The sequence below is a fragment of the Pseudomonas sp. IT-P260 genome, from assembly GCF_949768395.1.
Taxonomy (GTDB): Bacteria; Pseudomonadota; Gammaproteobacteria; order Pseudomonadales; family Pseudomonadaceae; genus Aquipseudomonas; species Aquipseudomonas parakoreensis.
The window spans coordinates 173015-284781 of the sequence record NZ_CATKPO010000043.1 but is presented as its reverse complement, the minus strand read 5'-3'; the positions used below and the strand labels follow the sequence as shown (position 1 = coordinate 284781).

Here is a 111767-nt window from a genome sequence, read left to right as displayed (position 1 = left end):
GCAGGTGCTGCTGTATCGCACCCAAGGCACTTACGACCAGCATCTGGATGACGTGGAAAAGATCTGCAAGGCCGCGCTCAACACCACCGACATCTGCTACGTCGAACTGGCCACGGTGTATCAGAAACGTGCCCAGCCTGAGCAACAGGCCGCGCTGCTCAAGCAGATGCAGGCCGGTTACAGCCGCGGCACGGTCAGCGCGCAGCGCGTCGATTCGGTGGCCCGCGTGCTGGCCGATTCGACCCTCGGCAAGACCGACGAAAAGACCGCACAGTCGCTGCTCGAACCGATTGCCCCGGGCTACCCGGCGTCGTGGGTGACCCTCGCGCAACTGCTTTACGACTTCCCGGAACTGGGCGACGTCGATCAGATGATGAAGTACCTGGACAACGGCCGCGCCGCCGACCAGGCGCGCGCCGAACTGTTGCTGGGCAAGCTCTACTACGAAGGCAAACTGGTGCCGGCCGACGCGAAAGTCGCCGAAGAACACTTCCAGAAAGCCGTCGGCCGCGAAGTCGCCGCCGACTATTACCTCGGCCAGATTTATCGCCGTGGTTACCTGGGCAAGGTCTATCCGCAGAAGGCTCTCGACCACCTGCTGACCGCTGCGCGCAATGGCCAGAACAGCGCCGACTTCGCCATCGCCCAACTGTTTTCCCAAGGCAAGGGCACCAAGCCCGACCCGCTCAACGCCTACGTATTCAGCCAATTGGCCAAGGCGCAGAACACCCCGCAAGCCGATGAACTGGCGACCACCCTGGCCGCGCAATTGCCGCCCGAGCGTCTGGCCGAAGCCCAGCGCCTGCTGCAACAGGAACAGGCCAGCCGTGGCGCCCTGAACCAGAACACGCTGCAACTGCACGCCCTGCAAGAAGAAGACGGCGAGGAATCCCTATGAAGTTGAATCCCTTTGTGAAGGCCGGCATTGGCCTCACGTTCGCGCTGATCTGGTCTTGCCCGACACTGGCCGCGATCACTGAAACCAAGAACTTCGGTCTGGAAGTAAAAATCACCGGCCAGTCCGAAGACGACCGCGACCTCGGCACCGCCAGCGGCGGCGACGTCAACGGTGTGGGCCTGGACCTGCGTCCATGGATCTACGGCGAAAGCGGCGCGTGGAGCGCCTACGCCATGGGTCAGGCCGTGACCTCGACCGACATCATCGAGACCGACACCCTGCAACAGTCCGACGGTGAACAAACCACCGACAACAGCGACCGCAAAACCAAGAAAAACTACCTGGCGATGCGCGAATTCTGGGTCGGCTACAGCGGCCTGACGCCGTACCCCGGCGAGATGCTCAAGTTCGGTCGCCAGCGTCTGCGCAATGACGACGGCCAATGGCGTGACACCAACATCGAAGCGCTGAACTGGACCTTCGACACCACCCTGCTGCGCGCCAACGTCGGTGTCGCCGAACGCTTCAGCGAATACCGCACCGACCTCAAAGAGCTGGCGCCGAAAGACAAGGATCGCCTGCACGCCTACGCCGATGCCGCTTATCAGTGGACCCCGGGTAACTGGGTCGGCATTCGCGGTCATCACACCCACGACAACGGCAAGCTCGATTACGCCGAACCGGGCGTGCCCCGCGACACCCTCGACAAAACCCAGAACGGCGACATCAGCTGGCTCGGTCTGACCGCCGACAGCGACGCCTATAACTGGCGCAACACCAACACCGTCAACTACTGGGGCAGCATCACCGGCATGAGCGGCGACCTCGATTCGGTCAACCCGCTGAACGCCGATGGCAGTCGTCCGGCGCAAGCCAAGCGCAGTGATGACATCAACGGCTGGGCCACCGACCTTGGCGTGCGTTTGCGCCTTGATCCGCAATGGCAGGTCGGTGCGGCCTACGCCCGCGCCAGCGCCGATTACCAACAGAACGGTCTGGAGAGCAACCGCTCCAACTACACCGGTACCCGCTCGCGGGTGCACCGTTTCGGCGAAGCGTTCCGTGGCGAAATGAACAACATGCAGACCGCCACCCTGTTCGGTTCGTGGATGCTCAACGACCAGTACGACGCCAGCCTGATCTACCACAAATTCTGGCGCGTGGACGGCAACAAGCCGGTGGGCAGCAACGGCATCAACGCCGTGGAAAACAACACCGACGACGTCACTGGCGCAATCCTCTCCAGCACCTCGCTGCCACTGCAGGATGGCAACAAGGACCTGGGTCAGGAAATGGACCTGGTGGTGACCAAGTACTTCAAGCAAGGCTTGCTGCCGGCGGCGTTGAGCCAGTCGATCGACGAGCCGTCGGCGCTGGTGCGTTTCCGTGGCGGTGTGTTCAAGCCGGGTGATGCCTATGGCAGCCAGGTCGATTCGTACATGCACCGCGCGTTCATCGACGTGATCTGGCGCTTCTGATGCAAACCGCCAAGGGAGTGCCCGACATGCACCATGCAAGGAAAGGCTCGCTCAGCCTGTTGGCCGGCGCCATGCTGCTGGCCTCCGCTGGCGCGTTCGCCACGGTGGAACCGGCCGTGCCTCAACAGGGCAAGCCGGTGACCACCGCCAAAGAGCTGCAACAAGCCAAGACCTACACCGTCAGCAGCGCGCCGACCGAGGCGCTGGAGCTGGCCAAGCCGAAACTGCCCGACCTGTCCGGTTTCACCGCCGAGGCTGCCGCTGCGAAGATCAATCGTAGCAAAGCAGGCAAGATCAGCGTGCGCCGGATGATGCAGGAAGACGCCCTGAAGGACTTCATCGGCGGCGACAACAAGATGGCCGAATGGGTGGTGCGTCAGCACGGCATCCCGCAGGCGATCTTCGTCGACGACGGCTACATGAACCTGAAAGAGCTGGCGCAGAAGCTGCCCAAGCAGTACTTCAGCGAAACCGCGCCGGGCGTGTATCTGGCCAAATTGCCGATCGTGGTCGGCCGCAAAGGCATCCTCGAAATCGACGGCCAGACCCAGGAATTGCGCCTGTCGCAAGAGGCCGGTTCGTTCCTGGTCAACGACGGTCAGCTGTTCGTGCGTGACACCAAAGTCACTGGCTGGCGCGAGAAGGACAACGGCCCGGCAACCTTCCGTTCGCCGAAGGAATTCCGTCCGTTTCTGCTGGCCTGGGGCGGCACCGAGACCTACATCGTCAACAGCAAGATGGCCAGTTTCGGCTACGCCAACAGTAAGTCGTACGGGGTGAGTATTTCCCAGTACACGCCGAACATGGCCAAGGTCCTCAAGCGTCCCGAGCCGACCGGCTGGATCGTCGGCTCCGAGTTCTCCGACATGTGGTACGGCTTCTACTGCTACGAGACCCGCGACTTCGTGGTCAAGGGCAACACCTACAAGGACAACATCGTCTACGGCATCGACCCGCACGACCGTTCCCACGGTCTGATCATTGCCGAGAACACCGTCCACGGCACGAAGAAGAAGCACGGCATCATCATTTCCCGTGAAGTGAACGACAGCTTCATCTTCAACAACAAGAGCTACGACAACCACCTCTCAGGCCTGGTGATCGACCGTAACAGCGTCAACAACATCATCGCCTACAACGAGATCTACAAGAACCACACGGACGGCATCACGCTCTACGAGTCCGCCGACAACCTGCTGTGGGGCAACAAGGTCATCAGCAACAAGCGCCACGGCATCCGCATTCGTAACAGCGTGAACATCCGCCTCTACGAAAACGTCGCCATGGCCAACGGGCTGACCGGCGTCTACGGCCACATCAAGGACCTGACCGACACCGACCGAGACATCAAGCTCGACCCGTTCGACGCCCAGGTCTCGCTGATCGTGGTTGGCGGTGAACTGGCGGCCAACGGCAGCGGCCCGATGGCCATCGACTCGCCGTTGAGCGTCGAGCTGTATCGCGTATCGATGCTGGCGCCGACCAAGTCCAGCGGCATCAGCTTCAACGGCATCCTCGGCGAGCGCCAGGATGAAATTCTCGACCTGCTGGTGCGCCAGCAGAAAGCCGTACTGATCGACCCTGTCGAACGCCAGACCGAACTGCGGGACTGAGGATAATTTTATGCACCCACACTTGATCAAATTACTCAGCCTGTCGGCCCTGACCGTGGGCATTCTGGCGGCCAGCAATGCTGCCCGCGCCGATGAAGCGGCGGGCGCCACCGCACCAAAATTCAGCGCCGAACCGTGCTGCAACCTGTGCCCGGCCGCGCACGACGCGAAGAACTACACCACGCGTTATCAGCAGAACTTCACCACGCTGGTGCAGGCGCAGGGCGACTGGCTGTTCCGTACCCAGGAAGATTTGCGCACCGAGTTCAACACCACCCCGGCCGGCTACAAACGCCTGCAACAGCTGCACGATGCGTTCAAGGCCAAAGGCGTCGAACTGGTGATCGTCTACCAGCCGACCCGCGGTCTGGTGAACCGCAACAAGCTCAACCCGCAGGAAAAAGCCGCGTTCGATTACGAGAAAGCGCTGGGCAACTACAAGACCATGCTCGGGCGTTTCGCCAAGATGGGTTACGTGGTACCGGACCTGTCGCCGCTGACCAACGAATCGCTGCCGGACACCCTGCCCGCCCACGATTTCTACTTCCGTGGCGACCAGCACTGGACGCCATACGGTGCTCAGCGCACAGCGAAAATCGTCGCCGAGAAGGTCAAGCAGATCCCGGCCTTCGCCGACATTCCCAAACGTGAATTCGAGACCAAGCGCACCGGGCGCATGGGCAAGACCGGCACCCTGCACAACATGGCCGGGCAACTGTGCGGCACCAGTTACGCGATCCAGTACATGGACCAGTTCACCACCGAGCCGAAAGGCGAGGCCGGTGACGGCGACCTGTTCGGTGATTCCGGCAACCCGCAAATCACCCTCGTCGGCACCTCGCACAGCGGCAAGAACTACAACTTCGCCGGCTTCCTCGAAGAGGCAATCGGCGCCGACATTCTCAACGTCGCCTTCCCTGGCGGTGGTCTCGAAGGTTCGATGCTGCAGTACCTCGGTAGCGACGAATTCCAGAAGACCCCGCCGAAGATTCTGATCTGGGAATTCTCGCCGCTGTACCGCCTCGACCAGGAAACCATCTATCGCCAGATGATGGCGCTGCTGGATAACGGTTGCGAAGGCAAGGAAACCCAAATGTCCGCCAGCACCACACTCAAGCCTGGCGGCAAACAGGAACTGCTGGTCAACAGCAAAAACCTGAACCTGCAGAACAGCAGCCATCAGGTCGACATCCGCTTCGCCGACACCTCGGTGAAAACCCTGCAAGCCACCCTCTGGTACATGAACGGTCGCCACGAGGACATCAAGATCGAGAAACCGGAAACCTCCGACACCGACGGTCGTTTCGCCTTTGAGCTGCGCACGGACGAAGACTGGGCCTCGCAAAATCTGCTGGCCGTCGAAGTCCAGGGCCCGGAAGCGGGTACTGCACCGCAAAAAGTCGAAGCGAAAATCTGCAAACGCAACGTATTCCCGGGCGCTGGGCCACAAACCGCGCAAGTCGGGCAATGAGGTCTGCTATGCGAAATCGAACGATCAAACACCTGCTTGCACCATCCCTGCTGACCCTGGCGATGTTCGCCGGGGCCACTCAGGCCGCCGCGCCACTGCGCCCGCCGCAGGGCTACTTTGCTCCTGTGGATAAATTCAAGTCCGGCGACAACAGCGAAGGCTGCGACGCGATGCCGGCGCCGTACACCGGGCCGCTGCAATTTCGCAGCAAATACGAAGGCTCGGACAAGGCCCGCGCGACCCTGAACGTGCAGTCGGAAAAAGCCTTCCGCGACACCACCAAGGACATCACCACCCTGGAGCGCGGCACCGCCAAACGAGTGATGCAGTTCATGCGCGACGGCCGTCCGGAGCAGCTCGACTGCACGCTCAACTGGTTGACCGCGTGGGCCAAGGCCGATGCATTGATGTCGAAAGACTTCAACCACACCGGCAAGTCGATGCGCAAATGGGCGCTGGGCAGCATGGCCTCTTCGTACATTCGCCTGAAGTTCTCCGACTCGCATCCGCTGGCCACGCATCAGCAAGAAGCGCAGCAGATCGAGGCGTGGTTCAGCAAGATGGCCGATCAGGTGGTCAGCGACTGGGACAACCTGCCGCTGGAAAAAACCAACAACCACTCGTACTGGGCCGCGTGGTCGGTGATGGCGACCTCGATCGCCACCAACCGTCGCGACCTGTTCGATTGGGCAGTGAAGGAATACAAGGTCGGGGTCAATCAAATCGACGCCGACGGCTTCCTGCCTAACGAACTGAAGCGCCAGCAACGCGCCCTCGCCTATCACAACTACGCCCTGCCGCCACTGGCGATGATCGCCAGTTTCGCCCAGGTCAACGGTGTCGATCTGCGTCAGGAAAACAACAGCGCGCTCAAGCGTCTGGGTGATCGGGTGTTGGCCGGGGTGAAAGACCCGGATCAGTTCGAGGAAAAGAACGGCAAGAAACAGGACATGACCGACCTGAAAGAGGACATGAAATTCGCCTGGCTCGAACCGTTCTGCACCCTCTACACCTGCCCGGCGGATGTGATCGAGAAGAAGCACGGCATGCAACCGTTCAAGACCTTCCGCCTCGGCGGGGACTTGACCAAGGTCTACGACCCGTCGCATGAGAAGGGCAAGAAGGGTTCTTGAGGACATCGATAAACCCTGTGGGAGCGAGCCTGCTCGCGAATAGGGTCTGACATTCAAAACTGATGTCGACTGACACGACGCCTTCGCGAGCAGGCTCGCTCCCACAGGGGCCCGTGTCAGATTTGAAATTTTTGAGTTAGCCCTCTGGTTTTACGTGGGGGGTTTGGGGGGGCTTTGGCCCTTGACTGTTGGTTCAAACATGGAGAGATCGGGATGGTATTTTCATCCAACGTGTTCCTGTTTCTGTTCTTGCCGATCTTTCTCGGCTTGTACTACTTGAGCGGGCAACGCTATCGCAACCTGTTGCTGCTGATCGCCAGCTACGTGTTCTACGCGTGGTGGCGGGTGGACTTCCTGGCGCTGTTCGCCGGCGTCACCCTGTGGAACTACTGGATCGGCCTGAAAGTCGGCGCCGCCGGCGTGCGCACCAAACCGGCGCAGCGCTGGCTGCTGCTCGGCGTCGCGGTCGACCTGTGCATCCTCGGCTACTTCAAGTACGCCAACTTCGGCGTGGACAGCATCAACGCGATCATGACCTCGTTCGGTCTGGAGCCGTTCATCCTGACCCACGTGCTGCTGCCGATCGGTATCTCGTTCTATATCTTCGAGTCGATCAGCTACATCATCGACGTGTACCGCGGCGACACCCCGGCCACGCGCAACCTGATCGACTTCGCGGCGTTCGTGGCGATCTTTCCGCACCTGATTGCCGGCCCGGTTCTGCGCTTCCGCGACCTTGCCGATCAATTCAACAACCGCACCCACACCCTCGACAAGTTCTCCGAAGGCTGCACGCGGTTCATGCAGGGTTTCATCAAGAAGGTGTTCATCGCCGACACCCTCGCGGTGGTCGCCGACCATTGCTTCGCCCTGCAAAACCCGACCACCGGGGATGCCTGGCTGGGCGCACTGGCGTACACCGCGCAGCTGTATTTCGACTTCTCCGGTTACAGCGACATGGCCATCGGTCTGGGCCTGATGATGGGTTTCCGCTTCATGGAAAACTTCAAGCAGCCGTACATCAGCCAGTCGATCACCGAGTTCTGGCGTCGCTGGCACATCAGCCTGTCGACCTGGCTGCGTGACTACCTGTACATCACCCTCGGTGGTAACCGCAAAGGCACGCTGATGACCTATCGCAACCTGTTCCTGACCATGCTGCTGGGTGGTCTGTGGCACGGCGCGAACATCACTTACATCGTCTGGGGCGCCTGGCACGGCATGTGGCTGGCGATCGAAAAGATGCTCGGCATCAACACCTCGCCGCGCAGCCTCAACCCGATCCGCTGGGCACTGACCTTCCTGCTGGTGGTGATGGGCTGGGTGATCTTCCGTGCCGAGAACCTGCACGTCGCCGGGCGCATGTACGGCGCGATGTTCAGCTTCGGCGACTGGTCGCTGTCGGAACTCAACCGCGCCAGCCTCACCGGTCTGCAAGTCGCAACCCTGGTGGTGGCGTACGCGACGTTGGCGTTCTTTGGCTTGCGTGATCTGTACACCAATCAGCCTCCGGTGAAGAGCAAACCTGAAGTCAACGTCGAGGCCAACGGCCCTGCCACCGCGACCCCGGGCATGATCAAAGCCGCGCCTGGCGAAAACCCGGCGAACATCCATGAGCCTGGCTACACCGTCGGCGTCGAAGCCCAGGTGCAACCGGCCTACTGGACGGCGGACTGGTCGCGCTACGTGATGCGCGGGCTGATCCTGCTGCTGTTCATCGCCTCGATTCTCAAACTCTCGGCGCAAAGCTTCTCGCCGTTCCTTTACTTCCAGTTCTGAGGGATCTGACATGACCCGCTCATTACGCATCTTCTACATCGCGCTGTTTCTGCTGACCCTGCTGGTGCTCGGTCTGTGGTCGGTGCGCAGCTTCTTCGGCTTCAACACCAATGCAGACGCGACGGTGATCAACGGTCGCTGGACCAAAGCCGTGGAAACCCACTACGACGATCAGTTTCCGATCAAGCGACTGGGCACCAACCTCTGGGCGGCGCTGGATTTCAAACTGTTCAACGAAGGGCGTCCGGGCGTGGTGCTCGGTCGCGATCAGTGGCTGTACAGCGACGAAGAATTCAACCCGATCGTCAATGAAGAGCTGAACCTGCAAGGCAATTACGCGCTGGTTGAAGGCGTGCGTCAGACCCTGAAAGAGAAAGGCGTGAAACTGGTGATGGCAATCGTGCCGGCCAAGGTGCGCCTGTACCCGGAACACCTGGGTGAAGTGAAACCGGCGAGCATTCACGCCAACCTTTATCAGGACTTCCACGCCCGTGTCGCGGCAGACAAGATCCTCGCCCCGGACCTGCTCGGCCCGCTGCAACAAGCCAAGCAAAACGGTCAGCAAGTGTTCCTGCGCACCGACACCCACTGGACCCCGGAAGGCGCCGAAATCGCCGCCAACACCCTGGCCAAGACCATCGCCGACAAGTTCCCGCTCAGCGGCGAGCCGCAGCGCTTCGTCACCACGCCAGCGGAGAAGGTCACGCACAAGGGCGACCTGCGTCTGTTCCTGCCGCTGGATCCGCTGTTCGAAAACCTGATGCCGGCGCAAGAGCCGCTGCAAAAGCGCAACACCGTGGCCGCCGAGCAACCGGCCGGTGACGACGCGCTGTTCGCCAGCAACGAAGTCCCGGTCGCACTGATCGGCACCAGCTACAGCGCCAACCCCAACTGGAACTTCGTCGGGGCGCTGAAACAAGCGCTGCACAGCGACGTCGTGAATTACGCCGAGGACGGCCACGGCCCGATCCTGCCGATGCTCAGCTACCTGAAAAGCGATGACTTCAAGAACAGCCCGCCACAGGTGCTGATCTGGGAGTTTCCTGAACGATATCTGCCTGTGAACAACGAAATCGGCGACGCCGACCCGCAGTGGGTCGCAGAGCTCAAACAAGCCGGTGCTCGCCAACAAAACGTAGCCATCAACACTAAATCCGAGACGCCCGATCGGGCGCAAAACTGAAAGAGAGGTAACACCATGACTTTCACTACTACTCCTCGTCGTCTCGCCAAACGCTTCGCATTGGTTGCGGGTCTGAGCGTGCTGTCGGTCCAGGCCTTTGCCGGTGGTGACGCCGCGCTGTACGGCCCGACCGCGCCGAAAGGCTCGACCTTCGTGCGCGTCTACAACGCCAGCAACGCCGAAGTCAGCGCCACCGTCGGCAGCACCAACCTGAGCGACGTTGCGCCACTGGCCAGCAGCGACTTCAGCTTCATGCCGGGCGGTGACTACAGCGCCAAAGTCGGCAGCCAGACCCTGCCGGTCAAACTCGCCGGCGACCACTACTACACCCTGGTCAACAACGCTTCCGGCGCGCCACAACTGATTGAAGAACCGCCGTTCAAGAACAAGCAGAAATCCCTGGTGCGCGTGCAGAACCTCAGCGACAAGCCGCTGACCCTGAAGACCGCCGACGGCAAGACCGACGTGGTGCCGAACGTGGCTGCCAAGGGTCGTGGCGAACGTGAAATCAACCCGGTGAAAGTCAGCCTGGCGCTGTACGAAGGCGACAAGAAAGTCGGCGACGTGAAACCGGTCGCGCTGGAGCGCGGCGAGGCCGCGGTGCTGTACGTCACCGGCTCCGGCAGCAGCCTGTCGCCAGTCTGGGTAAAACGCCCGGTGTCGACGCGCTAATCAATTTCATGAACTGATGCAGTAACCCTGTGGGAGCGAGCCTGCTCGCGAATACGGTCCGACATCCAACATCAATGTCGACTGATGTACCGCTTTCGCGAGCAGGCTCGCTCCCACAGGGCCTCTAACCAATCGATTTTTATGGAGTAAACAACATGATTCCGGTGATCTTGTCAGGTGGTAGCGGTTCACGTCTTTGGCCGCTTTCGCGTAAGCAATTCCCTAAACAATTCCTGGCCCTGACCGGTGAACACACGCTGTTCCAGCAAACGCTGGAGCGCCTGGTGTTCGAAGGCATGGACACGCCGATCGTGGTCTGCAACAAGGATCACCGCTTCATCGTCAACGAACAGTTGGCCAACCGTAACCTCGAATGCCAGCGCATCCTCATGGAGCCGTTTGGCCGTAACACCGCACCAGCGGTAGCGCTGACCGCGATGATGCTGGTCAATGAAGGGCGTGACGAACTGATGCTGGTGCTGCCGGCCGACCACGTGCTGGAAGACCAGAAAGCCCTGCAGCGCGCCCTCGCCCTGGCCACCGTCGCCGCCGAAAACGGCGAGATGGTGCTGTTCGGCGTGCCGGCGACCAAACCGGAAACCGGCTACGGCTACATCAAATCCACCGGCGACTCGCTGCTGCCCGAAGGCGTCAGCCGCGTTTCGCACTTCGTCGAGAAACCTGACGTCAAACGCGCCACCGAATACGTCGAATCCGGCGGCTACTACTGGAACAGCGGCATGTTCCTGTTCCGCGCCAGCCGCTTCCTCGAAGAGCTGAAAAAGCACGATCCGGACATCTACGACACCTGCCTGCTGACCCTTGAGCGCAGCCAGCAGGACGCCGACACCATCACCTTCGACGAGGCCACCTTCGCCTGCTGCCCGGACAATTCCATCGACTACTCCGTCATGGAAAAAACCCAGCGCGCCTGCGTGGTGCCGCTGACCGCCGGCTGGAGCGATGTCGGTTGCTGGTCGTCGCTGTGGGAAGTCAACGAGAAGGATGCCAACGGCAACGTCAGCAAAGGCGACGTGGTGATCCAGGACAGCAAGAACTGCATGATCCACGGCAACGGCAAACTGGTGTCGGTGATCGGCCTGGAAAACATCGTCGTGGTCGAAACCAAGGACGCGATGATGATCGCCCACAAAGACAAGGTTCAGGGCGTCAAGCAGATGGTCAACACGCTCAACGAGCAGGGTCGCAGCGAAACCCAGAACCACTGCGAGGTCTACCGTCCGTGGGGCTCGTATGACTCGGTGGACATGGGCGGCCGCTTCCAGGTCAAGCACATCTCGGTGAAGCCGGGCGCGTGCCTGTCGCTGCAGATGCACCACCACCGCGCCGAACACTGGATCGTGGTCAGCGGCACCGCCGAAGTGACCTGCGATGACAACGTGTTCCTGCTCTGCGAGAACCAGTCGACCTACATCCCGATCGCCTCGGTGCATCGCCTGCGCAACCCGGGCAAGATCCCGCTGGAAATCATCGAAGTGCAGTCGGGTTCGTACCTGGGTGAAGACGATATCGAGCGCTTCGAAGACATCTACGGTCGCTCTACCCCGATCGAACGCGGCGTGTCGGTGAAAACCATCGCGCAGTGATCTCCCGGCAATAAGAAGCCCCCGTCCAGCCCGCTGCGTCCCCTATCCGCAGTGGGTTGGGCGGGGGCTTTTTCATTCTTTTGTCGGTTACCGCGCAATCGCCACACGCTTGCTCATCGACTGCCGGACTTTGATAGAAGCATGCGCGGATACACTGGCATTGGTTTTGGTGAACAAGCCCCTCTTGGCCGGCTCGTAACGCGTAATGCTGGCGGTACCCTCAATGGTCTGGTAGTGGATATTCCATGTCTGCTGTTTGCGATCGAATTTCATGAAGGCGAACGCGTTTTTAAACTCCTGTAGCTGTCCGCTGTCGTTAGCGGCATAGCCATAGTCCGGGTACTCCATTGTTGCACCGAGGCCCAGACCATGCTCGCTGCGCGGCAGGTTATTGAACTGGGTATCTTCCTTGCCACCCTCCACGTGACGCACGCGGAGGACGTTTCTGTTCAACTGTTCCACCGTCAGCGAGCAGCCACTGAAGGCCGGGGTAAAGACATGATCTGGCTGGACCCCGGAAGGATTCACAGGAATATCGACATACCCCCCCTGAGGCGCCCAATAGCCAGAAACGGCGTTGGCTTTATCAGGCATCTGGCCGGCAGCGATGTCCACAATTCTCAATGCGTTGAAAGCACCATTGCTGGCTCCTGAGTAGGTCAGCTTATCCATGGTGAATATGAATTCGGCTCCACCCGCAGTATTACTGAGGCCGCTGACCACCGCTTTGGAATAACGCCCGGGCGTCGGGTCTAAAAACTTGGTGTCGACCACCACCTTGCCGAACTCAGGTGTTTGCAGCGCTTTCGCGATAGGGGTGGGGTTACCCATTGCAGGTACAAACCGATTGGGTTCGCCTTTATCCGTGAATGCGACGGCGGTCATTTCGCGCTTTGAGCCTGATGCAATGACGGGTTCCCATAAGCCATTGGCCAACGGTTTTCGCGTGATCGCTCCGTCGCTGTCGAGATAGGTCATCGGGTTGTTCAACACCATCCTGTAGAGATTACTTCCATCGATGAAGCCTTTGCGATCCGGGTTCATCCAACGCTGCAGCCACGGGACGTAATAGCGCAAACCGTAATAATACAGTCCCGTCGCATCTCGCTCCTTGCCGGAATATCGAAGCGTGCGGTAACTGACCTCGGACTCACGGCTCCACGCCGTCTCGCCAAACGGGTAATAGCTTTCCTGACTGATGATCCGCCCCTCCTCGCCTGACTCCAGGCTGGCCGACCCAAGATGATCAACAACGTTGTACCGATACCGATCATTGCTTCCCGACGGCGGCGGACCTTCCCAGTGCAGGACGTTGATGCTGTTAATCGCCGTTTGTGCCGAGATCACCTGCAGGACTTCGCCAGCACTGTCGACTCGCAACTCCAGTCCTGGCAGGTAGCGCACTTCGTTGATGACAGTACGGGTATGGGTCTGCAGCGAACGGATTTTCCGCACGCGCTGACCGCCGGCGTCGTACAGATAAATTTCCTGATCGTCAGATTCGCTCACGCGCTCCACCGGGCTGACCAGGTGCAGCTGATTGCGCAGATCCCACTGCACAAACCGCCCTTGATCCAGCTCCAGCAAATTGCCACGCGCGTCATAAGCTGCCGCGATTTGCGCTTCAGTCGGCGCCACGCCGTTGCGCCACGACAGGCCGCGATTGCTGTAGCGGGCGGTCTTGAACTGGTGTCCGTGCGTTTGAGCGCCGACATGCGTCAACTCCAGCAAATTGCCGCCGGCATCGTAACGATAGGTTTGCCGGTAGTTGCTGAACGCCGCCGGATCAACGCGACTAACCGGCGTCGGCCCCTGATTATTTGCCCCCGCCTCCCAGCCGCTGGCCTCACTCAATTGATAGAGGCTGTCGTAGGTGAAACGGCTGATCGGATCAATACGCTGATTGGCGAAGTAACGGATGGGCTGGGCCGCGTCTTCGATGCTCAACACATTACCCATCGGGTCATAGGTGTAAAGCAGATGCTGCAGCAGCCTGGCGCTGGAGTCAGTCGTGCGACGGCTGACGAGACGACCGTTCTGCGGCTGATAGGTCAGCGAGGCACGAACGCCGTTGCCCGCCAACTCATCCTCGACCTGCCCGTCAGCGTTGTAACGAATGTCGCTGACCATGGGCCGGGTATCGGGCTGCAGCTTCAACTGCACATGTGCCGCACGCAAGCGCCCGTCGACGGTCAGTTCAACCCCCTGCCTGTTACCTCGCGCGTCGACTTGTTCGAGCACTTGTGCCAGCGGGCCGAAGCGCCATCGGCTAGTGGCGCCCTCGCCCGGCTCAAGCAACCGTGCACGGTCTTCAATTCGTTCGGGCCAATCGGGGGTGACAGGGTCCTGGGTGAAATAGCGGATGTTTTCACTGCACTGGCCGGTGATCGCAAAGGTTTCAAACAACACGCTGCCCGCCGGATCGTCATGGCGTATCAACTGGCCGAGCTGATTTTTACTCGGCTCACCGGCGCCGGGCTGGCCATATCCGTAACGCTCGACGCACCGTCGGGGCGTCGCTACACCGTCTTCGAACACCGCCAGCGGTCGCAGCAACACGTCATATTCCGCCTCACGACGGGTTCCAAGGCTGTCCCAATCAAGCAGCACTTGCGCTCCGAGACCGTACAACGCGACCTGCGTGCCCGCGTCGACGCTGTCCGAGCGCAATAGCTGGCTATTCAACGAGTACACCGTGGTCAGATTGGCCGGGGTCAATGGGTCAGACATTTGCAGTGCCCACAAACGCGGGTCCCACTGCGCAACAGCACGCCCGGCCGCGTCGTGCAAGGTACGGTGGATGCGACTTTGAGCGGGGCCGACGCCATCACCGCGCCAATAGTCGACCGTGCGAATCGCAAGCCCACGAGGGTCGTTCGCCGAAAGGGTCGGAGTCTTGTAATGAACGCCCATATGTCTCGTACCCAATATTCATGACCGCGCCATTTCGTTCCGGCGAAGACATCAAACCGCTCGACAATCCGGATGCCTACTGTCAGAAATTACAGTCCCGACCAATGGCGTCATGCTTTGCCCGGTGAATATCCATTCCCGCGCCCCTTCGGTAGGATGGTGCTCATGAGTTCAAGGAGCGTTCAAACATGTTCATCGGCGTGCTGCTGGTCATTACCTGGCTGATCCTGTTGCTGCGCTATCCGGCCAAGGCCGTGCCGGTGTCCGTCGCGGCCGCCGTGGGTCTGGGACTGGTCGCGGTCTGGGTGGTGTGGCTGGACAACCGCGAGCTCAAGCAACTGGCGCGTCTGGAGATGCGCATTGTCTATGCGCCTGAACAATGCCCGGCGGATCGTCCGCTGCAACTGAAAATGAACAACGGCAACGACGTGCCGCTGACCGAACTGCGCTGGCGCATCGCAGCCTACGCGCCCGGTGACACGGTCAATCTGGCCGACAACCAATACACCGCCCCACGCTATCGCGGCCCCGGCGAACTGCAGGCCGGCGGTGACTGGGAAGACTGCCTGCCGATGCCACCGCTGCGCCCAGGTTATCGCCCACAAACCCTGGAGTTTCGTGCCGAGCGTTTGCAGGGCAGTTTCTCCGACTGATTCCCTCCCCCACTTTTTGCACAAGGAATGCGCCATGCCCGTTGCGTTGATTACCGGTTGCTCCAGCGGCATTGGCCGCGCCCTCGCCGATGCATTCAAAGCCGCCGGTTACGATGTCTGGGCCACTGCGCGCAAGGCTGAAGACGTCGCGGCCCTCGCCGCTGCCGGGTTCACCGCCATTGCGCTGGACGTTAATGACAGCCTGGCACTGGAACAACTCGCTGAGCGCATCAACCAGCAACACGGCGGCCTCGACGTGCTGATCAACAACGCCGGTTATGGCGCGATGGGGCCGCTGCTCGACGGCGGCGTGCCGGCCATGCAGCGCCAGTTCGAGACCAACGTGTTTTCGATGGTCGGCGTTACCCGCGCGCTGTTTCCGGTACTGCGTCGGGCCAAGGGGCTGGTGGTGAATATTGGCAGTGTCTCAGGCGTGCTGGTGACGCCGTTCGCTGGCGCGTATTGCGCCTCGAAAGCGGCGGTGCATGCGTTGAGCGATGCACTGCGCATGGAACTGGCGCCGTTCGGCATTCGCGTGATGGAGGTCCAGCCCGGGGCGATTCAGTCGAGCTTCGCCAAGAACGCCGGACACGAAGCCGAGCAACTGATCAACGAGCAATCGCCGTGGTTTCCCTTGCGTGAGGGAATCCGCGCACGGGCCAAGGCCTCGCAGGACAAGCCGACGCCGGCCAGTGAGTTTGCGGCTGAGTTGCTCAAGGCTTTGCAACAAAGCAAGCCGCCACGACTGATCCGCATTGGTAATGGCAGCCGGGCGTTGCCGTTGCTGGCGATGGTGTTGCCCAAGGGGTTGCTGGAGTCGACGTTGATGCGGCGGTTCGGGTTGCGTGGAAAGCTCTGAGACCGGGTTGACGCTTTCGCGAGCAGGCTCGCTCCCACAGGAGAATGCATTCCTAATGTGGGAGCGAGCCTGCTCGCGAAGGGGCCAGATCAGCCAACACTCAGCCCCAGCCCTTCATGAAATCAATGAACGCCCGCACCTTCAGCGGCAAATGCCGGGTATCCGGGTACAGCGCATACACCCCCTGCTGAGCAAAACGGTAATCGGCCAGCAATCGCACCAATCGCCCCGCCTCCAGATCATCCTGAATCAGCCACTGCGGCAGAATCGCCACGCCTTGCCCGGTCAACGCAAACGCTCGCAGCGTCGCCGAGTTGTCGGCGACGATGGCGGTGGTCCCCGGTTTTGGCTGGTAGACATGCTCGGTGCCCGCCGGATCGGTCACGGTCATTTCCGGCACGCGGCCATGCCCCAGCGTCGGCATCGATTCCAGCGTCGCCAGCGTGGCAACCGGGGTAAAGCGCTCGACCAGCGGCGGCGCCGCCACTGCAAACACTTCGAACGTTGACAACTGCACCGCGCGCAGACTGGAGTCGTGCATGCGGCCCAGGCGAATCGCCAGGTCAAAGCGTTCGGAGATCAGATCGGCGTGGGTCGAGGACGTCGACAGGTGAATGTTCAATTGCGGCTGTTGCTGACGAAACACCTCCAGCGCCGGTACCACCTGGGCCAAGGCGAACTCCACAGTGGTGGTGATGCGCAACGTGCCCTTGAGTTGCGCATGCTCGGAGCGCGCCTCCTCGATCGCCAATCGTGCTTCGTCGAGGGTGCGCAGACAGCGGCGATAAAAGCGCTCGCCGGCATCGGTCAGGGCCAGTTGCCGGGTGTTGCGCGTGAGCAGCGTGACACCCAATTCCTCTTCCAGGCGCTTGAGGTTGAAGCTCACCACGGCGCGAGTCTGGCCCAACGTATCGGCAGCGGCGGTCAATGATCCGGCCTCGACCACGGCTTTGAAGGTGTCAAAACGGTCCAGGCTGACCATCTCCGGCGCACTCCCTGTCAAAATAATTTTGACAAACTAGCAGGCAAACCCGCGTTTTCCTAACGTCCGAATCGCCCTACCCTGCACGCCTCATCACAGGGAAGCTGCCATGGCCTATCGCTCGAAAGTCGCGCTGGTGTATTTGTCCGGGTTCGCCCTCGACCTGCTGAACATGTTCGCCGCCAGCATTGCCTATCCGGACATCGCCAGGGAATTACAGGCATCGGTGACGCAATTGGCGTGGATCACCAACGCCTACATGCTCGGGCTGACGCTGATCATTCCGCTGAGCGTGTGGCTGGCGGCGCGGGTTGGCGAGCGACGACTGATCCTCGGTTCGTTGCTGGTGTTCGGGATCGCCTCCGGGCTCATCGCTCAGGCGAGCTCGATTGAAAGCCTGATCGGCTGGCGACTGCTGCAAGGGCTGGGTGGCGGGTTATTGTTGCCGGTCGGTCAGGCATTGGCTTATCGAGAGTTTCCAGCGACCCGGCGCGCGCACTTCACCGGTGTGGTTTTGCTGGTGGCGCTGATGGTGCCAGCCCTGTCGCCGGCGGCGGGTGGTTTGATCGTTGAAGCGTTGTCGTGGCGCTGGATTTTCTACCTGAACATGCCGCTGGCGCTTTTCGCTTTCGGACTGGGCCTGTTCTGGCTGAAAGCGGATCAACCAACGAGTGAACGTCCGGCACTGGACGTGCGTGGCCTGCTGCTGGCCGTGTCCGCCCTGAGTCTGTTGTTGATTGCCGTGAGCCAGGCGAGCGAACCCGCTACCCGCCACTTCGCGGGCGGTGTCCTGTTGCTCAGCGTCATCACCTTGTGGATATACCTGCGCGATGGCTGGAACAAACCCGGGGCGGTCCTCGACCTGCCACTGATCAGGAACCCGTCATTGCGACTGGCGATGCTGATCTACCTGTTTGTGCCCGGCATCTTTACCGGCACCAACATGATTGCCGTGCTGTACCTGCACAAGCTCGGCTTCGGCGCAGCACGAACCGGTGCGCTGATGCTGGCCTGGGCTGCTGCTTCGGGCGTGGCAATCATGCTGGGCAAACGCAGTTTCAACCGGATCGGCCCCAAGCCTTTGCTGATCGCCGGCATGCTGCTGCAGTGCCTTGGCATCATCGTACTGATGCAGATCGACCGCCCCGCCAGCGGCCCGTTGATCCTCGCCTACGCCTTGATGGGTCTGGGCGGCAGTCTATGCAGCGTGACCGCGCAGACCTTGGCGTTTGTCGGCATCGCGCCGGAAAAAATGGGTCACGCCAGCGCGCTGTGGAACATCAATCGCCAGCTTGGTTTCTGTCTTGGCGCCGCATTGCTCAGTTCGCTGTTGGGCGCATTGGGCGGCCACGGTTTCCAATACTGCTTTCTCGCGGCGGCCTTGCTCACATTGCTGCCGATGATCGCCGTGCTGCGTTTCGACGCCTCCAAAGTGCTCGCGCTGCTGAGCCCACCTTCCCTTCAGGAAAATCCACGTGATTGACTACAACGAATATTTTGATGAAGTGATCCAGGCCCACCTGGTCATCGAACGCTGGTTTGCCGTGGAGCAGGATTCGGCCGAATTGGCGCGTTTGCTGAGCCGGTTCTCGGCGGATTTTTCCATGGTCACGCCGCTGGGTCGGGCGCTGGATATTGAAGCCTTGCGCGGGCTGTTTCAGTCAGCAGGCGGGAAGAAGCCCGGGTTCCGGATCGAGCTCAGTGAGCTGCGCGGGATTGCCCTGCATGCGCATGGCGCAACGCTGAGTTATCGCGAGCAGCAGAGCGATGCGAGCGGGTTGCACACTGATCGCCGGTCGACAGTGGTGTTTGAAAAGAGCGAAGACGGGCGGGTGTTGTGGCGGCATTTGCAGGAGACATTTTGCGCTGAATGATTACTCGGTATTGGTCTGAAAGACCGGGTTGTTCGCTTCGCGAGCAGGCTCGCTCCCACACTGGATCTGTGACACATCGAAGATCCCCTGTGGGAGCGAGCCTGCTCGCGAATGGCAGCCACGCGGTCTGTCAGTTATCCACAGGCTCCTGCTTCACCACCACCGTGCAAGTGATCCCCGCCGCCAGCAACACCCCCTCCGGCACTTCATCGATGTGAATGCGCACCGGTACCCGCTGTGCCAGGCGCACCCAGTTGAACGTCGGGTTGACGTCGGCGATCAGCTCGCGGCTTTCCGGGTTGTCGCGGTCGTAGATGCCGCGGGAAATGCTCTCCACGTGGCCCTTCAACACTTCGCCACTCATCAGTTGCATGTCAGCCTTGTCGCCTACGCGCACGTGCGGCAGTTTGGTCTCTTCGAAGAAGCCGTAGACCCAGAACGAGTTCATGTCGACCACGGCCATTTTCGCTTCACCAATGCGCGCGTAGTCGCCGCGATGCACGTTGAGGTTGGTCACGTAACCGTCCACCGCCGCGCGCACTTCGGTGCGTTTGAGGTTGAGTTCGGCGGCTTCCAGTTGCGCTTGCGCGTGTTGGTAATCGGCCAGCGCGGCGTCGGCGATGTTGCTGGCGTCGTCGCGGTTTTCCTTGGAGATCACCAGGTTGTCGAGGTCGGCGCGGCGATGCGCGTTGACCTTGCGCATCTCCCATGTCGACTTGCGTGAAGCGACCAACGACTGCGCCTGCTTGACCGCGATGCGGTAGTGCTCGGGGTCGATCTGCATCAGCAGGTCGCCCTTCTTCACCAACTGGTTGTCGCGCACCGGCACATCGATGACTTCACCGGTGACGTCGGCCGCGACGTTGATGATGTCCGCCCGCACCCGGCCGTCGCGGGTCCACGGGGTGTTCATGTAATGCTCCCACAGGGTCCGGCCAATCCACAGTGCCAGGGCCAGCACCAGCAGGGTCGCGAGCAGGCTGAAAAACTTTTTCATCAGAACGTTCTCAACGGTAGACAGTCAGCGCCATAGCGCCGAACAGACAGGTAAACAGACTCAGGCGCAGCAGCGCCGGGTGCCAGAAAAAGCGGTACAGGTCGAACCCCGAAAGGAACCGGTCCAGCGCCCAGGCCAGCGCCGCGGCGACAAAAAACATCAGGGTCATGGTCGGCATGTACACGCCGTGGAAAGCAATTTCACGAGGCATGGGCAAGTCCTTCGGGCTTGGCGACGGCATAGGCGGCGAGCGGTGATTGCGGGTCGAGCAACGAGGTGCGGATGAAGTGCAGGTAGCTCTTCACCCGACGCAGCGCGGAGGTGTCGAAGTGCGGCGCAAACGGCTCGTCGGTCGCGGCGACCCGGCTGATCGCGTGATCGACCGCCACCAGTGCGCGCTCCAGATTGCTCGGGTTCGGTTGCAGAAACAGCCGCACCAGCGCCCGGCCCATCACCCGAATGGCCTGGCGCCACGGCTGCGATTCGGCATACGCCGGGTGCACCGGGAGAATTGCCTGTTCCTTGCGCAACTCGATGATCGCGTGGCCGACTTCGAGCACCACGAACATCCAGCGCAACAGGTTTTTTTGTACCTTCGGCTGACCGGCAGCGAGGCCGTATGCCTGATGCAACAGATCGCGGGTACGACTCTCGAAACTCGACGCCAGCCCCTTGAGTTTGCCGCTGATGGCGTAGACCACCTGACCGCGCAGGTCCTGCTCCAGCCGCTTCCATAACCAGCGGCTGTTCGGCGGCAGAATGATTGCCCCCGCCGCCGCGCACACCAGCATGCCCATGACCATGGCGATGTAGTCGTTGATGAAGGTGTAAGGGTTGTAGACGGTCAGGTTGTCCGGCACGGAACCTGTGCTGAAGAAGATCAGCAACCCCAGGCCGACCCCGGCATATTGCGGCCGCGACGTGAGGAACGAACCGAGCACGATCACCGGTGCGAGCATCACGCACAACAGCGGAAAACCGTCGATCCACGGAAAGATGAAAAACATCTCGACGAAGCCGATCAGCGCCCCGAGGAACGTCCCGCAGGCCATCTGGAACGCCATGCGTTTCGGGTTCGGTGTGGCGGCGGACAAACCCACGGTGGCGGCGGCAATCAAGGTCATGGTCGCGCCGCTTGGCCACGCGGTGGCCACCCAATAGCTGCCCAGCACAATCAGGATGAACGAGGCGCGGATCCCCGAAGCCGCCGCGGCCCACCAGTTGGTTTGCGGGGTGAACGGCTCGTCCCAGCGCTCACGCTCGTGGCGGTGATCGGCCAGCGAGGCGTGGGTCTGTGCATAACTGTGCAAGTCATCGACGAAGCGATAGAGCAATTCGTAGGCGGTGTGGAAGTCCAGTTGCTCGGCTTCACTCGGAGCGGTTTCCTGGAAAATCCCGCGCAAGGTGCGCACGCGTGTCGGCAGGCCTTCCTTGTACGTCGCCAACGCCGTCGCCAAACGTGCCGCGTCGGGGCTGGTCAAGGCACGGCCACTGAAGCCGTCGAGCACTTCGGCCAGGTCCTGCAGGCCCGGTTTGATCGCGGCCACCACATGTTCTTCGCCATTGCCGCGCAGGCGCTCGAGCAACTGATGCAGGGCGTTGAAGCGTGTGGTGATGCCCATGAACTCGCTGTTCAAACGACTGAGGCGACCGTTGCGCCGACGCATGTGCGGGTCTTCGAACACGGTCACGCTGCGCAGCCCTTCCAGGCCTACGGCTTCGGCGATGAAGCGCACGTTGCTCGCTTCGAACGACTCGGCCTTGCTGCGCCCGCGCAGGCCATCGGTGACGAACAGCGCGAACACACCGAAGCGCTGATACAGCGCGTTGCGCATTGCTGCGCTGGCGGTTTGCGGCAGGATCGCGGCGCTGATCACGGTCGAGCAGAGAATCCCCAACGAGATTTCCAGCACCCGCCACACAGCGGCCATGAACGCACCGTCCGGATGCGCCAGCGCCGGCAGCCCGACCATCGCCGCGGTGTAGCCCGCCAGGACAAAACCGTAGGCGCGAAAGTTACGGCAGCGCGCCGCCCCCGCCGAACAGATGCCGACCCAGATTGCCAGCGAGCCCAGGAACAATTCGGTGTTCTGCGCGAACAGCGCGATCAGCGTGACCATCATCGCCGACCCGGCCAGAGTGCCGAGGAAGCGATAGAAGCTTTTGGCGAACACTTGGCCGCTCTGCGGCTGCATGACGATGAACACGGTGATCATCGCCGTGCGCGGCTGCGGCAGTTCCAGACGCATGGCCAGCCATAACGTCAGGAACGCGGCGAGCAAGACCTTGAAGATGTAGACCCAGGTCACGCCATCACTGCGCGCCCAGTCAAAGAAGCCACGGCGCCATTCCAGGGAGGAGAGCCAGCGTAGAAGTGCGGGCAAGGGAGTCATTTGGAATTGCTCGATAAATGAAGAAAAAGTCTGTGGATCACGCAATTTCTGTGGCGAGGGAGCTTGCTCCCGCTTGAGTGCGCAGCGCTCACAAGATTTTTGGGGCTGCTGCGCAGCCCAACGGGAGCAAGCTCCCTCGCCACAGGTTTGCGCATGCCGTCTGAATTGTGTTCACCGCAGCAGGGTCGGGGTTTTCGGGGCTGCTGTTTGCTCGGCTGTGGGCACGTCATTACCCGCCCCGAGGCCGCCGCCCAGCGCCGTCACCAGCGCGGCATGCGCACTCAAGCGCGCCGCCTGCACTTGCTGCTGCACTTGCTGTTGCTTGAACAGCAAGGTCTGCGCATTGAGCACGTTGAGGTAATCGGTGAGGCCGCGCTGATAGGCGATCATCGCGATGTCGTAGGTCTTCTGCGCGGTGGCCACCGACTCGGCAGCGAAGGCTTGCTGCTTGTCCATCGACTCGCGGCGGATCAACTGGTCGGAGATGTTCTTCAGCGCATTGACCAGCGTTTGGTTGTAATGCGCCACGGCGATGTCATACCCGGCGGACGCTTCGCCCAATTCGCTGCGCAAACGTCCACCGTCGAAGATCGGCAACGAGATCGCCGGGCCGACGTTGTAGTTGAGCTTCTTGCCAGTCAAAAACTCCAGCGCCCCGCCGCCGGTGGCCATGTAGCCAAGGCTGCCGACCAGATCGACGTTGGGATAAAACCCGGCATGCGCGACGTCGATGCCGCGTGCCTGCGCCGCCACTTGCCAGCGACTGGCAACCACGTCCGGGCGTTGACCGAGCAATTCGGCGGGCAATGCCGACGGCAGTTTCAACGCAGCACCCAGCGCCAAAGTCGGGCGCTGCAACTGCGCGCCGTCGCCCGGGCCTTTGCCCGCCAGCGCGGCGATCTGGTTACGGCTCAGGGCAATTTCTTCGTCGAGCGCATCCAGTTGCCGATGGGTTTCAGGCAACGGTGTTTCGGCCTGACTGACTTCGAAGTGCGTGCCGATCCCGCCATCCAGACGCTTCTGCGCCAGATCCAGAATCTGCTGTTGCTGCTTGAGGGTCGCGGCGACGATATCGCGCTGGGCGTAATGCAGCGACAGCTCGATGTAGGCGCGCACGATATTGTTCTGCAATTCCAGCTGCGCCAGCCGTGCTTCGGCGGCGCTCATGTGCGCCAGATCCACCGCGCGTTCGCTGGCATTGCTTTCGCGGCCCCAGAGGTCGAGGGCGTAGCTGAAACCCAGCGCGGCGTTGTTGTCCCAAGTGGTGGTGTTGGCCAGCTCGCCCGGGCCGTAGAACTGATCGGTCGGCCAGTTGTGGCGCTTGAGCGTCGACTCGCCATTGATCTGTAACGACTCGGCGGCCTCGGCGACACCGGCCAGCGCCTTGGCCTGACGCACCCGCGCCGCGGCCATGGCCATGCTCGGACTGCCCTGCACGGCAAGGTCGATCCAGCGATTGAGTTGCGGGTCGCCGTAGGCTTGCCACCATTGTGCGGTGGGCCAATTGGCGTCTTTGGCGGCGTGGGCAATCGCATCGTCGGTGGCCAGGGTATTGGCCTCCAGTGCCTTGCCCTGCGGGGCAATTCCTCCGGTACCGATGCAGCCGCCAAGACCCAAAGTAAAAGCCAGAACACTGAGCGGCAAAAGCGCTCTGTTGATGCGACGCGGCACAGCTGCGAATTCCTGAAAGAGGATAAGGCGGGACGTGTTCCCTTCTGTAGGAGCTGCCGAAGGCTGCGATCTTTGATCCTGATTCCCTTAAAACAGAATCAAAAGATCGCAGCCTTCGGCAGCTCCTACAGGGAACGGCGCAATTCTAGGGAACGCCCTGTTCGGCGATAAGCTGGGATTCCTGTGAATCTTTGTTACCGTTAACGAGATAATCCCTTGGTCGGGGGTCTCAGCCCCTGAAACTTCGTGTCACAATTTGCCATCTCCCTTGAGAGCACCCCATGGACACATTGCAAAACATGCGCGCCTTCAGTTGTGTGGCCGAAGCTGGCAGCTTCACCGCCGCCGCCGTGCAACTCGACACCACCACGGCCAACGTCTCGCGCGCGGTCTCCAACCTGGAAGCCCACCTGCAAACCCGCCTGCTCAATCGCACGACCCGGCGCATTGCCCTGACCGAGGCCGGCAAGCGCTACCTGCTGCGCTGCGAACAGATCCTGGCCTATGTCGAAGAAGCCGAAGCCGAGGCCAGCGAAGCCCACGCGCGCCCCGCCGGCCAACTGAAAGTGCACACCATGACCGGTATCGGTCAGCACTTCGTGATCGACGCCATCGCCCGCTACCGCAAGACCCACCCGGACGTGACCTTCGACCTGACCATGGCCAACCGCGTGCCGGACCTGCTCGACGAGGGCTACGATGTGTCCATCGTGCTGGCCAGCGAACTGCCGGACTCGGGCTTCGTCTCGCAACGCCTGGGCATCACCTACAGCATCGTCTGCGCCTCCCCGGCCTACGTGAAAGCCAACGGCTGCGCGCAAAAACCCAGCGACCTGCTGAACCACGCCTGCCTGCGCCTCGTCAGCCCGGTGATCCCCCTGGAAAAATGGGCCTTCAACGGCCCCGATGGCCAGGAAATGGTCACCATCAACAGCTCGCCGTTCCTGGTGAACTCCGCCGACGCCATGAAAGCCGCGATCATCAGCGGCATGGGCGTCGGCGTCCTGCCGGTCTACGCCGCCATCGAAGGCCTGCGCAACGGGACGCTGGTGCGGATGATGCCCAACTACCGCTCGCAGGAACTCAACCTGTACGCGATCTACCCGTCGCGGCAGTACCTGGATGCGAAGATCAAAACCTGGGTCGAGTATTTGCGCGGGTCACTGCCGGAGATATTGGCGGCGCACCAAGCGGAACTGGCGGCTTATGAGTTGAGTGGCAGCCTCGCCGGAGCCCGTGTCGCCAACTGATTTTCAACACATCGCTAAACCTGTAGGAGCTGCCGCAGGCTGCGATCTTTTGACTTTGATGTTTAAAAATCAAAAGATCGCAGCCTACGGCAGCTCCTACAGTAGCGGTGATTTGAAGGGAGTTTTCCGACAGGTTTTGACGGTTGTGGCTCGGAAGTTGGGTGGATAGGCTGGTTCGGTCGCTGACACATCAGCGACCGGGTCTGGAAAACCCGAAGGGTCAAAGCACATGACATAATGCCGCGCTTCTTCAGCGCCGGTGTTTCAGTTATGGCGGCTGTACGTGGGAGACCCTCGGGTCTGCCGGGTTTGATCCTTTGCCGGTTTTTCCAGCCTGCGTACAGCTGCCACCCACTTCGCCTGGAAACGAAAAGTGGCAGCTCCATTTCGTTAAAAGGATCTTTGCCATGATTAAGCCTTCACCCAATCCGCCCCAAGCCGAAAGCACCTCCCCCTACGAATCCCTCGATTCAAAAAAACTCCACGACGCCGCCGAACGTGCCCTCGACCACTACCTGAAACCTTCCGCCGCCGCTGTGAGATTCCACAAACCCAGCAGCATGTTCCAGGTCGCCCCCGACATGGACGACGAAAGCCTGCTGGTCCACGCCTGCGAATCACTGGCCCAAGCCAGCCTCATGACCAGCGACATCGCCGCGTACATCGACATCCCGCAGCGCCGGACGATACTGGCCATTCAGCAAATCATCATGCTCGCCGAACTGGCGGTGAATCGGGTGCTGGATAACCACGAAATCTCGCAATCTCCAACACACAACTAATCCCCTGTGGGAGCGAGCCTGCTCGCGAAGGCGCCAGCGCATTCAATATTTATGGTGCCTGCCCCACCGCATTCGCGAGCAGGCTCGCTCCCACAGGTAAATTGAGTGCATTCAGCCAGAACATGGTCGGCTGTCAGACCGCCATCGCTGGCAAGCCAGCTCCCACAGTTTTGATTTGTGCATACCCCACGCGGCGCAGCCGCCCCACTCAAAACAATGAGCGCAAGCTCGAGTACCGCTCTTGATCTCCCACAGGTCAATTGAGTGCATTCAGCCAGAACCTGGTCGGCTGTCAGGCCGCCATCGCTGGCAAGCCAGCTCCCACAGTTTTGATTTGTGCATGCCCCTTGCGGCAAAGCCGCCCCACTCAACAGGATGAGCGTTAGCTCGGCTGCAGCCCTTGATCTTGATCCACGGGCGACGTCGGAAGGCTGAGCGGAGGGATTGATCCGGGGGTGGGAGCGCAGCGACCGTTTGGCGCAGCCAAACACAGCGAGAGGAGGTGCAGCGAAGCAAACCGTAGGCGCTGCGCCCGGATCGATCCCGCAGCGAAGGGACCCCGAGCCCCAGCGAGCGGGCCGAACGCAGGAGCAAGCCTTTTTTTGCTTACTTTTTTGAGGCGTTTGTCAAAAAAGTGAGTCGCCGTAAGGGCGAAACCCTAAGTCGCCGTTACCAAAAAAACGGATAAACACCCAAAACCCCAAGAGCATGGTCGGCCCAGAGGCCGCCAAGACAAGCCAAACCCCACAAAGAAATGTTAGCGTGCTTGGTAATAAAGACAGCCGAGCCCAAGCCCAATGAAAAAAACAGTCCTGGCCTTCAGCCGCATCACCCCGCCCATGATCGAACGCCTCCAGCAAGAGTTCGACGTCATCGTCCCCAACCCGAAGAACGGTGACATCAACGCCCAGTTCAACGAAGCCCTGCCCCACGCCCACGGCCTGATCGGCGTCGGCCGCAAACTCGGCAAAGCCCAACTCGAAACCGCCACAAAACTCGAAGTGGTCTCCAGCGTCTCCGTCGGCTACGACAACTACGACCTCGACTACTTCAATGAACGCGGGATCATGCTCACCAACACCCCGGACGTGCTCACCGAAAGCACCGCCGACCTCGCCTTCGCCCTGATCATGAGCAGCGCCCGCCGCGTCGCCGAACTCGATGCCTGGACCAAGGCCGGCCAGTGGCAAGCCAGCGTCGGCGCGCCATTGTTCGGCTGCGACGTCCACGGCAAGACCCTGGGCATCGTCGGCATGGGCAACATCGGCGCCGCCGTCGCCCGCCGTGGCCACTTCGGCTTCGACATGCCGATTATCTACAGCGGCAACAGCCGCAAGCCCGAACTGGAACAACAACTCGGCGCACACTTTCGCAGCCTCGACCAGTTGCTCGCCGAAGCCGATTTCGTCTGCCTGGTGGTGCCGCTCAGCGACAAGACCCGCCACCTGATCAGCCATCGCGAACTGGGCCTGATGAAGCCGGGCGCGATCCTGGTCAACATCTCCCGTGGCCCGGTGGTCGACGAGCCGGCGCTGATCGAAGCGCTGCAGAACAATCGCATCCGTGGCGCCGGTCTGGACGTCTACGAAAAAGAACCGCTGGCCGAGTCCCCGCTGTTCCAGTTGAAAAATGCTGTGACATTGCCGCACATCGGCTCGGCCACCGGAGAAACCCGCGAAGCCATGGCCAATCGCGCGCTGGCCAACCTGCGCAGCGCCTTGATGGGCGAGCGTCCACAGGATCTGGTGAACCCGCAGGTCTGGCGCGGTTAAACAAAATCGGGCAAGTGCCAAAAGACACTTGCCCGACACGTTATGCACGCCCACATACTTTGCAATTCAACCCGACACCAAAACAATAGACCCCGCTATAAACTCTCCCGACATATCGAACCCTCGACAAATGTTATGGAGAACACACTTGAACGCTCTGACCATGGATAAAATTATCCGCTACAGCAAAGTCATACTGATGAGTTACTTCAGTTTTTTTGGCTTGCTGATGATGTTCAGCAATTTCACCGACTACGGTTCAAACTACGAATATGTCGCGCACGTCCTGAGCATGGACACGACCGAACACAACGCCAACCTGCGCTACCGTGCCATCACCTCGCCAATGCTGCACCACCGTATCTATTGGCTGATCATTACCCTGGAAGTCACTTTCAGCGCATTTTGCATGTTGGGTGTCTATCAATTACTCAAGAACATCAACGGCTCCAGCGAGGAATTCCATGAAGCCAAGAAGTTTTCGATCATTGGTCTTTTAATCGCTGTTTTCATCTACTACGTATGTTTTCAAGTTGTCGGTGTCGAATGGTTCGACATGGACACTTCAAAAATCTGGAACGCCAAGGATTGGGCCCGGCATATTGTCGACTTTATCTTGCCGCTGATGATTTACATCGTGATAAAAGTCGAGCGCTGAACATCAGCGCTCGCAGTGACAGGCTCAAGCCAACTTGCCTTGACGGGGCAAAGCCACGGCACGAGGTTTACGAAATACCAAGACGTTGCCAAGCATGACCAACACCAGGCCGAGCAGCGCCGGAGCAGTCCACTGGTAGCCTTCGGCAAACGCCGAAACGTTCAGCGCCACCACCGGGAACAACACTGTGCAATAGGCCGCGCGCTCCGGGCCCATGCGCCCGACCAGCGTCAGGTAGGCGGTGAAGCCGATCACCGAACCCGGGATCACCAGATACAACAGGGCGCCGACGTAACGCGGCGACCAGTCCATGTCGAACGCAATGCCTTTGACCAGGCACCACACTGACAACATCGCCGCGCCGTAGGCCATGCCCCAGGCATTGGTGGTCAACGGTTTCAGACCGGCCTTCTGTTGCAGACTCGACAGCATGTTGCCCGCCGAGAAACACAGCGTGCCGCACAGGGCCAACGCCAGACCGAGCAAGGTCTGCGGACTGGCTTGATGGCCGGACAGTTCCGGCCAGAACAACATTCCCAGACCGAACAAACCGAGCGCGCCCCCCATCAACACATTGCGCGCAATACGCTGGCCGAAGAACACCAGCGCATTGAGCGCGTTCCACAAGGTGGCGGTGGAAAACACCACCGCCACCAGACCGCTGGGAATCCACTGGCTGGCCGTCAGAAAGCACATGAAGTTGACGCAGAACAGGCACAACCCCTGCGCCACGCAGATCAAATGACCACGGCGATTCATCGGTTGCAGGCGCCGACTGAGCAGCAACAGCACGAACAGCACCAGCGCGGCGAGGCCGAAGCGATAGACGATCGACACCGGAATCGCCACCACCCCCAATTGCCATTTCAGGGCAATCCAGGTGGTGCCCCAGATCAGCACGGTCAGCAGATACAGCGAAAGGTTCATGACGAGACTCCTGAGGACACCAGACACTCTGTGGCGAGCGAGCTTGCTCGCGCCGGGCTGCGCAGCAGCCCCGTTCATGAGTGCTGCGCACTCGGCGGGAGCAAGCTGCCTCGCCACAGGGTTGTGTTGTATGGAGATTCAGGGTGCGGCAGCAACGATCGGGGCGCTTGCAGATTCTTGCGCTTTTGTCGCCCGACAGGCTGGCAGCGCGAAGGCTACGGAGTAGGATGCAAGGCGTTGGAGAGAACCGCACATGGCCGCTATTGATACCCTGCAAGTCTTTCAAGCCCTCAACCGCTCGCCGAACGCACGCCTTGTGCACAGCGCCGAGCTCGGTGACGGCTTGTCTGCGGCTCTGTGGACCAACCACCACGATGCCCAGGAATACGAAGCGCCGAGCCACCACACGCTGTCCTGCTACATCGCCGGTGGCACCGGCACCTTTCGGCGCGGGCAGCCGGGGCACAAGGGCGGGCCGGAAAAGCTGTGCATCCTGCCCGCCGATCATGAATCCGGCTGGGTGATCAACGGTGACATTCGCCTCGCTCACCTGTATTTCAGTGCCGAGCAATTTGCATTGGGCTGCGTCACCTTGCTCGATCGCGAGCCGCGAGAAATGCAGTTGCGCGAGCAGACGTTTCTCGAAGATCCGCAACAGGCACAGCGCTTTCGGCAATTGCTCACGCTGAACTGGGACGAGCCGGCCGAACGTTTGCTGACCAGCAGCCTCGCTCACGAATTGATCAGCCACACCCTGCTCAGCCAGGTCGGCGCGCGCCAGGGTTTGCGCCTCAAGGGCGGACTGGCGCCCCACCAGCGCCGGCAGCTGGTGGAGTTCATCGACAGTCAATTGGCCGAACCGATCAGCCTAGGGCAACTCGCCGGTCTGTGTGCGTTGTCGGAATACCACTTTGCGCGGATGTTTCGCGTGAGCTTCGGCTTGCCGCCGCATCAGTACGTGCTGGCGCGACGCATGAGCCGGGCGCGGGAGTTGTTGCGCTGCACCGCGTTGCCGCTGGGGGAAATTGCGCTGGCATGCGGGTTTGCCAGCGCCAGTCATTTCACCAACCGGTTTCGCCAGGTGTTGGGTGGGACGCCGGGCGAATATCGGCAGGCGTTTTTGCGTTAGAGCCAGATCAAAAGATCGCAGCCTTCGGCAGCTCCTACAGTAGGAATGCGTTTCCCCTGTAGGAGCTGCCGCAGGCTGCGATCTTTTGCTGTTTTCGGATCAGAACTCCAGCGTGCTGGAGAGCGAAATCTGCCGCGAATCGCCCATCGACACAAAGAACCGGCTCGCCGCCGAGGTGTAGTACGTGCGGTCGAACAGGTTCTTCACGTTGAGCTGGAACTTGACCTTCTGCCCTTCGAGTCGGGTGTCGTAAGTGGCGAACGCATCGGCCACGGTGTAGCTGGGCAGGTCGAAATCATTCACCGCGTTGCCCGCGCGCTCACCGACATACCGCGCCCCGGCGCCGACCCGCAGTTGATCGCCGCCGATCACGCTGCCGAAGTCATACACCGCTGACAATGAGCCGCTGTTTTTCGCCACGTTCTGCAGGCGATTGCCTTTGTAGTCCGGGTCTTCGGTGACCTCGGCATCGGTGTAGGCGTAGGCGCCGATCAGGCTCCAGCGATCGGTCAACTGCCCGGTCAGGTCCAGTTCCAGGCCTCGGGAACGCACTTCGCCAGCCGCGCTGTAGATGGTGGTCGGGCCTTCAGAATTGGAGACCAGCACGTTGCGCTTCTTGATGTCGAACAACGCGATATTGCCAGTGATGCGCCCCGGCATATCCAGACGCGCACCCAGTTCCCACGACTTGGCCTCTTCCGGCGCAATGCTGCCGTCGAGCACGGTGCTGCTGCCGCTGAGCGGGGCGATGGTCGAGTTGGGTTTGAACGATTCGGTGTAGCTGCCGTAGAACGATAATTCGTCGGTGTAGCGATACACCAGACCGGCGCGCGGCACGAACTTCTGCCCGTTGCTGTCGGTGTTGGCCTTGAACGGCACCCCCTTGCCGGCGTACTGGTCGTACTCCTGAAAGCGTCCACCGGCGACTAGAATCCATTGGTCATTGAGGTGAATGGAGTCCTGCAGAAACACCGAATCGCTGCGCAGCAGATCGGTCTGCGCGCTGTCCGCCGGGCTGACCGTGGTGCCTTCGACTTCACGGCCATACACCGGATTGACGTAGCTGAAAGTGCTCAGGCTTTTCTGGCGGATCAGGTCGGCGCGGTAGATTTTGCGGTACTCGTCGTCGACGCCGAACACCAGATCGTGTTGCATGCCCAGCAGGTTGACCTTGCCCTCAAGGCTGGCGGTGGTGAAGCGGTCGGTGCTGATCGCGCCTCGCGTGCCGTCCATGCTGCGGGTCAGCGTGCCTTTTTTGGTGTCGATGGCGGTCACGCGGACTTGGCTGGCGTCGTAGGTTTCGCGGTTCCAGCTGTAACCGAAGTGGGCTTTCCAGTCGTCGTTGAGTTCGTGGTCGGCCTCGAAATGGTAGAGGTCCGAGCGGCCTTCCATGTCGTTGAACGGCTCGTCCAGACGCTCGTTGCGCGAAATGTCCAGCGGATGGTTGGTGCGCGGATCGATCACCGTGCCCCGGTCGAACGGCGTGAGGAACTCGCGGTGTTCATAGCCGAACGACAGCTGGGTACGCTCGCCGAACCAGGCCAGCGAAGGCGCGATCAGCGTCTCGCGATGGGTGCCGTAGTTGCGCCAGTAATCTTCGTCTTCATGGTCCAGCACCAGCCGGTAGGCCAGCCCGGATTCACCCAGTGCCCCGGTGCTGTCGAAGGTGCCGCCGCTGCCATTCTTGCCGTCGCCGTAGCTCGAACCGCGCAGGGTCAGCGCGTTGTATTGGGTCAATTCCGGCTTTTTGCTCACCAGATTGACCACCCCGCCCGGGTCCTGAATGCCGTAGAGCAACGAGGCCGGGCCCTTGAGCACTTCGACCCGATCGACCGTCGCATTCATCCCGCGGCCCTGCACGATCGGCATGCCGTCGCGCATGATCGAGCCATTGCGGTTATCGCCGAAGCCGCGGGTCATCACCGAGTCCTGAGTGCTGCCCAAGGTGTTGCCCTGGGTGATGCCGCTGACGTTGGCCAGCGCATCGTCGAGATTGCGCGGGGTCTGATCGCGAATGACCTGGGCCGGAATCACGTTGACGGTCTGCGGGATTTCCTGCAGCGACGCCGAGGAGCGCATCACCGAACTGGTCTGCGGCGGCTGGTAGCTCATCGACTCGTCGCGGGTCGAGGTGATCGTGGTGGCGCCGAGGTTGAGCGCACCGGCGGTGGGCTGCGGTTCCAGCGCCAGGGTGTGGCTGTCGGTGCGGCGGAAGGTCATGCCCGAACCACTGAGCAGGCGTTGCAGCGCCTGTTCGGCGCTCATCTGGCCGCTGACGGCCGGGGCGTTGAGGCCGTACGGCGCTTCATCGGTGTAGACCACGCTCTGCCCGGTGACGCGGCTGAAATCGCTCAGGGCCTGGGGCAGCGGTTTGGCGCTCAGGGAGAAACTGAACTGTTTCTGTGTCGGGCTGCTGACGGTTTCAGCGGCCAGTGCCACACTCAGCGGCAACAGCGCCAATGCTGAAAAACTCAATGCCGAAACGCCCAACCACTGTTTGACCGAACCCGATTTTGCCCTGGACTTCATTGCTCAATGACCTGTGTAGAACCGCAACGGATGCGAATGACTCGCAGTTTCAGTCACTACACGGATGGGGCTGTGGTTTACCTCACCACAAATTTGAAAATATTTTTCGGGACGTGCGTTTTCGGTGCCGACGCCTTCGAGCAGGCTCGCTCCCACAGGCAATGCATTCCAAAGGTGGGAGCGAGCCTGCTCGCGAAAGGGCCGGCCCCCTCAGCGCAAAAGAATCAGATGCCCCAACACCTGACGCTGCTCAAACCCCATCACCCCTTGCAGCGAACTCAATACAGCCAGCGGATCCTTGCTCGGAAAACTGCCGCTGACCTTGCGTGCCGCCAGTTCATCGTTGAGCACCACAATCCGCCCTGGGTAATAGCGCCGCAAATCCTGCACCACATCGGCCAGCGACGCCTTGTAGTACGTCAGCCAGCCCTGTCGCCAGGCCAATTGTGCTTCGCTGTCCACGGCGTGCAGTTTTTCTGCGCGGCCTTGTCCGTAAGCCACTTGCTGGCCAGCCGTCAGAATCTGCTGTTGCGCATTGCGATCCGCCGTCACGCCAACGCGCCCGGACAACACCGTGACCTGCGCGCCCTGCGGTTGCAGACGCACTTCGAACTGCGTACCGAGGACCCGCGCCTGGCCTTTCTCGGCCTCGACCACAAAGGGGTCACCGGTGTGCGTCACACTGAAAAAACCAGCGCCGCGCCGCAACTGCACATGCCGCTCACCTCGACTGAAATCCACGGCAATAGCGCTGTCAGCGTCCAGCGTGACTTGCGAATTATCGGCCAGGGTCACCGTGCGGACTTCCCCCGGTGCCGAAACGTAATCGGCACCCAGATCATCGATCCAGCGCTGCGGCTGCCAACCCGTGCCAAGGCTGATCATCAGCATCAGACACGCGGCCATCGCCAGCGCGCCCGACCAGCGCAACAGCGGCGAGCGACGTGGACGCTCCATTGCATTGAGGTAGCCCTGCAACGCAAACGCGTCCTCATCGGCCAAGGTGCGCGCCGGACCTTCGCTCAACTCCCACACGACTTGCGCCTGTGCGTAGGCTTCGGCGTGGGCCGGGTCGGCGCGCAGCCACTGGCTGAAGGTCAGTTGATCGCCGGTGCTCGGGCGGTCGTGCAGCAGACTCAGCCAAGCGAGTGCGGCCTGTTCTTGAGCGGGCGTGGGGATGACGCGGTCGGTGGCTTTCACGGTGCTTTCCCTGGCAGGCGTGGCGCGGGTTCGCGCAGGCTGGCCTTGCAGGCCTCAAGGGCGCGCATCATATGTTTTTCCACGGCGCTTTGGGACAGGCCCATGGCTTTGGCGATGTCTGCGTATTTGCGGCCGTGGATGCGATTGAGCAAAAAGATCTGCCGAGTGCGCTCGGGCAAGGCGCGCAACGCCGCCTCGACATGGCGCAGATCATTGCCCGCTTCGAGCGCGGCTTGCGGTTCGCTGCCGTGGCTGTCCGGCGCATCCGGTTGCCAGCCCTCGTTGATCCGCACCCGCGTGCCTTCGCTGCGCAAATGATCGATGGCGATGTTGCCGGCGCAACGCAACAGGTAGGTGCTGAGTTCTTCGACCTGCACCAGCGGCCGCCGCCAGAACCGCAGGAACAGGTCCTGCACCAGATCCGCCGCCGTGGCCCGGCAACCAACGCGCCGGTTGACCAGCGCTTCCATCTGCGAGCGTTGCGAGAGGAACACCTGAAGAAAATGCGCACGCGCGCCATGAGGCTCGTCGTCGCGGGATTCCGGAGGATGACCGATCAGCATCTCAGCACCGCGCCCAGGCGGCGACCGGACTGGCCAGCAGGCTCAACCCGGCCAGTGCGATGGCCAGACGTGGGCGATAGGGCAGCAACAACACCAACGCCAAGGCGCTGAGCATGAGGACCGCAAACCAGTCGACCAGACCGAAACTCCAGCCGTTCGCCCCGACAGCTGCCCAAAGCGACAGCCCGAGCAACAGCCACCCGGCGAATTTCAGAACCCGTGCACGTCGGGCCGAGGGTTTGTTGCCGAGCAGCTCATCGTGGTGCCGTGGCATCGACAGACACAACGCGCTGAACCCGGCATAGCACAGCAACAACGCCAGCAACATCAGCTCACCTCCTGCTCAAGCGTGATCGGCCGCGGCTTTTCGCGGGGAGTTTTTTTCACGCTGACGGCGCTGCCGGCACGCTGCATTTTCCAGGCGGCCCAACCGAGGAACAGGCCTGCGCCCAGGCACGTCAGATCGAAACCCGCCAGCGTCCAGTCGCCTTGCGCCAGCGTTACGCCGAGACTCCATGGCGTGGCCAGATTGATCAGTGGCACCGCGATAAACAGCACGCCAGCCAGCCCCAGCTGTTCGACCCAGGCCGTTCGCCCCTTGCGCAGCAGCGCATGCACCACGCTCAAGGCCCAGGCGATAAAAAACGCATTCACTTCTTGATCGGCGCGCCCGGCCAGATCCGCCGGCAACAGGCGATTGGCCAAAAAGAACACCGCCACCGCCGCTGTCAGCCCGGCCATGCTGGCGATGTTCAGCACCTCCACCACACGCAATTCGACCGGCATCACGCCGCTTTTGGCATGTTTGAGCTGGCGCTTGCCGAGCCATATCACCAGCCCGGTGCCGATCATCGCGGTACTCGCCAGACCGCAGATGAAGTACAGCCAACGCAGGATCGGGCCGGCGAAATGACCGATGTGCAAACCGTAGAAATCACTGGCGATCGTCATCGGCAGCGGCTTGTCGGGCGTGGCGCCGAGCATCTGCCCGGTGACACCATTGAAGGTCAGGTTGCTGCCGTACTCATAGGCGATTCGGTCAGAACTCGCGCGCGACAGCTGCACCGTGGCATTGGCGTCGCCGGGGTTGATGACGCTGACCCGCGCCGTATGCCCCCCCGCCCACTGCTCGCTCGCCCGTACCAATAAGGGTGCAAGCAGCGGCAGCAAACTCGCTTGAGCGGCGCGTTGCGGGATTGGCGTTTCGGGAAACATGTCTTGGTAAAACGCCTCGCGATCAGTGCCGTAGGACGCCAGAATGCTGGCCGGCATGACCATCGCCATGAAAATCACCAGGCTGCTGTAAGTGATCATCAGATGAAACGGCAGCACCAGCACGCCGACCGCATTATGCCCGTCGAGCCATGAACGCTGGCCTTTGCGCGGGCGAAAGGTGAAGAAGTCCTTGAAGATTTTCTTGTGGGTGATGATGCCGGTGATCAGCGCAATGAACATTACCATCGCGGCCGTCGTCGCCAGCCAGCGGCCCCACGGATAAGGCATTTGCAGCTGGAAATGGAAGCGGTAGAAGAACTCGCCGCCCCGGCTGTCCCGGGCCTGTATTTCTGCACCGGTCTGCGCATCGAGTGTTTTTTGCGTGAAGCTTCCGCGCTTGCCGGCTTCGGCCGGTGTGTCTTGCCAGCGCACAGTCAACGCAGGATCACGGGCATTCGGCAGATCGATCAACCAACGCGAAGCAGCCGGCGCGTGCTGCTGCAGATAGCCTTGCGCCAGGCTCAGGCTGGTCGCTGATTCGATGGCGTGCACGGGAATTTCCGGCTGCATCCAGTGGCTGATTTCAGCCTTGAAATAGGCCAGCGTTCCGGTCAGGAAAATCGCAAACAGCAGCCAGCCAAACACCAGTCCCGTCCAGGTATGCAGCCAGGCCATCGACTGACGAAAGCCCTCCTTCATGCGTAGCCCAAACCCCGCGCGGCGCCGGATACCGTCGCCAGAATCACGCTGGGCACCAGCAGACCGACCCACGCCGACCATGCCGTGCGACAGGCGAAACACCAGAGCACCGCGACCAGATAAACCAGAAAGGAAATGGTCATGCCGGTCACCACCGCTTCGGCACGACTTAACGGTAGCCACAGCGTCAGGGCGACACTGGCCAGCGCCGCAACCAGATAGCCGCCGAACACCGCCGCCAGCACCCGCGAGGTGATGGCCAGACGATAGGACATGGGAAGTGAGGCGAGTTTGCCTTTCATGTTTCGACCCTGAAACGAAAAAACGTCCAGCCGATAAAGCCGAACCAACAGGCGAGCAATATTAATGATAAATATTCTCATACGCAAAAGCATCTGATTGCCGGGCAGCGCTACACACCCCTACAATGCGAACAGTTCTTGTTCTCTAACGCATCGATCATGCGCCCGGAGTAATACCCTTGTCGTCCGCCCATCCCGTCGAATCGCTCTACCACGACCACCACAGCTGGCTCACCGGCTGGTTGCGGCGCAGACTCGGCTGCCCGGACAGCGCCGCGGATCTGGCCCAGGACACCTTCATTCGCGTGCTCAGCGCCCGCGAACCTGCAGCGATCATCGAACCGCGCGCCTTTCTCACCACCCTTGCCAAACGCGTGCTGTTCAATCATTACCGTCGCCAGGACCTGGAACGCGCCTATCTCGAGACCCTGGCGCAGATGCCGGAAATGGTTGCGCCGTCGGAAGAAGACAAAGCGATCATCCTGCAAACCCTGATCGAGCTGGACCAGTTGCTCGATGGCTTGCCGCGCTTGGTCAAACGCGCCTTTTTGCTGGCGCAGGTCGATGGCCTGACTTATCCGCAAATCGCCGCCGAGCTGGGCATCTCCGTAGCTACGGTCAAACGTCACTTGCAAAAAGCCGCCCTGCGCTGCTATTTCGCCCTATGAACCGCGTCCCGGATTTCTCTGCACAAGTGGCCGAGCAGGCCGTGCACTGGTTGATGGAAATGCAGCAAGGGTCGCTCTCCCCGCGTCAGCAACAAGCCTGGCAGCAATGGCTGGACGCCCACAGCGAACACCGTCGCGCGTGGGAGCACATGCAGCGGGTCAACCAGCGCTTGCGCGGTGTATCTTCGCCATTGGCCCATGCCGCGTTGAACGGGCCGAAGTCCTCCAGCCGCCGTCAGGCGCTCAAATTGCTGCTGCTTCTCGGTGCCGGTTCCGCCGTCACCTGGGGCATGCGCGAGCACAATCCGCTGCCGACGCTGCTCGCCGATTACCGCAGCCCGTTGGGTCAGCGCCGCAAGGTGGCGCTGGGTGCGGGCAGCCAGTTGCAGCTCAATACCGCCAGTGCAGCGGACGTGGACAGCACGCAACGACTGATTCGTCTGCTGGAGGGCGAGATCCTCCTGAGCACCGCCCAAGCGTTCGAAGTGCGCACGGCGCAAGGGCTGTTGAAAACCGCTGCTGCCCGGCTCAACGTCCGGCAATTTGCCGATCGCACGCAGGTGGCGCTATTCGAAGGCCAGGTTGAATTGACCCGCCCCGGGCACGAGCCGGTGTGGCTGCCCATCGCCCGTCAGCTGAGCTTCAGCGCCACCTCGATCAGCGAAGCCAGGCCACTGGACGCCAACAGCGGCGCCTGGGCCGACGGCATGTTGATCGCCGCGCACATGCGCCTGGGCGACTTCCTTGAAGAGCTCGGGCGCTACCGGCGCGGCCAGTTGCATTGCGATGCGAAAGTGGCCGACTTGCTGATCTCCGGGACTTATCCACTGGATGACAGCGAGCGGATTCTGGATCTGCTGCAAATCAGTCTGCCGGTGAACGTGCGGCGGTTTACCCGCTATTGGGTGAGCGTCGAAGCGCGGGCTTAGAGGCAAAATCCAAAGATCGCAGCCTGCGGCAGCTCCTACAGGATGTACATCAAGCCAATGTAGGAGCTGCCGAAGGCTGCGATCTTTTGCTCTCGAAAATAAATGAGCCGTTTTTCAGATCTGGCGTGACAGAGAAGGAAAGCCCCCTTGATTCAACCTTCTCAGGATCAACCTTCATGCACCCCACCCGCCTCACGCCACTGGCCCGCCGCCTGCGCAACCTCGTACTGGGCGCCAGCCTGAGTTTCAGCGTCCTGCCCGCCGCGATGGCCGCCGAAACCAAGGTTTACCACATCGCCCCGGCGTCGCTGGAAAATGCCCTCAACCAGTTTGGTCGTGAAGCCGGCGTCCTGATTTCCTTCGGCTCGCAGATCACCAGCGGCGTGCAAAGTCGTGGCCTGGAAGGCAGCTACACCGCCGCCCAAGGTCTCGAGGCACTGCTCGAAGGCACCGGCCTGCAAGCCCGCGCCGAAGGTAACAACGCGTTCAGCCTGCAACCGGTCGGCGACACCGCGCTGGAGCTGGACGCCTCGAAAGTCGTCGGTGACTGGCTCGGTGACGCGGCGCAGGTCAACGTGTTCGAGCATCCGGGCGCCCGCGACGTGATCCGCCGTGAAGACTTCGAACGCCAAGGCGCGACCCAGGCGCGCGATGTGCTCAACCGCATCCCCGGGGTCAACGCGCCGGAAAACAACGGCACCGGCAGCCACGACATGGCGCTGAACTTTGGCATTCGCGGTCTTAACCCGCGCCTGGCTGCACGTTCGACAGTGCTGATGGACGGCATTCCCGTGCCGTTCGCCCCTTACGGCCAGCCACAGTTGTCGTTTGCGCCGATCAGCATGGGCAACATGGACGCGGTGGATGTGGTGCGTGGCGGCGGCGCGGTACGGTACGGCCCGCAGAATGTCGGCGGTGTGGTCAACTTCGTCACCCGCGCCATTCCCGATGAGCCGACGGTCAAGGGTGGGTTCCAGACAGAAACCAGTCCGTCGTCGAGCCATGACGGCTTCAAGACCAGCGCCAATCTGCTGGCAGGCGGCACCCATGCCAACGGTCTGGGCGGCGCGTTGCTGTATTCTGGCACTCGCGGTGGCGACTGGCGTGAACACAGCGACAGCGAGATCGACGACCTGATTCTCAAGGGCAAATACCAGCTCGACGAGGCCAACAGCTTCAACGCCATGGCCCAGTATTACGAAGGCAAGGCCGACATGCCCGGTGGCCTGAGCGTCGCCGATTACGATGCCGATCCGTACCAGTCGACGCGCTTGAAAGACCAGTTCTGGGGTCGCCGGACGATGTTCAACTTTGGCTATCGCTACCAGGAAGATCGCCGCGAATTCACCGCCAACACCTTCTTCACCAAAACCCTGCGTAGCGGTTATCTGGACCAGGGCAGCTTTCTCTCGCTGTCGCCGCGTGAGTATTGGGTACGCGGTTTCGAAACGCGCTTCGCCCAAGGTTTTGATCTGGGCCCGACCAGCCATGAAGTCGGCGTCGGCTACCGCTACATCAACGAGGCCGGCCACGAGTTGCGTTATCGCACGCCGATCAGCAGCAACCAATACCCGACCACCAACAGCCGCAACGACCGCGACACCCGCGGTGGCACCGAAGCCAATGCGTTGTTCGTCGACGATCGCATCGACATCGGCAAATGGACCATCACCCCGGGCGTACGCTACGAGATGATCGAGTCGCAGCAGACCAACAACCTGACCAACGTCAAATACCAAGGCGACTACAACACCGCGCTGCCGGCACTGAACGTGCTGTATCACCTGACTGACAGCTGGAATCTGTACGCCAACACCGAAGGCTCGTTCGGCAGCGTGCAGTACAGCCAGATGCCTAACCGCGTGAGCAGCGGCGAAGTGAAACCGGAGAAGGCCCGCACCTGGGAACTCGGCACCCGTTACGACAACGGCGCACTGCGCGCAGAAATTGGTGCGTTCCTGATCAACTTCGACAACCAGTACGAAAGCAACCAGACCAATGATTCGGTGATCGCCCGTGGCCAGACCCGCCATCAGGGAATCGAGACCAGCGTCAATTACGCACTGGATGACTTGAGCCCGGCACTGGCCGGTTTCGATGTGTACGCCACTTATGCCTATGTCGACGCGACCATCCGCGAAGACGGGCCGAACAAGGGCAACCGCGTACCGTTCTCCTCGAAACACAAAGGCACAATTGGCGTCGGTTACACCGAAGGGCCGTGGAAGCTCAACGTTGACAGCAGCTTCCAGAGCGACCAGTTCGCCGACAACGCCAACACCTCCAAGGAAAGTGCCGACGGCAGCACCGGCAAAATCCCCGGCTACATGCTGTTCAGCAGCCGCGCCGGTTACGACTTCGGCCCGCAACTGTCGGATCTGAACGTGGCAGTGGGGGTGAAGAACATCTTCAACACGCAGTATTTCACCCGCTCGTTTGATGACAACAATAAAGGCAAGTACGTGGGTGAACCGCGCACGGTGTACGTGCAAACCTCCCTCGCGTTCTGAGATTGAAAAAAACCTCACCCTAACCCTCTCCCAAGGGAGAGGGGACTAATTGCGGGATGCTTGCGAAGTACGCCGACCTGATTCTGCTTTGCCGAATCCATAGTCGAGTGGGTCTTTCAGGTCGATGTTTCACGTCAGACACCTCGGTCGGCCCCCTCTCCCGGAGGGAGAGGGCTGGGGTGAGGGGCCGCTTTCTGATGCCCTGCGCAAAAAACGCCACAAACAAAAACGGGCCTGCTTGCGCAGGCCCGTTCTCATGGGGTGGCTTGAAAATCAGCGTATCAACTGTTGATCGCTGCCTGTTCATTCTCGAGAAATTCTTCCTCCAGCAGTGCATCATTCGCCTTGCTGAATGGCACGATGGCGGCGCGAGGTTTGCCTCGCAGTTTGCCAAACAGGTGCTCCAGCGCGTGTTCCAGTTTTTCGGCTGCACCGTCGATCGCCTGTTCCAGCGAATCGGCTTTGTGGGTGACGGAAATCGGTTGATGGCCTTTTGGCCGCGCTTCCAGTTGGCAGCGCAAGTCATGGGGACCTGGTTTGTCGCCGTTCTCGTCGCTCAGGTGGACTTCGACACGGGTCAGGTCTTCTTCATAACGTTCGAGCGTGCTCTCAATAGTTGTACGTACCCACTCCTCCAGTCGCTTACTGCTTTGAATATGGTTATCGCTGTTGACTTGGATTTGCATAGTTCATCCCTTATTTCAGCTAGCTCGCCAGAGGCCTTGAGTTGGATTTCCTGACCTCCTGGTTACAACAATCGGCCCGACCGGCGAACATTTCAACCCCTGAAAAAAGATAAATATTCATTCGCAAAAAAAGCCGGACAACCGAGCACGTCACTGGTAAGGTCGGGAGTTGGGTCGCCTGGCAACCCTGCAAAATCTGCTCACAATTGCCCGTCGTTCAACGGGTGCAAGCTGCGGAAAATCCCCGCCTCCTCCACCAGCCAGTCATGCACCGCGCGCACGCCCGGATGGCTCAACGCCCCCGGCGCATAGAGCAATACATAGCGCTTGTGGTTAGGCACCGACAGCCCGAACGGCACGATCAACGTCCCGCGCTCCAGCTCATCGTTGAGCAACGTGCGCCGGGCAATCGCCACGCCCATACCGGCGATCGCCGCTTCGATGGTCAGGTGATTGCGATTGAACGTGTGCCCACGCCGTACGTCGGCGCCTTCAAAGCCAATCGCATTCAGATAGAACTCCCACTCCGCGTATTCATAACTGCCGCGCCAGGCGGTGATGTCGTGCAACAACGGGAAATGCACCAGATCCGCCGGCCCATGCAGCGGTGGGCGTCCGCGCAACAAACTCGGCGCACACACCGGAAAAATCTGCTCATCGAGCAAGGCTGTGGATAACAGTCCCGGATAACTGCCGTCGTTCAGGTCAATCGCCAGATCGAAATCGCCCTCGTGCAACGGCACGCTGCTGTCCTCGGCCACCAGCCGTAACTGGATGTCCGGATAACGCTGTTGCAGGCGCGGCAAACGCGGGGTCAGCCATTTGCTGAGGAACGACGGAATCGAACGCACCCGCAGAATCCCGCTGATCATCCCGGCATCCAGCCGACGCAATTCAGCATCGATGTTGCCGTAGGCCTCATTGACGGTGATGGCCAGCCGCTGGCCTTCCGCACTCAACTCGACACCCCGCGCCCGGCGATGAAACAGGCGAAAGCCCAGACGCTCTTCCAGTTGGCGAATCTGCTGACTGACCGCCCCCGGGGTGATGTGCAGCTCTTCCGCGCAACGGGTGAACGACAGGTGCCGCGCGGCACAGGAAAACACCTGCAGCCAGACATAGGTCTGGGCGTGCAATTGACGACTCATCGTTTAGTCCTGCTAAAGGCTTTCTTAGGAAGTTTCGTTGGTCACGTAGGACCGAGGTGGGCAGTATCGCCGACATTGCGCTTGTCCTACAAAAATGGCAGCGATTCCTACTCCATTGCTTGTAAGGGTTTAGCATGGCTATCAGTGTTTTCGATCTATTCAAAGTCGGCATCGGTCCGTCCAGTTCCCACACCGTCGGCCCGATGCGCGCTGCCGCGACCTTCGCTCAGGCGTTGATCGAGCAACGTCTGCTCAACGATGTGCGCCGCGTGGAAATCCGTTTGTACGGCTCGCTGTCGGCCACCGGTGTCGGCCACGCCACCGACCGCGCCACGGTCATGGGCCTGATGGGCGAATGGCCGGACAGCATTGATCCCTCGACCATCGACCCACGCATCCAGCAACTGCGCGAAAGCGGCCAGTTGCTTCTGGCCGGCCAGAGAGAAATTTCCTTCAACTGGCAGCACGATCTCCTGCTGCTGGACGAAAGCCTGCCCTACCACCCCAACGCCATGTCGCTGACAGCCTTTGGCGAAAGCGCCGAGCTGTTCACGCAAACGTACTACTCGATTGGCGGCGGTTTCATCGTCGAAGCGGCGCAAGCCGAGTCCGGTGTGGCGCCGGCCGGCGACGTGGTGCTGCCGTACGATTTTTCCAGCGCCGCCGAACTGCTCAGCCTGTGCAAGCAGCACAACTTGCGCGTGTCGGAGCTGATGATGGCCAACGAACGGGCCTGGCGCAGCGACGCTGAAATCCGTAACGGTTTGCTGCACATCTGGTCAGTGATGCGCGAGTGTGTCGAGCAAGGCCTGCGCCACGAAGGCATCCTGCCCGGTGGTCTGAACGTGCCGCGCCGCGCGGCGAAATTGCACCGTAGCCTGCAGGAAATCGGCAAGCCGAATGTCATCAGTTCGACGCTGTCGGCGATGGAGTGGGTCAACCTTTTCGCCCTCGCCGTTAACGAAGAGAACGCTGCCGGCGGGCGCATGGTGACCGCGCCGACCAATGGCGCGGCCGGGATCATTCCGGCGGTGCTGCACTACTACATGAAATTCAATCCGGACGCGTCTGACGATGACGTGGTCGCGTTCTTCATGGGCGCCGCCGCTGTCGGCATTCTGTGTAAGAAAAATGCCTCGATCTCCGGCGCTGAAGTCGGCTGCCAGGGCGAAGTCGGTTCGGCCTGCGCGATGGCCGCGGCGGGCCTCGCTGAAGTGTTGGGTGCGACCCCGGAGCAACTGGAAAACGCCGCCGAAATCGGCCTGGAACACAACCTCGGCCTGACCTGCGACCCGGTCGGCGGCCTGGTACAGGTGCCGTGCATCGAGCGCAATGCCATCGCCGCCGTGAAGGCGATCAATGCCACACAAATGGCCCTGCGCGGCGACGGCAAACACTTCATTTCCCTCGACCGGGTGATCCGCACCATGCGCGACACCGGCGCCGACATGCACGACAAATACAAAGAGACTTCACGGGGAGGCCTGGCCGTGAGCTGGGTGGAGTGCTGACGCGCATTCCCTGACCGCCCCGGCAGGCCGCAACTTGCGGCCTGCCAACCGTGAGCCCGAGCAAAAATAATAACGAGGCAAAAACGATGACCGATGTACGTACACCTGCTGCCGAAAATCCCGCTGTAGATCGCACACGCAACACCGAAGTTGCCCACAAGGGCTGGAGCAAATCCGACACCACCTGGATGCTCGGTCTGTATGGCACCGCCATCGGTGCCGGCACATTGTTCCTGCCGATCAATGCCGGCGTCGGCGGTTTCTGGCCGTTGCTGATTCTGGCGCTGCTAGCCTTTCCGATGACCTTCTTCGCCCACCGGGGACTGACCCGCTTCGTGCTGTCCGGGCGTTCCGGCGACATCACCGAAGTCGTCGAAGAACACTTCGGTATCGGCGCCGGCAAGCTGATTACCCTGCTGTATTTCTTTGCGATTTTTCCGATCCTGCTGGTGTACAGCGTGGCGCTGACCAACACCCTGAGCAGTTTTCTCGAACACCAGTTGCACATCGCCCCGCCACCACGGGCAATCCTGTCGCTGGTGCTGATCCTCGGCCTGATGGCGATCGTGCGCTGCGGCCAGAACGTGATCGTCAAAGCCATGAGCGTGCTGGTTTACCCGTTCGTCGCCGCGCTGCTGTTACTCGGCCTCAGTCTGATTCCGAACTGGAACGGCGCGTTCTTCGCCAGCGCTCAAGAGGCAATGCCGCTGTCGATGTTCCTCAAGACCCTGTGGCTGGCGATCCCGGTGATGGTGTTCTCGTTCAACCACTCACCGATCATCTCCGCCTTCGCGGTCGATCAGAAACAGCGTTACGGCGCGGAGGCCGAACGCAAGAGCAGCGGCATCCTCGCCATGGCCCACGGCATGATGGTGGTGACGGTGATGTTCTTCTGCTTCAGTTGCGTACTGGCGCTATCGCCGGCCGATCTTGCAGCAGCGAAGGCGCAGAACATTTCGATCCTGTCGTACCTGGCCAACCACTTCCAGACCCCGGTCATCGCCTACGCCGCGCCGCTGATTGCGCTGGTGGCGATCACCAAATCCTTCCTCGGCCACTACATCGGCGCCAGCGAAGGCTTTCAGGGCATGATCGTCAAGAGTTTGCGGAGCCGTGGCAAAGTGATGTCGGCGAGCTGGCTGAACCGTGCGACCGCGCTGTTCATGATCCTCAGTTGCTGGGCCGTCGCCACCTTCAACCCGAGCATTCTGGGCATGATCGAAACCCTCGGCGGGCCGGTGATTGCCTGCCTGTTGTTCCTGATGCCGATGTACGCCATCCGCCGGGTGCCAGCCTTGCGCCAGTACTCGGGACAGGCCTCCAACGTGTTCGTGGTGCTGATCGGCCTGATTGCACTGTCGGCGATCATCTACTCGGTTCTGCCCTGAAACGGGCCATAAATGACGAAGGCGAGCCAGGGGCTCGCCTTTTTTACGCCGTATCCATTGTCCAACAATTTTCCCGGCACAGCCCTTGCTATGACCTGTGCAGGAGCTGACGAGTGCAACGAGGCAGCGATCTTTTGATCTGCATGACGCACATCAAGACGCTGCAGAGCAAAAGATCGCAGCCTGCGGCAGCTCCTACATAAAGCAACAACACAGGCCACGGAATGGCCGATGGTCCGGTATGGCGAACCAACCCGATCACGGCCGGTCAACAACTGCACGTTCAATCAGGCGGTGACGCATCATGGACAACCCTTTTCAGATCATTACCGATGCCTTCGCGCCGGACTATCAGATCAACCTGAGCATTCAGGGGCTGGACGGCAGCATCATGCTGACCCTGTCCAACAGCGGCCGAATCGTCGCCAAACGGATGATCAGCGCCGAACAGCGCAACGACCCGGTACGGCTCAAACGGCTGGTGCAAAGCATTCAATTCGGCATTGCCATCGAACAGGGCCACAGTGCCATGGCGATCCTGGAAGCGATGACCAGCGGCGACGGGCTGCCCCCGCCACCGCAGCAGAACAACGGCCAGCCTCGGCCGTCGATGGGACTTTAAAGCTCGCCCTTCTCGATCTCGGGGTGTTCACCGGAACCGGCGCCGAGTTTGCGTTGCGGTTTTTCGATCTTCACCGACGGGAATTGCGACGAGGCGTAGCGCACCACCAGAATCGAGAACGCCAGCAACAGAATGCCGCCGCACAGGTAGATGATGCCCATGTCCGGCGGGTTGTGGTGCGAGACGTTGGAGATCAGCAGGCGGGTCAGCGCAGTGATCGCCACGTAGATCAGGAAGCGCACTGGCATGTGGTTGGTCTTGAAGTAAATCCCGACCATTGCGCCCAGTTCCAGATAGATGAACAGCAACAGAATGTCATCGATCTTGATGTGGCCTTCTTCGAGCATGCCGAGAAATTCCATCACCGCCGCCCACGCGGTCACCGCACCGATGGCGAACAGCGCCAGGTAGTGGAAGGTCTCGACAAACAGGTTGCCCAGGGACTCGGCCAGTTGATGCACGTTTTGCCGCAATTTCTCGGCCCAGTTGATTTTCACGATGATGTTCCTTAGCCCGATGCGAGCGGATGATGCCGGTTGGACGTGACGGTTTTCCGTATGCGCTTTGCGTCATGCAGAAACGAGGCCACGCATCATGGCGAGCCGGGATGAAACCTGCGCCGTGGCGTTTGGTCGCACCGTTGAACAGACACCGTCGACAGGAATGATTGTGACGATCCAACTAAAGTTTCTTGATAAGTTCGTTACGCTGAAAAAGCATTAGCTTATAAATGAAATATTGTTAACCGGGTCATTCTGTGAACTCGCGCACACTCCCCCGGTAATTCACCAGTTAGTTATCGAATAAATTACTCGTGTAATTATTTCCAGAGCAGACCCATCAGCGAAGCTTTAACGGCCGCGGCGATTTTGTTTTGGCAACCGAGTTTCTTCAGGCAATGGTTTATATGGAAGTTTACGGTCCTTTTGCTGATGCCGAGGATCACCGAAACATCGTCAGATGACTTTCCGTCAGCGGTCCATTGCAGAATTTCCTTTTCCCTTTGCGACAGTTCTATCGGTACCGGGATTACCGAATCGGCGCCGCGCATTTGCAGGCGCGTCAGGCCCAGATGGGTGATCTGGGCCAGCCATGAAAGCGCTGCCTGCTTGGTTTCGAGTTCCAGTGCGGTGATCGCTTCGCTGCCCCGGGCAAACGTCACCAGCCCTTGAGTTTCGCTGTTCAGCAGCGTCTGCCCCCAACCTTCGCAGATGCCATGAGCATGCGCTTCCTGCCAGAAGTCGGGTGCCTGAGCCTTGAGTTCCGCATCCCACAGCACCGGTTTCACGCTGCGCATTGCGCGCATCACGTAAGGGTCGATGTCCAGGTAACGATTGGCGGAATAGGCAGCTTGCCAGGCCGGCGAATAGTTATTGGCGAGAAACAGGCAAGGTTTGGTGATGGGGAAAAGCCTGCGTGAACCATAGGCCACATAATCAAACTCCAACTGCCTGGCAACGGTCTTGATATTGTCGAACAACAACTCGACATCCGTTGCAGACATGGCGTTTTCCAACAGTTCAGCCTGCCAATATGACATAGAGATTCCTTTCCCACAGTTATTGCTGTCGGCCTCTTGCCAACATGCCTAGCATATTTCCAAATGTTTCCGCTAGCTGTCAAGGGTGACAGGTAGTCTGCGAGCGCAGTGTGCACTTTAATCGCCACCCAACCAATCACTAAACGGAATCTGTGATGGATTACTTGTCAGGACGTTATGACCAGTTGACGACAGTAAAGCGTCAACGCTTGGCTCAATATCGCTATCAGGTCTTTGTCGAACGCCTCGGCTGGCAATTATCAACACCGGACGATTTCGAGTTTGATCAGTTCGACCACAGCGGCACCCATTACATCGTTGCGCAAGAACAAGACGGCAACATCAAAGGTTGCGCACGCCTGTTGCCGACCACCCAGCCGTATTTACTGAGTGAGGTGTTCACCGCGTTGCTCGGTGACCAGCCTGCACCGTGCGGCGATGACATCTGGGAGCTGTCACGCTTCACCTCACTGGACCTCGATGCCGAGGGCGGCAAAAACGAACAAGTGATGTCCGACGAAAATACCGTCGGCCTGTTCATGGCCACGCTGGAGTACGCCCGAACCTGCGGCGTTTCACATCTGGTGTCGGTGTCCCCGATCGCCATCGGCCGCCTGCTCAAACGTGGCGGCATTGACTACAAATGGCTGGCACCGCCACAGGTCCTGGACAACCGAACCCTCGGCGCCTGCTACATCACGGTGCAGTAAAACTGCCCGACACACGATAACAAAAAACACATCAACTGAAGCTGCTGACACGCGTCGAGCAGCACCTTTCGGTGTGGGTCGATTTCACGCCATGGATAGCAACTGCCTTAAACCAACGTTCAACACAGAGGGATGATCATGATCGACATGCACAGGAAAGTTGCCAAAGACATCGTCCACAAGGGCCACGACGACGATGTGCTGATTTACGACGCTCACCACTTGCTGCCGGCCTGGTTGCCTGCCGCCATCGTGCAACGGGCGAACCTTGATCCGGTGGATCTGGAGATTATCAATCAGGCCTATCGGCTGGACAGCGAGCGTCTGGTGCTGCGTTCACTGCCAACCATCATCGACCTGCAGGCGCTCGAACAGGCGGGTCTGTCGGACTGTCTGCCGGAACTGCTGACGAATTACGAAAAGACTACCGACCACCTGATCCTCAGCGGCGCCTGGGTGCTGGAAAGCACCGAAGCCAAACTGGCGCGACTGCCCGGTTGCGGCAATGGCCTGAGCCTCGATCAGCGCCGGCAGGTGCATGATGTCCTGAAAACCCTGGACGGCTGCCCGCAGCAGGGCCTGCTGTATTTCACCCTGTTCAACGACACCGCCAATTACTTTTTCTACCGCAAGCACCACGAGCACGTGCCTGGCTTGATGCTGATCGAAGCGGCACGCCAGGCCATGTACGCGCAGTTCTACGAGCACAGCGGTTACGCCCGCGGCGAGGTGTCGATTTCCATTGTTGATCTGCTGTCGAGTTTTCCCCGTTACACCGAGTCTTCGTTTCAGGTGGATGTGCTGGTCGGCGACTACGAAAGCATGGCGCAGCCACGGGCGCGCAAGGTCGACAAGCGTGCGCGATTCTTCCAGCGCGGCGAACTGGTGGCCGACATTCGCCTGCATGGCGAAGTGATCAAGATGCCGGTGTTCAAGCGCATGCGGAATATCAACATCGACCCGGCCTGCTGGTTCCGCCCGCTCAAGGGCATACGCCATGAAGTGCTGGTGCGCCTGGATTCCGGGAGTCACCTCTCCGCCCGTCTCGAGCTGTTGTCGATGGCCGGGCTGCAAGTGCAATGCGACAGCCCGCTCGACGGCTCCGAGCGCGGCCACGTTTACCTGTATCTGGAAAGCGAAGGGATGCTCAGTCTGCCGCTGCAATCGCTGCAATCGCTGCACGCCAGCGACGCGGCAAAGGCCGGCACGCTCAAACTGCATCTGGCAGAGCTGGATTCGCCGTTGCGCTTCAAGTGGCGCGAGGTGCTCAAACAATTCGCTTACTTCTCCCACGAAGAAACCGCCCCGGCCCCGGCGCCCGCTCTCGGACAACCGGTGTGGATGACCTTCGATCAGACCAGCGCAATGCCCGAACACAGGAAGGAAGCATGATGACGCGCTATCCCCACGTGCTGGAGCCGCTGCGGCTGGCCGGCGGGCTGGAGTTGCGCAATCGGCTGTTCTTCGCGTCGATGGGCGTGGACCTGGCCGATCACAGCGGGTGCGTGACGCCCGCCATGATCGAGTTTTATCAGGGCATCATGGAGGGCGGCTGCTCCATGGCGTTTCTGTGCAACGCCACGGTCTCGCCGCAGTCGCGCTTACAGAGCACCGGGCTCGGCCTGTTCGAAGCGCATCAGGGCGAATCGCTCAGGGCGATGTTCGCCATGGCCGAGCAGGTCAACACGCCGGTGGGTGTGCAGTTGCAGCATTACGGCGGCCAAGGCACCACCACGCACACCGGGGTTGCCGTGTTGACCCCGAGCGGCGTGCCCTGCCCGCGCGTATCGAAACTTGATCCGGATTATCGCGTGCGGATCATGGACGAAACCGACATCGCCCTGGTGATCGAGCAGTTCGCCCATTCCGCCTGGCTGGCCTGGACCAACGGCGCACGCCTGGTGCAGTTGCAGGCGTCCAACGGCTACCTGCTGAGCAGCTTTCTTTCACCGCACACCAACAAGCGCACCGACCGCTATGGCGGCAGCGAAGAGAACCGCGCGCGGCTGTTGCTCGAGGTGGTCAGGGCCATCCGCGAGCGCACCCAGGGCCAACTGATCGTCACTATTCGTCTGGGCATCGACGACCGTCTGGGCGCTGAAGGGCTGCAATATCCGGATCTCAAGGAAACCGTGCAGGCGCTCTGTCAGGCCGGCGTTGCCGCGCTGGAATGTTCGATGTGCATGGGCGCGACTTTCGGCCAGTTGATCGTGCATTCGGAGACCATGGACCACTACCTGCAAGCCGGAGTGCGGGCGATCAAGTCGGTGTCGACAGTACCGGTGGGTTACGCCGGTTTCATCGACGGTCTGGACAAGGCCGAGCAGTTGCTCGCCGACGGCGTATGCGATTGGGTGGGGATGTCGCGGGCGCTGTTTGCCGACAACGACCTGATCAACAAAACCCTGCAGGGCCGCTCCGCCGATATCCACAAATGCCGGTGGGACAGCCAGTGCTTCAGCGACAAGAGCAATCCGCGACTGGATCGGGTGTATTGCTGCGTGAACCCGAAATATTTACGCCCCGCGTTGGCATAAGGAGATGCGACATATGTACGATTTTCTGGGAAAAGTATGCCTGGTCACCGGCGGCACCAGCGGCATTGGCGAGACCGTCAGCGAACGCCTGATCAAGGCCGGCGCCGAGGTGATCGTGTTCGGCCGGGACGAGGAAAAAGGCGCGGCGCTGGCCGATCGGCTGGGTGAACACTGCCGCTTCATCGCCTGCGATGTCGGGGATCCGGCGCAGGTCGAGCAGGCGTTCGCGACTATTCATTCGGCCTACGGCCGCCTCGATTGCGCGTTCAACAATGCCGGCGTGACCGCCAAGTACGCAGCGCTCGCGCAATCGTGCCCGGATGACTGGATGAAGGTGATGAACATCAACGTCAACGGCACTTACCACTGCATGCGTCATGAACTGCAACTGATGCTCGACCGCGGCACCGGGGCCATCGTCAACACCTCGTCCTGCGCCGGCGTGGTGCCGATAGGCGGCCAGGTGGCCTATGTCGCCAGCAAGCAGGCGATCAATGGCATGACCCAGGTGGCGTCGATCGAGAATGCGCGGCTGGAAGACGGTGGCTGCATTCGCGTCAATGCGGTCGCCCCCGGGCCGATCCTTGGCGGCATGAACAGCGAGGCACGCCTGAAAGCCGCACCGGAAAATACCCAGCGCAAAATCAACGTGACGTCGATGAAGCGCTTCGGCACGGCGGACGAAGTGGCCAACGCGGTGCTCTGGCTGCTCAGCGATCAGTCTGCTTACGTCACGGGTGTGATCATGCCCATCGATGGGGGTTACGCCAGCGGCAAGTTCTGAAATCAAATAAACCAACGACCCGCCGTGTGCGGGTCGTTTTGTTTGAGGGGCGTAAATCAGGAAAATCGCCGAATCCGGTCTACATTGAAAAGCCACTACCCAAAGCGCAGGGATTCGCTTATCCTTTCGCTGTATATAAATACAGTAGTCGCTAAGACAACTAAATGTGAAGGCATGTGAGGTGGTGAATGGCCGTCGAAGTGGTATACCGCAGCAGCCGAGATCTGGAGCGCTTGTTCATGGATAAAGCCGAAGCTGACCGTCATGACAAAATGCTCGAACTGGCCGAGATGCTGTCCGAAGTGTTGCAAAAAGCCGTGCCGTCGCTGAACGAGCAACAGGTTGAAGAAGTCGGGATCTACATGGCGAAGAACCGCGATGTGTTCGCCAAGGCGTTCAAGAGCCAGCCTGATGCGCTGTCGGAGCTGATCAATGCACCGGCCGAGCCAGTGGCTGAAGAGACTGGGCCGGCAGAATCCGATGAAGCGCCGGTCAAACCGGCAAAAGCGGCGAAAGCTGCCAAGTAACAACGTTTTAATCGAAAAGATCGCAGCCTGCGGCAGCTCCTACAGGGAATACGCATTCCATTGCAGGAGCTGCCGCAGGCTGCGATCTTTTGCTTTTCAGCGATACAGGACTTTCTCCGCCAACTCGTCCGCCACCCGCGCCGGCGAGCGTTTCTCGGCCTGCGCATGGGCAAACACTTCGGTCAGTCGCGAGGAAATCTTCGACAGATGCGCAGTGATCGTCCCCAGCTCTTCACCGCGATGCTTGAGCGAGACATAAATCAACCCGCCCGCGTTGATCACGTAATCCGGCGCATACAGAATCCCCCGACGCTCCAGTTGATCAGCCACGTCCAGATGCGTCAGTTGATTGTTCGCCGAACCCGCCACCGCCGAGCAACGCAGTTGCGTCACTGTGTGGCTGTTGAGTACCCCGCCGAGGCCGCACGGCGCAAGGATGTCGCACGGTGTGCTGAGCAACGCATCGTTGGCGATCGGATGCGCGTTGAGTTGCTCCATCGCCAGTTGCACCTTGCCGTGATCGATGTCGCTGACCAGCAATTCGGCGCCCGCCGCATGCAGTTGTTCCGCCAGTGCATAACCCACATTCCCCAGCCCCTGAATCGCTATGCGCAATCCTTCGAGATTGTCGCTGCCCAGCCGCGCCATGGCGGTGGCGCGAATTCCGGTGAACACCCCCATCGCCGCGTGCGGTGCCGGGTCACCGGCCGAGGTGGTGCTGGTGACATGCCGGGTCTGCTGGGCGATGCAATCCATGTCCGCCACCGACGTGCCGCTGTCGATGGCGGTGATGTAGCGACCGTCGAGCTGCTCGATGCAGCGCCCGAAAGCCTCGAACAGCGCACCGCGGTTTTCCACATGCGCCGGGCGTACGATCACTGCCACCCCGCCGCCCTGGGCCAGTCCGGCCAGCGCCGCTTTGTAGCTCATGCCCTGCGCGAGGCGAATGGCGTCCTCGACTGCGGATTCGTCGTTGGGATAGGCAAGATAACGGCAACCGCCCAGGGCAGGCCCGAGGCGACTGTTATGAATGGCAATGACCGCCTTCAACCCGGTGACCGGGTCAACGCTGAGGTGCAGCGATTCCAGGCGAGTGCTTTGCATGAGAGCGAACATCGGCAGGCTCCCGAATCACTTCTGGTAGTCGCCAGTATAGGCTTGCGCCCAAAAATTGCTGAAGCGCACCGGAATAAGCGTCGGCGCCGACGGCGACTTTGCGGCATAACCCGGCCGGTACTGGACGAATGGCATGGACGGGGCTAAAACGAGGCATGCCCCGGAGATTTCGATGAGTCCGCGCCAACGTTTTTTCGAGTGTCTGCACCGTTCACCGCCCGCACTGTTCGAAGCGGCGCTGTGGATGGCTGCCGAGCACGAAAAAGGCCTGGATGTCGAAGCACTGCAACAGGACTTCAAGGAGCTGCAACAGCGCGTCAGCCACGGCTTGCCGATGCTGCCGGTCAGCGAACTGGCGCAACCGTTGCTGCGGCGGATGAATGATCTGGGCTTCGCCCAGGATGATTTTTTGCCGCTGCGCCCACAGGTCGCGTTGTTGCACAAAGTGTTGCAGACCCGTCGCGGCCAGCCACTGAGCCTGTCCCTGATAGCCCTGGAACTGGCGCGCAGTCTGGAGATTCCGCTGGTCGGCGTGAACTTCCCCGGGCATTTCCTGCTGCGGGTGCCCGGCGCTGATCACTTGCTGGATCCCTGCGGCGGTCGGCGGCTTTATCCGAATGATTGCCGCGAGTTGTTGCAGCGTCAGTACGGCGCGCACATGAAACTCAATGCCGAGCATCTATTGGTCGCCACCCCGGTCCAAATGCTGCAGCGCCTGTCACGCAACCTGCGCCAGTTGCATCTGGCGCACGAGGATTACATCGCTGCGTTGATCGATGCCGAACGGGTGCTGGAACTGGGCGGTGCCAGCGCTGCCGATTATCTGGCCCGCGCCAGCCTGTATCAGCGCCTCGACTGCCCCAACGCCGAACGCTTCGATCTGGAACATGCGCTGCTGCTCAGCGACGATCCGATCCAGCGCCTGCGCCTGACCGAACGGCTCGGGCACCTGCCTCCGAATTCCGTGGTCCACTAATTCCTGTGTGGGAGCGAGCCTGCTCGCGAAGCAGGCGTCTCGGTTTATCCTTTAAACCGCGTTATCGTTCTTCGCGAGCAGGCTCGCTCCCACATTGGATTGCGGGATATCTGAGGGCGAACGCACCTGGATGATCAGCAGTGCCGCAATAACCGCCGGAATCGCGCAGAAGAAAAATATCTGCGCCACCGGAATGTGCATCGCCAGCAACAGGCTGCCAAACAGTGGCCCGAGGATCGAACCGAAGCGCCCTACCCCCAGCGCCCAGCCAGTGCCCGTGGCGCGCACCTGCGCCGGATAGAAGTTACTGGCGAAGGCGTTCAACGTCAGTTGCCCACCAATGATGCAAAACCCGGCAGCAAACACGCAGGCCACCAGATAGCGCGGATTGTCGTGATTCAGGCCCAGCAGAACCGTGCACACAGCCGCCCCGGCCAACACCGCGCAGAGCAGCCGCACCTTGCGCTTGAGCCGGTCGGCGAACCACGCCATGCACACCGCGCCCAAGGTGCCGGCGAACAGGAACATCGAGGTCACCAGGTTGGCTTCATTGAGTTGCAGACCGCTTTCGAGCAATAGCGTCGGCAGCCAGCTGATCATGAAATACAGCAGAATCAGGCTGACAAAAAACGTCGCCCAGATCAGCAAGGTCGGTCGCGCATAACCGTTGCGGAACAGCTCGACCACGGTCAGTTTGCTGCCCTGCTCGCGCTCGTTCTGCTCGACCGAGGCGGCCGGCGCCTGCCAGTCCGGCAGCATTCGCGCGGTGACTTTGCGCAAGCGCGCATACGGCGGTGCGTCACGCAGCAGACGCGGCAGCGATTCCGGAAGCATCCACCACAGGAACGGGAACAGCAGCAACGGCGTGACACCACCGGCGAGGAACACCGCTTGCCAGCCAAAGCGATCAATGAAGCCCGCCGCAACAAAACCACCCGCCGCACCGCCAAAGGAAAAGCCGCAAGCGGCCAGCGTGACCATCAAGGTGCGCAGGCGCGGCGGCGAGTACTCCGACATCAAGGCCATGGCGCTGGGCATCGCGCCACCCATGCCGATGCCGCAAATGAAACGCGCGATCATCAGGGTATTCAGGGAATCGGCGAACACCATCAGCACCGTGAGGGTGGCGTAGATCAGCACGCACGCCAGCAGAATCCGCCGCACGCCGAAGCGATCAGCCAGCGGCGTCACCGCGAGCGAACCAAGGGTCAGGCCCAACAGGTTGGCACTGAAAACCGGCCCGAAGGCGGCTTTCTCCAGGCCCCAGTCCTGCGCCAGGGCCGGCACCACGTAACCGAGCACCTGGGCGTCATAGCCGTCGGTGACCAGCAACAAGGCGAGCAGGATCAAGAGCAACCACTGATAGCGGGACACAGGACGGGCGTCGAGTGCCGCCCGGAAGCTGGCAATCTGGTTGTGCATCGCAAGGTACCTGTTTTGTTTTTATGATTTTTTAGGGGCAACACGGACCCCATGTGGGAGCGAACCTGCTCGCGAAAGCGGTGTGCCAGCTAAAAGAATGTCTGCTGATACAACCTCTTCGCGAGCAGGCTCGCGCCCACAGGGTCTTACGGTGTATCGGGCTGGTTGGCCGGATGCGCCTTGATGAACGCCGGATGCTCAGCCGCCAACGCGGCTACGCGACAAATCCGTGGATAAGCCTCCAGCGAAACACCGAAGCGCTCCGCCGCGTACAACTGTGGAATCAGATAAACGTCAGCCACACACGGCCACTCGCCGAAACAGAAACCGCTGTCGCCGATCAACTGCTCGACGGTCGCCAGCCCCTGACTGATCCAGTGCGCAATCCACTCCACCACCTGCGGCTCTTCGTGGCCCAGCTGGCGCAGACGATTGAGCACGCTGACGTTGTGCAGCGGATGCACGTCGCAGCCAATCACCGCCGCGACGCCACGCACATGGGCGCGGGCGGCGAGGTCTTCCGGCAGCAGCGGCCGCTGTGGATAACGCTCTTCAAGGTACTCGATGATCGCCGGCGACTGAATCAGCAACTCGCCGTCATCAGTACGCAAAGCCGGCACCCGGCCCTGCGGATTGATCGCCAGATAGGCCGCCTGTCGATGCTCGCCCCCGGACGGCGCAATCAGGTTGACCGGCAGCGCGTTGTAGTCGAGCCCCTTCAGCGCCAGAGCGATACGCACCCGGTACGACGAGGTGGAACGGTAATAGGTGTAGAGATCCATGAGCCGCTCCTGTCAGCGCGCCGCCAGCACTGTGCCGCGGCATTCGCCGAAGCCGATCGAGGCAAAACCCTCTCGGGCGCAACGCGCGCGCAGGATGATTTCGTCGCCGTCTTCGAGGAATTTGCGCACTTCGCCGGACGCCAGTTCGATCGGTTTTTTACCGCCCTCGGTGATTTCCAGCAGGCTGCCGAACTGACCGTTTTCCGGACCTGACAAGGTGCCCGAACCGAACAGGTCGCCGGCCTGCAACTGGCAACCGTTGACGCTGTGGTGCGCGACCATTTGTGCGACGGTCCAGTACATGTAACGCGTGTTGCTCAGGGTCAGGCGATGGGCGGGCAGATTCTGCTCGCGCATGGCTTCGGTGAGCAGCAGCACTTCCAGTTCGATGTCGAAGGCACCGCCCTCCTGATCGCGCTTGTCGAACAGGTAAGGCAGCGGCTGCGGATCACCTTCAGGGCGCGCAGGTTGTGCCATACGGAACGGCTCCAGCGCTTCGGCTGTCACCACCCACGGTGAGACGCTGGTGATAAAACTCTTGGACAGGAACGGGCCCAGCGGCTGGTATTCCCAGGCCTGGATATCGCGGGCCGACCAGTCGTTGAGCAGGCAGAAACCGGCGATGTGCTCGGCGGCGTCACCGATGGCAATCGGCTCGCCCATGTCGTTGCCCTGACCGATCCAGATGCCCAGTTCCAGCTCATAGTCCAGACGGGCGCAAGGGCCGAAGGTCGGCTCGCTGGCACCGGCCGGCAGGGTCTGGCCTTTCGGGCGGCGCACGTCGGTACCGGAGGCGCGCACGGTGGAGGCGCGACCGTGATAACCGATCGGCACGTGCTTGTAGTTCGGCAACAACGGGTTGTCCGGACGGAACAGTTTGCCGACGTTTTGCGCGTGTTCGATGCCGACGTAAAAGTCGGTGTAATCGCTGATGCGTGCCGGCAGGTGCATCTGGCAATCGGCAGCCAAAGGAAGCAGTTTTGCACCTTGGGCTTCGATGGCGCCGCGATGGCTGCTGCCCTCGCTGAACAGTTCCAGCAAGCGCGTACGCAAGGCGACGCGGGCTTCGCGACCGAGGTCGAAGAAGGCGTTCAACAGGCCGCCGTGCATGGCTTCGACAGCGCTACGTGCGACGCCGTCGAACAGCCCCGCCTCCAGCGCGACTTGCAGATCGAAAATGTGCTCGCCAATCGCCACGCCCGCGCGCGGCGCCGAGCCGTTGATGCTGAATACGCCCAGCGGCAGGTTCTGCAACGGGAAATCCGCGTGGCCGTTGGCCGAAGCAACCCAGCTGCGGGTGATGGAAGTCTGAGTCATGGGTTATCTCCGGGTCGGGTCGAACGTGGCGGGCAGCGTGGCCCAGCAGGCGTCGTAATTGGATTGCAGTTGCGGGCAGTCGAGGGCGAAACGGCTTGGACGCAGCACCTGACTGGTCTCGAACATGAAGGCCATGGTGTTGTCGATCTTCGTCGGCTTGAGCTCGGCGTTGATTGCTTTGGTGCAGGTTTCGCCGTCCGGGCCGTGGGCGCTCATGCAGCTGTGCAGGGATGCACCGCCGGGCACGAAACCTTCAGCCTTGGCGTCGTATTCGCCGTGGATCAGGCCCATGAATTCGTTCATCAGGTTGCGATGGAACCACGGTGGACGGAAGGTGTTCTCGGCGACCATCCAGCGTGGCGGGAAGATCACGAAGTCGAGGTTGGCCATGCCATGCACGCTGGTCGGCGAGGTCAGCACAGTGAAAATCGACGGATCAGGATGATCGAAACTCACGGTGCCAATGGTGTTGAAACGGCGCAGATCGTATTTGTACGGCACGTTGTTGCCGTGCCAGGCGACCACGTTCAGCGGCGAATGATCGAGTTGGGTGCCCCACAACTGGCCGAGGAATTTCTGCACCAGCGTCGTCGGCTGCTGCAGGTTTTCGTAGGCAGCGACCGGCGCGAGGAAGTCCCGTGGATTGGCCAGACCGTTGCTGCCGATCGGCCCCAGATCCGGCAGACGCAGCGGCGCGCCGTGGTTCTCGGCAACGTAACCGCGCGCCTGCGGATCAAGCAGTTCGACGCGGAATTTCAGACCGCGTGGCAACACGGCGATTTCCAGCGGCGCGACTTCGAGTACACCGAGTTCGGTGGCAATGCGCAGTCGTCCGAGTTGCGGCACCAGCAGCAGCTCGCCGTCGGCGTTGTAGAACACCCGCTCCATCGAGCGGTTGGCGCAATAGTTATAGATGCTGATGCCGGCAGGCTTCTCCGCCGCCGAGTTGGCGACCATGCCAACCAGGCCGTCGATGAAGTCGGTTGGCTCGGCGGGCATCTGCAGGGGATTCCAGCGCAGACGATTCGGGGTTACGTCACCCAGCGGGCCGCCGGCCAGTTGCCGCTCCAGTTTGACGAACGCCGGGTGATTGGCCGACGGTTGAATCCGGTACAGCCACGTACGCCGGGCTTCACTGCGGGTCATGGTGAACGCCGTGCCGGAGAGCAATTCGGTGTAGAGGCCGTAGGGCGCTTTTTGCGGGGAGTTCTGGCCGATGGGCAAGGCGCCAGGCAACGCTTCACTGCTGAATTCGTTGCCGAAACCGGACTGGTACGCCAGCGCCGACGCGTTTGAATCGAGGTTCATGGAGCCTCCTGAACAGGGAGTCGGCAGTGGCCCATCGCTCTGGCTCAGAGGTTTGCGCACGCCGGGGTTGTTATTATCGTAATTCAATTACGCATAACGTAATTTGCTCGCTATCCAGCGTCAAGCTATAAAGACGCCCATTCGTTTTCGGATCCCGGCCGCACCATGGAAAAAACCAGCGACAGCAATGGCAAACAGAAAGTCCGCTCCGCCGAGGTCGGTACCGACATCCTCAAGGCGTTGGCCGAGTTATCGCCCTCCACCTCACTGTCGCGTCTGGCCGAACATGTGCAGATGCCGGCCAGCAAGGTGCACCGTTATCTTCAGGCTCTGATCGCCAGTGGTTTCGCCGAGCAGAACGTCGCCACCAACCATTACGGACTCGGCCGTGAAGCGTTGCGCGTCGGCCTGGCAGCCCTGAACAGTATGGACGTGCTGAAAGTCGCCGCCCTGCCGCTGTCCGAGTTGCGCGATGAACTGAATGAAACCTGTTTTCTGGCGGTGTGGGGCAATCAGGGCGCGACCGTGGTGCACATCGAGCCGGCGGTGCGCGCGGTGACGGTGGTCACGCAATTGGGTTCGGTATTGCCGCTGCTCAGTTCATCCACTGGCTTGGTATTCAGTGCCTATCTGCCGCATCGCGAAACCGATGAACTGCGCGTGCTGGAAACCGCCATCGCCGACCATCCGCTGGCCGATGAAAAAAACTACGTCAGCCTGTGTGAACAGATCCGCGAACGCGGTCTGCATCATGTGCACGGTTTGTTGATGCCGGGCGTGGATGCGTTGTCGGCGCCAGTGTTCAACGCCGTCGGGCAGATCGCAGCGGTACTGACGATTGTCGGCCCGACTTCATTGTTCCACGCGGATGAAAACGGCCCGGCCGCCCGGCGATTGCTGGCGGCGGCACGCGCCGTCAGTTGGCGCATGGGCTATCAGGCCGACGACCTGCGCCCTTGAAACAACAGCCACAATCCCTTCAGTGACCCAATAGCGTAGCCGGACACGACTGTTGCATGCCCCGTAACAGTGCATGTCCGGAATCGCTCTGTTTCCTTCGATCTCAAGTGCTTATTCTGAGCGGGCTTTCACGGCACACGCCGCAAAGCAACCAGCCTTGGCTGCCGAGCAACTCGCGCCTGCGCTGACCGATTTCAGATGAATCGATGCTTCGATTGATCGCCCCGGTGTTCACTGACGTTGATTTGTAGCTCCTTGATCCAACGTCTTACCTTGGCCGCTGCGTTTGCAGCGGCCTTTTTTATGGGCGGGATTTATACCGGTGGGACAGGTCGCTTGACGGTCATGGCAGATGTCAAAGCGAATACTTCTGCAGATTCGCCATCATTTCCTTCAGCGCTTCAATATTGTCCTTGGGATGCGCCGCCCCTTCGAAATCGCAGATCTGCTGCCAATGCGCCGCGACGTCTTCCGGGGAGAAACCGCTGCGTGGATCGAACCCGGCGCCGAGGCTGCGCTCCCAGCGCACTTTGCCCATCCAGCCACCACCGACTTCAAACAGACTGGACGTTTCCTGGCACTGCTCACTGGCCAGGTACACCACCAGCGGACTGACCAGTTCCGGTTTCAGCTGTTCGAACACTTGTGGCGGGATCAGCCCCTCGGTCATGCGCGTACCGCCAGTGGGCGCGATGGCGTTGACCAGAATGTTGTTCTTGCGCCCTTCGATGGCCAGGGTACGGGTCAATCCGTAGAGGCCGAGTTTGGCCATACCGTAGTTGGACTGACCGAAGTTGCCGTAGATGCCCGAAGTGGATGCCGTGAAGATCACCCGGCCGTAGTTTTGCTCGCGCAGGTGCGGCCAGGCGGCGCGGGTGACTTTGTAGGCGCCTTCGACGTGAACGCGATAGACCAGATCCCAGTCGGCGTCGTCCATTTTGTGAAAGGTCTTGTCGCGCAGGATCCCGGCGTTGTTCACCACCACGTCGACACGGCCAAAGGCGTCGAGGGCGTTCTGCACCAGTTTGTCGCCGTCGGTGACCGAGTCGTGGTTGGCCTCGGCAATGCCGCCGGCTTCGCGAATTTCCGCCACCACACGGTCGGCGGCGGAGGCGTTGGCGCCCTCGCCCTGGGTCGAGCCGCCGAGGTCGTTGACCAGCACTTTGGCACCGTGCCGGGCGAACAGCAAAGCGTGCGCTCGCCCCAGGCCACCACCGGCGCCGGTGACGATCACGACTTTATCTTCGAAACGTACGGACTCATTCATCGCAGGAACTCCAGCAGGCCTGAGGGACATTAATCCCGAGTGTCAGGCACGCGGCTTTCGCTCACAACGAACACGGCAGGGGCTGAATGGTGGGCGATAAGGCTGGGGGATGATGAACAGCAAAATCAAAGATCTTTCAGGAGCACGCCACCTTGCGCGGCGGCAACTCCAGGCGGTCACGAAACGCCAGATAATGTTTGAGCACCTGCACCGGCGCCTCGATCTGTGGATAGTGGCCGATGCCCGGCAACAACACCGTGTCGGCGCCCGCGATCAACTGGCGGTAACGCTCGACCATGTGCGCACCGGAGACCGGATCGACTTCGCCATCGATCACCCGCAACGGGATGTCATCACGCTGCATGGCCGCTACCCAGCGGTCGCGTTGCGCTCGGCGCTCGGGGATGTAGCCAATCAGTTTGTGCAGGATGCGCGGACCGCGGTGGGTCTCGATCAGGCTCCAGAAATCATCCAGTTCGCTTTCGCTGGGGCCGGTCTGCGGGCCGAAAATCTGCCGAAAGCTTTTCACCAATGCATCACGGCTGAAGGCCCGGCCAATCATCCAGCCCAAGGGGCTGAGCAACAACTTTTGCATCAGCACCGGGCGATGGGTTTCCGGGAACAGCCCGCCGTTGAGGAACACGCAACTGGCGACGGCGAGCCGGTTTTCGTAATGCCGCGCGAGCAGTTCCTGGGCGACGCTGTCGCCGTAATCGTGAGCCAGAATATGCAGAGGTTGCTCGACCTGCAGATGGGCCAGCAGCGCCTGCTGCAAATCAGCCTGTTCCAGCAGGCTGTAGCTGTGATGCAACGGTTTGGCCGAATCACCGAAACCGAGCATGTCACAGGCGATCACCCGATAACGCTGGGCCAGCGGCTGCCACAAGTAGTGCCAGTCCCAACTGGCCGTTGGAAAGCCATGGATCAGCAACAGCGGCTCACCCTGCCCCGCCGTCCAGTAACGGATCGACTGGCCGCGAAAGACAAATGTCCGGCTGCGTTTGCGCCAGACACACAGAGGAATCTCGGCAAGAGGCATCAGAGTTTATATCCGGGGTCTTGTTTATCGAGTTTGCGCAGCAACGCCGGCCAGGCCAGCGCGCCGCCCATGCCTTGAGCGCTTTTGGTGACGCCGGCGATCATAGCCTTGGCGCCCGCCAGAATTTGCGGTTCGATGGCGATCAGTTCAGTACCGCCAGTCTGCGCCATGACCTGAATGTCGCAAGCACGCTGGAAGGTGAACATCATCAGAAAGGTGTCGGCGATGGTGCCGCCACAGGTCAGCAGACCGTGGTTGTGCAGCATCAGGAAATTGTTCTCGCCCAGGTCGGCCTGCAAGCGCGCTTTCTCTTCGTGATTCAGCGCCACGCCTTCATAGGCGTGATAGGCCAGACTCGACAACACGAACAGCGACTGCTGGCTGATCGGCAACACGCCCTGCTTCTGCGCTGAAACGGCCACGCCGGACGCAGTGTGCGTGTGCAGTACACACACCACGTCGTGCCGCACTTCGTGCACGGCGCTGTGGATGGTGTAACCGGCGGGATTGATTTCGTAGGGACTGTCCATGAGCTTGTTGCCGGCCTGGTCGACTTTGACCAGGCTGGACGCGGTGATCTCATGGAACATCAACCCGAACGGGTTGATCAGGAAGTCTTCGGTGCCCGGGACCTTGGCGGAAATGTGGGTGAAGATCAGGTCGTCCCAGCCATGCAGGGCGACCAGTCGATAACAGGCGGCGAGATCGACCCGGGTCTGCCACTCCGCAGCACTGACCTGGTCTTTGACATTAACGGGTGACTGGACGGGGGCTACGCTCACTGTATGCACCTCTGCGTTCTTATTGTTTTGCACGTGTCAGCAGTCTAGTCAGCTCCCGGAGCTCACGTAGTTGCATTGCCAGCCAGCTTGATGACTGAGCGGGTCAGCCATGCAAACAGCTTGGATCCATGTCAAAGCAACGACGCCAACAAAGGCGCAGCGAACAGATTGAGCAGTCCTGTCAGCACCATCACCAGCCCGGCCACCGAGCCCTCTTCACCGCCCACTTCATGCGCCCGACTGACGCCGGCACCGTGCGCGCCAACCCCAAACAACGCACCGCGCGCCAAGGCACTGCGCAGCGGCAGCCACTTGAGCAGCACGCCGCCGAGCATCGCACCGAACACGCCGGTGAACATCACGAACACGGCCGTCAGTTCCGGCACGCCACCCAGATCCTGCGCCAGCGGCATGGCGAACGGCGTGGTGATCGAACGCGGCACCAGCGACATCGTGACTGAGGTATCCAGCGCCAGCGCCCTGGCCAGGCCAAACGAGGTAGCGATCGATGCCGCGCTGCCGGCGAGCATGCCCAGCAACAGCGCTGACCAGTGCCGCACCAGCAGACGTCGCTGCTGCCAGATCGGCACCGCGAAAGCGACCGTCACCGGCCCGAGCACCAGCATCAGCCAATGGGTGTTGCTTGAGTATTCGGCATAGGCCGTGTGTAACGGTATGGCGAGCGCCAGCAGCAGCGACGGCACCAGAATCAGCGGCGACAGCAGATAACGCCCGGTGCGTCGATAAATCCAGCGACTGAACAGGTACGCCAACAGGGTGAAAGCGAGCCAGAACATCGGCATCCATTCAAGCTTCATGGGACCGCCTCAGGCGCACGGCCAACTCCACGGTAAAGGCCGTCACCAGCATCACCATCAGGGTGCTGGCGCCAATCACCAGCAGAATCCGCCAACCGTCATCGCGCAGCAGTGCGCCGTAGTCGAGCAGACTCATGAGTGCCGGAATAAAGAACAGCAGCATCTCGGCCATCAATAATCCGGCACCCAATTGCAGCGCCGCCGGTTTGACCCAGCCAAACGCGAACGCCAGCAGTAACAGGGCCATGCCGATGACGCCGCCGGGAATTGGCCAGGCCAGCCACGCGGCGATCTGGCAGCCGAGCAGATAGAGACCGAGCAACACGGCCAGTTCTGCTATCAGACGGGAAACATACGTGAGGGATGCAGCGTTCATGATGGGCTCCTTACAGGGGGCTATTTTACGAAGCGGCCTGCCATCCCAGAAGCGAATTGTTAGACTCATGACTATTCCAAAACGGAATCGGACAATGGAATTCAAACAGCTGCGCAGTTTTGTCGAAGTCATGCGCCAAGGCGGCTTTACCCAGGCGGCGAAAACCCTGCACGTCAGTCAGTCGGCGGTGAGCAAACAAGTCGCGCAACTGGAGCAGAGTCTCGGCACGCCATTGCTCGAACGGCTCGGCTCCCAGTTGCACCTGACCGCTGCGGGCAGCGTGGTGCTGTCACACGCCGAGGGCATGCTGCGCTTGCGTCAGGAGTTGCTCAGCGAACTGGATGATCTGAGCCAACTGGCGCGCGGCGAATTGCGCCTCGGTCTGCCGTTGCTGGGCAGCGATGCGCTGTTCGCCGGGTTGTTCGCCGAGTATCGACGGCGCTATCCGAACATCAGCATTCAATTGCTTGAGGGCGGCAGCCGTAACGTCGAGCAGGCGGTGCTCAGCGGTGAACTGGAGTTGGGTGGCAGCTTGCTGCCCAAGGATCCGCAGTTCGATTTTCAGCCGTTCTGCGATGAGAAGCTCGACGCGTTGCTGCCGGTGGATCATCCGCTGGCGGCGCGCGGTGAAATTGCTCTGGAGGAGTTGGCCGAGACACCGTTCCTGCTGTATCAGCGCAGCTTCGTGCTCAATGACCGTCTATTGCAGGCGTGCCAGCAATTGGGCTTTACCCCGAAAGAAGGCGGGCGCAGTGGTCAGGCGGATTTTCTCGTCGCACTGGTGGCGGCCGGGCAAGGCGTGGTGCTGTTGCCGAGCGTGGTCGCCCGGGCACTGGAGCGTCCGGGCGTGGTGCGCCTGACCTTGCGCGCGCCAGATTATCTGCGTTGGGATATCGCGTTCATCTGGCGTCGCGGCGCCTATCTGTCGAAAGCCGCGCAGGCCTGGCTGGCCCTGCTGCGCGAGCGCGCGATCAGCCCTTGAGCGTGGCGATCAATTGCGCCAGCCAAGGCTCGGCATCGGTTTCCGGGGTCACGCTTTCGCTGGCGTCCAGACGCAGCATCTCCTGTACTTCGCGCAGGCCCAGCTCGGCGAACAACTCACGCATCAGCTCGCCGCCACCGCAGAACGTATCGCCGTAACTGGCATCGCCCAAACCGATCACCGCGCCGGGCAAGCCGCGCCAGGCCATTGGCAATTGATCGCGAAGGCTGAAATACAGCGGCTGCAGGTTATCCGGCAACTCGCCCATGCCGGTGGTCGAGGTCACCGCGAGAATCGCTTCAGGACCGAACGCCTGTATATCCGCCAGGCTGGCGCGCGAGTTGTAGAAGGTTTCAAAACCGGCGTCTTTCAGCAGGTTCTGCGCGTGACGGGCGACTTCTTCGGCCGCGCCGTAAACCGAGCCGGAGAGGATGGCGACTTTCATCAATCTGATCCTGAAGCTGAAAAAAAGAGCGGCGATAGTAGCAGTCCGACGTAAAAGCCGCGATCCAGGCCTGAATAGCCGTGATGGCCAGTAGACAGACTGGCTGGAACTTCTAGAATGCCAGCCAATATCGACACTGAAAGGATTCATTGATGATCAACGCCAATCTGCTGCAAATGGTGATCAACGCTTCGAACGACGGGATCGTGGTTGCAGAAAAGGAAGGCGAACAGGACAACATCCTGATTTACGTAAACCCGGCCTTCGAGCGCCTGACCGGTTACACCAGCGAAGAAATTCTCTACCAGGATTGCCGTTTTCTGCAGTCCGGCGACCGCGATCAGGCCAATCTGACGCGGATTCGCGACACCTTGCGCAATGGCGGGGCGTGCCGGGAAATCCTGCGTAACTACCGCAAGGACGGCACGCCATTCTGGAACGAACTGTCGCTGTCGACAGTGAAAAACGACAAGGACGGCCAGACTTATTTCGTCGGCGTGCAGAAGGACGTCACGGTTCAGGTCAAGGCGCAGCAACGCGTCGCGCAACTGGAAGCACAGGTTGCCGCCTTGCAAGCCGAACTCTCTGCCCTGAAAGCGACGAACGGCGCAAACAAAACTGCGAACTAAGTGTCAGTAACTACAATCACCAATGACTTTGTAACTAATTCTTTCGAGCCAGGCCATGCAACGCGACGCCCTCCTGACCCAGGATGAGCTGGATTTCATCCAGACCATGCAGCACAACCCGCAACTCAATGTGCGGGATGCGACGTCGAGCCTGTTGGTCAATGGTGGCTCGCAGATCCGTGACCTGCTCACGCGCCTGGCGGCTCATGAGCAAGTGACCATCCAGGCCAACTTCGAAAACCAGCAGATGACCTTCCCCCTGCACCTGGTGGAAGACGAATTCCACGCCTTGCACCTGCGTCTGGGCGTACCGAGCATTTACGAAGACGGGCCGATGGTTCGCCCATGGCGTCTGACCCTCGAAGAGCCGGTCGCGCTGGAAAATGCCAAGGGCCAACCGGGGATGATGTGGGTGCACGAGGTGTCGCACAAAGGCGTGCTGCTGGAAATGCGCAACAAGACCAAACCGCCCAAGCATTTCGCCCTGTGGTTCAGCCCTTCAGGTTATGAGCGGATCTCCCTGCGCGGCAATTTCGAGCGGGAAACCGAGCATGGCTTCTACGCCTACGAGCTGAGCCAGACCGATGCCGATGAAACCGAACGCCTGCGCCAGTTCATCCTGCAACAACACCGTCTGACCCACCCCGCCCTGCACACCTGATATTCAGGTATCCAGCGTCCCCGCGAGAAACTGCGTCATGCGTTGACGCATCGTCGCCCCTTCATTGCCCAGGCAGCCGATCGACGATCCCGCCAAGCTGTCCTGTGCCAGATCGGCGGTATCGCCGGCCAGCATCACCTGACAATCCAGACTTAACGCCAGACGGTTCAACCGTCGCGGCAAATCGGCTGTCGGGGCGTGATTGGAAAACAGCACCAGCGCCTGCGGCTTGATCCGCTCGCACACCAGCGCCAACTCATCGAATGGCTGCCCGGTGGTGAGCACCCGCACCCCGGCGTCATTGCCACTCAGAAACAACGCGGCAACCAGTAATTCGAGTTCACGACACTGACCGGCGAGCGCACTGACAATCACTTTGCGCGGTTGCGCGCCGCGCAGCGCGACAATCCGCTGCAGGACTCGCGCCCGCAGGAACCCGTCGAAAAACAACCACTCGCTGGTCTGCCCGAAAGCATCCTGGCGTTGCAGCATCTGCAGCCACAACGGCATGAGGATGTCCTGGAACACCACCGGCAGCGCGTATGAAGAGAAAATCTGGTTGTAGACCTGATCCAGCGCACGGTCATCGAATGCGCTGATCGCGGCCTGCACCTGTTGCTGCCACTGCCCGTAATCAGCCTGCACCAGATCATCAGGAATGATATGCGCCAGCACTTTCAGCGGCTCGGTCTTGGCGAGAATCTTGCCGACCTTGCTCACGGCCACGCCGCGATCGATCCAGTCGACGATGCTGCGTACACGCTCGATTTCGGTCATCGAATACAACCGGTGCCCGCTTTCGGTGCGCGTCGGCTGGATCAAACCGTAGCGGCGCTCCCATGCACGCAACGTTACCGGGTTGACGCCGGTCAGCCGCGACACCTCCCGAATAGGGAACAACTCTTCGCGCTCAAGCGCGACAGAGGCCTGCGAAGCAGGGTCAGCGTCCGTGATAACAGCCATTGTGCAGGTGCATCCACTCGGTAGATTTGGATCCCATTCTACCTCCGATGCCCTCTATCGGTTCAACCCATGAATAGAGACGAAAGTCTCTGAAACTGTCATTAAAATCAGGAATAATCCTTGCTTGTCAAAAAGCGCAGGCTCCTACCCCCGCCTGCGTATTGCGAAACTCCTACCCGGAGCGACGCACTCGGAATACGGAGATACATAATGTCTACTTCCCCCGTCACGCTGATGGTTGCGCGTCGCGTCGCCGACGGCCGCTATCAGGACCTGATTGCCTGGCTACGCGAAGGCGAACAGCTGGCCACTGACTTTCCCGGTTACCTGGGCTCCGGCGTGCTCGCTCCGCCCCCCGGTGACAACGAATTCCAGATCATTTTCCGCTTTGTCGACGAACAGACCCTGCATGCCTGGGAGCACTCGGTCTCGCGTACCGCGTGGCTCGCGCGAGGCAGCGATCTGTTCGCGCATCCCAAAGAACATCGGGTCAGCGGCATCGAAGGCTGGTTCGGCGCGGCCGGTCAGCGGCCACCGCGCTGGAAACAGGCCGTGGCCATCTGGCTGGCGTTCTTTCCGGTGTCGCTGCTGTTCAATTTTGTTCTCGGGCCGTTGCTCGGCGAGATGAGCCTGCTGCCGCGGGTGTTGATCAGCACGGCGTGCCTGACGCCGTTGATGGTGTATTTCTTTATTCCGCTGTCGACGCGGTTGCTGGCCAACTGGTTGAACGCTGTGCCGGCGCGACCTTTGCCTGCAACACCCTCTACGCAGAATCGCTAAAGATCGCAGCCTCGTTGCACTCGTCAGCTCCTACAGATGAAGGCGCCCCTGTAGGAGCTGCCGAAGGCTGCGATCTTTTCGACAGCGTCGCTGTTATAGTTTTTGCTCCAGCCGCGACCCGAGCCGTACATGACCATTTCCTCCGCCCCGATTCTCATCACCGGTGCCGGCCAGCGTGTCGGTCTGCACTGCGCGCAGCGTTTGCTTGAAGACGGCCATCAGGTCATTTTCACCTACCGCAGCGAACGTCCCGGCGTGCAAGCGCTGCGGGATTTGGGCGCTGTCGCGGTGTTCGCCGACTTCTCCAGCGAAGCCGCCATTCTCGCCTTCATCGATGAACTGAAAGCCCATACCGACCGCCTGCGCGCCATCGTCCACAACGCCTCCGAATGGCTGGCGGAAACCCCGGGCAACGAAGCCGAAGCCTTCGTACGCATGCTCAACGTGCACATGCTCGCGCCGTACCTGATCAACCTGCACTGCGCCGACCTGCTCAAGGGCTCGACACCGGCCGACATCATCCACATCAGTGACGACGTCACGCGCAAGGGCAGCAGCAAACACATCGGCTATTGCGCCAGCAAGGCCGGGCTCGACAGCCTGACCCTGTCCTTCGCCGCGCGCTATGCGCCGGCAATCAAGGTCAACGGCATCGCGCCGGCCCTGCTATTGTTCAATCCCGACGACGACGCGGCGTACCGCGCCAAGGCGCTGGCCAAATCCGCGCTCGGCATCGAGCCCGGCAGCGAAGTGATCTACCAGAGCCTGCGCTATCTGCTCGACAACCCCTATGTCACCGGCACGACCCTGACCGTCAACGGCGGGCGGCACGTCAAATAAGCTGCTGCGCGAGGATCGCCCATGAGCCGTACCCTGCCCGAGAATTACCGCGAGATCCTCATCGGCCTCGGCGAAGACCCCGACCGCGAAGGTCTGCTCGACACTCCGCAGCGCGCGGCCAAGGCCATGCAATACCTGTGTCACGGCTACGAACAGCGTGTGGAGGAGATCGTCAACGGCGCGCTGTTTGCCTCCGACAGCGACGAGATGATTATCGTCGCCGACATCGAGCTCTACTCGTTGTGCGAACATCACCTGCTGCCCTTCATCGGCAAGGCCCATGTGGCTTATATTCCAACCGGCAAGGTGCTGGGGCTGTCGAAGATTGCGCGGCTGGTGGACATGTTCGCCCGGCGCCTGCAGATTCAGGAAAACCTCACCCGACAGATTGCCGAAGCGGTGCAACAGGTCACCGATGCCGCTGGCGTCGCGGTGGTCATCGAGGCCCGGCACATGTGCATGATGATGCGCGGTGTCGAGAAACAGAATTCGACCATGAACACCTCGGTCATGCTCGGCGCCTTTCGCGACTCGAGCAACACCCGCCAGGAGTTCCTGCAATTGATTGGACGGAGCAAGTAAATGTCACAACTTCAACCGGGAATGGCGCGCATCCGGGTCAAGGATCTGCGCTTGCGCACCTTTATCGGGATCAACGAGGACGAGATCCTCAACAAACAGGATGTGCTGATCAACCTGACCATCCAGTACGCCGCGCAGGAAGCGGTGCGCGACAACGACATCGATCACGCGCTGAACTACCGCACCATCACCAAGGCGATCATCGCCCACGTCGAGGGCAATCGCTTTGCGCTGCTCGAACGCCTGACCCAGGAGCTGCTGGATCTGGTGATGAGCAATACCGCCGTGCTTTACGCCGAAGTCGAAGTCGATAAGCCGCATGCCCTGCGATTTGCCGAGTCGGTGTCGATCACCCTCGCGGCAAGCCGCTGAGCGCGTCTGGCGCATTGCTCGCCAGACTTTTATCATCCGCGCCACGAATAGACTGCACAGAGCCCATCATGACCGAGCAACAACGCCTCGAACTCGAAGCCGCCGCCTTCCGCCGGCTGGTCGCCCATCTGGACAGCCGCAAGGACGTGCAGAACATCGACCTGATGAACCTTGCCGGGTTCTGCCGCAACTGCCTGTCCAAATGGTACAAGGCCGCCGCCGACGAGAAGCAGATCGAGGTCAGCCTCGATGACGCCCGCGAAGTGGTTTACGGCATGCCGTACGCCGAATGGAAAGCCCAATACCAGCAAGAAGCCAGCGCCGAACAACAGGCGGCGTTCGCCAAAGGAAAACCCAATGAGTGATCTGAACACCCTGCGCGCCAGCCTCAACAGCGGCGAACACGCTTTCGCCGATACCCTGGCCTTCATCGCTGCCGGTTATGACTACCAGCCGCAAGCGTTCAACAATGGTGGCGTGGAAAACGCTGCCGGGCAGAACGAAGGTTCGTGCAAGACCCTGGGTCTGGCACTGCTGGAAGGCTTGAGCGATGAAGAAGCGCTGCTGGCATTCGGCGAGCATTACCGCTCGGTGCTGGCGACGTCTGAAGGCAGCGACCACGGCAATATCCGTGCGCTGATCAAGCACGGTCTGGCCGGTGTGAAGTTCGAAGCACAGCCGCTGACCCGTCGCTGATATCAGATCTAACACCATTCCCTGTGGGAGCGAGCCTGCTCGCGAAAACGGTGTATCAGACACCCAAAATATTGCCTGACATGACGCCTTCGCGAGCAGGCTCGCTCCCACATTTGTTGTGTGGTGGCCGTGAATAACGGGCATAAAAAAACCGGCCGAAGCCGGTTTTTTGTGCCTGCGGTCTTAGAACGAAGCGTTCTGCAGACCGTCCAGGTAACGCTCGGTATCCAGTGCTGCCATGCAGCCGGCGCCGGCCGAGGTGATGGCCTGACGGTAAACGTGGTCAGCCACGTCGCCGGCAGCGAAGATGCCTTCGACGCTGGTGGCAGTGGCGTTGCCGTCACGACCGCCCTGCACCACCAGGTAACCGTCTTTCAGAGTCAACTGGCCTTCGAACAGCGAAGTGTTCGGGGTGTGGCCGATCGCGATGAACACGCCGTCGACTTTGATTTCGTCGAAGCTGCCGTCGTTGTTTTTCAGGCGCGCACCGGTCACACCCATGTTGTCGCCCAGCACTTCGTCGAGGTTGGCGTTCAACTTGAGGATGATCTTGCCTTCGGCCACACGGGCGTTGAGCTTGTCGATCAGGATCTTCTCGGCGCGGAAGGTTTCGCGACGGTGGATCAGGGTCACGGTGCTGGCGATGTTCGCCAGGTACAGTGCTTCTTCAACAGCGGTGTTGCCGCCGCCGACCACAGCCACTGGCTTGTTGCGGTAGAAGAAACCGTCGCAGGTCGCGCAGGCCGAGACGCCTTTGCCCATGAACGCCTCTTCCGACGGCAGGCCCAGGTAACGCGCGCTGGCACCGGTAGCGATGATCAGCGCGTCGCAGGTGTAGGTCGCGCTGTCACCGGTCAGGGTGTACGGCTTGGCGGCGAAGTCCACGGCGTTGATGTGGTCGAAAACGATCTCGGTTTCAAACCGCTCGGCGTGCTCGCGCATGCGCTCCATCAGCGCCGGACCAGTCAGGCCGTGCACGTCGCCCGGCCAGTTGTCGACTTCAGTGGTGGTGGTCAGCTGACCGCCAGCCTGCATGCCGGTGATCAGCAGTGGCTTGAGGTTGGCACGGGCGGCGTAGACCGCAGCGCTGTAACCGGCAGGGCCGGAACCGAGAATAATCACTCGCGAATGACGGACTTCAGACATGACCTGCTCCTGTTGACCGGGCCGAAACACTGGCGCGGAACGCCGGACTGCCGGCGGGAATAAAAAAGGACTGTGGATAACCTTGGGGAAGGCATGAGCTCGACAGTCCTGTAAAAAGTTGGGTGCAGCGTATCGAGGGGGGCAAGATTAAGGAAATACGGATTAACAATCCAGCTCATAGGTGGTCTCTATGCGCAGACTCCGACCGGATCGACGTCTTTGTTACAGTGAATGTCGATCGCTCTGCCGCGCTTTCGCACCTGTTGCAAAGTCGGTAAGGTCGGCGCGTTTTCCCTTGCTCGGAGCCCCTTATGCCCGCCCCCGTTCTGTCCGGCCCGCAATACCTGCGCGAAGGCCTCAAACTGGTTCTCAGCCCGGGCCTGCGCCTGTTCGTGCTGCTGCCGCTGGCGATCAACCTGGTGCTGTTCGTCGGATTGATCTATCTGGCCGGCCATCAGTTCAGCCTGTGGGTCGACAGCCTGATGCCGTCGCTGCCCGACTGGCTGAGTTTCCTCAGCTACATCCTGTGGCCGCTGTTCGTGGTGCTGGTGGCGTTGATGGTGTTCTTCACCTTCACCATGCTGGCCAACGTGATCGCGGCGCCGTTCAACGGTTTCCTCGCGGAAAAAGTTGAAGTGGTGGTGCGCGGCACTGATGATTTCCCGGCCTTCAGTTGGGGCGAACTGATCGCGATGATCCCGCGCACCCTCGCCCGGGAAATGCGCAAACTCGGCTACTTCCTGCCGCGGGCAATTGGCCTGTTCATTCTCTCGTTCATTCCGGTGGTCAATATCGTCGCCGCACCGCTGTGGCTGCTGTTCGGCGTGTGGATGATGGCGATCCAGTACATCGACTACCCCGCGGACAACCACAAACTGGGCTGGAACGAAATGCTCGCCTGGCTGCGCCAGAAGCGCTGGCAGAGCATGAGCTTCGGCGGCATCGTCTATCTGGTGCTGCTGATTCCGGTGGTCAACATCCTGATGATGCCGGCCGCGGTTGCCGGCGCAACCTTGTTCTGGGTACGTGAGCGCGGCGCGGAGAACCTTGTCGCACAGCGCTGAGCCGCTCACGGACCGCCAGTCACAAATCCATCATCCGAACGTCACAGGCACGACATGGCCTCAGCCGACACTGAGGTCATGACGACAGCTCTGCATATCACTCTGATCAGCGAAACCTTCCCACCGGAAATCAACGGGGTGGCCAATACCCTTGGTCGCTTGTGCGATGGCTTGCGCGCGCGCGGGCATCGAGTGGAACTGGTGCGACCGCGACAAGCGGGCGATCCGCAGCGTGTCGAGGACGATGCCTTGCTGTTGTGCCGGGGCTGGCCGTTGCCGGGTTATCCGGGGTTGCAATGGGGTCAGTCGTCGATGCACAAGCTGCTGCGGCGCTGGCAGCGTCATCGTCCGGACGTGCTGTACATCGCCACAGAAGGTCCGCTCGGATTGTCAGCCTTGCGGGCGGCGCGGCGCCTGGGGATCTCGGTGGTCAGCGGCTTTCACACCAATTTCCAGCAGTACACCCATCAGTACGGGCTGGGTTTGCTGACGCGCTTGCTGACGCATTATCTGCGCTGGTTCCACAATCGCTCGGCGATGACCCTGGTGCCGAGCGTCAGTCAGCGTCTGGAACTGGAGCGTCGGCATTTCGACCGCCTCGCCCTGCTCTCCAGAGGCGTGGACAGCCAGTTGTTTCACCCGGCCAGGCGCCTGAACGGGTTGCGTGAGCAATGGGGCCTGAGCGAGCAGGACATCGCGGTGATTCACGTAGGACGTCTGGCCACGGAGAAGAACCTGGGCCTGCTCAAGCGCTGCTTCGACAAACTCCGCAGCACTTATCCACAGCGCAACCTGAAGCTGATTGTGGTCGGCGACGGACCGCAACGGCTTGCGTTGGAAAAAGAGCTGCCTGAGGCGATTTTCTGTGGTTCACAGCGCGGCGAAGCGCTGGCGGCGCACTATGCCTCGGGGGATATTTTTCTGTTCCCGAGCATGACCGAAACCTTCGGCAATGTGGTGCTCGAAGCATTGGCTTCAGGCCTGGGCGTGGTCGCATACGATCAGGCTGCAGCGGCGCAGCACATCCGCCATGGCTACAACGGCGTGTTGGCAATGCCCGGTGATGAAGAAGCGTTCTGTGACGCAGCGGCGTGGTTGCTAGAGGAGGACGAGACGTTGCGTTGCGTGCGCCTGAATGCGCGCCAGCATGCCAGTCGCCAGGGGTGGGCGGCTATCATCGAGCAGTTTGAAAAGCATTTGCGCGGGGCGTGTGTCGGGGAGCAGGTGTTGCCGAATGCGCAGACATTGCCCTGAAGCCTGGCTGACTTTGAAGCCGCCATCGCTGGCAAGCCAGCTCCCACAAGGGCCTGCGGTGAACACAATTTTTGTGAACACCCGCAAAACCTGTAGGAGCTGGCTTGCCAGCGATAGCGTCAGTTTGAGCGCCGCTTAAACCAGCGTCATCAATGCCTCACGGCTGAACGGCAGAATGTCCTGCTCACGCCCTTCACGGACTTTCAGCGCCCAGTCCGGATCCACCAGCAGCGCTCGGCCCACCGCCACCAGATCGAACTCGTCGTTGTTCAGACGCTCCAGCAGTTTCTCCAGGCTCGCCGGTTGCGCGACCTTGTCGGTGTTGACCATGAATTGCAGGAACTCGCCGTCCAAGCCAACGCTGCCAACGGTAATGGTCGGTTTGCCGGTCAGCTTGCGTGTCCAGCCGGCCAGGTTGAGCTCGGAACCGTCGAACTCAGGCTCCCAGAAACGCCGCGTCGAGCAATGGAAAATGTCCACGCCAGCGTCGGCCAACGGCTTGAGGAACTCGCCCAGCGCCTCGGGCGTTTGTACCAGACGCGCGGTGTAATCCTGCTGCTTCCATTGCGAAAATCGGAAGATGATCGGGAAGCCTTCACCGACTGCCGCGCGCACCGCTTGAATCAATTCGATGGCGAAACGCGAGCGGTTGGCCAGGCTGCCGCCGTATTCGTCGCTGCGCTGATTGCTGCCTTCCCAGAAGAACTGGTCGATCAGGTAACCGTGGGCACCGTGGATTTCCACGCCGTCCATGCCGATGCTTTTGGCATCTTTGGCGGCCTGGGCGAATGCGGCGATCACGTCTTGAATGTCCTGTTTGGTCATGCCGTGCACCACGACCTGACCGTCCTTGAGTTTTTCCGTCGGGCCGTAACCCGGCACGCTGGCGTCCGGCTCGGTGCCGATACGGCGCACGCTGCCGACATGCCACAGTTGCGGAACAATCTTGCCGCCCTCGGCATGCACCGCGTCGACCACTTTTTTCCAGCCGGCCAGTGGCGCTTCACCGAAGAACTGCGGCACGTTCGGGTAACCGTTGGAGGCCTTGTGACCGACCGTGGTGCCTTCGGTGATGATCAGACCGACACCGGCCGCAGCGCGGCGACGGTAGTACTCGATCACTTTGGAATTGGGTACGCCACCCGGGGAAAACGAGCGGGTCATTGGCGCCATGACCACGCGGGTCGGCAGTTCGAGGGCACCGAGGTGGAACGGTTTGAACAGGGCTTGCACCGGCATTGGATGGCTCCACAGGGAATGGCTTTATGACGGCGATAATATGGAGAGTTGCAAGCCTTGAACAGCATTATTGATTTGAGTGATCAAGGATCAAAAGACACAAAGCAAAGATCGCAGCCTGCGGCAGCTCCTACAATTATTCGATAACTCGATGACGTGTAGGAGCTGCCGCAGGCTGCGATCTTTTGATCTTGCTGGTTCAGCCCAGCGCTTTTTCAATCGCGTGAACGATGGTCGGATCATCCGGCGCCGTACGCGGCGAGAACCGCGCCAGCACCCGGCCGTCCTTGCCAAGCAGAAACTTCTCGAAGTTCCAGGTGATATCCCCGGGAAACTCCGCGCCCTCGCCCGCCAGCAAGCGGTACAGCTGGTGCCGCTCGTGACCGTTGACTTCAAGCTTGCTCGACAACGGGAACGTCACGCCGTAGTTCAGGCTGCAGAATTCCTGGATTTCCTGCTCCGTGCCTGGTTCCTGGCCGGCAAACTGGTTGCATGGCAGGCCCAGCACACTGAAGCCCTTGCCCTTGAATTGCTGGTAGAGGTTTTCCAGTGCCGCGTACTGTGGGGTCAAGCCGCATTTGGAGGCGACGTTGACCACCAGCACGACTTGGCCCTTGAAAGGCGCCAACGGTAGCTCCTGACCATCCAGGGCTGTCAACTTAAGGTCGTGAAAAGCACTCATGACGGACTCCAGATTCCCGTGTTCTACTCGAAACAGCCACTTGGCGAGGCCACCAAGGACAGCCGCGGACTAAAAAGGCGCCCGCAGGCGCCTCTCCAGTACTCGAAGCTTAGCGCAGAAAATCAGTGGTGATGGCCACCTTCGCCATGGACGTGGCCATGAGCGACTTCTTCCTGGCTGGCGTCACGGATAGCAACGACCTTCACTTTGAAGTTCAGGCGCTGACCGGCCAGTGGGTGGTTGCCGTCGACGGTGACGTCGTCGCCGTCCAGGTCACGGATGGTCACGATCTGCATCTGGCCGTCCGGCGCCGACGCGTGGAACTGCATGCCGACTTCCAGCTCGTCAACGCCTTCGAACATGCTGCGGCTCAGGGTGCTGACCAGTTCAGCGGCGTATTCGCCGTAAGCGTCTTCCGGCTCAACGGACACTTCCAGCTCATCACCAACGGCTTTGCCTTCCAGCGCTTTTTCCAGGCCCGGGATGATGTTGCCTGCGCCTTGCAGGTAGACCAGCGGAGCGCCGCCGGCGGAGCTGTCGATGACCTCACCAGCGTCGTTGGTCAGGGTATAGTCGATAGAGACAGCCTTGTTGGCGGCGATCAGCATGGGGCGAAACCTTTTGTATAAAAATATAGAAAGACCAAGTTTAGCGAAGCAATCGCGCGAAAGCGAACACAACCCGGACAAACGGGATTCGACGATCACCGGCTTCCATCAAGATGAAGAAGGTCACTGGGTGGCCGAGCTTTCCTGTGGCCACACCCAACACCTGCGCCATCAGCCGCCGTGGCAATCGCGCGCCTGGGTCCTGGACCCGGCGCAACGTATTGAAAAAATAGGCCAACCCTTTGCCTGCGGTTGGTGCGCACAAGGCTCGGTTAGCGATAACCTTGGCGACTGAATTTCGGTAGGCGGTCACGTATAGATCGCCACCCTTGCCATGCACCCTTAGAGAATCCGCATGCAAACTTTTTTTATCGCACCCACCGATTTTGGCGTGGGTCTGACCTCCATCAGCCTAGGGCTGGTGCGTACCCTGGAGCGGGCCGGACTGAAAGTCGGCTTCTTCAAACCGATTGCCCAGCCGCATCCGGGCGACACCGGCCCGGAGCGTTCCACCGAACTGGTGGCACGTACTCACGGCCTGAAACCGCCGCAACCTCTGGGCCTGGCCCACGTCGAGCGAATGCTCGGCGACGGTCAGCTCGATGAGCTGCTCGAAGAAATCATCGCCTTGTATCAGCAAGCGGCTGTCGGCAAGGACGTGCTGGTGGTCGAAGGCATGGTGCCGACCCGCAGCGCCAGCTACGCCGCGCGGGTCAATTTGCACCTGGCCAAAAGCCTGGATGCCGAGGTGATTCTGGTATCGGCTCCGGAAAACGAAGTGCTCGCCGAACTCTCCGGCCGCGTGGAATTGCAGGCGCAATTGTTCGGCGGTCCGAAAGACCCGAAAGTCCTCGGCGTGATCCTCAACAAGGTCAAGACCGAGGAGAGCATGGACGCCTTCGCCACGCGCCTGAAGGAGCATTCGCCGTTGCTGCGCAGCGGTGACTTCCGCCTGCTCGGCTGCATTCCGTTCCAGCCCGAACTCAACGCCCCACGTACCCGCGACGTCGCTGACCTGATGGGCGCACAGGTGCTCAACGCCGGCGACTATGAAACCCGGCGCATGACCAAAATCATCATCTGCGCGCGCACCATGCGCAACACCGTGGAGCTGCTCAAGCCCGGCGTGCTGGTAGTAACCCCGGGCGATCGCGACGACATCATTCTTGCGGTCAGCCTTGCGGCGCTCAACGGTGTGCCATTGGCTGGGCTGTTGCTGACCAGTGACACCCTGCCCGATCCACGCATCATGGACTTGTGCCGTGGCGCGTTGCAGGCCGGTCTGCCGGTCTTGTCGGTGAGCACCGGCTCCTACGACACCGCCAACCTGCTCAATGGCCTGAACAAGGAAATCCCCATCGATGACCGCGAGCGTGCGGAGATCATCACCGACTTCGTCGCCAGCCATCTCGATGCCAAGTGGCTGCACCAGCGCTGCGGCACCCCGCGGGAAATGCGCCTGTCACCCGCAGTATTCCGCTATCAACTGATTCAACGGGCGCAGTCGGCGAACAAGCGTATCGTCCTGCCCGAAGGCAGCGAGCCGCTCACCGTGCAAGCGGCGGCGATCTGTCAGGAGCGCGGCATCGCCCGTTGCGTGTTGCTGGCCAAACCGGCGGACGTTGAAGCCGTGGCCCGCGCGCAAGGCATCGAGCTGCCGCCGGGGCTGGAGATTCTCGATCCGGATCTGATCCGCGAGCGTTATATCGAGCCGATGGTCGCCCTGCGCAAAAGCAAAAGCCTCAATGCGCCGATGGCCGAACAGCAACTGGAAGACACCGTGGTCATTGGCACCATGATGCTTGCGCTGGATGAAGTCGACGGTCTGGTGTCGGGTGTGATCAACACCACCGCCAACACCATCCGCCCGGCGCTGCAACTGATCAAGACCGCGCCGGGCTGCACGCTGGTGTCTTCGGTGTTCTTCATGCTGTTCCCCGAAGAAGTGCTGGTCTACGGCGACTGCGTGATGAATCCGCACCCAAGCGCAACTGAGCTGGCCGAGATCGCCCTGCAAAGCGCCGACTCGGCAGCGGCCTTCGGCATCACCCCGCGCGTGGCGATGATCAGTTACTCCAGCGGCGAGTCGGCCAGCGGCGAAGAAGTCGAGAAAGTCCGCGAAGCCACCCTGCTCGCCCACGAGCAACAGCACTCGCTGCTGATCGACGGGCCGCTGCAATACGACGCCGCTGCCAACGCCGATGTGGCCCGGCAACTGGCACCGAACAGCCAGGTGGCCGGCCGCGCCACGGTGTTCGTGTTCCCCGACCTGAACACCGGCAACACCACCCACAAAGCCGTGCAGCGCAGTGCCGACTGCGTCAGCCTCGGCCCGATGCTGCAGGGCCTGCGCAAACCGGTGAACGACCTGCCGCGCGGCGCGCAGGTCGACGACATCGTCTACACCATCGCCCTGACCGCGATTCAAGCCGCCAACCGACCTATGGATGTGTAAATGCTGGACTTCCTGCCCGCCCCGATTCGCGGCGTGATCGCCGCGCTGCTGTTGGCGCTCAATACGATTCTGCTGTGCTCGTTCCTGTTCTGCGTGGCGTTGATCAAAGTGCTGCCGTTCGACCTCGCCCGCCGCGCCTCGCTGTGGCTGATGAGCCACACCCACGAAGCCTGGATCAGTAACAACAAGGGCTGGATGAACCTGGTACGCCGCACGCGCTGGCACATCAGCGGCTTGCAAGGCCTGGATTACAAACACTCGTATTTGATCACCAGCAACCACCAGAGCTGGGTCGACATTCTGGTGCTGCAATACGTGCTCAACCGGCGCATCCAACCGCTGAAATTCTTCCTCAAGCAGGAGCTGATCTGGGTCCCGGTGATTGGCCTGGCGTGGTGGGCGCTGGGCTTTCCGTTCATGAAACGCTACTCCAAGGCCTATCTGGAAAAACACCCGGAAAAGAAAGGCAAGGACCTGGAAACCACGCGCAAGACCTGCGCGAAGTTTCGCGACAACCCGGTGGGGATTTTCAACTTCGTCGAAGGCACACGCTTCACCGAAGGCAAGCACGCGCAACAGCAATCACCGTTCAAATACCTGCTCAAGCCCAAGGCTGGCGGCATCGCCTTTGTGCTGGACGCGATGGGAGAACAGCTGGAATCGATCGTCAACGTGACCATCCACTATCCGGGCGGACGGCCGGGCTTCTGGGACCTGCTGTGCGGCAACGTGCGCGACGTGGTGGTGCACTTTGAAGAACTGAAAATACCGCCGGCCTTCATCGGCAAGAACTACGACCAGGACGGCGAATACCGTCTGCAGTTTCAGGGCTGGATCAACCAGCTGTGGCAGGACAAGGATGCGCTGCTGGAACAGATGCACCGCGAATTCCCGAACCGACAGTGAATCTGGTGGGAGCCGGCATGCCGGCGATGGCGGCGATGGCGGCGATCAGCAAGCATCATTGGTGAATGACACAGCGCCTTCGCTGGCAAGCCAGCTCCCACAATTGGGTTGGGTGTGTTCAGTTAGGTATCGGTCGGCTGGCAGGCCAGCTCCCACAAAATCAAGATCAAAAGATCGCAGCCTGCGGCAGCTCCTACAGGGAAGATAATACAACCCGCACGCGGCGCATGCCGCCCCACTCCAGGATGAGCGCAAGCTCGGCTGCAGCTTTTGATCTTGATCCATGGGCGACGTCGGAAGGCTGAGTGGAGGGATTGATCCGGGGGTGGGAGCGCAGCGACCGTTTGGCGAAGCCAAACACAGCGAGAGGAGGTGCAGCGAAGCAAACCGTAGGCGCTGTCCCCGGATCAAACCCGGAGCGAAGGGACCCCGAGCCTCAGCGAGCGGGCCGAACGCAGGAGCAAGCCTTTTGGGTTACCTTTTCGGCGTTTGGAAAAGGTGACTCGCCGTAAGGGCGAAACCGCCAGCCGCAACACCCGAAAAAACGGATATACACACAGAACACCCACAACATGGTCAGCCCTAAAGCCGCCATCGCCGGCAAGCCAGCTCCCACACCGGACCGAATGCCCGCCAATAAAAAAGCCCGCCGATGATCACTCATCCGCGGGCCTTTCATTTCCGGCTAACGCTTAAATCGCGCCACGCTTGCGCAGCAGATCCAACACCTGCTTGACGCTCTCTTCCAGCGACAGCGACTGCGTGTCGATCACCAGATCAGCATTCAGCGGCACGTCATACGGGAACGACTCACCCGGAATATTATCGCCACCCGCAGCATACAAGCCCTGCGGATCACGCTCGGCACACACCGCCGGCGAGGCCTGCACATAAACCGTCAGCAGACGCTCCTTGCCGATCAGCTCCTTGGCCTGCTCGCGACCTTCAGCACTCGGCGCAACAAACGCCGCCAGGGTCAGCAGACCAGCCTCGTTGAACTGACGCGCCACGTGCGCAGCACGCCGCCAGTTCTCGGTGCGACCGGCACGGTCATGTGGCAAGCCCTTGTTGAGGTCGTGACGCAGGTTCTGCCCATCGAGTACGAACACGGCACGACCCATGTCGAACAACTTGCGCTCGACCGCATAGGCCAGGGTGCTCTTGCCTGCGCCGGACAGGCCGCTGAACAGCACGGTCGCCGGTTGCTGGCCAAAGCGCTGGGCACGTTCTTCGGTAGCAACGTGGGCCAGTTTGCCGTGGTGGGTGGCCGTGCCGTGGCTCAGTGGCTGAGCGACGATCATGCCGGCGCCAACGGTGCCGTTGGTCAAACGGTCAATGACGATGAACGCACCGGTGGTGCGGTTGCTGTCGTAACCGTCGAGGGCGATCGGCGCGTCGAGCGCGATCTTCACCTTGCCGATTTCGTTGAGCTGCAACGCGCTCGCCGGACCTTCTTCAAGGGTGTTCACGTCGACCTTGTTGACGATGCTGGCAATCGAGCCCGGCACGTAACTGGTGGCGCGCTTGATGTCGTATTTCTTGCCCGGCAGCATCGGCTCTTCAGCCATCCACACCAGCATCGCTTCGAAGCTGTCGGTGACCGGCGGCACGTTGTCGGCATGCACCAGCAAGTCGCCACGGGAGATGTCGATTTCGTCTTCCATGGTCAGCGTCACCGCTTGACCAGGACCGGCCTGCTCCAGTTCACCTTCGAAGGTGACGATGGATTTGACGCGGCTGCTCTTGCCCGACGGCAGAACCACCACTTCGTCGCCCTTGTGCACGATCCCGCTGGCGAGGGTGCCGGCGAAGCCGCGGAAGTTCAGGTTCGGACGGTTGACGTATTGCACCGGGAAGCGCAGATCGGTGAAGTTGCGATCACCCGCCACTTCCACGGTCTCGAGGATCTCCATCAGCGACTGCCCTTTGTACCAAGGCGAGCGCTCGGACTTGTTCACCACGTTGTCGCCCTTGAGAGCAGACATCGGCACGAAGTGCATGCTGGTCGGCTTCATCTTCAAGCCTTCGGCGAACTTCAGGTAGTCGGCCTTGATCGACTCGAACACACCTTCATCAAAGTCTTTCAGGTCCATCTTGTTGATGGCGACGACGATGTGCTTGATGCCGAGCAACGAGGCGATGAAGCTGTGGCGACGGGTCTGGGTCTGCACGCCGTAACGGGCATCGACCAGAATGATCGCCAGGTCACAGGTGGATGCACCGGTGGCCATGTTGCGGGTGTACTGCTCATGGCCAGGGGTGTCGGCGATGATGAACTTGCGCTTGGCGGTGGAGAAGTAGCGGTAGGCAACATCGATGGTGATGCCCTGCTCACGCTCGGCCTGCAGGCCGTCGACCAGCAATGCCAGGTCGATGTCGTCACCGGTGGTGCCGACTTTCTTCGAATCGCGGGTGATGGCTTCCAGATGATCTTCGTAGATCATCTTGGAGTCGTGCAGCAGGCGCCCGATCAGGGTGCTCTTGCCGTCATCGACGTTACCGCAGGTCAAAAAGCGCAGCAGCTCTTTACGTTCGTGCTGGCCCAGGTAGGCGAGGATGTCCTCGCTGATCAAATCAGATGCGTGCGACATGACAACCCCTTAGAAATAACCCTGACGTTTCTTGTCTTCCATCGAGCCTGCGCCATCGTGGTCGATGACCCGGCCCTGGCGCTCGGAAGTTCGCGTCAGGAGCATTTCCTGAATGATGTCCGTGAGGCTTTCGGCCTCGGACTCCACCGCGCCCGTCAACGGGTAGCAGCCAAGGGTACGGAAACGCACTTTCTTTTTGACGATGCGCGCCTTGTCCTCGTCGGACAGATGCTCAAGGATGCGCTCGTCGTCGATCATGATCAGGGTGCCGTTCTTCTCGATCACTTCGCGTTCGGCGGCGAAGTACAGCGGCACGATCGGGATGCCTTCGAGGTAGATGTACTGCCAGATGTCCAGTTCGGTCCAGTTCGACAACGGGAACACACGAATGGATTCGCCCTTGTTGACCTTGCCGTTGTAGACGTTCCACAGCTCCGGACGCTGATTCTTCGGGTCCCAGCGGTGCTTGCTGTCGCGGAACGAGTACACACGCTCCTTGGCGCGGGACTTCTCTTCGTCACGACGGGCACCACCGAACGCGGCGTCGAAACCATGCTTGTCGAGTGCCTGCTTCAGGCCCTCGGTCTTCATGATGTCGGTGTGTTTGGCGCTGCCGTGGGTGAACGGGTTGATGTTCTGCGCCACGCCATCGGGGTTGATGTGGGTGATCAGGTCCAGGCCCAGCTCTTCGACCATCTTGTCGCGGAACTTGTACATCTCCTGGAATTTCCAGCGAGTGTCGACGTGCATCACCGGAAACGGCAGTTTGCCCGGGAAGAACGCCTTGCGTGCCAGGTGCAGCATCACGGCGGAGTCTTTACCGATGGAGTACAGCATCACCGGGTTGTCGAACTCGGCGGCCACCTCGCGGATGATGTGGATGCTTTCCGCCTCCAGCTGTTTCAGATGCGTCAGTTTGTCGACCATGGCTACTCACGAAAGCTTTCTTATGAACGGCCAGCGGGCCGTGTTCGAGCGGGGAATCCTAGCACAGCGCCCTCTTCTAATCAGGACGCCAACTAGATCGAAAGGGCATATGAATATGCCCACCGGTTTGCCCCACTAAGCCTGTAGGAGCTGCCGAAGGCTGCGATCTTTTGATCTTGCTTTTAAAAGACAACGTCAAAAGATCGCAGCCTTCGGCAGCTCCTACAGGACAGCATTTCAGATCAGGCTCGCCGGGAGTCGTCAGATCGGGTTCGGGCAGTCGATAAAGATGTGTTCCAGAGCAAAACGTTTTGCCAGGTAGTCGCCCAGCGCCTGCACTCCATAGCGCTCGGTGGCATGGTGGCCGGCGGCGATGAAGCTGATGTCGTTTTCCCGGGCGCTGTGGAAGGTCTGCTCGGAGGCTTCGCCACTGAGGAACAGATCGACGCCCGCCGCCACGCCCTGATCGATATAACTTTGCCCGCCACCGGTGCACCAGCCGACCCGGCGAATCATCGCACTGCCTTCGACCAGCAGTGGCTCGCGCCCCATGACATCCTGAACCTTGCGCGCGAAATCACGCGGGGTCATGGGCTCGTTCAACGAGCCGACCAGCCCGACGATCTTCAGGTTGTCCGGGTCCAACGGCCCTTCAACGGTAATGTCCAGCTGACGAGCCAGTTGCACGTTGTTGCCAACCTCCGGGTGCAGGTCCAGTGGCAGGTGATAAGCGAGCAGACTGATGTCGTGCTTGAGCAGGGTCTTCAGGCGGCGCTGCTTCATGCCGGTGATGCACGGGTTCTCGCCTTTCCAGAAATAGCCGTGATGCACGAGTATCAGATCGGCTTCGGCTTCCACCGCAGCATCGAGCAAGGCCTGACTGGCGGTGACGCCACTGACAATGCGCATCACCTGCGGACGACCTTCGACCTGCAGGCCGTTGGGGCAGTAATCGGCGATTTTCGCACTGCCGAGGTAACGGTCGGCTTCTTCGACCAGGGTGCTGAGGGCGACGGCCATGAAAGACTCCTAAATATCCCGTTCAGAGGCTCGCGCGGCCTCGTATAATGCGCGACATTATCGGCGGTCTGCCCCCGCCTGCAACTTTTCCAGGACGTGCTTAATGCTCAAGGCGCTGCGTTTTTTTGGCTGGCCGCTGTTGGCCGGCGTGCTTATCGCTCTGTTGATTATTCAGCGTTACCCGCAGTGGGTCGGGCTTCCGAGCCTCGACGTCAACCTGCAACAGGCCCCGCAAACCACCAGCGTGCAGCAGGGCCCGGTGTCCTACGCCGACGCGGTGACCATCGCAGCACCGTCGGTGGTCAACCTCTACACCACCAAAGTCATCAACAAACCGGCGCACCCGCTGTTTGAGGACCCACAGTTCCGGCGCTTCTTCGGTGACAACTCGCCGAAGCAGAAACGCATGGAATCGAGCCTCGGTTCCGGCGTGATCATGAGCCCGGAAGGCTACATCCTGACCAACAACCACGTGACCACCGGCGCCGACCAGATCGTGGTGGCACTCAAGGATGGGCGCGAAACCCTCGCCCGCGTCATCGGCAGCGACCCGGAAACCGACCTCGCGGTGCTGAAGATTGACCTGAAAAACCTCCCGGCGATCACCGTCGGTCGCTCCGACAACATCCGTATCGGCGACGTCGCGCTGGCCATCGGCAACCCGTTCGGCGTCGGCCAGACCGTGACCATGGGTATCATCAGCGCCACCGGGCGCAACCAGTTGGGCCTGAACAACTACGAAGACTTCATCCAGACCGACGCGGCGATCAACCCGGGCAACTCCGGCGGCGCACTGGTCGATGCCAACGGCAACCTCACCGGGATCAACACCGCGATCTTCTCCAAGTCCGGCGGCTCGCAGGGCATCGGTTTTGCGATCCCGGTGAAACTGGCAATGGAGGTGATGAAGTCGATCATCGAGCACGGTCAAGTGATTCGTGGCTGGCTCGGTATTGAAGTGCAGCCGCTGACTCAGGAACTGGCCGAGTCGTTTGGCCTGTCCGGGCGTCCGGGAATTGTCGTGGCGGGAATCTTCCGCGATGGCCCGGCACAGAAGGCCGGCCTGCAGCTGGGTGACGTGATTCTGAGTATCGACGGCGAACCGGCGGGTGATGGCCGCAAGTCGATGAACCAGGTGGCGCGGATCAAACCGACCGACAAGGTCACGATTCAAGTGATGCGCAATGGCAAGGAGCTGAAGCTGACCGCGGAAATCGGCCTGCGTCCACCGCCGGCGCCGGTCAAGGAAGAAGAGTAAGGCGCCAGTACAAACCAATGTGGGAGCGAGCCTGCTCGCGAAGAGGTCGTCACAGTCAACAATGATGTTGAATGACAGACCGCTTTCGCGAGCAGGTTCGCTCCCACAGGTTCAGCGGCGGTTTAGAGGTCGCCGAGGCCGTCGATCAGCGCCTGATTCTGCTCCGGCGTACCGATCGAAATCCGCAGGAACTGGGCAATCCGCTCCTGCTTGAAGTGACGCACGATCACGCCCTGCTCGCGCAGCCTGGCCGCCAGCCCGGCCGCATCGTGTTGCGGGTGCCGGGCGAAGATGAAGTTCGCCGCCGACGGCAGCACCTCAAACCCCTTGGCTTGCAATTGCGCGATCACCCATTCACGGCTCTCGATGACCAGACGGCAGGTCTTGTCGAAATACTCGCGATCCTCGAACGCCGCCGCCGCCCCGACAATCGCCAGGCGATCCAGCGGATAGGAGTTGAAGCTGTTTTTGATTCGCTCCAACGCTTCGATCAGATCCGGATGACCCACCGCCAGACCGACGCGCAGGCCGGCCAGCGAGCGCGACTTGGACAAGGTCTGGGTCACCAGCAGGTTCGGATAACGGTCCACCAGGCTGATCGCGGTTTCGCCGCCGAAGTCGATGTACGCTTCATCCACGACCACCACCGAATCCGGGCTGGCCTGGAGGATCTGCTCGACCGCTTCCAGTGCCAGCAGGCAACCGGTCGGTGCGTTCGGATTCGGGAAAATGATCCCGCCGTTCGGTTTGGCGTAGTCCGCCGGGTTGATCTGGAACTGCGCGTCAAGCGGCACGGCGTCGAACTGGATGCCGTACAGACCGCAATACACCGGATAGAAGCTGTAGCTGATGTCCGGAAACAGCAGTGGCTGCTCGTGTTGCAGCAGACCGTGGAAAATGTGCGCGAGCACCTCGTCCGAACCGTTGCCGAGGAACACCTGATTGCTCTGCACGCCGTAGTAGTTGGCGACGGCGGTTTTCAGCACATCGCTGTTCGGATCCGGGTACAGGCGCAGGTTGTCGTTGAGCTCCGCTTGCATCGCCGCCAGGGCTTTGGGCGACGGGCCGTAAGGGTTTTCGTTGGTGTTGAGCTTGACCAGTCTGGTCAGCTTCGGCTGTTCGCCCGGCACATACGGCACCAGATCCTTGACGAACGGGCTCCAGAATTTACTCATGTTCAATTCCCCTTCACTTCGTCTTTGATGCGGTATTCGGCGCTGCGGGCGTGCGCGCTCAGGGATTCGCCACGGGCCAGCACCGAAGCGGTCTTGCCCAGCTCGGAGGCACCGGCCTCGGAGCAGAAGATGATCGACGAACGTTTCTGGAAGTCGTACACGCCCAGCGGTGAGGAGAAACGCGCGGTGCCGGAGGTTGGCAGCACGTGATTCGGGCCGGCGCAGTAATCACCCAGCGCTTCAGAGGTGTGGCGGCCCATGAAGATCGCGCCGGCGTGGCGAATCTGCGGCAGCCAGGCTTGTGGGTCAGCGACCGACAGCTCCAGGTGTTCCGGGGCGATGCGGTTGGCAACTTCGATGGCTTGCGCCATGTCCTTCACGTGAATCAGCGCACCGCGACCATTGATCGAAGTTTCGATGATGGCCGCGCGGTCCATGGTCGGCAGCAGTTTGTCGATGCTCGCCGCGACCTTGTCGAGGAACTCGGCGTCGGGACTGACCAGAATTGCCTGAGCGTCTTCGTCGTGCTCGGCCTGGGAGAACAGGTCCATGGCGATCCAGTCCGGATCGGTCTGGCCGTCGCAGACCACAAGGATTTCCGACGGGCCGGCGATCATGTCGATGCCGACCTGACCGAACACGTGGCGTTTGGCAGTAGCGACATAGATGTTGCCCGGGCCGACCACTTTGTCCACCTGCGGAACGCTTTCGGTACCGTAAGCCAGCGCAGCAACCGCTTGCGCGCCGCCGATGGTGAACACCCGGTCAACGCCGGCAATGCACGCCGCCGCCAGCACCAGCTCATTGATTTCACCGCGCGGGGTCGGCACCACCATGACCACTTCGGCCACGCCGGCAACCTTGGCCGGAATCGCGTTCATCAACACCGACGACGGGTATGACGCCTTGCCGCCCGGCACGTACAGGCCGGCGCGATCCAGCGGCGTGACCTTCTGCCCGAGCACAGTGCCGTCGGCCTCGGTGTAGCTCCAGGAATCCTGTTTCTGTTTTTCGTGGTAGCTGCGCACCCGCGCTGCAGCTTTTTCCAGCGCTTCGCGCTGCGCGACAGTGATGCGGGTCAGGGCCAGTTCCAGACGCTCGCGCGGCAGGATCAGGTCAGCCATCGAGGCGACTTCGAGACCGTCGAATTTCTGGGTGAACTCGACCAGCGCGGCGTCACCGCGTTCGCGCACCGCCTTGATGATGTCCAGCACGCGCTGATTGACCGAGTCGTCAGACACACTTTCCCAGCTCAGCAGATGATCCAGATGATGCGCGAAATCCGGGTCAGCAGCGTTGAGTCGGCGAATTGCAGTCGGTGCGGTCATAGCGAGAGCCTCATAGGAATGGCAAAAACTCAGGCGCCCTAACTTAGCAGTCGTTTCCGCTTGGGCACCTGAGATTCTGGCTATGAGGCGGATAGACGGGCGCGACTCAAGGTCGCGCAAGTACATCAGCCGCGGTGTCGCGATTCCACTGCCGTGCGCAGGGTATCGATCAACGCCTGGATTCGGGCGTGTTGCATCTTCATCGAAGCCTTGTTGACCACCAGGCGCGAGCTGATCGTGGCGATCAGTTCCTGAGGTTCCAGGCCGTTGGCGCGCAGTGTGTTGCCGGTGTCGACCACGTCGATGATCTTGTCGGCCAGACCGATCAGCGGCGCCAGCTCCATCGAGCCGTAGAGCTTGATGATGTCGACCTGACGGCCCTGCTCGGCGTAGTAGCGCTTGGCAACGTTGACGAACTTGGTCGCCACGCGCAGACGGCCCTTGGGCTCGGCTGCGCCGATCTTGCCGGCCGTCATCAGCTTGCACTGGGCAATCTGCAGGTCCAGCGGCTCGTACAGGCCCTGGCCGGTGTATTCCATCAGCACGTCTTTACCGGCGACGCCGAGGTCGGCCGCGCCATGCTCGACATAGGTCGGCACGTCGGTGGCACGCACGATCAACAGACGTACGTCATCCTGAGTGGTGGGGATGATCAGTTTGCGGCTCTTGTCCGGATTCTCGGTCGGCACGATGCCCGCTTCAGCGAGAAGCGGCAGGGTGTCGTCAAGGATGCGGCCCTTGGACAGTGCGATGGTCAACATGGGAAACGTCAGTCCTTATCAAGGTACTCATGTCAGGTCGCAATCGGCGCCGGACACACATCGAGCCGGATACCGGCTCGACTCGAAACAAATTCAGTGGACACCTCCCTGTGCCCAGTGCAGCGACTAGCCCGGAACGCGACGGATCTTGGCGCCCAGCATCTGCAGTTTTTCTTCGATGCACTCGTAACCACGGTCGATGTGGTAAATGCGGTCGATCAGGGTATCGCCCTCGGCCACCAGGGCCGAAATCACCAGACTGGCCGAAGCACGCAGGTCGGTGGCCATCACTGGCGCGCCCTTCAGCACTTCAGTACCGGTGACGATCGCAGTGTTGCCTTCGACCTGGATCCTGGCGCCCATGCGGTGCAGTTCGTACACATGCATGAAACGGTTTTCGAAGATCGTCTCGATTACCGCACCGGTGCCTTCGGCAATGGCGTTGAGCGAGATGAACTGCGCCTGCATGTCGGTCGGGAATGCCGGGTACGGCGCTGTGCGCACGTTGACCGCTTTCGGGCGTTTGCCGTGCATGTTCAGCTCGATCCAGTCTTCACCGCAGGTGATTTCCGCACCGGACTCACGGAGCTTTTCCAGGACTGCTTCAAGAATGGTCGGATCAGTGTCCTTGACCTTGACGCGGCCACCGGTGACCGCAGCGGCCACCAGGTAGGTGCCGGTTTCGATACGGTCAGGCATGACCTTGTAGAAACACGATCCCAGGCGCTCGACGCCATCGATGGTGATGGTGTCGGTACCGGCACCGGAAACCTTGGCGCCCATGGCGTTGAGGAAATTCGCCAGGTCGACGACTTCCGGCTCGCGCGCAGCGTTCTGCAGCACGCTGCGCCCCTTGGCCAGGGCAGCCGCCATCATGATGTTTTCGGTACCGGTCACGCTGACGGTATCGAAGAAGAAGTGCGCACCGCGCAGGCCGCCTTCAGGCGCCTTGGCCTTGATGTAGCCGCCTTCGACGTCGATCACCGCGCCCATGGCTTCGAGACCACGGATGTGCAGGTCAACCGGGCGCGAACCGATGGCGCAACCGCCAGGCAGGGCGACTTCGGCTTCACCGAAACGGGCAACCATCGGCCCCAGAACCAGGATCGAGGCACGCATGGTTTTCACCAGCTCGTACGGCGCGATCAGGGTCTTGATGGTACGCGGGTCGATTTCAACACTGAGTTTCTCGTCGATCACAGGCTCGATGCCCATGCGACCGAACAGCTCGATCATGGTGGTGATGTCGTGCAGGTGCGGCAGGTTGCCAACGGTCACCGGGCCATCGCACAGCAGGGTGGCGGCCAGAATCGGCAGGGCGGAGTTCTTCGCCCCGGAGATACGGATTTCGCCATCAAGACGAACGCCACCGGTAATAATCAATTTATCCATAAGAATCTCGACGCCCTAGGGCTCAGGTGCGCTCGGCCCAGGCCGCGCTGCTGAAAAATTTCATAGTGACCGCGTGGATGCTGCCATCAGCGATCCAAGGGTTCAAATGGGCATAGATGCTTTGCTGACGCTTGACCGGGCTCAACGCCGCCAGTTCATCACTAATCACGTTCAGCTGGAAGTTACAGCCTTCGCCTTCAACTTCCACCTGCGTTCCTGGCAGCTTTCCTTCAAGGAAGCTCTTCACTTCTACGGCCTGCATGCTCAACCTCAATCGGCGCCCTGTGCGCACGGGTCGGACATCATACAAAAAAGCCCCGCGCCTGCGAACCCCGCATTGGCAGGACTCTGACGGGGGGCTTGTTTGTCGATGCGGGTTCAGGGGTGCGCCAGCAACTCGGTCAGTTCGCTGACCTGAGCGATTTCGCGCATGTCTTCCGGCATCGCGCGGATGCTGACGGCCTTGCCGGCCGCCCGGGCATCGCGCATGAAGCACAGCAGCAAGGACAAGCCGACGCTGCTGGACTTCTTCACTGCCGAACAATCAATCACCAGCGATGCCGCCTTGCTGGACTTGATCAGCGCCTGGCCTTCCTTGCGCAGGTCGGGGCCCGTGCGATAGTCCAGCACTCCGCTGAGCAATAGCTCGTCGACATCACTCATACGAACTGCCGCCTCATTCATTGCGCTGGCTTCTCGGCAGCTTTCTCGGTGGTTTCCTTGGCCTTGGCCACTTCGCCAGCCCAATTGTTGATGGTCTTGTCCAGATCGTTGCCATTGCGCTGCATCGCATCCGCGAACTGATCACGGAACAGCTTGCCGATGTTGATACCGTTGATGATCACGTTGCGCAGCTTCCACTCGCCGTTGATCTTCTCCAGCGTGTACTGCACCGGATAGATCGCGCCGTTGCTGCCCTTGACGGTCATGCCGACGCTGGTGCGATCACCCGATTCATCCTTGGCCGGATCAACCGTGATGCCCTGATTGTTGTATTCGAGCAAGGCATTGCCGTAGAACTGGAACAGGCCTTTCTTGAAGTTTTCCTGGAAGGTCTGCATCTGCGCAGGCGTGGCCTTGCGCGAATACTTGACCGTCATGATGCTCTTGGAAATGCCCTCGGCATCCACTACCGGGCCGACGATGTTGTTCAACGCGGCATAGAAATCAGCCGGATCCTGCTTGTATTTCGCTTTGTTGGCCGACAGGTCGGCCAGCATCCGGTTCGTGGTGTCCTGAACCAGATCGTGCGCCGATTGCCCGGGCGCAGCGTTAGCCAGCAGTGGCAGTGTCGCAAGCAACACCAACAGGCCACGTCGCAAGGTAGAGATCATTCAAAAGCTCCTCATTTGGCGTCTTTGCTAACGGTATTGAGCAGGAATTTACCGATCAGGTCTTCCAGTACCAGAGACGACTGCGTGTCGTGGATGGTTCCACCATCCTTCAGACGAGTGTCTTCCCCACCCACGCTGATACCGATGTACTTCTCGCCCAACAGGCCAGCGGTCAGGATAGACGCTGTGGAGTCGGTCGGCAGGTTGTCGACCTTTTTGTCCACTTGCAGGGTGACCCGACCGGTGAAGCTGTCGCGATCCAGATCGATGGCCGTGACCTTGCCGATGGTTACACCGGCCATGGTCACTTTGGCTCTGACCGTCAAACCGGCGATATTGTCGAAGTAGGCATACAGCTTATAGGTGTCGGTGGTCGAGGTCGGAGACAGGCCACTGACCCGCAGCGCAAGCAGTAACAAGGCCAGGATCCCTGCCAGCAGGAACAGGCCGACACCGATTTCCAGGGTGCGGTTTTGCATCAGAAATCTCCAAACATCAAAGCGGTCAGAATAAAGTCCAGGCCGAGCACTGCCAGCGAGGCAAACACCACGGTCTTGGTGGTGGCACGACTGATACCCTCGGAAGTGGGCTCACAGTCATAGCCTTGGAATACGGCAATCCAGGTCACTACAAAGGCGAAAACAATACTTTTGATCACGCCGTTGAGCACGTCACTGGTGAAATTCACGCTGTTCTGCATGTTCGCCCAATAAGAGCCTTCATACACACCCAGCCAGTCGACAGCCACCCACGAACCACCCCAGATGCCTACCACGCTGAAAATCATCGCCAGCACCGGCAGGGAAATGAAACCGGCCCACAGGCGCGGAGCAATGATGTACTTGAGCGGGTCGACGCCGATCATTTCCAGGCTGGAAAGCTGTTCGGTGGACTTCATGTTGCCGATTTCGGCCGTCAGCGCCGAACCGGCACGCCCGGCAAACAGCAGCGCCGTCACCACCGGACCCAACTCTCGCAACAAGGTCAGGGCAACCATCTGCCCCACTGCCTGCTCCGAACCGTAGCTCGACAGAATACTGAAGCCCTGCAGCGCCAGCACCATGCCGATGAAAATCCCGGAGACGACGATGATCACCAGCGACATCACGCCAACCGAATGCAGTTGCTTGACCAGCAGACCAAAACCGCCGCTGATGCCGCCACGACCGAGCAGGGCGTGAAACAGGAACAGGGTCGCGCGGCCAAACACCGCCACGGCGTCGATCGCCGTCTCGCCAAAGCGGCGTACGCGTTCTATCAATGAAATTCTGCGCATCAGCGCTTCCCCAGAAGATCTGCGCGGTAATCCGTCGCTGGAAAATGGTACGGCACCGGGCCATCGGGGTTGCCGGTCATGAACTGGCGAATACGCGGTTCATCCGAGTTCATCAATTCGTCCGGCGTGCCCTGCCCCAGCACCTGACCATCACCCACTACATAGATGTAGTCAGCGATGCTCGCGGTTTCGGCCAGGTCGTGGGAAACCACAATGCTGGTAATGCCCAGCGCATCGTTGAGCAGACGGATCAGGCGCACCAGCACGCCCATAGCGATCGGATCCTGACCAACAAAAGGCTCGTCATACATGAGAATCTGCGGATCGAGTGCGATCGCCCGCGCCAGCGCCACGCGACGTTTCATGCCGCCGGACAGTTCGTCAGGCATCAGCTCGATCGCGCCGCGCAGTCCAACCGCCTGCAATTTGAGCAGGACGATGTCGCGGATCATCTCGTCCGGTAATTGGGTATGAACCCGCAAGGGGAAAGCGACGTTCTCGAAGACATCGAGATCGGTGAACAGCGCGCCACTCTGAAACAGCACGCCCATGTGCTTTCGCGCATCGAACAGATCACTGCGCGACAGCGTCGGCAGGTTCTGACCGTTGACCCAGACTTCCCCGCTGGAGGGACGCAATTGCGCGCCCATCAGTCGCAGCAGCGTGGTCTTGCCACACCCGGAAGGCCCCATGATGCCGGTAACCTTGCCACGCGGGATGCGAATATCGACGTTATTGAAAATGCTGCGCGCACCGCGCTTGAAGGAGACTCCCTTCAGCTCGACCGCGTAGGCGTTATCGGCACTCATCTAAACTCCTTGCGATGCAGCCTCTCACTCGGACGCCTGGCTTTCCGCAGAAAGCACATACCTCCCGGGCAGGCCGAACTGGCGGCGAACTATATCACTGCAAACGCCAAGCGCCCAAGGCCCATGCCCTTCCGCGTTCAACGATATGACAGGCCCGATGGCACTTTTTCGGGGTTTTGGTTGCCAGGAATGACAAAGCTCGACGAACTTGCGTGAGGCTTTTCAACATAACCGCTATAATCGCCGCCTTTTCATCGGGCTATACGATTTCTGACATGAGCCAATCCAGCGACCTGATTCAATCGGCACAACGCACCATCCGCCTCGAAGTGGAAGCCGTACAAGGCTTGTTGCCCCATATCGACGCCGATTTCGTACGCGCTTGCGAGATGATTCTGGCCAGCAAGGGCCGTGTGGTCGTGGTCGGCATGGGTAAATCCGGGCACGTCGGCAACAAGATTGCCGCGACCCTGGCCAGCACCGGCACCCCGGCCTTTTTTGTTCATCCAGCCGAAGCCAGCCACGGTGACATGGGCATGATCACCCGCGATGACGTGATCCTCGCCCTCTCCAACTCCGGCTCGACCAACGAAATCGTCACCCTGCTGCCACTGATCAAGCGCCTCGGCATCCAGCTGATCAGCCTCACCGGCAACCCGCAGTCGCCACTGGCCAAGGCCGCCGAAGTCAATCTCAACGTTCACGTCGAGCACGAAGCCTGCCCGCTGAACCTGGCACCGACTTCCTCGACCACCGCTGCGCTGGTCATGGGCGATGCCCTGGCCGTGGCGCTGCTGGAAGCCCGGGGTTTTACCGCCGAAGATTTTGCTTTCTCCCACCCGGGCGGCGCCTTGGGTCGACGCCTGTTGCTGAAAGTGGAAAACGTCATGCACGCCGGCCAGGAGCTGCCGCAAGTGCAACGCGGCACCCTGCTCAAGGACGCGCTCATGGAAATGACCCGCAAGGGCCTGGGCATGACCGCGATCGTTGAAGCCGATGGCAAACTCGCCGGGATCTTCACCGACGGCGACTTGCGCCGCACCCTGGATCGCAGCATCGACATCCGCAGCGCCACCATTGACCAGGTCATGACCGCGCACGGCAAGACCGCACGGCCCGAGATGCTCGCCGCCGAAGCGCTGAAAATCATGGAAGACCACCGAATCAACGCACTGGTGGTCGTGGACGAAGAAGATCGCCCGATCGGCGCCTTCAACCTCTCCGATCTGCTGCGTGCAGGAGTGATGTAATGACAACCGATCTGCTGCAACGCGGCAAAGCGATCAAACTGGCGGTGTTCGACGTCGATGGTGTCCTGACCGACGGGCGCCTGTACTTCCTCGAAGACGGCAGCGAATTCAAGACCTTCAACACCCTCGACGGCCAGGGCATCAAGATGCTGATGAATGCCGGCGTCGAAACCGCCATCATCAGCGGCCGCAAGACGCCGGTGGTCGAGCGCCGGGCGAAGAACCTCGGCATCCCGCACCTGTTTCAGGGCCGCGAAGACAAATTGGTGGTTCTGGACGGACTATTGGCGCAACTGGGCCTAAGCTATGAACAGGTCGCCTACCTCGGTGACGACCTGCCTGACCTGCCGGTGATCCGCCGCGTAGGCTTGGGCATGGCCGTGGCCAATGCTGCCGACTTCGTGCGCGAACACGCCCATGGCGTCACTCGGGCCCGCGGTGGCGAAGGTGCCGCCCGAGAGTTCTGCGAATTGATCCTGCGCGCCCAGGGCCGCCTCGATGCGGCCAACGCCGCGTACCTGTGAGCCAAACCATGTTTAGCAAAAAATTTCGCAACTTCCTGTTGTTCGGCTGTATCGCTGCCCTGTTCGCAGCGGTCGGCTACTGGAACATCAGCCCTGAACGGTTCCTCGACAAACCTGTGACCAAGGTCGAAGACACCGCCATCGACTGGTACGCCACGAACACGCATACCCTGCAATACCTTCCGGACGGCAAGGTGCAGTACGAAATGACGTCGGACAAGGCCGAGCATCTGAAAGCGACGGACGTGACACTGGTCACCAAACCCGACCTCAACATGTTCCGCGGCACAGACTTTCCGTGGCACGTGACCAGCGAGCGTGGCGAAGTGAACCCGGACGGAACCCAGGTAGAACTGATCGACTCGGTACGCATCAAGCGCACCGATGAAAAGAAACGCGACACCCTTATCACCAGCACCCGCATGACGGTGTTCCCTCAGCAGCAATATGCGCAGACCGAGCAACCCGTTAGAATCGACGGCGCTGGCGGTGTATCGACTGGCGTGGGAATGAAGGCGTATTTGAAGGATAGCAGGATACACCTGCAATCGAACGTAAGAGGACAGTATGAGGCTCGTTAAAACCCTCCCTATTTTGCTCAGTCTGGGCGCAGCACTGGGAAGCGTGAGCGCCTGGGCTCTGCCGAACGATCAGCAGCAACCTATCCGCATTCAGGCCGACGACGCCCAACTGGACGACAAGAACGGCATCGCCACCTATAAAGGTGACGTGATCATCACCCAGGGTTCGATGATCGTTAAGGGCAATACGGTAACCATCACCCGTACCCCGACCGGCGACATCGACGTGGTGACCTCGGTGGGTAACCTTGCCTACTTCGAGCAGTTGCAAACCCAGGGTGACACCAAGCCTGTACAGGGCTGGGGCGTGACGATCCAGTATCACGCCGCGCAAAACCGCGTCGTGCTGATCGACAAGGCCAAGGTTGTCGACAAGGACAACAACACCACCCAGGGCGAGAAAATCGTCTATGACACGGTGAGAAAACTGGCCAGCGCCGGTCGCGCTACCGGCAACAAGGTCACCGAGACGCGTCCGCGCATCGACATGGTGATCCAGCCGAAGAAGAAAACCGACGAGAAAACCCAGTAATGGCAACTCTGAAAGCTCAGCACCTGGCCAAGGCCTATAAAAGCCGCCAGGTCGTGCGTGACGTCAGTCTGTCGATCGACAGCGGCCAGATCGTCGGCCTGCTCGGCCCGAACGGCGCCGGCAAGACCACCTGCTTCTACATGATCGTCGGCCTGGTGCAGGCCGATCAGGGCCGCGTACTGATCGACGATCTGGACGTCAGCCACCAGCCAATGCACGGTCGCGCCAAGGCCGGTATCGGCTATCTGCCGCAAGAAGCGTCGATCTTCCGCAAACTGTCGGTGGCCGACAACATCATGGCCATCCTCGAGACCCGCCAGGAGCTCGACAAGGCCGGCCGTCGCAAGGAGCTGGAAAGCCTGCTGCAGGAATTCCATATCAGCCACATCCGCGACAACCTCGGCATGAGCCTGTCCGGTGGTGAACGCCGTCGGGTGGAAATCGCCCGCGCCCTGGCGACCGCCCCGAAATTCATCCTGCTCGACGAACCGTTCGCCGGTGTCGACCCGATCTCGGTCGGCGACATCAAGCAGATCATCCATCACCTCAAGGCCAAGGGCATCGGTGTGCTGATCACCGACCACAACGTGCGTGAGACGCTGGATATCTGCGAGACCGCCTACATCGTCAACGACGGTCAACTGATCGCTGAAGGCGATGCGGCAACCATCCTTGCCAACGATCTGGTGAAGGAAGTGTACCTGGGCCACGAGTTCCGCCTCTAAAGCGCGAGCGCATTCGGCCAGCCGTCCGGGTGCTGTAACGTTGAAGCGCTTTTTTTATACGCTTTATTGTTACAGCGCTCTAGGCAAACACGACAGTTTCAGGCATATAATTTGCTTAAGTTTGGCGCTTCGGCGCCCTGTAGTGGATGGCGCATGCGCGCCGGCGAATAAGGTGTTAAGCCCCTGCCATGAAACCATCGCTAGTCTTGAGAATGGGCCAGCAGCTGACGATGACACCGCAGCTGCAACAGGCCATCCGCCTGCTCCAATTGTCGACCCTGGACCTGCAACAGGAAATCCAGGAGGCCCTGGAATCCAATCCGATGCTCGAGCGCCAGGAAGAAGGCGACGACTTCGACAACTCCGATCCATTGGCCGACAACGCCGAACAAAAACCCAACACCGAGATTCAGGAACCCTCCTATCAGGAAACCGCCCCGACGGTGGACAACCTGGAGGAAGGTGAATGGAACGAGCGCATTCCTAACGAATTGCCCGTCGATACCGCCTGGGAAGACGTGTACCAGACCAGCGCCAGCAGCCTGCCCAGCAGCGATGACGACGAGTGGGACTTCACCACCCGCACCTCCGCCGGGGAAAGCCTGCAAAGCCATCTGCTGTGGCAACTGAACCTGGCGCCGATGTCCGACACCGACCGCCTGATCGCCGTGACCCTGATCGATTGCATCAACAATCAGGGCTACCTCGACGAAACCCTCGAAGAAATTCTCGACGCCTTTGATCCGGAACTCGACATCGAGCTGGACGAGATCGAAGCCGTCCTGCATCGCATCCAGCAGTTCGAACCCGCCGGCATCGGCGCGCGCAACCTCGGCGAATGCCTGTTGCTGCAACTGCGTCAGCTCCCGGCCAAGACTCCTTGGCTGAACGAGGCCAAGCGTCTGGTCAGCGATTACATCGATCTGCTTGGCAGTCGCGACTACAGCCAGCTGATGCGACGCATGAAGCTCAAGGAAGACGAGCTGCGTCAGGTCATCGAGCTGGTGCAGAGCCTCAATCCGCGTCCGGGTTCACAGATCGAATCCACCGAAGCCGAGTACGTGGTGCCTGACGTGATTGTGCGCAAGGACAACGAACGCTGGCTGGTCGAGCTGAATCAGGAGTCTGTGCCTCGTCTGCGGGTCAATGCGCAGTACGCCGGGTTCGTGCGGCGCGCCGACACCAGCGCCGACAACACCTTCATGCGCAATCAGCTGCAGGAAGCGCGGTGGTTCATCAAGAGCCTGCAAAGCCGCAATGAAACCCTGATGAAAGTCGCCACCCAGATCGTCGAGCACCAACGGGGCTTCCTGGAATACGGTGACGAAGCCATGAAACCGTTGGTCCTGCATGACATCGCCGAGGCGGTCGGCATGCACGAATCGACGATTTCCCGGGTCACCACGCAGAAATTCATGCATACCCCTCGGGGCATTTATGAACTGAAATACTTTTTCTCCAGCCACGTCAGCACCTCTGAAGGCGGTGAATGCTCATCCACGGCGATCCGCGCGATCATCAAAAAACTGGTCGCGGCGGAAAATCAGAAAAAGCCATTGAGTGACAGCAAGATCGCTGGTTTACTGGAGGCACAAGGCATTCAGGTGGCTCGCCGCACCGTCGCCAAGTACCGCGAATCCCTCGGGATCGCGCCTTCGAGCGAACGCAAGCGGTTGATGTAAGCCACGTTACAGCGTTCCAGTGGCAGGCTATCCGGCCTGCCGCTTTATGCACTGGCAACGAAGGAGAAGCTGTATGCAAGTCAACATCAGTGGACACCAACTGGAAGTGACCGAACCTCTGCGCACCTACATCAACGAGAAACTCGAACGATTGGAGCGCCATTTCGACAAGATCACCAACGTGCAAGTCACGATGTGCGTCGAAAAGCTCAAGCAGAAAATCGAAGCCACCTTGCATATACCCGGCAGCGAAGTGGTCGCCAACGCAGAAGATACCGACATGTACGCTGCGATCGACTCACTGACCGACAAGCTGGATCGCCAACTCAAAAAGCATAAGGAAAAGACCCAGAGCCTCCTCCAGGGCGCAACCGGTCGTTAACACTCCCAACCCATGATCCGACTTGAAAGTATCCTGACCCCCGGCCGTTCCCTGGTGAACGTGCCGGGCGGCAGTAAAAAGAAAGCCCTCGAACAGATTGCCAACCTCATCCATAAAGAAGTGCCGGATCTGGCCATGCAGGATGTGTTCGATGCGCTGATCGCCCGTGAGAAACTCGGTTCCACCGGTTTCGGCAACGGCATCGCCATTCCCCACTGTCGCCTCAAAGGCTGCGAAGCGCCTATCAGCGCATTGATGCACCTTGATGCCCCCATTGATTTCGATGCCATCGACGGCGCTCCGGTTGACTTGCTGTTTGTCCTGCTGGTCCCGGAAGCGGCCACCGATGCTCACCTGGAATTACTGCGCCAGATCGCCAGCATGCTCGATCGCAAGGAAGTGCGTGAAAAACTGCGCAGCGCACCGAGTAAAGAAGCCTTGTATCAGGTCGTCCTGAGCGAGCAGAACGGTCATTAATCATGCGTTTGATCATCGTCAGCGGCCGCTCCGGCTCGGGTAAAAGTACTGCCCTGGATGTCCTTGAGGACAACGGCTACTACTGCATCGACAACCTGCCGGCCGGCCTGCTGCCGGAACTCGCCGAACGCGCCCTGATTCATACCGAGCTGGCCCAGCCGCTGGTGGCCGTGTCGATCGATGCACGCAATCTGCCGAGCCACCTGTCGCGTTTCCCCGAACTGCTTGAAGAAGTCCGTGCCCGGCACATCCAGTGCGATGTGCTGTATCTGGATGCTGACGAAGAAACGCTGCTCAAGCGCTTCTCGGAAACCCGCCGGCGCCATCCGCTGAGCACTGCCAATCGTTCGCTGGCCGAAGCGATTCAAGACGAAACGGCCCTGCTCGGCCCGATTGCGGACCTGGCCGACCTCAAGGTCAATACCACCAACCTGAATCTGTACCAACTGCGTGACACCATCAAGTTGCGCCTGCTGAACCAGCCGGAGCCGGGCACGGCGTTTCTGGTCGAGTCGTTCGGCTTCAAGCGCGGCATGCCGGTGGATGCAGATCTGGTGTTCGACGTGCGCTGCCTGCCTAATCCGTACTGGAAGCCGGAGCTACGCGCCCAATCGGGTCTCGATGCACCGGTCGCCGAATACCTGGCGGCGCAACCGGAAGTCGAGGAGATGTATCAGGATATCTTCGGCTATCTGAATAAATGGCTGCCACGCTTTGCTGCGAGCAACCGCGCCTACGTCACCATTGCCATTGGCTGCACAGGTGGGCATCACCGCTCCGTTTACCTGACCGAACGTCTGGGTCAGGCCCTGCAGAAAACCCTGAAGAACGTCCAGGTTCGCCACCGCGACCTCACTTAAAGGATTCACACCGCGATGCCTGCTCTGGAAATCGAAATCATCAATAAACTGGGCCTGCATGCCCGAGCTTCGGCCAAGTTCGTCGGGGTGGCGGGCAAGTTCCCGGATTGCACGATCAGAGTGGGTCGTACACCAGAAACAACCGTGGACGGTAAAAGCATCATGGCGATGATGATGCTGGCTGCCGGCAAGGGCACGAAGATCTATCTGAGTACTGAAGGCCATCAGGAACAGGAAGCGCTGGATGCGCTGGTGGAGTTGATCAACAACTACTTCGACGAAGGCGGCTGACAGCTCAGAAACAAAAGATCGCAGCCTTCGGCAGCTCCTACATTGGAATGCGTTCACTGTAAGAGCTGCCGAAGGCTGCGATGTTTTTTCAGCCCAACGCCGTATCCATCACCATCATCAGACAAAACCCGATCAGCAAGCCAAGACTGGCCAGTTTGTCATGACCATTGCGTCGCGACTCGGGGATCACCTCATGCGTCACCACCAGCAACATCGCTCCCGCGGCCAGCGCCAGCCCCAACGGCAACAACAACTCTGCCAGGCTGACCAGCCACGCACAGAGCAGCGCAAACACCGGCTCGACCAGCCCTGACGCCGCACCGATCAAAAACGCCTTGACCCGCGACATCCCGGCCCCGGCCAACACCAACGCAATCACTAACCCCTCCGGCACATCCTGCAAGGCGATGCCCATCGCCAGACTGTCGGCATCCGGCATGCCGCCGCCAGCAGACACCCCCACCGCCATGCCTTCCGGGATGTTGTGAGCAATGATGGCGAAGACAAACAACCAGATCCTTGGCGGGATCACCGGGCGCTCAGAGGTACCGACGAGCATTTCCGGTGAGGCGCCGGACAGTTTCAGGTCCACCAGATACAGACCGAATGCACCGAGCATGATGCCGAAACAGATCAACCCGCTGGCGCCCCAGGGTGTCAGGCCCAGACTTTCGGCAGCAGCGATGCCCGGCACGATCAGCGAAAACGCAGTCGCCGCCAGCATCACGCCGGCACCAAAACCCAGCAGCGTATCGCTGAGCCTCTGCGGCATGCGCCGGATCACCAGCACCGGCACCGCGCCGAGCGCCGTGCCGAGGGCGCAGATTGCGCCCCCCTGCAAGGCCCGCGACAGTTTCGGCTGCAGACCCAGCCACTCCAGCCCATGCGCCACCAGCAAAGTCATGCCCGCCAGCAGCAACAGCGACCCGACCGCGTAACGAAACATGCGCCCACCACCAATCGCCAGTGTTTCAGTACCCATAGTCAGCCTTGGATTGTTTTTATGGATGACTTAAACCAGAGCAGCCTGATAACGCGCGGCCACTTCAGGCCAATTGATCACGTTGTAGAACGCGTTGATGTATTCCGGACGGCGGTTCTGATAGCGCAGGTAGTAGGCGTGTTCCCATACATCCAGACCGAGAATCGGCGTATTGCCGTTCATCAGCGGACTGTCCTGGTTGCCGCTGCTTTCCACGATCAATGTCTTCTCTGGAGTGACGCTGAGCCAGGCCCAGCCACTGCCGAAACGGGTCAGCGCGGCTTTGGTGAAGGCTTCCTTGAAGCTGTCGAGACCGCCCAGTTGCTCCTCGATCGCCTTGGCCAGCGCGCCCTCAGGCTTGCCGCCACCGTTGGGCACCATGATTTCCCAGAACAACGAATGGTTGGCGTGACCGCCACCCTGATTGATCACGGCCGCACGGAGTTTTTCCGGTAACTGCTGAACGCTGGCGACCAGTTTTTCCACTGGCCACTCGGCGTACTCAGTGCCTTCGACGGCGGCGTTGAGGTTGTTGATGTAGGTCTGGTGGTGCTTGGTGTAGTGAATCTCCATGGTTTGCGCATCGATGTGCGGTTCCAGGGCGTCGTAGGCGTACGGCAAGGCAGGCAAGGTAAAAGCCATTTCAGTGGACTCCATGGTGATGTGAGGCTGATGCGCGGCGTGCATGGCCGGTGTCCGGGTGCAGCAGGCGCTGGGTGCGCGGGTATTCGCCGTGTTCGCTGATGAAATTCAGCAGTTCGACGTAGGTCTTGCTGCTCTGACGCAACGCTGCCTCACGCAGGGCCGGGCGCAGGCGCTCGTCCTGCATGGTCTGCAATAACCGTTGATGAATCGCGCAGAGGTACTCGGCGCTCTCCTCCGGCTGGTTCAGGCGCAGGTGCAGATCCGCCAGGTTGTGGTGGGAGATGACGCAGGCCGCCACTGCTTCGTCGGCGTCCGCCCAGCGTTCAAACAGCACTTGCGCCAAGGCCAGGGCCTGCAGGTAAGCCTCGCGGGCATCAATCAGCTCGCCCAGCATGAAGCAGCGATTGGCCCGTTCGATCGTGCGTTTCCAGTGCTCCATGGTGAACCTCCAAAGCGGTTGCGGGGTTTACACGCCGCCGGCGGTGAGTTTCTCGGGGTTGAGCAACTCTTCCAGTTGGTTGCGCGACAGATCGGTGTGCTCCAGCGCGACGTCAATCACCGGACGCCCCTGTTTGTAGGCCTGCTTGGCGATTTCCGCGGCGTTCTGGTAACCGATGATCGGGTTGAGCGCGGTGACCAGAATCGGGTTGCGCGACAGCGCTTCCTTGAGCCGCGACTCGTTGACCTTGAAACTGGCGATGGCTTTGTCGCCGAGCAGACGGCTGACGTTGGCCAGCAGTTCGATGCTGCTCAACAGGTTCTGGGCGATGATCGGCAGCATCACGTTCAGCTCGAAGTTGCCCGATTGGCCGGCGATGGTGATCACCGAATCGTTGCCGATGACTTGCGCGGCGACCATCGCGGTGGCTTCCGGGATCACCGGATTGACCTTGCCCGGCATGATCGACGACCCCGGCTGCAAAGCTTCCAGCTCGATTTCACCGAGACCGGCGAGCGGGCCGGAGTTCATCCAGCGCAAGTCGTTGGCGATTTTCATCAGCGACACGGCAATGGCCTTGAGTTGGCCGGAGACGGCGACGGCGGTGTCCTGCGAGCCGATCAGGGCGAACAGATCCTTGCCTGGAGTGAATTGCACATGGGTCAGCTGGCTTAATTGGCGGCTGAAACGCGCGGCGAATTCCGGGTGCGCATTGATCCCGGTGCCGACGGCCGTGCCACCCTGCGCCAGCGATTGCAGGCTCGGCAGCAGATCCTGCAGGTGGGCGATGTTGGCCTTGAGCTGCTGCGCCCAACCATTGAGCACCTGATTCATGCGCACCGGCATCGCATCCATCAGGTGCGTGCGACCGGTTTTGACGTGGTGATGCACTTGCACGGCTTTGTTTTCGATGACCTGCACCAGGTGCAGCAACGCCGGCAGGAGTTGTTCGTGCAACGCCAGGGCGGCGCTGACGTGAATGGTGGTCGGGATGATATCGTTGCTGCTCTGGCCGCAGTTGACGTGATCGTTCGGGTTGACCTGCTCGCCAAGCAGGCGACTGGCGAGGGTCGCGATTACTTCGTTGGCGTTCATGTTGGAGCTGGTGCCGGAGCCGGTCTGGAAGATATCCACCGGGAAATGCTGCATGAAATCGCCTTCGAGCAGGCCTTGCGCGGCGTCGCTGATGGCCTTGCCTTGCGAGGCGCTGAGCTGGTTGAGTTCGACGTTGGCCCGCGCGGCGGCGGCTTTGGCGAGGATCAGCGCACGGATGAACTGCGTTGGCATCGTTTTGCCGCTGATCGGGAAGTTATCCACTGCGCGCTGGGTCTGCGCGCCGTAGAGAGCGTCCACCGGCACCTGCAATTCGCCCATGCTGTCGCGCTCAATACGAGTCTTGGTCATCTGAAAATCCTTGGACTGATTCAATGAGAGGAATCGAGGGTTGCAACTCGCAGGTCGCCAGTTGCCAGGTGTAGCGCTGCCAACGCTGGAGTCGGCAGTTGCACAGCGACAGGCGCTCCATTTCACGCAGCGGGCGCCAGGCTTGATCGAGACACAAGCTGCGCCAGTGCCATGGCAACGCGATGTCGGTGGCTGTGTCGAGCAGCAAACGGAAGGAGGTTTCAGCGATGGTCCACGGGGAAGTCGCCGTGCAGCAGGCCAGATAACGACCTTCGGCCAGGTAATGTTCGATCAGGCGCGGCTCGTCGGGGTCCATCGCGCAACGGATCTGGCGACTCATCCAGCGCCAGCTTTCGAGGTACGGCTGCTCGTGCAAGGCAGAACTCATGATCCGGGACTCGTGCGGAGATGAGATTCATTATTATATGATAATGAGAACCAAAACAAGAGCGCTTGGTTACACAAACTTCATTGTGGGAGCGAGCCTGCTCGCGAAGGCGTCGTGTCAGTCACCGCTGCGGTCGGCTGTTAAATCGCTTTCGCGAGCAGGCTCGCTCCCACAAGGTTTTGTGTCGAGCCAAGAAAAAAGGCGCGCCACCCGATTGGGTGGCGCGCCTTTTTGTAACCGCCGGGTTTTAGCTGCCCGCCACAGTCATCCGCTCGATCAACACAGAGCCCGTGCGAATATTGCTGCGCAGCTCCAGATCATTACCGACGGCGACGATCTGTTTGAACATGTCGCGCATGTTGCCGGCGATGGTCACTTCCTGCACGGCGAACTGGATTTCGCCATTCTCGACCCAGAACCCCGCCGCTCCGCGCGAATAATCGCCGGTGACCATGTTCAAGCCATGACCCATCAATTCGGTAACCAGCAAGCCACGACCCATGCGTTTCAACAGCGCCGCCTGGTCTTCATCACCATGCGTCACGAACAGGTTATGCACGCCCCCCGCGTTAGCGGTACTTGGCATGCCGAGTTTGCGCCCGGAGTACGTGCCGAGGATGTACGACACCAATTCGCCCTTTTCGACGAACGGTTTGGCGTAGGTGGCCAAGCCATCACCGTCGTAAGACGCACTGCCCATGGCGCGCATCAGATGTGGACGCTCATCGATGGTCAGCCATTCCGGAAACAGCTTCTGCCCCAGCGTGCCTTCGAGGAACGACGATTTGCGATACAGACTGCCGCCGGAGACCGCTGACAGAAAGCTGCCGAACAAGCCGCCCGCCAGTTCGGCGGAAAACAGCACCGGCACTTCGCAGGTCGGCACCGGACGCGCGCCCAGACGGCTCGCGGCCCGTTGCGCGGCACGCTGGCCGATGCTCACCGGATCCGCCAGCAGGCTGCCCTGACGGTTGACGTCATACCAATAATCGCGCTGCATCTGGCCATCGGCTTCGGCGATCATCACGCAGCTCAGGCTGTGCCGGGTCGACGCGTAGCCGCCGATGAAACCGTGGCTGTTGCCATACACGCGGCAGCCCTGATGGGTGCTGAGGGTGGTGCCGTCGGCGTTCTTGATTCGCGCATCGGCGTCGAATGCGGCGGCTTCACAGAGCAACGCCTTCTCGATCGCCTGCTCCGGGGTGATGTCCCATTCGTGGAACAGGTCGAAATCCTGCACATCCCTGGCCATCAGCGCGGCATCGGCGAGGCCCGAGGCTTCGTCTTCAGAGGTGTGTTTGGCGATCGCCAGTGCGGCAGCAACGGTTTCACGAATCGCATCCGGCCCGGTGGCGGAGGTGCTGGCCGAGCCTTTGCGCTGGCCGACGTACAGGGTGATGCCAAAGCCCTGGTCGCGATTGAACTCGACCGTCTCGACCTCACGCTGACGCACCGAGGTCGACAAACCCTGCTCCAGCGACACCGCAACTTCGCAGGCACTGGCGCCCTGACGCTTGGCTTCGGCGATGATCTGCTCGACCTGTTCCTGCAGTGCCGGCAATGCTTGCGGGCCGACGCTTTGAACTGCACTCATGCTCATCTCCACTCAAATTCTGCTTTCGGCTGGGGTCATCGAGCGACCGGGCCGGACAAGCGGCCCCCGACTGGTTATCATGGCGGCGTTTCTTTGCGGACTGCCACCATGGTTGATTCTTACGACGACTCCCTCGATACGGGAGAAAAAAGCAAATCTCAGGTCAAACGCGAGCTGCATGCTCTGGTTGACCTTGGCGAGCGCCTTACAACACTCAAGCCCGACTTGCAGGCAAAACTGCCATTGACCGACGCGTTGCGCCGGGCCTTGGCCGATGCGCCGAAGCACACCGCGAACATCGCGCGTAAACGGCACCTGCAGTTCATCGGCAAACTGATGCGCGATCAGGACACTGACGCGATTCTGGTCCTGCTCGATCAACTCGATGCCTCCACCCGTCAGTACAACGAGCGTTTCCACAATCTCGAACGCTGGCGTGACCGGCTGATCGCCGGTGACGATGCCGTGCTGGAGAAATTCGTCGTCGAATACCCCGATGCCGATCGCCAGCAACTGCGTTCGCTGATCCGTCAGGCTCAGCACGAGGTTGCACACAACAAACCTCCTGCTTCCAGCCGCAAGATCTTCAAGTACATCCGTGAGCTGGACGATACGCAACGCGGTCTGCGTTGATATCTCGCTCCTGTAGGAGCTGCCGAAGGCTGCGATCTTTTGATCTTGTAAAAACAAAGATCGCAGCCTGCGGCAGCTCCTACAGCTGGTTTTTTTATGCGCCCGTGCCACCCACGGTAATCGCATCGATCTTCAGCGTCGGCTGACCGACACCCACCGGTACCGACTGCCCGTCCTTGCCGCACGTGCCCACACCGCTGTCCAGCGCCAGATCGTTACCGACCATCGACACTCGGCTCATCGCCTCGGGACCATTGCCGATCAACGTCGCGCCCTTGACCGGTGCGGTGATCTTGCCGTCCTCGATCAGGTACGCCTCGCTGGTGGAGAACACGAACTTGCCGCTGGTAATGTCGACCTGACCGCCGCCAAGATTGGCGCAGTAGATACCTTTCTTCACCGATGCGATGATTTCCGCCGGATCGCTCTCGCCTCCGAGCATGTAGGTGTTGGTCATGCGCGGCATCGGCAGATGCGCGTATGACTCACGACGACCGTTGCCGGTACGGGCTACCCCCATCAGGCGCGCGTTGAGCTTGTCCTGCATGTAACCCTTGAGCACACCGTTCTCGATCAGCGTGGTGCACTCGGTCGGAGTGCCTTCGTCATCGACGCTCAGCGAACCGCGACGGCCGCTCAACGTGCCATCATCGACAATGGTGCAGAGTTTGGAAGCGACCATTTCACCCATCCGCCCGCTGTAGGCCGAACTGCCCTTGCGGTTGAAATCCCCCTCCAGACCGTGGCCGACCGCTTCGTGCAGAAGCACGCCGGACCAACCCGAACCGAGGACGACAGGCAAGGTACCGGCCGGTGCCGGAATCGCTTCCAGGTTCACCAGCGCCTGACGCAGCGCCTCACGGGCATAGCCCATGGCGCGGTCTTCGGCGAGGAAATAGCGGTAATCGGTACGCCCGCCACCGCCATGCCCGCCGCGCTCGCGACGACCATTCTGCTCGACGATCACGCTGACGTTGAAACGCACCAGCGGACGCACGTCAGCAGCCAGGCCACCGTCGGTGGACGCCACCAGAATCCTTTCCCAGACCCCGGCCATACTCACGCTGACCTGTTGAATCCGTGGATCAAGAGCGCGGGTAGCGACGTCGATGCGCTTGAGCAGCTCGACTTTCTCGGCGCGGCTCAGCACTTCCAGCGGATTGTCCGGCGCATACAACTGCGCGACATCCTGAGTGCTGAACGCCTGCACCGTGCCGTTCTGCCCGGCGCGGGAGATCGAGCGGGCGGCACGGGCCGCAGCGCCCAGGGCTTCGAGGGTGATCGCGTTGCTGTAGGCAAAACCGGTTTTCTCGCCGGACTGCGCACGCACGCCAACACCTTGGTCGAGGTTGAAGCTGCCTTCCTTGACGATACCGTCTTCCAGCGACCACGACTCAGAGATCTGGCCCTGGAAATACAGATCGGCAGCATCGATGCCCGGGCCGGCCAGATCGCCGAGCACACCTTGCAGGCTCTCGATGGTCACGCCGCCGGGCGCCAACAGGTGATCGCTGACTGAGGACAACAACTCGCTCATAGGTTTACGCCTTAAATTCATGTTCTGAAGCAGGCCGCTGGGCGCCCTGCGAGAAAAACCGCCGATGACTCGTCACCGGCATTCGCGCCCTGATAGACGCTTGTTCATCACTGTCGCGTGCGGCCAACAATACCGCCTCGCCTTGATCCTGATGCGCCAGCACACGGCCCCACGGATCGACAATCGCCGCATGACCGAAGGTTTCACGCGGTCCCGGGTGAGTCCCGCCCTGCGCTGCCGCCAATACATAACACTGCGTCTCGATGGCCCGGGCGCGAATCAGCACATCCCAATGCGCCGCACCGGTCACTGCGGTGAAGGCCGACGGGGCGGTGATCAACTCGGCACCGGCGGCGCGCAATTCGCTGTACAACTCCGGAAAGCGCAGGTCGTAGCACACGGTCAGGCCGACTCGGCCGACCGGTGTGTCCGCCACCACCACGCCACTGCCATAAGCATAGTCATCGGATTCGCGATACCGCCCGCGATTGTCCGCCACATCGACATCGAACAGGTGCAACTTGTCATACCGTGCAACGGTATCACCCTGATCATTGACCAGCAGCGAGCAGGCGTGAGACTTGGCGTCCGGTTGCCCGAGCGGCGGCAACGGCAAGGTGCCGGCCACTATCCATAACTTGAGGTCGCGAGCGGTCTGTTTCAACCATGGCAGGATCGGGCCTTCGCCGAGCGCTTCGGCCCTACCGATGTCGGCAATGTCACGACGGCCCATGGCGGCGAAGTTTTCCGGCAGCACTGCCAGCTTCGCGCCACCGATTGCCGCCTGCTCAAGCAGGCGTCGGGCCTGCGCCAGATTGGCCAGCACATCGCTCTGGCTGACCATTTGAATCACCGCTAAAGACATGGCCGCTTCCTGACAGGGAGTCCACTTATCACTGCAGGAGCTGCCGCAGGCTGCGATCTTTTGATTGTGCTTTTAAAAACCAGATCTAAAGATCACAGCCTGCGGCAGCTCCTACACGGGGAAAAGCCTCATGCTACTCAAAAAGGCTTGTCGAAGGTGATTTTCGGCTCTTTCCACGGGCCCTTGACGGTGTATTTGACGCTGGCGAAGCGTGCCACGCGGTCACCGATCAGCTTGTCGATGAGGAACAATGCCCCGCCGACCGCTGGCGCGCCGACAATCAGCGCGGCGATCGGCAGATTGTTGGTCACCGGCAAGGTCACCAACAATTTTGCATCGACCTGATCGCCAACCAGATCCAGCGTACCGTCCAGCTCAAGATTGCTTGAAGGACCGGTCAGCCGAATCGGCTCGCGGGTGACATACACGCCGTTGTTTGCCACCAACAGACCCTTGACCCGGTCGTAGCTCAAGCCTTTGCCAAACAAGTCGGAGAAGTCCAGACGCAGACGGCGCCCAATGGAGTTGAAGTTGAGCAGACCGAACACCCGCAACGCCTGCGCGCCGCCCTCCACTTCAACGAACTGACCTTTATTCAGCGAGGCATCCAGCGTGCCGGAGAAACGCTTGGTCGCCAGCCACGCCGGCGATCCCGGCCAGCGGCCATCGACGTCCATGTGGAATTCTTCACTGGTCACGCTCGGCGCAAAACCCCAGCCCTTGAGCACATCAGCGAGGTTTTTGCCGCTGGCCCGGCCTTTGAACCAGCTGTTGGTCGAACCCGGGGTACCTTCCCAGCCGCCATTGCCTTGCAACAGGATGCCCTTGAGGCCCATGTCCATATTGTTCAGGGCGAGGCCTTTGGCCGTTGGCCGT

At 60.7% G+C, this 111767-nt stretch carries 111 protein-coding genes and 1 pseudogene (2 of these 112 running past the window's edge); 57 read left to right on the top strand and 55 right to left on the bottom strand.

Annotated elements, in window-relative coordinates; all coding sequences use genetic code 11:
• The 9 genes from algK to ACM6HV_RS25720 all read left to right on the top strand — a co-directional run.
• Positions 1 to 898, top strand: partial view of an alginate biosynthesis TPR repeat lipoprotein AlgK gene (gene algK / locus ACM6HV_RS25760; RefSeq protein ID WP_414905612.1) — the 3' portion only. It extends 605 nt beyond the left edge of the window; only the last 898 of its 1503 coding nucleotides appear in the window; the start codon falls outside the window, past its left edge; the stop codon is at positions 896 to 898.
• A complete protein-coding gene (locus ACM6HV_RS25755) occupies positions 895 to 2376 on the top strand; it encodes an alginate export family protein (protein ID WP_086792226.1) in 1482 nt (493 codons plus the stop codon). The genes algK and ACM6HV_RS25755 overlap by 4 nt, the downstream gene beginning before the upstream one ends.
• Positions 2377 to 2402: 26 nt before the next feature.
• Positions 2403 to 3989, top strand: a complete 1587-nt coding sequence (algG, locus tag ACM6HV_RS25750; RefSeq protein ID WP_414905611.1) for a mannuronan 5-epimerase AlgG — start codon at positions 2403 to 2405, stop codon at positions 3987 to 3989.
• 10 nt (positions 3990 to 3999) lie between these two features.
• Positions 4000 to 5460 (top strand): alginate O-acetyltransferase, encoded by a 1461-nt coding sequence (locus tag ACM6HV_RS25745; protein ID WP_262947989.1) that lies wholly within the window; start codon positions 4000 to 4002, stop codon positions 5458 to 5460.
• A gap of 8 nt (positions 5461 to 5468) precedes the next feature.
• Positions 5469 to 6593, top strand: coding sequence for a mannuronate-specific alginate lyase (locus tag ACM6HV_RS25740; RefSeq protein WP_414905610.1), 1125 nt, complete (start codon positions 5469 to 5471; stop codon positions 6591 to 6593).
• A 213-nt stretch (positions 6594 to 6806) separates the two neighbouring features.
• Complete coding sequence (locus ACM6HV_RS25735) at positions 6807 to 8372, top strand: MBOAT family O-acyltransferase (protein WP_414905609.1); 1566 nt, start codon at positions 6807 to 6809, stop codon at positions 8370 to 8372.
• Positions 8373 to 8382: 10 nt separating this feature from the next.
• Positions 8383 to 9555 carry an alginate O-acetyltransferase gene (locus ACM6HV_RS25730; RefSeq protein WP_414905608.1) on the top strand — a complete coding sequence of 391 codons (1173 nt, stop codon included), beginning with the start codon at positions 8383 to 8385 and terminating at the stop codon, positions 9553 to 9555.
• A 15-nt stretch (positions 9556 to 9570) separates the two neighbouring features.
• Entirely contained in the window at positions 9571 to 10227 is a 657-nt protein-coding gene (locus tag ACM6HV_RS25725) for an alginate O-acetyltransferase AlgF (protein ID WP_007969549.1), read from the top strand.
• 155 nt (positions 10228 to 10382) lie between these two features.
• Positions 10383 to 11834 (top strand): mannose-1-phosphate guanylyltransferase/mannose-6-phosphate isomerase, encoded by a 1452-nt coding sequence (locus ACM6HV_RS25720; RefSeq protein ID WP_041064843.1) that lies wholly within the window; start codon positions 10383 to 10385, stop codon positions 11832 to 11834.
• An 87-nt stretch (positions 11835 to 11921) separates the two neighbouring features.
• Here the strand turns inward: ACM6HV_RS25720 and ACM6HV_RS25715 are convergent, their stop codons facing one another.
• Positions 11922 to 14747 carry an RHS repeat domain-containing protein gene (locus tag ACM6HV_RS25715; RefSeq protein ID WP_414905607.1) on the bottom strand — a complete coding sequence of 942 codons (2826 nt, stop codon included), beginning with the start codon at positions 14745 to 14747 and terminating at the stop codon, positions 11922 to 11924.
• 188 nt (positions 14748 to 14935) lie between these two features.
• Between ACM6HV_RS25715 and ACM6HV_RS25710 the strand changes: the two genes are divergently transcribed.
• Together ACM6HV_RS25710 and ACM6HV_RS25705 are read left to right on the top strand one after the other, a co-directional pair.
• Positions 14936 to 15400, top strand: a complete 465-nt coding sequence (locus ACM6HV_RS25710; protein WP_414905606.1) for a multidrug transporter — start codon at positions 14936 to 14938, stop codon at positions 15398 to 15400.
• Between the two features lie 34 nt (positions 15401 to 15434).
• Positions 15435 to 16259 (top strand): SDR family oxidoreductase, encoded by an 825-nt coding sequence (locus ACM6HV_RS25705; RefSeq protein ID WP_414905605.1) that lies wholly within the window; start codon positions 15435 to 15437, stop codon positions 16257 to 16259.
• Between the two features lie 100 nt (positions 16260 to 16359).
• Here ACM6HV_RS25705 and ACM6HV_RS25700 read toward each other — a convergent pair whose 3' ends face one another.
• Entirely contained in the window at positions 16360 to 17241 is an 882-nt protein-coding gene (locus ACM6HV_RS25700) for a LysR family transcriptional regulator (protein ID WP_145597491.1), read from the bottom strand.
• Positions 17242 to 17350: 109 nt separating this feature from the next.
• Here ACM6HV_RS25700 and ACM6HV_RS25695 point away from each other — a divergent pair, with 109 nt between their 5' ends.
• Both ACM6HV_RS25695 and ACM6HV_RS25690 read left to right on the top strand, forming a co-directional pair.
• Positions 17351 to 18724: an MFS transporter gene (locus ACM6HV_RS25695; protein WP_414905604.1), complete on the top strand. Its 1374-nt coding sequence runs from the start codon at positions 17351 to 17353 to the stop codon at positions 18722 to 18724.
• On the top strand, positions 18717 to 19115 hold the full coding sequence (locus tag ACM6HV_RS25690) for a DUF4440 domain-containing protein (protein ID WP_182403913.1): 399 nt from the start codon (positions 18717 to 18719) through the stop codon (positions 19113 to 19115). The genes ACM6HV_RS25695 and ACM6HV_RS25690 overlap by 8 nt, the downstream gene beginning before the upstream one ends.
• A 130-nt stretch (positions 19116 to 19245) precedes the next feature.
• On the opposite strand, the gene ACM6HV_RS25685 is transcribed toward ACM6HV_RS25690, so the two are convergent.
• The 4 genes from ACM6HV_RS25685 to ACM6HV_RS25670 all read right to left on the bottom strand — a co-directional run bounded on the left by ACM6HV_RS25685 (position 19246) and on the right by ACM6HV_RS25670 (position 24176).
• Positions 19246 to 20112 carry an HlyD family secretion protein gene (locus ACM6HV_RS25685; RefSeq protein ID WP_108181738.1) on the bottom strand — a complete coding sequence of 289 codons (867 nt, stop codon included), beginning with the start codon at positions 20110 to 20112 and terminating at the stop codon, positions 19246 to 19248.
• Between the two features lie 10 nt (positions 20113 to 20122).
• A complete protein-coding gene (locus ACM6HV_RS25680; protein ID WP_003221811.1) occupies positions 20123 to 20323 on the bottom strand; it encodes a DUF1656 domain-containing protein in 201 nt (66 codons plus the stop codon).
• Positions 20313 to 22505, bottom strand: a complete 2193-nt coding sequence (locus ACM6HV_RS25675; RefSeq protein WP_414905603.1) for an FUSC family protein — start codon at positions 22503 to 22505, stop codon at positions 20313 to 20315. Before ACM6HV_RS25675 ends, ACM6HV_RS25680 begins: the two co-directional genes overlap by 11 nt.
• A gap of 171 nt (positions 22506 to 22676) precedes the next feature.
• Positions 22677 to 24176 (bottom strand): efflux transporter outer membrane subunit, encoded by a 1500-nt coding sequence (locus ACM6HV_RS25670; RefSeq protein ID WP_414905602.1) that lies wholly within the window; start codon positions 24174 to 24176, stop codon positions 22677 to 22679.
• Positions 24177 to 24457: 281 nt separating this feature from the next.
• On the opposite strand from ACM6HV_RS25670, the gene ACM6HV_RS25665 reads away from it, so the two are divergent.
• The 4 genes from ACM6HV_RS25665 (at position 24458) to ACM6HV_RS25650 (ending at position 28638) form a co-directional block, all read left to right on the top strand.
• Positions 24458 to 25426 (top strand): LysR family transcriptional regulator, encoded by a 969-nt coding sequence (locus tag ACM6HV_RS25665; protein ID WP_025112118.1) that lies wholly within the window; start codon positions 24458 to 24460, stop codon positions 25424 to 25426.
• A gap of 407 nt (positions 25427 to 25833) precedes the next feature.
• Positions 25834 to 26208, top strand: coding sequence for a DUF6124 family protein (locus tag ACM6HV_RS25660; RefSeq protein ID WP_414905601.1), 375 nt, complete (start codon positions 25834 to 25836; stop codon positions 26206 to 26208).
• 797 nt (positions 26209 to 27005) lie between these two features.
• Positions 27006 to 27980, top strand: a complete 975-nt coding sequence (locus ACM6HV_RS25655) for a 2-hydroxyacid dehydrogenase (protein WP_414905600.1) — start codon at positions 27006 to 27008, stop codon at positions 27978 to 27980.
• Positions 27981 to 28128: 148 nt separating this feature from the next.
• Positions 28129 to 28638, top strand: a complete 510-nt coding sequence (locus ACM6HV_RS25650) for a DUF2165 family protein (RefSeq protein ID WP_222016459.1) — start codon at positions 28129 to 28131, stop codon at positions 28636 to 28638.
• Positions 28639 to 28662: 24 nt separating this feature from the next.
• On the opposite strand, the gene ACM6HV_RS25645 is transcribed toward ACM6HV_RS25650, so the two are convergent.
• The gene (locus ACM6HV_RS25645) at positions 28663 to 29565 is read right to left on the bottom strand and encodes a DMT family transporter (RefSeq protein ID WP_414905599.1); all 903 of its coding nucleotides are present in this window, start codon (positions 29563 to 29565) and stop codon (positions 28663 to 28665) included.
• 253 nt (positions 29566 to 29818) lie between these two features.
• Between ACM6HV_RS25645 and ACM6HV_RS25640 the strand changes: the two genes are divergently transcribed.
• On the top strand, positions 29819 to 30694 hold the full coding sequence (locus ACM6HV_RS25640) for a helix-turn-helix domain-containing protein (RefSeq protein ID WP_414905598.1): 876 nt from the start codon (positions 29819 to 29821) through the stop codon (positions 30692 to 30694).
• A gap of 99 nt (positions 30695 to 30793) precedes the next feature.
• Here the strand turns inward: ACM6HV_RS25640 and ACM6HV_RS25635 are convergent, their stop codons facing one another.
• From ACM6HV_RS25635 to ACM6HV_RS25610, 6 genes are all read right to left on the bottom strand, one after another.
• Positions 30794 to 33223, bottom strand: coding sequence for a TonB-dependent siderophore receptor (locus tag ACM6HV_RS25635; RefSeq protein WP_414905597.1), 2430 nt, complete (start codon positions 33221 to 33223; stop codon positions 30794 to 30796).
• A 210-nt stretch (positions 33224 to 33433) separates the two neighbouring features.
• Positions 33434 to 34423, bottom strand: coding sequence for a FecR family protein (locus ACM6HV_RS25630; RefSeq protein ID WP_414905596.1), 990 nt, complete (start codon positions 34421 to 34423; stop codon positions 33434 to 33436).
• The gene (locus ACM6HV_RS25625) at positions 34420 to 34986 is read right to left on the bottom strand and encodes an RNA polymerase sigma factor (protein WP_041073983.1); all 567 of its coding nucleotides are present in this window, start codon (positions 34984 to 34986) and stop codon (positions 34420 to 34422) included. Before ACM6HV_RS25625 ends, ACM6HV_RS25630 begins: the two co-directional genes overlap by 4 nt.
• A gap of 1 nt (position 34987) precedes the next feature.
• Positions 34988 to 35314 (bottom strand): DUF3325 domain-containing protein, encoded by a 327-nt coding sequence (locus ACM6HV_RS25620; protein WP_414905595.1) that lies wholly within the window; start codon positions 35312 to 35314, stop codon positions 34988 to 34990.
• A complete protein-coding gene (locus ACM6HV_RS25615) occupies positions 35314 to 36900 on the bottom strand; it encodes a PepSY-associated TM helix domain-containing protein (RefSeq protein ID WP_414905594.1) in 1587 nt (528 codons plus the stop codon). The genes ACM6HV_RS25620 and ACM6HV_RS25615 overlap by 1 nt, the downstream gene beginning before the upstream one ends.
• A complete protein-coding gene (locus ACM6HV_RS25610) occupies positions 36897 to 37202 on the bottom strand; it encodes a DUF3649 domain-containing protein (RefSeq protein ID WP_041073980.1) in 306 nt (101 codons plus the stop codon). Before ACM6HV_RS25610 ends, ACM6HV_RS25615 begins: the two co-directional genes overlap by 4 nt.
• A gap of 179 nt (positions 37203 to 37381) precedes the next feature.
• Here ACM6HV_RS25610 and ACM6HV_RS25605 point away from each other — a divergent pair, with 179 nt between their 5' ends.
• The 3 genes from ACM6HV_RS25605 (at position 37382) to fecA (ending at position 41309) form a co-directional block, all read left to right on the top strand.
• Positions 37382 to 37870: a sigma-70 family RNA polymerase sigma factor gene (locus ACM6HV_RS25605; protein WP_086793825.1), complete on the top strand. Its 489-nt coding sequence runs from the start codon at positions 37382 to 37384 to the stop codon at positions 37868 to 37870.
• Complete coding sequence (locus ACM6HV_RS25600) at positions 37867 to 38799, top strand: DUF4880 domain-containing protein (protein ID WP_414905593.1); 933 nt, start codon at positions 37867 to 37869, stop codon at positions 38797 to 38799. Before ACM6HV_RS25605 ends, ACM6HV_RS25600 begins: the two co-directional genes overlap by 4 nt.
• 176 nt (positions 38800 to 38975) lie before the next feature.
• Positions 38976 to 41309: a TonB-dependent Fe(3+) dicitrate receptor FecA gene (gene fecA, locus ACM6HV_RS25595; protein ID WP_414905592.1), complete on the top strand. Its 2334-nt coding sequence runs from the start codon at positions 38976 to 38978 to the stop codon at positions 41307 to 41309.
• 281 nt (positions 41310 to 41590) lie between these two features.
• On the opposite strand, the gene ACM6HV_RS25590 is transcribed toward fecA, so the two are convergent.
• Positions 41591 to 41995 carry an HPF/RaiA family ribosome-associated protein gene (locus tag ACM6HV_RS25590; RefSeq protein ID WP_027610895.1) on the bottom strand — a complete coding sequence of 135 codons (405 nt, stop codon included), beginning with the start codon at positions 41993 to 41995 and terminating at the stop codon, positions 41591 to 41593.
• Between the two features lie 200 nt (positions 41996 to 42195).
• Positions 42196 to 43143 (bottom strand): LysR substrate-binding domain-containing protein, encoded by a 948-nt coding sequence (locus ACM6HV_RS25585; protein WP_047291811.1) that lies wholly within the window; start codon positions 43141 to 43143, stop codon positions 42196 to 42198.
• Positions 43144 to 43277: 134 nt separating this feature from the next.
• Here ACM6HV_RS25585 and ACM6HV_RS25580 point away from each other — a divergent pair, with 134 nt between their 5' ends.
• The 3 genes from ACM6HV_RS25580 to ACM6HV_RS25570 all read left to right on the top strand — a co-directional run bounded on the left by ACM6HV_RS25580 (position 43278) and on the right by ACM6HV_RS25570 (position 46664).
• A complete protein-coding gene (locus tag ACM6HV_RS25580; protein ID WP_414905591.1) occupies positions 43278 to 44654 on the top strand; it encodes an L-serine ammonia-lyase in 1377 nt (458 codons plus the stop codon).
• 86 nt (positions 44655 to 44740) lie between these two features.
• Complete coding sequence (locus ACM6HV_RS25575; protein WP_414905590.1) at positions 44741 to 46042, top strand: serine/threonine transporter; 1302 nt, start codon at positions 44741 to 44743, stop codon at positions 46040 to 46042.
• A 304-nt stretch (positions 46043 to 46346) separates the two neighbouring features.
• On the top strand, positions 46347 to 46664 hold the full coding sequence (locus ACM6HV_RS25570) for a DUF3509 domain-containing protein (protein ID WP_108181719.1): 318 nt from the start codon (positions 46347 to 46349) through the stop codon (positions 46662 to 46664).
• On the opposite strand, the gene ACM6HV_RS25565 is transcribed toward ACM6HV_RS25570, so the two are convergent.
• Together ACM6HV_RS25565 and ACM6HV_RS25560 are read right to left on the bottom strand one after the other, a co-directional pair.
• Positions 46661 to 47161, bottom strand: a complete 501-nt coding sequence (locus ACM6HV_RS25565) for a phosphate-starvation-inducible protein PsiE (RefSeq protein ID WP_003221775.1) — start codon at positions 47159 to 47161, stop codon at positions 46661 to 46663. The two genes, ACM6HV_RS25570 and ACM6HV_RS25565, sit on opposite strands and share 4 nt — an antisense overlap.
• Positions 47162 to 47484: 323 nt before the next feature.
• Positions 47485 to 48204: an autoinducer binding domain-containing protein gene (locus ACM6HV_RS25560; RefSeq protein ID WP_145597453.1), complete on the bottom strand. Its 720-nt coding sequence runs from the start codon at positions 48202 to 48204 to the stop codon at positions 47485 to 47487.
• 155 nt (positions 48205 to 48359) lie between these two features.
• Between ACM6HV_RS25560 and ACM6HV_RS25555 the strand changes: the two genes are divergently transcribed.
• The 5 genes and pseudogenes from ACM6HV_RS25555 to ACM6HV_RS25535 all read left to right on the top strand — a co-directional run.
• Positions 48360 to 48914: an acyl-homoserine-lactone synthase gene (locus ACM6HV_RS25555; protein ID WP_047291800.1), complete on the top strand. Its 555-nt coding sequence runs from the start codon at positions 48360 to 48362 to the stop codon at positions 48912 to 48914.
• Positions 48915 to 49052: 138 nt separating this feature from the next.
• The gene (locus ACM6HV_RS25550) at positions 49053 to 50306 is read left to right on the top strand and encodes an AfsA-related hotdog domain-containing protein (RefSeq protein WP_414905589.1); all 1254 of its coding nucleotides are present in this window, start codon (positions 49053 to 49055) and stop codon (positions 50304 to 50306) included.
• Entirely contained in the window at positions 50303 to 51451 is a 1149-nt protein-coding gene (locus ACM6HV_RS25545; RefSeq protein WP_414905588.1) for an NADH:flavin oxidoreductase, read from the top strand. The genes ACM6HV_RS25550 and ACM6HV_RS25545 overlap by 4 nt, the downstream gene beginning before the upstream one ends.
• 13 nt (positions 51452 to 51464) lie before the next feature.
• Positions 51465 to 52235: an SDR family NAD(P)-dependent oxidoreductase gene (locus tag ACM6HV_RS25540; protein WP_414905587.1), complete on the top strand. Its 771-nt coding sequence runs from the start codon at positions 51465 to 51467 to the stop codon at positions 52233 to 52235.
• A gap of 188 nt (positions 52236 to 52423) precedes the next feature.
• A pseudogene (locus tag ACM6HV_RS25535) lies at positions 52424 to 52678 on the top strand (YebG family protein); the annotation flags it as partial.
• A 180-nt stretch (positions 52679 to 52858) separates the two neighbouring features.
• Here the strand turns inward: ACM6HV_RS25535 and ACM6HV_RS25530 are convergent.
• Complete coding sequence (locus tag ACM6HV_RS25530) at positions 52859 to 53878, bottom strand: Glu/Leu/Phe/Val dehydrogenase family protein (protein ID WP_047291790.1); 1020 nt, start codon at positions 53876 to 53878, stop codon at positions 52859 to 52861.
• Positions 53879 to 54050: 172 nt separating this feature from the next.
• Here ACM6HV_RS25530 and ACM6HV_RS25525 point away from each other — a divergent pair, with 172 nt between their 5' ends.
• The gene (locus ACM6HV_RS25525; RefSeq protein ID WP_239778757.1) at positions 54051 to 54854 is read left to right on the top strand and encodes a SirB1 family protein; all 804 of its coding nucleotides are present in this window, start codon (positions 54051 to 54053) and stop codon (positions 54852 to 54854) included.
• 51 nt (positions 54855 to 54905) lie between these two features.
• Here ACM6HV_RS25525 and ACM6HV_RS25520 read toward each other — a convergent pair whose 3' ends face one another.
• The 4 genes from ACM6HV_RS25520 to hmgA all read right to left on the bottom strand — a co-directional run bounded on the left by ACM6HV_RS25520 (position 54906) and on the right by hmgA (position 59683).
• The gene (locus ACM6HV_RS25520; protein ID WP_414905586.1) at positions 54906 to 56276 is read right to left on the bottom strand and encodes an MFS transporter; all 1371 of its coding nucleotides are present in this window, start codon (positions 56274 to 56276) and stop codon (positions 54906 to 54908) included.
• A gap of 146 nt (positions 56277 to 56422) precedes the next feature.
• Positions 56423 to 57058 (bottom strand): maleylacetoacetate isomerase, encoded by a 636-nt coding sequence (maiA, locus tag ACM6HV_RS25515; RefSeq protein WP_414905585.1) that lies wholly within the window; start codon positions 57056 to 57058, stop codon positions 56423 to 56425.
• A 12-nt stretch (positions 57059 to 57070) separates the two neighbouring features.
• Positions 57071 to 58375, bottom strand: a complete 1305-nt coding sequence (gene fahA, locus ACM6HV_RS25510) for a fumarylacetoacetase (RefSeq protein WP_414905584.1) — start codon at positions 58373 to 58375, stop codon at positions 57071 to 57073.
• 3 nt (positions 58376 to 58378) lie between these two features.
• Entirely contained in the window at positions 58379 to 59683 is a 1305-nt protein-coding gene (hmgA, locus tag ACM6HV_RS25505) for a homogentisate 1,2-dioxygenase (protein ID WP_414905583.1), read from the bottom strand.
• Between the two features lie 165 nt (positions 59684 to 59848).
• On the opposite strand from hmgA, the gene ACM6HV_RS25500 reads away from it, so the two are divergent.
• A complete protein-coding gene (locus tag ACM6HV_RS25500; protein ID WP_414905582.1) occupies positions 59849 to 60643 on the top strand; it encodes an IclR family transcriptional regulator in 795 nt (264 codons plus the stop codon).
• A gap of 355 nt (positions 60644 to 60998) precedes the next feature.
• On the opposite strand, the gene ACM6HV_RS25495 is transcribed toward ACM6HV_RS25500, so the two are convergent.
• From ACM6HV_RS25495 to ACM6HV_RS25475, 5 genes are all read right to left on the bottom strand, one after another.
• Positions 60999 to 61910 carry an SDR family oxidoreductase gene (locus tag ACM6HV_RS25495; RefSeq protein WP_414905581.1) on the bottom strand — a complete coding sequence of 304 codons (912 nt, stop codon included), beginning with the start codon at positions 61908 to 61910 and terminating at the stop codon, positions 60999 to 61001.
• A gap of 136 nt (positions 61911 to 62046) precedes the next feature.
• On the bottom strand, positions 62047 to 62949 hold the full coding sequence (locus tag ACM6HV_RS25490) for an alpha/beta fold hydrolase (protein WP_086793805.1): 903 nt from the start codon (positions 62947 to 62949) through the stop codon (positions 62047 to 62049).
• Positions 62949 to 63731, bottom strand: coding sequence for a class II aldolase/adducin family protein (locus ACM6HV_RS25485; protein WP_108181705.1), 783 nt, complete (start codon positions 63729 to 63731; stop codon positions 62949 to 62951). Before ACM6HV_RS25485 ends, ACM6HV_RS25490 begins: the two co-directional genes overlap by 1 nt.
• Before the next feature lie 131 nt (positions 63732 to 63862).
• Positions 63863 to 64549 (bottom strand): LrgB family protein, encoded by a 687-nt coding sequence (locus tag ACM6HV_RS25480; RefSeq protein WP_145597426.1) that lies wholly within the window; start codon positions 64547 to 64549, stop codon positions 63863 to 63865.
• A complete protein-coding gene (locus tag ACM6HV_RS25475; protein ID WP_041073952.1) occupies positions 64539 to 64925 on the bottom strand; it encodes a CidA/LrgA family protein in 387 nt (128 codons plus the stop codon). Before ACM6HV_RS25475 ends, ACM6HV_RS25480 begins: the two co-directional genes overlap by 11 nt.
• 94 nt (positions 64926 to 65019) lie before the next feature.
• Between ACM6HV_RS25475 and ACM6HV_RS25470 the strand changes: the two genes are divergently transcribed.
• Positions 65020 to 65907 carry a LysR family transcriptional regulator gene (locus ACM6HV_RS25470; protein ID WP_108181703.1) on the top strand — a complete coding sequence of 296 codons (888 nt, stop codon included), beginning with the start codon at positions 65020 to 65022 and terminating at the stop codon, positions 65905 to 65907.
• Here ACM6HV_RS25470 and ACM6HV_RS25465 read toward each other — a convergent pair.
• Complete coding sequence (locus ACM6HV_RS25465; RefSeq protein WP_041073948.1) at positions 65897 to 66352, bottom strand: flavodoxin; 456 nt, start codon at positions 66350 to 66352, stop codon at positions 65897 to 65899. The two genes, ACM6HV_RS25470 and ACM6HV_RS25465, sit on opposite strands and share 11 nt — an antisense overlap.
• A 152-nt stretch (positions 66353 to 66504) precedes the next feature.
• On the opposite strand from ACM6HV_RS25465, the gene ACM6HV_RS25460 reads away from it, so the two are divergent.
• Positions 66505 to 66981, top strand: a complete 477-nt coding sequence (locus tag ACM6HV_RS25460; RefSeq protein ID WP_108181702.1) for a PAS domain-containing protein — start codon at positions 66505 to 66507, stop codon at positions 66979 to 66981.
• Positions 66982 to 67036: 55 nt separating this feature from the next.
• Positions 67037 to 67642 carry a hypothetical protein gene (locus tag ACM6HV_RS25455; RefSeq protein ID WP_025109427.1) on the top strand — a complete coding sequence of 202 codons (606 nt, stop codon included), beginning with the start codon at positions 67037 to 67039 and terminating at the stop codon, positions 67640 to 67642.
• A 3-nt stretch (positions 67643 to 67645) separates the two neighbouring features.
• Here the strand turns inward: ACM6HV_RS25455 and ACM6HV_RS25450 are convergent, their stop codons facing one another.
• Positions 67646 to 68605, bottom strand: a complete 960-nt coding sequence (locus tag ACM6HV_RS25450) for a MerR family transcriptional regulator (protein ID WP_414905580.1) — start codon at positions 68603 to 68605, stop codon at positions 67646 to 67648.
• A 210-nt stretch (positions 68606 to 68815) separates the two neighbouring features.
• On the opposite strand from ACM6HV_RS25450, the gene ACM6HV_RS25445 reads away from it, so the two are divergent.
• From ACM6HV_RS25445 to ACM6HV_RS25420, 6 genes are all read left to right on the top strand, one after another.
• Positions 68816 to 69385 (top strand): antibiotic biosynthesis monooxygenase, encoded by a 570-nt coding sequence (locus tag ACM6HV_RS25445; protein WP_414905579.1) that lies wholly within the window; start codon positions 68816 to 68818, stop codon positions 69383 to 69385.
• Between the two features lie 129 nt (positions 69386 to 69514).
• Entirely contained in the window at positions 69515 to 70225 is a 711-nt protein-coding gene (gene folM / locus ACM6HV_RS25440) for a dihydromonapterin reductase (RefSeq protein ID WP_414905578.1), read from the top strand.
• Between the two features lie 21 nt (positions 70226 to 70246).
• Positions 70247 to 70807, top strand: coding sequence for a GTP cyclohydrolase I FolE (folE, locus tag ACM6HV_RS25435; protein ID WP_108181698.1), 561 nt, complete (start codon positions 70247 to 70249; stop codon positions 70805 to 70807).
• On the top strand, positions 70808 to 71179 hold the full coding sequence (folX, locus tag ACM6HV_RS25430; protein WP_041073935.1) for a dihydroneopterin triphosphate 2'-epimerase: 372 nt from the start codon (positions 70808 to 70810) through the stop codon (positions 71177 to 71179).
• A gap of 68 nt (positions 71180 to 71247) precedes the next feature.
• Positions 71248 to 71544 carry a DUF1244 domain-containing protein gene (locus tag ACM6HV_RS25425; RefSeq protein ID WP_115986687.1) on the top strand — a complete coding sequence of 99 codons (297 nt, stop codon included), beginning with the start codon at positions 71248 to 71250 and terminating at the stop codon, positions 71542 to 71544.
• A complete protein-coding gene (locus ACM6HV_RS25420; protein ID WP_414905577.1) occupies positions 71537 to 71875 on the top strand; it encodes a HopJ type III effector protein in 339 nt (112 codons plus the stop codon). The genes ACM6HV_RS25425 and ACM6HV_RS25420 overlap by 8 nt, the downstream gene beginning before the upstream one ends.
• Positions 71876 to 72058: 183 nt before the next feature.
• Here ACM6HV_RS25420 and trxB read toward each other — a convergent pair whose 3' ends face one another.
• Positions 72059 to 73021: a thioredoxin-disulfide reductase gene (trxB, locus tag ACM6HV_RS25415; RefSeq protein WP_003221727.1), complete on the bottom strand. Its 963-nt coding sequence runs from the start codon at positions 73019 to 73021 to the stop codon at positions 72059 to 72061.
• A 311-nt stretch (positions 73022 to 73332) separates the two neighbouring features.
• Between trxB and cysZ the strand changes: the two genes are divergently transcribed.
• Both cysZ and ACM6HV_RS25405 read left to right on the top strand, forming a co-directional pair.
• The gene (gene cysZ / locus ACM6HV_RS25410; protein ID WP_262948020.1) at positions 73333 to 74085 is read left to right on the top strand and encodes a sulfate transporter CysZ; all 753 of its coding nucleotides are present in this window, start codon (positions 73333 to 73335) and stop codon (positions 74083 to 74085) included.
• A 54-nt stretch (positions 74086 to 74139) separates the two neighbouring features.
• Positions 74140 to 75339 carry a glycosyltransferase family 4 protein gene (locus ACM6HV_RS25405; protein ID WP_414905576.1) on the top strand — a complete coding sequence of 400 codons (1200 nt, stop codon included), beginning with the start codon at positions 74140 to 74142 and terminating at the stop codon, positions 75337 to 75339.
• Positions 75340 to 75474: 135 nt separating this feature from the next.
• Here ACM6HV_RS25405 and ACM6HV_RS25400 read toward each other — a convergent pair whose 3' ends face one another.
• The 3 genes from ACM6HV_RS25400 to ACM6HV_RS25390 form a co-directional block, all read right to left on the bottom strand.
• A complete protein-coding gene (locus tag ACM6HV_RS25400) occupies positions 75475 to 76578 on the bottom strand; it encodes an NADH:flavin oxidoreductase (RefSeq protein ID WP_047291742.1) in 1104 nt (367 codons plus the stop codon).
• A gap of 199 nt (positions 76579 to 76777) precedes the next feature.
• Positions 76778 to 77260: a glutathione peroxidase gene (locus ACM6HV_RS25395; protein ID WP_041073925.1), complete on the bottom strand. Its 483-nt coding sequence runs from the start codon at positions 77258 to 77260 to the stop codon at positions 76778 to 76780.
• A 122-nt stretch (positions 77261 to 77382) separates the two neighbouring features.
• Complete coding sequence (locus ACM6HV_RS25390; RefSeq protein ID WP_007968032.1) at positions 77383 to 77868, bottom strand: FKBP-type peptidyl-prolyl cis-trans isomerase; 486 nt, start codon at positions 77866 to 77868, stop codon at positions 77383 to 77385.
• On the opposite strand from ACM6HV_RS25390, the gene ACM6HV_RS25385 reads away from it, so the two are divergent.
• The 3 genes from ACM6HV_RS25385 to ACM6HV_RS25375 are packed head-to-tail and all read left to right on the top strand — an operon-like array spanning position 77867 to position 81229.
• Positions 77867 to 78163, top strand: a complete 297-nt coding sequence (locus tag ACM6HV_RS25385; RefSeq protein WP_414905626.1) for a DUF3565 domain-containing protein — start codon at positions 77867 to 77869, stop codon at positions 78161 to 78163. The two genes, ACM6HV_RS25390 and ACM6HV_RS25385, sit on opposite strands and share 2 nt — an antisense overlap.
• 60 nt (positions 78164 to 78223) lie before the next feature.
• On the top strand, positions 78224 to 80323 hold the full coding sequence (pta, locus tag ACM6HV_RS25380; protein WP_414905575.1) for a phosphate acetyltransferase: 2100 nt from the start codon (positions 78224 to 78226) through the stop codon (positions 80321 to 80323).
• Positions 80324 to 81229 (top strand): acyltransferase, encoded by a 906-nt coding sequence (locus ACM6HV_RS25375; protein ID WP_414905574.1) that lies wholly within the window; start codon positions 80324 to 80326, stop codon positions 81227 to 81229.
• 692 nt (positions 81230 to 81921) lie between these two features.
• Here the strand turns inward: ACM6HV_RS25375 and cysN are convergent.
• The 3 genes from cysN to ACM6HV_RS25360 form a co-directional block, all read right to left on the bottom strand.
• The gene (gene cysN / locus ACM6HV_RS25370; RefSeq protein WP_414905573.1) at positions 81922 to 83820 is read right to left on the bottom strand and encodes a sulfate adenylyltransferase subunit CysN; all 1899 of its coding nucleotides are present in this window, start codon (positions 83818 to 83820) and stop codon (positions 81922 to 81924) included.
• Positions 83821 to 83829: 9 nt separating this feature from the next.
• Complete coding sequence (cysD, locus tag ACM6HV_RS25365; protein ID WP_007912374.1) at positions 83830 to 84747, bottom strand: sulfate adenylyltransferase subunit CysD; 918 nt, start codon at positions 84745 to 84747, stop codon at positions 83830 to 83832.
• Positions 84748 to 85008: 261 nt separating this feature from the next.
• The gene (locus tag ACM6HV_RS25360) at positions 85009 to 85767 is read right to left on the bottom strand and encodes a Nif3-like dinuclear metal center hexameric protein (protein WP_414905572.1); all 759 of its coding nucleotides are present in this window, start codon (positions 85765 to 85767) and stop codon (positions 85009 to 85011) included.
• Between the two features lie 103 nt (positions 85768 to 85870).
• On the opposite strand from ACM6HV_RS25360, the gene algW reads away from it, so the two are divergent.
• On the top strand, positions 85871 to 87025 hold the full coding sequence (algW, locus tag ACM6HV_RS25355; protein WP_041072868.1) for a Do family serine endopeptidase AlgW: 1155 nt from the start codon (positions 85871 to 85873) through the stop codon (positions 87023 to 87025).
• Positions 87026 to 87147: 122 nt separating this feature from the next.
• On the opposite strand, the gene hisC is transcribed toward algW, so the two are convergent.
• The 10 genes from hisC to ACM6HV_RS25305 all read right to left on the bottom strand — a co-directional run bounded on the left by hisC (position 87148) and on the right by ACM6HV_RS25305 (position 95100).
• Positions 87148 to 88200: a histidinol-phosphate transaminase gene (gene hisC / locus ACM6HV_RS25350; RefSeq protein WP_414905571.1), complete on the bottom strand. Its 1053-nt coding sequence runs from the start codon at positions 88198 to 88200 to the stop codon at positions 87148 to 87150.
• Between the two features lie 2 nt (positions 88201 to 88202).
• Entirely contained in the window at positions 88203 to 89528 is a 1326-nt protein-coding gene (gene hisD / locus ACM6HV_RS25345; RefSeq protein WP_041072864.1) for a histidinol dehydrogenase, read from the bottom strand.
• A 125-nt stretch (positions 89529 to 89653) separates the two neighbouring features.
• On the bottom strand, positions 89654 to 90289 hold the full coding sequence (gene hisG / locus ACM6HV_RS25340) for an ATP phosphoribosyltransferase (RefSeq protein WP_041072861.1): 636 nt from the start codon (positions 90287 to 90289) through the stop codon (positions 89654 to 89656).
• 126 nt (positions 90290 to 90415) lie between these two features.
• On the bottom strand, positions 90416 to 91681 hold the full coding sequence (gene murA, locus ACM6HV_RS25335; RefSeq protein WP_027610854.1) for a UDP-N-acetylglucosamine 1-carboxyvinyltransferase: 1266 nt from the start codon (positions 91679 to 91681) through the stop codon (positions 90416 to 90418).
• Between the two features lie 22 nt (positions 91682 to 91703).
• Positions 91704 to 91943, bottom strand: a complete 240-nt coding sequence (locus ACM6HV_RS25330; RefSeq protein ID WP_007953556.1) for a BolA family protein — start codon at positions 91941 to 91943, stop codon at positions 91704 to 91706.
• A 116-nt stretch (positions 91944 to 92059) separates the two neighbouring features.
• Positions 92060 to 92365 carry a lipid asymmetry maintenance protein MlaB gene (locus tag ACM6HV_RS25325; protein ID WP_041072857.1) on the bottom strand — a complete coding sequence of 102 codons (306 nt, stop codon included), beginning with the start codon at positions 92363 to 92365 and terminating at the stop codon, positions 92060 to 92062.
• Positions 92362 to 93015, bottom strand: a complete 654-nt coding sequence (locus ACM6HV_RS25320) for a phospholipid-binding protein MlaC (RefSeq protein ID WP_041072855.1) — start codon at positions 93013 to 93015, stop codon at positions 92362 to 92364. Before ACM6HV_RS25320 ends, ACM6HV_RS25325 begins: the two co-directional genes overlap by 4 nt.
• Before the next feature lie 11 nt (positions 93016 to 93026).
• Positions 93027 to 93494: an outer membrane lipid asymmetry maintenance protein MlaD gene (gene mlaD, locus ACM6HV_RS25315; protein ID WP_007967220.1), complete on the bottom strand. Its 468-nt coding sequence runs from the start codon at positions 93492 to 93494 to the stop codon at positions 93027 to 93029.
• Positions 93494 to 94291: a lipid asymmetry maintenance ABC transporter permease subunit MlaE gene (mlaE, locus tag ACM6HV_RS25310; RefSeq protein WP_025109452.1), complete on the bottom strand. Its 798-nt coding sequence runs from the start codon at positions 94289 to 94291 to the stop codon at positions 93494 to 93496. The genes mlaD and mlaE overlap by 1 nt, the downstream gene beginning before the upstream one ends.
• Entirely contained in the window at positions 94291 to 95100 is an 810-nt protein-coding gene (locus ACM6HV_RS25305) for an ATP-binding cassette domain-containing protein (protein WP_003221703.1), read from the bottom strand. Before ACM6HV_RS25305 ends, mlaE begins: the two co-directional genes overlap by 1 nt.
• A gap of 275 nt (positions 95101 to 95375) precedes the next feature.
• On the opposite strand from ACM6HV_RS25305, the gene ACM6HV_RS25300 reads away from it, so the two are divergent.
• From ACM6HV_RS25300 to ACM6HV_RS25255, 10 genes are all read left to right on the top strand, one after another.
• Entirely contained in the window at positions 95376 to 96350 is a 975-nt protein-coding gene (locus tag ACM6HV_RS25300; RefSeq protein WP_027610849.1) for a KpsF/GutQ family sugar-phosphate isomerase, read from the top strand.
• Complete coding sequence (locus tag ACM6HV_RS25295) at positions 96350 to 96874, top strand: KdsC family phosphatase (protein ID WP_007967216.1); 525 nt, start codon at positions 96350 to 96352, stop codon at positions 96872 to 96874. The genes ACM6HV_RS25300 and ACM6HV_RS25295 overlap by 1 nt, the downstream gene beginning before the upstream one ends.
• An 8-nt stretch (positions 96875 to 96882) precedes the next feature.
• Positions 96883 to 97455: an LPS export ABC transporter periplasmic protein LptC gene (gene lptC, locus ACM6HV_RS25290; protein ID WP_414905570.1), complete on the top strand. Its 573-nt coding sequence runs from the start codon at positions 96883 to 96885 to the stop codon at positions 97453 to 97455.
• Positions 97442 to 97987, top strand: coding sequence for a lipopolysaccharide transport periplasmic protein LptA (gene lptA / locus ACM6HV_RS25285; RefSeq protein WP_025109456.1), 546 nt, complete (start codon positions 97442 to 97444; stop codon positions 97985 to 97987). Before lptC ends, lptA begins: the two co-directional genes overlap by 14 nt.
• Positions 97987 to 98712: an LPS export ABC transporter ATP-binding protein gene (gene lptB / locus ACM6HV_RS25280; protein ID WP_041072850.1), complete on the top strand. Its 726-nt coding sequence runs from the start codon at positions 97987 to 97989 to the stop codon at positions 98710 to 98712. Before lptA ends, lptB begins: the two co-directional genes overlap by 1 nt.
• Before the next feature lie 188 nt (positions 98713 to 98900).
• Positions 98901 to 100394 (top strand): RNA polymerase factor sigma-54, encoded by a 1494-nt coding sequence (locus ACM6HV_RS25275; protein WP_121183720.1) that lies wholly within the window; start codon positions 98901 to 98903, stop codon positions 100392 to 100394.
• A gap of 73 nt (positions 100395 to 100467) precedes the next feature.
• Positions 100468 to 100776 carry a ribosome hibernation-promoting factor, HPF/YfiA family gene (gene hpf, locus ACM6HV_RS25270; protein ID WP_025109458.1) on the top strand — a complete coding sequence of 103 codons (309 nt, stop codon included), beginning with the start codon at positions 100468 to 100470 and terminating at the stop codon, positions 100774 to 100776.
• A 12-nt stretch (positions 100777 to 100788) separates the two neighbouring features.
• Entirely contained in the window at positions 100789 to 101253 is a 465-nt protein-coding gene (gene ptsN / locus ACM6HV_RS25265; RefSeq protein ID WP_414905569.1) for a PTS IIA-like nitrogen regulatory protein PtsN, read from the top strand.
• Positions 101254 to 101255: 2 nt separating this feature from the next.
• Positions 101256 to 102113, top strand: coding sequence for an RNase adapter RapZ (gene rapZ / locus ACM6HV_RS25260; protein ID WP_041072843.1), 858 nt, complete (start codon positions 101256 to 101258; stop codon positions 102111 to 102113).
• Between the two features lie 15 nt (positions 102114 to 102128).
• The gene (locus ACM6HV_RS25255) at positions 102129 to 102404 is read left to right on the top strand and encodes an HPr family phosphocarrier protein (RefSeq protein ID WP_414905568.1); all 276 of its coding nucleotides are present in this window, start codon (positions 102129 to 102131) and stop codon (positions 102402 to 102404) included.
• An 88-nt stretch (positions 102405 to 102492) separates the two neighbouring features.
• Here the strand turns inward: ACM6HV_RS25255 and ACM6HV_RS25250 are convergent, their stop codons facing one another.
• The 6 genes from ACM6HV_RS25250 to pmbA all read right to left on the bottom strand — a co-directional run bounded on the left by ACM6HV_RS25250 (position 102493) and on the right by pmbA (position 107856).
• On the bottom strand, positions 102493 to 103386 hold the full coding sequence (locus tag ACM6HV_RS25250) for a ZIP family metal transporter (RefSeq protein WP_414905567.1): 894 nt from the start codon (positions 103384 to 103386) through the stop codon (positions 102493 to 102495).
• 30 nt (positions 103387 to 103416) lie between these two features.
• Entirely contained in the window at positions 103417 to 104028 is a 612-nt protein-coding gene (locus tag ACM6HV_RS25245; protein WP_414905566.1) for a superoxide dismutase, read from the bottom strand.
• 1 nt (position 104029) lies between these two features.
• Positions 104030 to 104470 carry a hypothetical protein gene (locus ACM6HV_RS25240; protein WP_414905565.1) on the bottom strand — a complete coding sequence of 147 codons (441 nt, stop codon included), beginning with the start codon at positions 104468 to 104470 and terminating at the stop codon, positions 104030 to 104032.
• Between the two features lie 27 nt (positions 104471 to 104497).
• Complete coding sequence (locus ACM6HV_RS25235; protein ID WP_414905564.1) at positions 104498 to 105874, bottom strand: class II fumarate hydratase; 1377 nt, start codon at positions 105872 to 105874, stop codon at positions 104498 to 104500.
• The gene (locus tag ACM6HV_RS25230) at positions 105855 to 106262 is read right to left on the bottom strand and encodes a hypothetical protein (protein ID WP_047291295.1); all 408 of its coding nucleotides are present in this window, start codon (positions 106260 to 106262) and stop codon (positions 105855 to 105857) included. Before ACM6HV_RS25230 ends, ACM6HV_RS25235 begins: the two co-directional genes overlap by 20 nt.
• Positions 106263 to 106509: 247 nt before the next feature.
• Positions 106510 to 107856 carry a metalloprotease PmbA gene (gene pmbA / locus ACM6HV_RS25225; protein ID WP_027610838.1) on the bottom strand — a complete coding sequence of 449 codons (1347 nt, stop codon included), beginning with the start codon at positions 107854 to 107856 and terminating at the stop codon, positions 106510 to 106512.
• A 108-nt stretch (positions 107857 to 107964) separates the two neighbouring features.
• Between pmbA and yjgA the strand changes: the two genes are divergently transcribed.
• Positions 107965 to 108489, top strand: a complete 525-nt coding sequence (gene yjgA / locus ACM6HV_RS25220) for a ribosome biogenesis factor YjgA (protein ID WP_007961589.1) — start codon at positions 107965 to 107967, stop codon at positions 108487 to 108489.
• 94 nt (positions 108490 to 108583) lie between these two features.
• On the opposite strand, the gene tldD is transcribed toward yjgA, so the two are convergent.
• The 3 genes from tldD to ACM6HV_RS25205 all read right to left on the bottom strand — a co-directional run.
• Positions 108584 to 110026, bottom strand: a complete 1443-nt coding sequence (gene tldD / locus ACM6HV_RS25215) for a metalloprotease TldD (RefSeq protein WP_007961588.1) — start codon at positions 110024 to 110026, stop codon at positions 108584 to 108586.
• 4 nt (positions 110027 to 110030) lie between these two features.
• A complete protein-coding gene (locus tag ACM6HV_RS25210; RefSeq protein WP_414905563.1) occupies positions 110031 to 110891 on the bottom strand; it encodes a carbon-nitrogen hydrolase family protein in 861 nt (286 codons plus the stop codon).
• Between the two features lie 137 nt (positions 110892 to 111028).
• Positions 111029 to 111767, bottom strand: partial view of a YhdP family protein gene (locus ACM6HV_RS25205; RefSeq protein ID WP_414905562.1) — the 3' portion only. Its footprint extends 3065 nt past the window's final position; 739 of the gene's 3804 nt are visible here — the last part of the coding sequence; its start codon lies off the right edge, out of view — the gene reads right to left on this strand; its stop codon occupies positions 111029 to 111031.

What these genes read in the sequence shown, in the direction of transcription:
- ACM6HV_RS25520 (WP_414905586.1), bottom strand. Translation starts at nt 56,276, where the DNA reads ATGCACAACCAGATTGCCAGCTTCCGGGCGGCACTCGACGCCCGTCCT.
- ACM6HV_RS25445 (WP_414905579.1), top strand. Translation starts at nt 68,816, where the DNA reads ATGTCTACTTCCCCCGTCACGCTGATGGTTGCGCGTCGCGTCGCCGAC.
- ACM6HV_RS25705 (WP_414905605.1), top strand. Translation starts at nt 15,435, where the DNA reads ATGCCCGTTGCGTTGATTACCGGTTGCTCCAGCGGCATTGGCCGCGCC.
- ACM6HV_RS25640 (WP_414905598.1), top strand. Translation starts at nt 29,819, where the DNA reads ATGGCCGCTATTGATACCCTGCAAGTCTTTCAAGCCCTCAACCGCTCG.
- folE (WP_108181698.1), top strand. Translation starts at nt 70,247, where the DNA reads ATGAGCCGTACCCTGCCCGAGAATTACCGCGAGATCCTCATCGGCCTC.
- ACM6HV_RS25570 (WP_108181719.1), top strand. Translation starts at nt 46,347, where the DNA reads ATGGACAACCCTTTTCAGATCATTACCGATGCCTTCGCGCCGGACTAT.
- ACM6HV_RS25425 (WP_115986687.1), top strand. Translation starts at nt 71,248, where the DNA reads ATGACCGAGCAACAACGCCTCGAACTCGAAGCCGCCGCCTTCCGCCGG.
- ACM6HV_RS25720 (WP_041064843.1), top strand. Translation starts at nt 10,383, where the DNA reads ATGATTCCGGTGATCTTGTCAGGTGGTAGCGGTTCACGTCTTTGGCCG.
- ACM6HV_RS25635 (WP_414905597.1), bottom strand. Translation starts at nt 33,223, where the DNA reads ATGAAGTCCAGGGCAAAATCGGGTTCGGTCAAACAGTGGTTGGGCGTT.
- ACM6HV_RS25255 (WP_414905568.1), top strand. Translation starts at nt 102,129, where the DNA reads ATGCCTGCTCTGGAAATCGAAATCATCAATAAACTGGGCCTGCATGCC.
- lptA (WP_025109456.1), top strand. Translation starts at nt 97,442, where the DNA reads ATGAGGCTCGTTAAAACCCTCCCTATTTTGCTCAGTCTGGGCGCAGCA.
- ACM6HV_RS25235 (WP_414905564.1), bottom strand. Translation starts at nt 105,874, where the DNA reads ATGACCAAGACTCGTATTGAGCGCGACAGCATGGGCGAATTGCAGGTG.
- ACM6HV_RS25665 (WP_025112118.1), top strand. Translation starts at nt 24,458, where the DNA reads ATGGACACATTGCAAAACATGCGCGCCTTCAGTTGTGTGGCCGAAGCT.
- ACM6HV_RS25545 (WP_414905588.1), top strand. Translation starts at nt 50,303, where the DNA reads ATGATGACGCGCTATCCCCACGTGCTGGAGCCGCTGCGGCTGGCCGGC.
- ACM6HV_RS25625 (WP_041073983.1), bottom strand. Translation starts at nt 34,986, where the DNA reads ATGCTGATCGGTCATCCTCCGGAATCCCGCGACGACGAGCCTCATGGC.
- folM (WP_414905578.1), top strand. Translation starts at nt 69,515, where the DNA reads ATGACCATTTCCTCCGCCCCGATTCTCATCACCGGTGCCGGCCAGCGT.
- ACM6HV_RS25275 (WP_121183720.1), top strand. Translation starts at nt 98,901, where the DNA reads ATGAAACCATCGCTAGTCTTGAGAATGGGCCAGCAGCTGACGATGACA.
- ACM6HV_RS25500 (WP_414905582.1), top strand. Translation starts at nt 59,849, where the DNA reads ATGGAAAAAACCAGCGACAGCAATGGCAAACAGAAAGTCCGCTCCGCC.
- ACM6HV_RS25675 (WP_414905603.1), bottom strand. Translation starts at nt 22,505, where the DNA reads ATGACTCCCTTGCCCGCACTTCTACGCTGGCTCTCCTCCCTGGAATGG.
- ACM6HV_RS25730 (WP_414905608.1), top strand. Translation starts at nt 8,383, where the DNA reads ATGACCCGCTCATTACGCATCTTCTACATCGCGCTGTTTCTGCTGACC.
- ACM6HV_RS25330 (WP_007953556.1), bottom strand. Translation starts at nt 91,943, where the DNA reads ATGCAGGCCGTAGAAGTGAAGAGCTTCCTTGAAGGAAAGCTGCCAGGA.
- hpf (WP_025109458.1), top strand. Translation starts at nt 100,468, where the DNA reads ATGCAAGTCAACATCAGTGGACACCAACTGGAAGTGACCGAACCTCTG.
- ACM6HV_RS25600 (WP_414905593.1), top strand. Translation starts at nt 37,867, where the DNA reads ATGAACCGCGTCCCGGATTTCTCTGCACAAGTGGCCGAGCAGGCCGTG.
- ACM6HV_RS25685 (WP_108181738.1), bottom strand. Translation starts at nt 20,112, where the DNA reads ATGAAAAAGTTTTTCAGCCTGCTCGCGACCCTGCTGGTGCTGGCCCTG.
- ACM6HV_RS25210 (WP_414905563.1), bottom strand. Translation starts at nt 110,891, where the DNA reads ATGTCTTTAGCGGTGATTCAAATGGTCAGCCAGAGCGATGTGCTGGCC.
- ACM6HV_RS25700 (WP_145597491.1), bottom strand. Translation starts at nt 17,241, where the DNA reads ATGGTCAGCCTGGACCGTTTTGACACCTTCAAAGCCGTGGTCGAGGCC.
- ACM6HV_RS25660 (WP_414905601.1), top strand. Translation starts at nt 25,834, where the DNA reads ATGATTAAGCCTTCACCCAATCCGCCCCAAGCCGAAAGCACCTCCCCC.
- hmgA (WP_414905583.1), bottom strand. Translation starts at nt 59,683, where the DNA reads ATGAACCTCGATTCAAACGCGTCGGCGCTGGCGTACCAGTCCGGTTTC.
- ACM6HV_RS25540 (WP_414905587.1), top strand. Translation starts at nt 51,465, where the DNA reads ATGTACGATTTTCTGGGAAAAGTATGCCTGGTCACCGGCGGCACCAGC.
- folX (WP_041073935.1), top strand. Translation starts at nt 70,808, where the DNA reads ATGTCACAACTTCAACCGGGAATGGCGCGCATCCGGGTCAAGGATCTG.
- ACM6HV_RS25580 (WP_414905591.1), top strand. Translation starts at nt 43,278, where the DNA reads ATGGCTATCAGTGTTTTCGATCTATTCAAAGTCGGCATCGGTCCGTCC.
- ACM6HV_RS25480 (WP_145597426.1), bottom strand. Translation starts at nt 64,549, where the DNA reads ATGAAGCTTGAATGGATGCCGATGTTCTGGCTCGCTTTCACCCTGTTG.
- murA (WP_027610854.1), bottom strand. Translation starts at nt 91,681, where the DNA reads ATGGATAAATTGATTATTACCGGTGGCGTTCGTCTTGATGGCGAAATC.
- ACM6HV_RS25295 (WP_007967216.1), top strand. Translation starts at nt 96,350, where the DNA reads ATGACAACCGATCTGCTGCAACGCGGCAAAGCGATCAAACTGGCGGTG.
- mlaD (WP_007967220.1), bottom strand. Translation starts at nt 93,494, where the DNA reads ATGCAAAACCGCACCCTGGAAATCGGTGTCGGCCTGTTCCTGCTGGCA.
- ACM6HV_RS25550 (WP_414905589.1), top strand. Translation starts at nt 49,053, where the DNA reads ATGATCGACATGCACAGGAAAGTTGCCAAAGACATCGTCCACAAGGGC.
- ACM6HV_RS25475 (WP_041073952.1), bottom strand. Translation starts at nt 64,925, where the DNA reads ATGAACGCTGCATCCCTCACGTATGTTTCCCGTCTGATAGCAGAACTG.
- cysZ (WP_262948020.1), top strand. Translation starts at nt 73,333, where the DNA reads ATGCCCGCCCCCGTTCTGTCCGGCCCGCAATACCTGCGCGAAGGCCTC.
- ACM6HV_RS25695 (WP_414905604.1), top strand. Translation starts at nt 17,351, where the DNA reads ATGGCCTATCGCTCGAAAGTCGCGCTGGTGTATTTGTCCGGGTTCGCC.
- lptC (WP_414905570.1), top strand. Translation starts at nt 96,883, where the DNA reads ATGTTTAGCAAAAAATTTCGCAACTTCCTGTTGTTCGGCTGTATCGCT.
- ACM6HV_RS25405 (WP_414905576.1), top strand. Translation starts at nt 74,140, where the DNA reads ATGGCCTCAGCCGACACTGAGGTCATGACGACAGCTCTGCATATCACT.
- ACM6HV_RS25525 (WP_239778757.1), top strand. Translation starts at nt 54,051, where the DNA reads ATGAGTCCGCGCCAACGTTTTTTCGAGTGTCTGCACCGTTCACCGCCC.
- ACM6HV_RS25560 (WP_145597453.1), bottom strand. Translation starts at nt 48,204, where the DNA reads ATGTCATATTGGCAGGCTGAACTGTTGGAAAACGCCATGTCTGCAACG.
- ACM6HV_RS25710 (WP_414905606.1), top strand. Translation starts at nt 14,936, where the DNA reads ATGTTCATCGGCGTGCTGCTGGTCATTACCTGGCTGATCCTGTTGCTG.
- ACM6HV_RS25395 (WP_041073925.1), bottom strand. Translation starts at nt 77,260, where the DNA reads ATGAGTGCTTTTCACGACCTTAAGTTGACAGCCCTGGATGGTCAGGAG.
- ACM6HV_RS25530 (WP_047291790.1), bottom strand. Translation starts at nt 53,878, where the DNA reads ATGTTCGCTCTCATGCAAAGCACTCGCCTGGAATCGCTGCACCTCAGC.
- ACM6HV_RS25245 (WP_414905566.1), bottom strand. Translation starts at nt 104,028, where the DNA reads ATGGCTTTTACCTTGCCTGCCTTGCCGTACGCCTACGACGCCCTGGAA.
- fecA (WP_414905592.1), top strand. Translation starts at nt 38,976, where the DNA reads ATGCACCCCACCCGCCTCACGCCACTGGCCCGCCGCCTGCGCAACCTC.
- ACM6HV_RS25585 (WP_047291811.1), bottom strand. Translation starts at nt 43,143, where the DNA reads ATGAGTCGTCAATTGCACGCCCAGACCTATGTCTGGCTGCAGGTGTTT.
- ACM6HV_RS25555 (WP_047291800.1), top strand. Translation starts at nt 48,360, where the DNA reads ATGGATTACTTGTCAGGACGTTATGACCAGTTGACGACAGTAAAGCGT.
- ACM6HV_RS25460 (WP_108181702.1), top strand. Translation starts at nt 66,505, where the DNA reads ATGATCAACGCCAATCTGCTGCAAATGGTGATCAACGCTTCGAACGAC.
- algW (WP_041072868.1), top strand. Translation starts at nt 85,871, where the DNA reads ATGCTCAAGGCGCTGCGTTTTTTTGGCTGGCCGCTGTTGGCCGGCGTG.
- pmbA (WP_027610838.1), bottom strand. Translation starts at nt 107,856, where the DNA reads ATGAGTGCAGTTCAAAGCGTCGGCCCGCAAGCATTGCCGGCACTGCAG.
- hisG (WP_041072861.1), bottom strand. Translation starts at nt 90,289, where the DNA reads ATGTTGACCATCGCACTGTCCAAGGGCCGCATCCTTGACGACACCCTG.
- ACM6HV_RS25325 (WP_041072857.1), bottom strand. Translation starts at nt 92,365, where the DNA reads ATGAATGAGGCGGCAGTTCGTATGAGTGATGTCGACGAGCTATTGCTC.
- ACM6HV_RS25740 (WP_414905610.1), top strand. Translation starts at nt 5,469, where the DNA reads ATGCGAAATCGAACGATCAAACACCTGCTTGCACCATCCCTGCTGACC.
- ptsN (WP_414905569.1), top strand. Translation starts at nt 100,789, where the DNA reads ATGATCCGACTTGAAAGTATCCTGACCCCCGGCCGTTCCCTGGTGAAC.
- ACM6HV_RS25590 (WP_027610895.1), bottom strand. Translation starts at nt 41,995, where the DNA reads ATGCAAATCCAAGTCAACAGCGATAACCATATTCAAAGCAGTAAGCGA.
- ACM6HV_RS25385 (WP_414905626.1), top strand. Translation starts at nt 77,867, where the DNA reads ATGGGGCGAAACCTTTTGTATAAAAATATAGAAAGACCAAGTTTAGCG.
- fahA (WP_414905584.1), bottom strand. Translation starts at nt 58,375, where the DNA reads ATGACTCAGACTTCCATCACCCGCAGCTGGGTTGCTTCGGCCAACGGC.
- ACM6HV_RS25230 (WP_047291295.1), bottom strand. Translation starts at nt 106,262, where the DNA reads ATGAGTTCTGCCTTGCACGAGCAGCCGTACCTCGAAAGCTGGCGCTGG.
- ACM6HV_RS25455 (WP_025109427.1), top strand. Translation starts at nt 67,037, where the DNA reads ATGCAACGCGACGCCCTCCTGACCCAGGATGAGCTGGATTTCATCCAG.
- cysD (WP_007912374.1), bottom strand. Translation starts at nt 84,747, where the DNA reads ATGGTCGACAAACTGACGCATCTGAAACAGCTGGAGGCGGAAAGCATC.
- maiA (WP_414905585.1), bottom strand. Translation starts at nt 57,058, where the DNA reads ATGGATCTCTACACCTATTACCGTTCCACCTCGTCGTACCGGGTGCGT.
- ACM6HV_RS25450 (WP_414905580.1), bottom strand. Translation starts at nt 68,605, where the DNA reads ATGGCTGTTATCACGGACGCTGACCCTGCTTCGCAGGCCTCTGTCGCG.
- ACM6HV_RS25715 (WP_414905607.1), bottom strand. Translation starts at nt 14,747, where the DNA reads ATGGGCGTTCATTACAAGACTCCGACCCTTTCGGCGAACGACCCTCGT.
- hisD (WP_041072864.1), bottom strand. Translation starts at nt 89,528, where the DNA reads ATGACCGCACCGACTGCAATTCGCCGACTCAACGCTGCTGACCCGGAT.
- ACM6HV_RS25495 (WP_414905581.1), bottom strand. Translation starts at nt 61,910, where the DNA reads ATGAATGAGTCCGTACGTTTCGAAGATAAAGTCGTGATCGTCACCGGC.
- ACM6HV_RS25610 (WP_041073980.1), bottom strand. Translation starts at nt 37,202, where the DNA reads ATGAAAGGCAAACTCGCCTCACTTCCCATGTCCTATCGTCTGGCCATC.
- ACM6HV_RS25735 (WP_414905609.1), top strand. Translation starts at nt 6,807, where the DNA reads ATGGTATTTTCATCCAACGTGTTCCTGTTTCTGTTCTTGCCGATCTTT.
- ACM6HV_RS25300 (WP_027610849.1), top strand. Translation starts at nt 95,376, where the DNA reads ATGAGCCAATCCAGCGACCTGATTCAATCGGCACAACGCACCATCCGC.
- ACM6HV_RS25390 (WP_007968032.1), bottom strand. Translation starts at nt 77,868, where the DNA reads ATGCTGATCGCCGCCAACAAGGCTGTCTCTATCGACTATACCCTGACC.
- ACM6HV_RS25575 (WP_414905590.1), top strand. Translation starts at nt 44,741, where the DNA reads ATGACCGATGTACGTACACCTGCTGCCGAAAATCCCGCTGTAGATCGC.
- mlaE (WP_025109452.1), bottom strand. Translation starts at nt 94,291, where the DNA reads ATGCGCAGAATTTCATTGATAGAACGCGTACGCCGCTTTGGCGAGACG.
- ACM6HV_RS25470 (WP_108181703.1), top strand. Translation starts at nt 65,020, where the DNA reads ATGGAATTCAAACAGCTGCGCAGTTTTGTCGAAGTCATGCGCCAAGGC.
- cysN (WP_414905573.1), bottom strand. Translation starts at nt 83,820, where the DNA reads ATGTCGCACGCATCTGATTTGATCAGCGAGGACATCCTCGCCTACCTG.
- ACM6HV_RS25755 (WP_086792226.1), top strand. Translation starts at nt 895, where the DNA reads ATGAAGTTGAATCCCTTTGTGAAGGCCGGCATTGGCCTCACGTTCGCG.
- ACM6HV_RS25680 (WP_003221811.1), bottom strand. Translation starts at nt 20,323, where the DNA reads ATGCCTCGTGAAATTGCTTTCCACGGCGTGTACATGCCGACCATGACC.
- ACM6HV_RS25250 (WP_414905567.1), bottom strand. Translation starts at nt 103,386, where the DNA reads ATGGGTACTGAAACACTGGCGATTGGTGGTGGGCGCATGTTTCGTTAC.
- ACM6HV_RS25745 (WP_262947989.1), top strand. Translation starts at nt 4,000, where the DNA reads ATGCACCCACACTTGATCAAATTACTCAGCCTGTCGGCCCTGACCGTG.
- ACM6HV_RS25305 (WP_003221703.1), bottom strand. Translation starts at nt 95,100, where the DNA reads ATGAGTGCCGATAACGCCTACGCGGTCGAGCTGAAGGGAGTCTCCTTC.
- ACM6HV_RS25620 (WP_414905595.1), bottom strand. Translation starts at nt 35,314, where the DNA reads ATGTTGCTGGCGTTGTTGCTGTGCTATGCCGGGTTCAGCGCGTTGTGT.
- ACM6HV_RS25240 (WP_414905565.1), bottom strand. Translation starts at nt 104,470, where the DNA reads ATGGAGCACTGGAAACGCACGATCGAACGGGCCAATCGCTGCTTCATG.
- ACM6HV_RS25375 (WP_414905574.1), top strand. Translation starts at nt 80,324, where the DNA reads ATGCTGGACTTCCTGCCCGCCCCGATTCGCGGCGTGATCGCCGCGCTG.
- ACM6HV_RS25655 (WP_414905600.1), top strand. Translation starts at nt 27,006, where the DNA reads ATGAAAAAAACAGTCCTGGCCTTCAGCCGCATCACCCCGCCCATGATC.
- hisC (WP_414905571.1), bottom strand. Translation starts at nt 88,200, where the DNA reads ATGAGTAAATTCTGGAGCCCGTTCGTCAAGGATCTGGTGCCGTATGTG.
- yjgA (WP_007961589.1), top strand. Translation starts at nt 107,965, where the DNA reads ATGGTTGATTCTTACGACGACTCCCTCGATACGGGAGAAAAAAGCAAA.
- ACM6HV_RS25725 (WP_007969549.1), top strand. Translation starts at nt 9,571, where the DNA reads ATGACTTTCACTACTACTCCTCGTCGTCTCGCCAAACGCTTCGCATTG.
- ACM6HV_RS25490 (WP_086793805.1), bottom strand. Translation starts at nt 62,949, where the DNA reads ATGCCTCTTGCCGAGATTCCTCTGTGTGTCTGGCGCAAACGCAGCCGG.
- pta (WP_414905575.1), top strand. Translation starts at nt 78,224, where the DNA reads ATGCAAACTTTTTTTATCGCACCCACCGATTTTGGCGTGGGTCTGACC.
- algG (WP_414905611.1), top strand. Translation starts at nt 2,403, where the DNA reads ATGCACCATGCAAGGAAAGGCTCGCTCAGCCTGTTGGCCGGCGCCATG.
- ACM6HV_RS25615 (WP_414905594.1), bottom strand. Translation starts at nt 36,900, where the DNA reads ATGAAGGAGGGCTTTCGTCAGTCGATGGCCTGGCTGCATACCTGGACG.
- trxB (WP_003221727.1), bottom strand. Translation starts at nt 73,021, where the DNA reads ATGTCTGAAGTCCGTCATTCGCGAGTGATTATTCTCGGTTCCGGCCCT.
- rapZ (WP_041072843.1), top strand. Translation starts at nt 101,256, where the DNA reads ATGCGTTTGATCATCGTCAGCGGCCGCTCCGGCTCGGGTAAAAGTACT.
- ACM6HV_RS25320 (WP_041072855.1), bottom strand. Translation starts at nt 93,015, where the DNA reads ATGATCTCTACCTTGCGACGTGGCCTGTTGGTGTTGCTTGCGACACTG.
- ACM6HV_RS25420 (WP_414905577.1), top strand. Translation starts at nt 71,537, where the DNA reads ATGAGTGATCTGAACACCCTGCGCGCCAGCCTCAACAGCGGCGAACAC.
- ACM6HV_RS25360 (WP_414905572.1), bottom strand. Translation starts at nt 85,767, where the DNA reads ATGGCCGTCGCCCTCAGCACCCTGGTCGAAGAAGCCGACCGTTACCTC.
- ACM6HV_RS25400 (WP_047291742.1), bottom strand. Translation starts at nt 76,578, where the DNA reads ATGCCGGTGCAAGCCCTGTTCAAACCGTTCCACCTCGGTGCCCTCGAA.
- lptB (WP_041072850.1), top strand. Translation starts at nt 97,987, where the DNA reads ATGGCAACTCTGAAAGCTCAGCACCTGGCCAAGGCCTATAAAAGCCGC.
- ACM6HV_RS25645 (WP_414905599.1), bottom strand. Translation starts at nt 29,565, where the DNA reads ATGAACCTTTCGCTGTATCTGCTGACCGTGCTGATCTGGGGCACCACC.
- ACM6HV_RS25465 (WP_041073948.1), bottom strand. Translation starts at nt 66,352, where the DNA reads ATGAAAGTCGCCATCCTCTCCGGCTCGGTTTACGGCGCGGCCGAAGAA.
- tldD (WP_007961588.1), bottom strand. Translation starts at nt 110,026, where the DNA reads ATGAGCGAGTTGTTGTCCTCAGTCAGCGATCACCTGTTGGCGCCCGGC.